Here is a 110,694-nt window from a genome sequence, read left to right as displayed (position 1 = left end):
TTGGCGCCCTGCCATTTCGCATCGCCGTAATAGCTGCCCCATTCCCAGGCGGCGACAGCCATGCGCACCGGGTTGCGGCGGGCCGAAACCCCCATATCCTCGCCCGAGCCACGCCACATAACCGCACGGACATAGGCGTCCTTGAACCCGTTTGCGGCCAGAACCTCATCCTTGGCGCGGTCGATCTCTTCAGCGGTATAGGGCGAGGTCATGTCCAGCAGCCGGGCCGATTCGATCAGACGCAGCGAATGTTCATGCCCCCTGAAGATCTTGCCGTTGTAGCAACGTTCGCCTTCAAAGACCGAGCTTGCATAATGCAGGGCGTGGGTCAGGATGTGCACCTGGGCATCCCGCCAATCGACCAGCTTGCCATCCATCCAGATCTTGCCGTCACGATCATCATATGCGCCCGCCATTTTTCCCTCCGGCCGGTTATGTGTTCGGAATGTTGCGTTTCATTACCCTGTCTGGCAAAGAAAGTTGCGCAACTTGACGTCCGGGCTATCCATTCATGGTTGGAAAGTCAACAAGTCTGACGTAATACAAGGTAATGGTTTACGGAGAAGTCATGCAGGACAAGGTGGGCGCTGCGCCGGCGGGGGGCGAAAACCTGCTGTTTCTGACCGACGACCAGCTTCGTCGCGGCATCGAGGCGATGTTTTTCGCCTATCGGGCCTTTACCGCCGATCCCGACATGATTCTGACCGAGCTTGATTATGGCCGCGCCCATCACCGCGCGATCCATTTCATCAATCGCGAGCCAGGTCTGACGGTGACGGCGCTGCTGGATGTGCTGGGTGTGACCAAGCAGTCGCTGAACCGTGTGCTGCGTACCTTGATCGAGGACGGGCTGGTTGAAAGCCGTATTGGTCGCCGTGACCGGCGCGAGCGGCAGCTTTACCTGACCGAAAAGGGCGCGCTGCTTGAACGCCGGCTGTCCGAGGCGCAGCGTGCCCGTATGCGCGCCGCCTATCGTGCCGCCGGACCGCAGGCGGTGGCTGGCTTTCGCCAGGTGCTTGAGGCGATGATGGACCAGGAAACCCTGCGCCAGTATCACGCGCTAAGGGAAATGCCCGAGTGACATGACCAATCCCGACTCGCAGCCCGCGCCCCATATTCTGGTCGTCGATGATGACGAGCGTATCCGCAGCCTCTTGCGCCGCTTTTTGCTGCGCAACGATTTTCTGGTCACTACCGCGCGTGACGCCGCCCATGCACGGCGCCTGCTTGGTGGTCTGGATTTCGACCTGATCGTGCTTGACGTGATGATGCCGGGCGAGGACGGGTTTGCGCTGACCCGCGACCTGCGCAAGCGTATGAACACGCCGATCCTGTTGCTTACCGCCAAGGGCGAGACCGAGGACCGGATCGAAGGGCTTGAAAGCGGCGCGGACGACTATCTGCCCAAGCCCTTTGAGCCGCGCGAACTGCTGCTGCGCATTGCTGCCATCCTGCGCCGCATGCCTGCGGCCGAGACAAAGGGGCCAAAGTTCCTGTTCCTTGGTCCGCTGCGCTATGACGCCGACAAGGGCGAGCTGTGGCAGGGTGAGACCCCCTTGCGCCTGACCGGGACCGAGCAGGCGCTGTTGAAACGACTGGCCGATACGCCGCGCCAGCCGGTCAGCCGCACCGAATTGATCGAGGATCTGGGCCGCAGCCCGGCCGAGGATGCGGGTGAGAATTCCGAACGCGCCATCGACGTGCAGATCACTCGCCTGCGCCGCAAGATCGAGCCTGATCCCAAAGAGCCGCGCTATCTGCAGACCGTGCGTGGCACGGGGTATATGCTGGTACCCGACTAGGCGGCCGCCAGCACCGTAACGATATGAAAAAGGGGCCCGGGGGCCCCTTAATTCATGCCAGCGCGCCGTGGCAGTGTTTGAACTTTTTGCCCGAGCCGCAGGGGCAGGGATCGTTGCGCGACGGATTACCCCATGTGGTGGGGTCGGTCTCGTCAAAGCCCGCCACTCGGCCCGAGACTTCGCCGCCCTCGGCCTCTTCATGCTCAGGGTGCATCTGCTCTTGCACCGCTGCCTGCTGCTGCTGGTATTCGCGCAGCATCTGTTCGCGTTCGGCATCGGTCAGCGGACGGATACGGGCCAGCTGCTGCGTCACATCAATGCGCAGACCGTCAAGCATGGATTCAAACAGCTGGAACGCTTCGGTCTTGTATTCCGACAGCGGATCGCGCTGCGCATAGCCGCGGAAGCCCACGACCGAGCGCAGATGCTCTAGCGTGATCAGGTGCTCGCGCCATTTGCTGTCGATCTGTTGCAGCAGAACCTGCTTTTCGATCTGGCGCATGTTTTCCGGGCCGAACTGCTCGGCCTTTTGCGCCATATAGGAATCGGTGTGCTGCTGGATACGCTCGTGGATCGTGTCCTGATCGACACCATCCTCGGCCGCCCAATCGGCGATGGGCAGATCCATGTTCAGCTTGTCGATCACCGCGTCATGCAGACCCTTGACGTCCCATTGCTCGGCATAGGCGCGGGGCGGCAGATATTCATCAATCAGATCGTCAATCACCTGCGAGCGCATATCCGCTGCGATATCGCCGACCTCTTCGGTATGCATGATTTCCAGACGTTGGCTGAAGATCGCCTTGCGCTGGTCGTTCATCACATCGTCGAATTTCAGCAGCTGCTTGCGGATGTCAAAGTTGCGGCCCTCGACCTTGGCCTGTGCGCGTTCCAGAGATTTGTTGACCCAGGGGTGAACGATCGCCTCGCCCTCTTTCATGCCCAAGGTGGACAGAACCTTGTCCAGCCGTTCAGAGCCAAAGATGCGCATCAGGTCATCTTCCAGCGACAGGAAGAACAGCGAACGGCCGGGGTCGCCTTGACGGCCCGAACGGCCGCGCAGCTGGTTGTCGATGCGGCGGCTTTCGTGGCGTTCGGTTGCCAGAACGAACAGGCCGCCGGCCTCTAGTACCGCCTGCTTTTCGGCGGCATGTTCGGCCTCGATCCGGGCGCGGATCTCGTCGGGGTTGGCCTCGGGGTCTTCGGCCAGCGCCTCAAGCACTTTCATCTCGACGTTGCCGCCCAGCTGGATGTCGGTCCCGCGGCCGGCCATGTTGGTGGCGATGGTCACCGCGCCCAGCTTGCCGGCATCGGCGACGATCTTGGCCTCTTGCTCGTGCTGGCGGGCGTTCAGAACGTTGTGAGGGATGCCAGCCTTGTTCAGCATCTGCGACAGCATCTCGGATTTTTCGATGCTGGTCGTGCCGACAAGGATCGGCTGACCTTTGGCATGTGCCTCTTTGATCGTTTCGATCACGGCGGCATATTTCTCGGCCGCGGTGCGATAGACGCGGTCATGTTCGTCGATACGCTGCACGGGGCGGTTGGTCGGAACCTCGACCACGCCAAGCTTATAGATCTCGGCGAATTCCTCGGCCTCGGTGGCGGCAGTGCCGGTCATGCCCGACAGCTTGTCATAAAGCCGGAAGTAGTTCTGGAAGGTAACCGAGGCCAGCGTGACGTTTTCGGGCTGGATGGCGACGCCTTCCTTGGCCTCAATGGCCTGATGCAGCCCGTCCGAAAGGCGGCGGCCCTTCATCATCCGGCCGGTAAACTCGTCGATCAGTACGACCTCATCGTCGCGGACGATGTAATGCTGGTCGCGCTGGAACAGTTTATGCGCCCGCAGGGCCTGATTGACGTGGTGGACGATGGTGGTCGATTCGGGGTCGTAAAGCGTCTGCCCCTCGGGCAGCACGCCCGCCGCCTGCAACCGCTTTTCCAGATATTCGTTGCCTTCCTCGCTAAAGGTGGCGTTGCGGGACTTTTCGTCCAGCTTGTAATGCTCGGGCGTCAGTTCAGGGATGAACTTGTCGAGCGTTTTGTAAAGCTCGCTGCGGTCCTGGCTTGGCCCCGAGATGATCAGCGGCGTCCGAGCTTCGTCGATCAGGATCGAGTCAACCTCGTCCACGATGGCGTAGAAATGCCCGCGCTGGACCATCTGATCAATCGAGCCCTTCATATTGTCGCGCAGGTAGTCAAAGCCCAGCTCGTTGTTCGTGGCATAGGTCACGTCGGCCTGATAGGCGGCGCGCTTTTCCTCGTCGGGCTGGAAAGGGTAGACGACGCCGGTGGTCATGCCCAGCTGGGCAAAGACCTTGCCCATCCAATGTGCGTCCCGCTTGGCCAGATAGTCGTTGACGGTGACGACATGCACACCCTTGCCCGCCAGCGCGTTCAGATAGGCCGGGAAGGTCGCGACCAGCGTCTTGCCCTCGCCCGTCTTCATCTCGGCGATATTGCCCTGATGCAGAAAGATCCCGCCCATCAGCTGGGTGTCAAAGGCGCGCAGGCCAAGTGCCCGGCGCGCTGCCTCGCGGCAGTTGGCAAAGGCTTCGGGCAGAAGCTTGTCCAGATCCTCACCCGATTGCGCCCGGCCCTGCAATTCGCGGGTCTTGCCGATCAGTTCGGCATCGGAGAGCGCACGGAACTCCTCTTCCAGCGCGTTGATCTGGGCCACGAGGGGGCGGACTGATTTCACCTTGCGGTCGTTGGGTGTTCCAAAGACCAGTTTCGCCAAGTTTCCGATGCCGAGCATATGAACCTTCAAAATCGCGTATCTGGGGCTGCGCCGGACGTTCCGCCCACTTGCCGGCACCATTCGCCTTGCCCTATCACGGGGCCGGAAAAACGGCGACGGGCGCGCATTTTCGGTTGAGCCGGATGTATGCCCCGGTTGCCCCACTGTCAACGCTTGCGCCCGTTCACCTGTATGTGGACGCGCCGTCCCATGAAAGGGAAGACCATGCTGAAACCGCTTCTCGCTGCCTCGGTGCTGATGTCGGGGGTCCTGTCGGGTCTGCCCGTCTGGGCGCAGGACGCTGATACCGTTGTCGCCACCGTCAATGGCGAGACGATCACCCTTGGCCAGATGATCGCCATGCGCGACGGGTTGGACCCTCAGGCCACGCAGGGCCTGCCCGATACGGCGCTGTGGGATCTGATGCTGGACCAGATGATCCGCCAGACCGCCGTTGCCCAGGGGGCCGAGCCGCTGAGCAAGCGCGATACCGTGGCGCTTGAGATCGAAAAGCGCGCCTATCTGGCCGGTTCGGTGCTGGAAAAGGTCGCCGCTGCCGAGCCGACCGAGGCTGAGCTGAAAACCGCCTACGATCAGGCAATTGGTGCAGATGCCGGCCCGCGCATGGAATATAGCGCCGCCCATATCCTGGTGAAAACCAAGGAAGAGGCCGACGCCATCGCCAGGGAACTGGCTGAGGGCGCCGATTTCGGCAAGCTTGCCGAAGAGAAATCGACCGACACCTCGGGTCCTAACAAAGGCGATCTGGGCTGGTTCCAGCCCGAGCAGATGGTGGAGCCCTTTGCCGAAGCGGTGAAGAAGCTGGAAAAGGGTCAGGTCTCTGAGCCGGTCGAGACCCAGTTCGGCTGGCATGTTATCAAGCTGAACGACACCCGCGAGGTCACTCCGCCCGCCTTTGAAGAGGTCAAAGAACAACTTGCCGTGCAGGTCCGTCGCGACCGTGTGCAGGCCGAGATCGAAAAACGCGTGGGCGAGGCCAAGATCGAAAAGACCGAAGGCCTGACCCCCGATCTGCTGAACAAGACCGACATCCTTGGAGAGTGAGCCATGGCCAAGACCGATGACAAGAAGTCCGGCCTTTCCGATGCTGAAAAGCTGAAGACGCTAAAGAAAAAGCTGAAAAAGCTGAAATCTGCGCTGAAAGAGGCCGCAGCCGGCATCGAGGCCCGGGCAGGTGCGGCCGCAGGTGCCGCGATCGGGGCGGTGGCCAAGCCCGGGAACCCGGTCTCTCCGCTGGCGCCGGCCAGGTTTCCCGATCTGCCGGTGGTCGAGGGGGTGGAATTCGCCGCCGGTGCCGCAGGGGTCAAATACAAGGGCCGTACCGATGTCATGCTGGTCCGGCTGGCGCCGGGTACGGCTATCGCGGGCGCGTTCACCAAATCCTCGACCCGTGCGGCCTGCGTTCTGGACTGTCAGGCCAAGCTGGCGCTGAAACAGGACACGGCCAAAGGCGCGGCGATCATCGTGAACTCGGGAAATGCCAATGCCTTTACCGGCCGGCTGGGCCAGGAGGCGGTCGATACTGTCACCGGTGGCGTCGCCAAGACGCTGGGCGTGCCGCGTGAGCGGGTGTTCTCATCCTCGACCGGGGTGATCGGCGAGCCGCTGCCGGCCGAGCGCATCACCGCCGTTATCGGCGATCTGGCGGCCAGTCTGGACGTCTCGGGTGCGGCGGATGCGGCGCGTGCCATCATGACCACCGACACTTTCCCGAAAGGTGCTTCGGCGACCATTCAGGGTGAGGGCGGGCCGATCAGCATCGTTGGCATCGCCAAAGGTTCGGGCATGATTGCGCCGGATATGGCGACGATGCTGGTCTATATCTTTACCGATGCGCAGATCGCGCCGGCGATGTTGCAACGGATGCTGTCGTCGCGCCTGGATCAGACCTTTAACGCGATCACCGTGGACAGCGACACCTCGACCTCGGACGCGCTGATCCTTGCCGCGACCGGCAAGTCCAGGGCTGCGCCGATCACCGATCTGCGTTCGGCCCCGGCGCGGGCCTTTGGCAAAGCGCTGTCGCAGGTGATGCTGGATCTTGCCCAGCAGGTGGTCCGTGACGGCGAAGGTGCGACCAAATTCGTCGAAGTGCAGGTCACCGGTGCGGCCAATGATACCGACGCGCATCGCGTGGCCATGGCTATCGCCAATTCGCCGCTGGTGAAAACCGCCATCGCCGGTGAGGATGCTAACTGGGGCCGCGTGGTCATGGCCGTCGGTAAGTCCGGTGCCAAGGCTGACCGCGACCGGCTGTGCATCCGCTTTGGCGACATGGTCCTGGCCGAAAAAGGCTGGCGCGCGCCCAGCTATGACGAGGCCGCCGCCAGCGCCTATATGAAGCGCGACCACCTGATCATCGGCGTCGACCTGGGGCTGGGCAAGGGGCAGCGCACGGTCTGGACCTGCGACCTGACGCATCGCTACATTGATATCAACGCCGATTACCGCTCATGAAAATGGTGCTTGTTGCGGCCGTCGCTCTGATCGACACCGACGGTCGCGTCCTGCTGGCACAGCGCCCCGAGGGCAAGTCCCTCGCGGGCCTGTGGGAGTTTCCGGGCGGCAAGGTCGAGCCGGGTGAGACCCCCGAAGCCGCGCTGATCCGCGAACTGCACGAAGAGCTGGGGATCGAGACATGGCAATCCTGTCTTGCGCCTCTGACCTTTGCCAGCCACGCCTATGAAGATTTCCATCTGCTGATGCCGCTTTATGCCTGCCGGCGCTGGCAGGGCGTGCCAATGCCTCGTGAAGGGCAAAAACTGTCCTGGGCGCGTGCCTCGGAATTGAACAAATACCCGATGCCACCCGCTGATTTGCCGCTAATTCCCATCCTGCGTGACTGGATATGAGACATATCGGTCACGCGAGCGGGGATCATATCAACAACTTGCAGTATATTTGCACATTCCCGATTAACATTTAACGAATTTGTGACAATCCTGAAATCCTCAAGAGGAGGAGATTGGACATGATTCGCACGATCACGATCGGTAGCTGCATTTCTGTTCAAGGTGTTTTTGAGCGGCAGCAGGCGAATGGGAACATTGTCGTCCGGGTAGGCACCAAGACCTATGAGGGCAAACCCGTCTTGTCCTGAGGCAAGCGAACTATCTGGAATGCTGAAACGGGGCCCCTGTCGGGCCCCGTTTTTTTGCGCCAATGCCCGCGCAAGGGGCGGCGGATATGAAAAGGGCGGACCCGCAGGCCCGCCCTTTTGTCTCATTCTGCGCAGTATCACAGCTGACGCTGTACCTCCTCGCGCTCAAAGATCTCGATGATGTCGCCTTTGCGGATGTCGTCGTAGTTTTCAAAGGCCATACCGCATTCCTGACCGGACTGGACCTCTTTGACCTCATCCTTGAAGCGCTTGAGCGTCTTCAGCGTGCCTTCGTGGATCACCACGTTGTCGCGCAGCAGACGCACGCCGGCAGAGCGTCGCGCCACACCTTCGGTGACCAGACAGCCGGCGACGTTGCCGACGCCCGAGACGCGGAACACTTCCTTGATCTCGGCGTAACCGATGAAGGTTTCGCGCACCTCGGCCGACAGCAGACCCGAAGCCGCCGCTTTGATATCATCAACCAGATCGTAGATGATCGAGTAATAGCGGATCTCGACCCCTTTCTGGTTGGCAGCATTGCGGGCCGGGGCATTGGCGCGGACGTTGAAGCCGATGACCGGAGCGCGGCTGGCCTCGGCCAGACCGACATCCGATTCGGTGATCGCGCCGACGCCGTAATGCAGCACGCGGATGCGTACTTCGTCGTTGCCGATCTTTTCCAGCGCCTGGACGATCGCCTCGGCAGAACCCTGCACGTCGGCCTTGATGACCACGGGCAGTTCGGCGACGTTTTCATCCGCCTTGGCCTTGGCCAGCATCTGGTCAAGGGTGATCGCGGCACCGGCAGCGGCGCGTTTGTCCTTGGCTGCCTGAATACGGTAATCGGCGATCTCGCGCGCCTGGGCTTCGGTTTCGACCACGTTCAGCACGTCGCCCGCTTCGGGCGTGCCGTTCAGGCCCAGAACCTCGACCGGAACCGAGGGGCCTGCTTCGTCGATACGGTCGCCCTTGTCGTTGATCAGCGCGCGCACCTTGCCCCACTGTTCGCCGACGACAAAGATATCGCCGCGCTTCAGCGTGCCGTGCTGGACCAGAACCGTGGCAACCGGGCCCCGGCCAACATCCAGCTTGGCCTCGATGACCGCGCCCTGAGCGGGACGGTCCGGATTGGCCTTAAGCTCAAGGATCTCGGCTTGCAGCGCGATGGCTTCCAGAAGCGTTTCCAGACCTTTGCCGGTCTTGGCCGAAACCTCGACATCCTGCACGTCGCCCGACATCGCCTCGACCACGACCTCATGCTGCAAGAGGTCGGTGCGGACCTTTTGCGCGTTGGCCTCGGGCTTGTCGATCTTGTTGATCGCGACAATCATCGGCACTTTGGCGGCCTTGGCGTGGTTGATCGCCTCGACCGTCTGCGGCATCACTGCGTCATCGGCGGCAACCACCAGAACGACGATATCCGTCACCTGCGCACCACGGGCGCGCATCGAGGTGAACGCCGCGTGGCCGGGCGTGTCGAGGAAGGTCAGCGTCGCACCCGATTCGGTCTTAACCTGATAGGCGCCGATATGCTGGGTGATGCCACCGGCCTCACCCGTGACGACGCTGGTCTTGCGGATCGCATCCAGAAGCGAGGTCTTGCCGTGGTCGACGTGGCCCATGATGGTGACCACGGGGGGACGCGGCTTCAGATCCTCGGGCTGGTCCTCGACCTGATCAATCACCTGCTCGACGTCGGAATCTGAAACACGGATAGCGCGATGGCCGAATTCGTCGATCACCAGCTCGGCGGTGTCGGCGTCGATGGTCTGGTTTGCCGTGACCATCATGCCCATTTTCATCAGGACCTTGACGACGTCAGCCGCGCGTTCGGCCATGCGGTTGGCCAGTTCCGAGACCACGATGGTTTCGGGCAACTGGACATCGCGGACCTGCTTTTCGGCGCGCTGGTTGCCGCCCATGGCTTTCTGCCGGGCTTTTTCCTGCTTGCGCTTCATCGCGGCAAGGCTGCGCTGGCGGCCGCCTTCACCATCCAGTGCCTGGCTCAGCGACAGCTTGCCGGTGCGGCGGCTGTCCTCGCGGCCCTTGCCACGGCTGTCGCGGTCGTCCGCCCCGCCGCGGGGGTCGCGGTCGCGGTCGGTCTTGCGCGGGCCAGCGGCGCTGACGCCCTTGGTTTCGGCGCGGACGGCTGCGGCCTCGGCAGCGGCACGGTCGGCGGGGGCCGCCGGGCGCGGCGCTGCCTTGGGCTTGGCAAGCTCGGCCTTTTTCTTTTCACGCAGCTCGGCCTCGCGGGCACGGCGCTCATCCTCTTCGGCTTTCAGCCGCAGGGCTTCTTCACGCTCACGCTCTTCACGCTCTTTGGCCTCGGCTTCCAGCCGGCGGCGTTCGCGCTCTTCCTCGCGGGCCTTTTCCTCGGCAGCACGCTGCGCAGCCTCTTCGACCTCGCGGGCCTTGGCGGCCTTGAGAGCAGCCAGACGGCGCTCCATCTCGGCATCCGAGATCCCGGCCGGGCGCTTCGACGGGTCGCCCGACACGGCCGAGGGCGAACCTGCGCGTGCGCCGCCAGCCGCTCCGGTCTTGCCGGGTACGACCACGCGCTTGCGTTTGGTCTCGACGACCACGTTATGGGTCCGACCGTGGCTGAAGCTTTGCTTCACATGGCCCGAACGGCCGCCGCCAAGACCCAGGGGTTTCTTTCCGTCACTATCGCTCATCCGATCTTCATTCCTTCCCGGCGGGTGCACCGCCGTCATGCCCGCGCAGACCAGTCAGTCTGCTCGCGTCCCTGATCAATCTTTCGGTCAGGCCCCCCGGCGCAAGCGCGCTGTGTATGACATGATCGCGCCCAAAGGACAAACCCAATTCTGAGGCGGTCATGCAGCCGAACCACCGGCCTCCCGGCGGCGTCCACAGTTTACCCTTGCCCCGCTCGGATCCGTCGCTGGCCTGAAGCAGTACCTTGACCTTGCCCGAGGCCAGCCAGTCCTTGACCTTTTCAAATCCTGCAACCGCCAGTCCCGCCTTGCGGGCCAGCGAAAGCGTGTCGGTCACCCGCCGCGCCAGCCCCGCCTCGATCATCTCAAGAAGATCGGACGGAGCGGTGACGCGGGCTTTGGCACCGCGTGAAAACAGTCCCTTCGCCGCCGCCCTGTCCAAGGCAGCGCGATCAGCCACCACCCAGAACCCGCGTCCGGGCAGCTTTTCAGCCAGATCAGGCACGACCTCGCCATCGGGGTCCGCGACAAAGCGGATCAGACCCGCCTTAGGCTGGGTCTCGCCCGTGACGATGCAGCGCCGTTCGGGCGTCTCGCGGTCCTTGATACGGCCCCCGCGCGTCATCTATCTCCCGGGGCGTTACACCCCGGCCTCCTGTCCGTCGGCTTCATCGGCTTCTGCCGATTCCAGCTCGGTCGGGTCAACCCAGCCCAGCATGACACGGGCGGTCATGACGAGGTTCTGGGCCTCTTCAAGGCTGATATCGAAGGGCTCAAGGATGCCATCATCCTTGACGCGCTGACCGTTCTGCGTGGTCCAGCCGCCCGCCAGTTCCCAGTCGGCGCAGGTGGCAAAATCTTCAAGCGTCTTGACGCCTTCCTTGGCCAGCGCCTCGACCATCTGCGGGGTCAGGCCCCCGAATTCGATCAGGCTGTCCTCGACGCCAAGGGCGCGGGCATTCTCAAGCGCGGCCTTGTTCGCGGCCTCCAGATGCTCGCGGGCGCGGGTCTGCAGCTCCTCAGCGGTCGCTTCGTCCACGCCTTCGATCGCCAGCAGCTCGTCCACATCGACATAGGCCACCTCTTCGAGATCGGTGAAGCCTTCGGCAACCAGAAGCTGGGCAAAGAATTCGTCCAGATCCAGCGTGTCCATGAACAGCTTGGTGCGGGCGTTGAATTCGGCCTGCCGGCGCTTGGACTCTTCTTCCTCGGTGAGGATGTCGATGTCGAGCCCGGTCAGCTGGCTTGCCAGCCGCACGTTCTGGCCGCGGCGACCGATAGCCAGCGAAAGCTGCTCGTCGGGGACCACCACCTCGATTCGGGTCGCATCCTCGTCAAAGACGACCTTGGCGACCTCGGCCGGTTGCAGGGCGTTCACAAGAAAGGTCGCCTGATCGTCGGACCACGGGATGATGTCGATCTTTTCGCCCTGCAGCTCGCCCACCACGGCCTGAACGCGGCTGCCGCGCATGCCGACGCAGGCGCCGACCGGGTCGATCGAGTTGTCATAGCTGATCACGGCGATCTTGGCGCGCGAGCCGGGGTCACGGGCCACGGCCTTGATCTCGATGACGCCGTCATAGATTTCCGGCACTTCCATCTTGAACAGTTCGGCCATGAACTGCGGGTCGGTGCGCGACAGGAAGATCTGCGGACCGCGGGCCTCGCGGCGCACGTCCTTGACATAGGCGCGGATGCGGTCGTTCGGGCGATAGCTTTCGCGGCCGATCTTTTCGTTGCGGCGCAGGATCGCTTCGCCACGGCCGACATCGACGATGATGTTGCCGTATTCCTCGCGTTTGACGACACCGTTGATGATGGTGCCGATGCGGTCCTTGAATTCCTCGTACTGGCGGTCACGCTCGGCCTCACGGACCTTTTGCAGGATCACCTGCTTGGCCGATTGCGCGGCGATGCGGCCCAGCTCGACCGGAGGAACGCGTTCCTCGAACACATCGCCGGGCTGAGGCCTGCCTGAGAAATCCTCAAGCTTCTGGCCCTCGCGCAGCCAGCCCGACTGGCCGTCCCTGGAGGGTTCGAAATAGGGCAGGGCCTGCGCGGCGGTGAACTGGGCCTGATAGTTCTCGACCGCGTCATCCTCGACCACGGTGCGGGCGCGGGTGAAGGTGGCGTTGCCGGTCTTGCGGTCGATATGGACGCGGATGTCCATTTCCGAGCCGTAGCGCGACTTGGCGGCACGGGCGAGGCTGTCCTCCATCGCCTCGATCACCAGATCGGGGTCGATCATCTTTTCCCGCGCAACGGCCTCGGCAGTTTGCAGCAGTTCAAGCTGGTTGGCAGAGGTGATGGCCATTCCTCACTCCTTCGCGGCGGCGTTGTCTTCGCCGGCTTCCGTTTCGATCTCGTCAAAGGCGGATTCGTCCAGATTGTCGATCTGTACGCCCGCGTCCTTTTTCTGCCGTAGCATTTCGGCAATCAGTTCGTCGGTCAGGACCAGCTTTGCATCTGAAAGCCAGTCGAAATTCAGCCCGATGGTGTGGGTCTCATCACCTTCGGAGATATTAAGCAGCACCTCGTCACCCTCGACGCCCGCGAGCACGCCCTTGAAGCGCTTGCGCCCGTCGATGGGCTGGTTGGTTTCCAACCTTGCCTCATAACCTTCAAAGGTGGCGAAATCTTTAACCCGGGTCAGAGGGCGGTCGATGCCGGGGCTTGAAACCTCAAGATGATAAGCGTCCTCAAGCGGATCCTCGACATCCAGCACCGCGCTGACCGCGGTCGAAATATCGGCGCAGTCGTCGACGTTGATGCCGCCTTCCGGCCGGTCGGCCATGATCTGCAAGGTGGCGGTCTTACCGCCTTGCAGGCGGATGCGCACCAGTTCGAAACCCAGATCCTCGATGACCGGGGCGATGATCTCGGCCAGACGCCGGTCGATGGCGGTCTTGGCGATGAGGTCGGTCATTCAGTTTCCCCAAATACAAAAAACGGGCCGTGGCGGCCCGTGCGTCTTACCGGTGGGCAGGGTGTGGACGCCTGCGCCGCTGTTGAGCCGCATATAGGCCGCCCGGCACCAAATTGCAAGGGAAACCGCCGCAGGGACGGGAAACCCCGCAAAGGGCGTGTCAGCTCTGGCGCGTTCCATCGCGCAACCCGTCCATGACCCGCACCAGTTCAGCGGCGATTCGCGGCTCGCTCAGCGCATGGCCCGAGGCCGGTACCAGCCGCAATTCGGCCTTGTCCCAGCCCTCGGCCAGCTCCCACGCGGTGCTGGGGGGGCAGACCATGTCATAGCGTCCCTGCACGATCACGGCGGGGATATGTTCAATCCGGTGGCGGTTATGCAAAAGCTGCCCCTCTTCGAGAAAGCAGCCATTTGCGAAATAGTGATTCTCGAGCCGGGCAAAGGTGCGGGCGTAATCGGGGGGAGCATGGCCGGCGCCGATGATTTCAAGCCCTGCCAGAGTATTTTCCCAGACCAGCCAGGGCATGGCAAAGCGCGTTTCCTGCCCCCGGTCGCCGCTGAACAACCGCCGGTGATAGGCGGCGATCATGTCGCCCCGCTCGGCTTCGGGGATCGGGGCCTGAAACTCGGCCCAACGGTCGGGGAAAAAGCGCGCGGCACCGCCACCGTAGAACCAGTTCAGTTCGGACCGGCGGCCAAGGAAAACGCCGCGCAGCACCATGGCCCCGACCCGGTCGGGATGGGCTTCGGCATAGGCGACGGCCAGCGTTGCGCCCCAACTGCCGCCGAACAGGGTTGCCCGTTCGATCCCAAGGGTGCTGCGGATGATCTCGATATCGGCGATCAGGTGCCGGGTCGTGTTGGCCTCGACCGAGGCATGGGGTTGCGAGCGTCCGCAGCCGCGCTGGTCAAACAGCACGACCCGGTAATACGACGGATCAAAGAAGCGCCGCATATACGGGCTGCACCCTCCGCCCGGCCCGCCATGCAGGACGATCACCGGCACCCCGTCGGGATTACCGCTTTGTTCGACATGCAGCTGATGTCCGTCGCCAACATCCAGCACACGGCGGTCGAAGGGTTCGACCATCGCGTGCAGTCTGCCATGCGACGACATGCCGCCGATTTGCCCTGCCAATCTGTCCATGGCACCACTATATAGCGCCTCGCACGCGCCCGCCACATCAAGGACGGCCAGATGACCGAAAGACCAGATACCGCCGCCCCAAGCAGCATCGACCCCGCCGAGGTCGCCAAGTTTCAGGCCATGGCGCGGGAATGGTGGGACCCTCAGGGCAAGTTCAAGCCGTTGCATATGCTGAACCCGACCCGGCTGGAATATGTCACGACGCAAATCGCCGCCCAATTCGGCCGTGACCTGACCGGGGCCATGCCTTTTCGCGATCTGGCGATTCTTGACATCGGCTGCGGCGGCGGGCTGATGGCCGAACCTATGGCGCGGCTAGGGGCCTTGGTGACGGGGGCCGACGCGGCCGAGGGCAACATCGCCATTGCAAGCCTTCATGCCGAAGAGCAGGGGCTGCCTATCGACTATCGCGCCACCACCGCCGAGGCGCTGGCTGCCGAAGGGCTGCGTTTTGACGTGGTGATGGCGCTGGAGATCGTCGAGCATGTCGCCGACCCGGCCCAGTTCATCGCCACCTGTCGCGATCTGGTGGCGCCGGGCGGGATGCTGATCGTCTCAACCCTGAACCGCACGGCGCGCAGCTTTGCCGCCGCAATCGTCGGGGCCGAGTGGATCATGCGCTGGCTGCCCAAGGGCACGCATGACTGGCGGCGTTTTATCACCCCCGGTGAACTTGCGCAGATGACCGAGATCACAGGCCTTAGCGTTGTTGATCGCTGCGGGATGGTCTTTAACCCTCTGGGCTGGAGCTGGTCGCTGTCGCATCGCGACCTGTCGGTGAACTATGTCCTGACCGCTCTGCGCGAAGGGTGACGGGGCAAAGCGGGTCAGCGCCCTGCCGGTCCGCGATGTTCCTGTCCCAAGGTTTCCTCCAGCTGTTTGCGCAGCATGCGCAGCACCGGCAGCGCCGCACGCACCCGGTCGGCACCCACATCGCGCACCACATCGGCAATGCGCGGCATAAAGGCAGCCAGTGCCGCGTCCCGCGCCGCACGACCCGCCGGGCTGATGGCGATCAGCTTGCGCCGCGCATCGTCCCAATCGGGGCGAATATGAATATGCCCGGCCCATTCCAGCCGTGACAATGTGTTGGTCATGGCGCCGCGCGTGACGTGAAAGGCTTCGGCCAGTTCGGCAGGCGTGCGCTCGACATTCAGATGGGCCAGCAGATTCAGCACCGAGAAATGCGAAATCTGCATGCCCTTGGGCAGTGCCTTGCCAATCAGATCGCGCGCCAGCTGGTCGGCGATAAACACTTCGGAAAACAGGCTGGCGGCCAGGGCCTCGGCCGAGCCGTCGGCATGCCCTTGCGGGCTGTCTTGGGTCTTATGGATCATGGGCCCGTGAAATTCCGGTCATGCGTCAGTGATGGGATGCGAGACCGTGCATCGACAACCGCCGCCGGGTCAAGCGTCACGAGAGTCACCCCCGGTTCGGTCCCGCCATCGGCGAGGACCTCGCCCCACGGGCTGACCGCCAGCGAATGGCCATAACTGCGACGGGTTGGGCGGTCCGGTTCGGCATGGGTGGCATGGGTGCCGCATTGCGCCGGTGCCAACACAAAGCTGCCTGTTTCAATGGCGCGTGCGCGCAAGAGCACCTCCCAATGCGCGGCACCGGTCGTGTCGTTGAAGGCCGCCGGAACTGTCAGGACCGTCGCCCCCGCCTTGGCGAGCGCGCGGTAAAGGTAGGGAAAGCGCAGATCGTAACAAACCGTCATGCCGACCGGCAAAGGACCCTCTGCCAGAACTGCGCGATCTCCGGGCCGGAAAGCTGCGGATTCGCGGTAGGATTCGCGTTCTGAAACGGTCACATCGAACATGTGCAGCTTGTCATAACGGGCGCGGATGCTGCCGTCCGGTGCGATCAGAAAGCTGCGATTGGCAAAGCGGGTCTCGCCCGGCTCACCGGTCCTAAGTGACAGAGAACCGATCAACAGCCAGATGCGCAGATCCCGCGCCTCATGACGCAGGGCGGCCAGTGTTTGGTCCTCAGCCTCGGGGCGCAGAATCATCTCTTGCCGCTCGCGACTCGCGCCAAGCAGGTTCGTCGCCTCGGGCGTCAGGACCCAGGTCGCGCCTTGTCGCGCGGCCTCGCGGATCAGGGTCCGCGTTTCGGGAAGGTTGCGCTCGGGATCGTCCGAGACGTTCAGCTGTACGAGCCCGGCAGTGACGCCTTTGCTCATGCGGTCAGGCCCAGCAGCCCGTCCAGCCGGCCCTGACGGTCAAGCGCATGCAGGTCGTCCGAACCGCCGATATGCTGACCGTCGATAAAGATCTGCGGCACCGTCCGGCGACCCGTGGCGCGCTGGGTCATGGCCTCGCGCAGTTTGGGATCGCGGCTTACATCGGTCTCTTCATAGGCGATGCCCTTGCGTTGCAGCAGCGACTTTGCTGCGTGGCAATAAGGGCAGGTGGGCGTGGTATAGATTTCGACCTTGGCCATGGATGCATCCCGATGTTCATTGTCCGGCCCCCTATCTAGGCATCCTTGACCGCCCGCGCCAGCACCAGGATGGAAAGAGGTCCCGCCCCCGCTGCGTTAAGTGCTGTCGCAGCAGCACAAAGCGTCGCACCCGAGGCCATTACGTCATCAACAAGCAGCACCGGCCGCCCCTGCAATCGTTGCGCCATCCGCGTGGGCGCAGTGATGGCGTCCTTTTGGTTGGCATAACGGTCGGTGACGCTGCGATGATCCTGCATCGGCGTATGACGCAGCCGCCGCAACGCGCCGGGCAGAAAGTCCAGCCCATAGGCCCGGGCGACGGGCCGGGCCAGTATCTCGGCCTGATTGTATTTGCGCCTGAGCAGCCTGCGCAGCGGCACCGGAACCGGCACCACCACCATTCCCGGCTGCACCAGCGGTTCCGCCGTCCGTGCAAGCCACCCCCCAAGTGCCGGTGCCAGATCCAGCCGGTCGCCATGTTTCAGCATCAAGGCCAGCTTGCGCCCGGTACCGCGATAGACCAGTGCCGCCCGTCCGCTCTGCCATGGGCGCGGGGTGATCAGACATTCGTCGCAAGACAGCAGATCGCCAGCCTCTGTGTCCGCATCGCCAGAGTCGGGCAGGGGTGCTCCGCAGCATGTGCAGCAAGTGCCGTGAATGAAATCAGCTTCGCGCCAGCAGAGCGCACATAGCCCGCCTTCTTCGGTAACAGGAGTACCGCAGCTAAGGCATTGCGGTGGGAAAACCAGCCGCAATGCGCCTTTCATCAGGCGGCGAAGCCCCCTATGTTGCACCCCCATGATGCCTGATCGCCCCCCTTCTGTTCCCAGTCTGACCGACCGCCCGGCACTTATGCGGAACCGAATCCGCGCCCTGCGCCAGGGGCCGGCCGACTTCCTGCACCGAATCGTCGCCGACGAGATTCAGGATAGGCTTGCAGAGGTTAACAGACGGTTTAACGACATCGCTGTCGTTACCGGCTGGCCGGATTTTTGGCGGGCCGTTCTGCCCGGGGCGCGTATTGTCAGCGACGATCCCGTTCTTGATCTGCCCGAAGGTGCGCATGATCTCGTCATCCATGCCATGGCGCTGCACTGGGCCGAGGACCCCGTGGGTCAGATCGCGCAATGCGCCCGTGCCCTGCACCCGGACGGGCTGTTTATCGCTACCTGTCCGGGGGGACGCACACTGCACGAACTACGCGATTCGCTGACCCGGGCCGAGGTCGAGGTCGCAGGGGGCCTGTCGCCGCGCGTGCTGCCCATGGGCGAGATCCGCGATCTGGGCGCGCTTTTACCACGTGCCGGGCTTGCCCTGCCGGTGGCTGACCAGATCGCGCAGACGGTAAGCTACCGCAATCTGTTTCACTTGGCCCGCGACCTGCGCGCCATGGGCGAAGGCAATGCCCTGGCGCAGCGGTTGCGGCGCCCGACGCGACGAGATGTCCTGTTGCGGGCCGCCGCGCTTTATGCCGAAAACCATCCCGACCCACAGGATGGAACGCGCATCCGGGCAACCTTTGATCTGGTCTTTCTGACCGGATGGGCGCCCGACGCCAGCCAGCCAAAACCGCTTCGTCCCGGCTCGGCCAAAATGCCGCTGGCCGAAGCCCTTGCCCGCGTGAGAAAGCCCGAATGATCCCTGCCGAGCACGCCCCCGCCAGCCACCCGCAGCTTCCTTCCCGCAAGATCGGCGTGCTGATCGCCAATCTGGGCACCCCCGATTCGCCTGATTACTGGTCGATGCGGCGCTATCTGAACGAGTTCCTTTCGGACAGGCGGGTGATCGATTATCCGGCGTGGAAATGGCAGCCGCTTTTGCAGGCCATCATCCTGACCAAGCGGCCTTTCAGCTCTGGCGCGAATTACCGTCAGATCTGGAATTACGAAAAGAACGAAAGCCCGCTGATGACCATCACCAAAGATCAGGTCGAGGCGCTGCGCCAGCGGACAACGGCTCTGTGGGGCGACCGGGTGATGGTTGATTTTTGCATGCGCTATGGCAACCCTTCGACCTTTGATGTGGTGGATCGGATGGTCAAGGCAGGGTGCGACCGCATCCTGTTTTTCCCCCTTTACCCGCAATATGCCGGTGCGACGACCGCAACCGCGAACGACCAGTTCTTTCGCGCACTTATGCAGCAGAAGTGGCAGCCCGCTGCGCGGACCGTGCCGGCCTATTTCGACCGTCCCGACTATATCGCGGCGCTGGCCGCGTCGGTCGAGCGGACGCTGGGCGGGACCCGGCCCGGCAAGCTGGTCGCCAGCTATCACGGTATGCCGCGGCGCTATCTGCTTGAAGGCGATCCCTATCATTGCCAGTGCCAAAAGACGACGCGTCTGCTGCGTGAACATCTGGGCTGGCCCGAGGACGCCATCGACACGACCTTCCAATCGGTCTTTGGCCGCGAGGAATGGCTGCGGCCCTATACGGTCGAGCATGTGGCCGAGCTGGCAAAGCAGGGGATTACCAGGATTGCGGTGATCTCTCCGGCCTTTTCTGCCGATTGCATCGAAACACTTGAGGAAATTCAGGGCGAGATCCGCGAAGCCTTCATCCATGCCGGGGGCGAGGAGTTCACTTATATTCCCTGCCTCAACGCCGAGCCTGACCATATCGAGGTGCTGACCACGGTGATCGGGGAAAACCTCGCGGGCTGGGTTTGACAGGGGCTGGCACCAGACGCGGTCCTGTGCGCCGCAGCGTATGAATATGCACGAAAAAGGGGCCGAAAGGCCCCTTTTGCATTCACAGTCTTTGCTGGCCGGTCAGATCAGCAGCACCTGCGTGCCGATCGTGGTCAGATCGTAAAGCTGGGAGATGTGCTCGTTGTAAAGCCCGATGCAGCCGTTCGAGGATTTGCGGCCGATCTTGCGCGTGTCATGGGTGCCGTGGATGCGGTAATATTGCCAGCTGAGCCACAGCGCATGGGTGCCAAGCGGGTTATCGGGGCCCGGCGGCACGAAATCCGGCCATTCGGGGTTGCGCTTTTTCATCTCGGGGGTCGGAGCCCAGCTCGGCCCTTTGACCTTCTTGATGATCTCGGTCCGGCCGGTGCGGGTCAGGTCGGGGCTGACCGGGACCGAGGTCGGGAACAGTTTGTAGACCGACTGATCCTCGGACCAGTAATGCAGCGCGCGTGAGGTCAGATCGACAAGGATCGCGCCATTGGTCAGATCCTTGAAGTAGGGCTGCCAGTCCTGCATGCGGAAACTGGAGATATTGCGGCGCGAATCCTGATTCGGATCATATTGCACCATGCCCGCGTCAGGCGTGGCGCCGCCGCCCGTACCTTGCAGCGGCAGCCCGGTATAGGGGTCGATGGCCTGTGCGATGGCGGGGGCTGCCAGCCCCGTAGCGCCGAGAGCCACCGAGGCGGTCAGGAATTTCCGGCGCGAAACCGGATTTTTCGGCGTGATCATGTGTCGCTCCTGATAGTGACGGGCCGCTTGGCGCGGCCTTCTTTGCCCGAATGTGTGAATAGGTCTTGCTGGAGTCGCGATTTACGCCTGCGCCTGACGCCTTGCAATTCAAACTGGCGTCATTGTCGCAACAGAGTCGCAGCCTGTGGCTATCACGCAATCTTGGGTTTGAAGCAGCTCGCGCGCTTTTGTATGGCTGACGCAAAACCTCCTTTGGGGACAGGACATCATGTTGAAATTCGCTACCTTGGCTCTTGTGTCGGTGCTGGCCCTTTCGGCCTGCCAAAGGCCGGCCCAGCAACTGGGCCCCGACGGGCAGCCGCTGCCGGTCGCATACAAGATTACCCCGCGTGAGGCAGCGCAGATCCCCGGCCGCGTTCTGGGCCAGGTCAACTCGCTGCGCGCCAATGTCGCTGCGCCCGCGATGATCCAGAACCCGATGCTGGACGCGGCTGCCCAGGCCCATGCCCGTGACATGGCGGCACAGAACCGCGCCTGGCACTTTGGCTCGGACGGTTCGTCGCCGCTCGACCGTGTGCGGCGTCAGGGCTATTCGGGCCACCTGATCGGCGAAAACATCTCGGAGACCTATGAGAACGAGATCACCACGCTGAACGCATGGATGCAGAACCGCGACACCCGTGACGTGATCATGGACCCGCGTGCGACCGAGCTGGGCATGGGCTGGTATCAGGAACCGTCGGGCAAGATCTGGTGGGTGCTGATCACCGGCGGTGCGGGCGGCGCGTCGAATATGGTAGCCGGCAGCTTTGCTGCGCCCGGCGCCGGTATCTGATTTTCCGGGTCACCGAATCGCAAAGGGGCGGTATTGGCTGCCCCTTTTTCATGTCTCGTCGTTTGCCGATCCGCGGGGCTAGTGGATAGTGGAATACGGCTGCGTCATGTGCAGGTGACCTCCTTATCCCGACCTTGCTCATCCCCAGCGGCCTTTTTCGACCGGTGTCGACGGGACCCATCCGGCGGATCGCGCCAGGTACTTGTGGTCCGGATACATCCCGCTGCGGATCGCGCAAATAAACAGGCCCCGGGTTTCCGGGGCCTTTCGCATGTCATCGTTCTTGTTTCCCGTGGGCTAGTCGGGGGCTAAGGCGAGTTTCCCCTATGCCCGGCAAGCCGCCGTTACGGGTAGAGAAAGACCGGAACGCCGGGCCTTAGCATGGTAAAGATCTCTTCGATCTCTTCATCGGTGACAGCGATACAGCCAGCGGTCCAATCCGGGCGGTTCAGTGCCCGTCCTTCGGGGCCCAGGCCGTGGATGAAGATGTCCCCGCCGGGCCTGAGTCCCATGGTAGCTGCACGTGCTACGTCCTGAGCCGAGGGGTAAGAGATGCCCACCGACAGGTGATAGCGGCTACGCGGGTTGAACCGGTCGATGAAATACATGCCCTCGGGCGTGCGCCCGTCGCCCTCGTACTGCTTGGGGCCGACCGGCTGGTTGCCAAGGTTGATCTTGTAGCTTTTGATCACTTCCTTGCCGCTGACCATATACATCTTGCGCTCACCCTTTTTCACCACAACCTGGGTGATGGGTGGCCCCTGATAGGTCTTGCTGGGTTGCAGACTGTCTCCACCGCCGCAACTGGCCACAACGGCCACTGCGACAACCGCGAAGAATGCGCGAATTGCCCGAATCATCACTGCCCTCTAAGTGCGCTATGCGCTTCGTTTTATTATGAAATACCACAAAGATTAAAAATTCGCTAGCGGCGACGAAATTCGGCGACGGTCTCGACATGCGGCGACCAGCGGAACTGATCAACGACAAAGAGCCGCGTCAAAATATAGCTGCTCTCGGCAAGAATTCGCGCATCCCTTGCGAAAGTGACGGGGTCGCAACTGACCCAGGCGAGCCGTGGAACCACGGCTCGGGCAATCTCGCGGGCCTGCGTTTCTGCACCGGCACGGGGTGGGTCGATCACGATTGCGTCATAATCCAGCTCATCAGGCAAGAGCGGACGGCGGGCCAGATCCCGAATCTCGGTCGTGATTCGGCGCAGGCCGGGGGCGCGGCGTGCGGCGGCATCCAGTGCCTTCAATGGCGCTGCCAACCCCTCGACCGCGTGCAGCATCGCTGTTTCGGCCAGGGGCAGGGTAAAGGTGCCGCAGCCCGAGAACAGGTCGAGCACCCGGTCCGCATCCCCAACCATGTCGCGCACGGCGGCAAGCAGCGCGGCCTCGCCCTCGGCCGTGGCCTGCAGAAACCCGCCCGGAGGCGGCACGACCAGCGCCCGGCCCATGGGCAATGCAGGCGGCCGGCGGATGATGCCTTGACCGTCCCAGCTTAGCCGCGCCAGATCGCCCTGATCGGCCAGCGCTGAAAGGCTTTGGAACAGACCGGGCGTCATCGGCTTGCCGCCGGTGACCGCGATATCCAGCCCCGCCGGTGTCTCGGTCACTGCCAGAGAAACCTCGCCCGAGCGTGAGGCACCTGCCGTCACAAGCTGGCGCAGAAAGGGCAGGGCGGATTGGATGGCTGGGCGCAGCACATGACAATCTGCGATATCGACGATCACATCAGAGGCACGGGCGTGAAAGCCAAGCAGAGCGCCCTTTTTCGTCCTGCGCCCCGACAATACCGCACGGCGACGCGAGCGTGGCGGCGAAACATGAACCCCCGCAACCGGCGCAGACAGCCCCTGTGCGCGCAGCGCCTCGGTCACTACGCCGACTTTCCACGCCTTTACGAAGTTTTCCGAGCCGTGCATCAGCGAGCAGCCGCCACAGGCGCGGTAATGCGGGCAGGGCGGTCGTACCCGATCGGCCGAGGGCGTCACGATGCGCGGCGCGGCAATGCGGCCCTCGGCAGGGTCACCCTCAATCTCTTCTCCGGGCAGGGTCAGCGCGACAAGGGCTCGCTGATCGCCGCTGACGGCCACGCCATCGCCCTTGCGGCCCAGACGTTCAACTGTCCAGATTGTCACTCGGCTGCCTCGGCGGTCTCGTCATCATCCTCGGTGCCAAGGAAACCGCCCGACTGGCGATTCCAGTAGCGCGCATAGGTGCCGTTCAGTGCCAGCAGTTCGGCATGGGTGCCCTGTTCGACAATGCGGCCTGCCTCCAGCACCACAATGCGGTCAAGCTCGGCAATGGTCGAAAGCCTGTGCGCAATCGCCAGCACCGTCTTGCCCTGCATGGCGCGGTGCAGCGCGTCCTGAACCTGCGCCTCGACCTCGCTGTCAAGCGCGCTCGTCGCCTCGTCCAGCACAAGGATCGGGGCGTTCTTGAGCAAGGCACGGGCAAGGGCGATACGCTGGCGCTGGCCGCCGGACAGTTTCACGCCCCGCTCGCCCAGATGGGCGTCATAGCCGGTGCGTCCCATATGGTCGCGCAGCGTCAGGATAAAGTCATGCGCCTCGGCGGCTTGGGCCGCTGCGACGATATCTTCTTCGCTGGCGTCAGGGCGACCGTAGAGAATGTTCTCGCGCGCCGAGCGGTTGAACATCGCGGTTTCCTGCGTGACCATGGCGATGTTGCGGCGCAGGCTTTCCTGGGTTACGGCACGCACGTCATGGCCATCCACCCGGATCGCGCCGCGATCGACGTCGTAAAGCCGCAAGAGCAGCGACACCATGGTCGATTTCCCCGCCCCCGAGGCCCCGACGATCCCCAGCTTTTCGCCCGGGGCGATATGCAGATCAAGATCGCGGATGCCCCCCTTGTCGCGACCATAGGCGAAATCGACATGGTCAAAGTCGATGCCGCCCCGGACTCGGCCCAGAGAGATGGCATCGGAAGCATCCGTCAGGGCATGGGGCGGCGCAAGGGTCTGCATCCCGTCCTCGACCTCACCGATGCTGCCCCAGACGCCCATCAGGGCCATGCTGACCCAGCCGGTCATCTGCGCCAGCCGCATGGCGATGGCGCCGGCGGCGGTGATGTCGCCTGCCGTTGCAAGCCCCTGTCGCCACAAAAGGATGCTGCCCCCGACGAGGATCACCGGCAGCGCACCCGCGATGGTCATCAGCGACAGCCGGAACCAGGTCGAGACGCGGCCGAAATCCAGTGCCCGTTCGCGGAAACCGGCCATGGCGCCAAGCGCGGCGCGGTCCTCGTGTTCGGCATGGGCGAAAAGCTTGACGGTCTTGATATTGGTGATCGTATCGACGACCTGTCCCGTGACCATGGCACGGGCCGAGGCACGGCTGGCCGAGCGTGAGCGGATGCGGGGCAGGAAAAAGCGGATCAGCAGCAGATAAGAGCCCAGCCAGACAATCAGCGCCAGTGCCCCCCATCCGTCGACCGAGACCAGAAACGCGGCCGAGCCGATCACCGAGGCCAGCGCAAAAGCGACCACGTTCACGAATTCGGTTGCGACATCGGTCACTGCGCGCGCGGTTTGCATCTGCTTTTGTGCAATGCGCCCGGCAAAGTCGTTGTCAAAAAAGGTGACCGCGTGGCCCATCGTCCAGCGATGCAACCGCGACAACACCAGCGGCAGGATGTTCGGGCCAATGATGACGCTGGAGCTGGCGGTCGAAAGGCCAAAGATCGCCGGACGAATCAGCAGGAAAAAGGCGACAAAGCCAAGGATCAGCCCGCCCTGATCGGCCCAGATCCGGTCGACGGGGGTCGAGATGACTGCATCGACCACCCAGCCCAGCATCACCGCCGAGACGACATCGGCAATCCCGCCAAGCGCCGAGGCAATCGCCGCGACCGTCAGCCCCGGCCAAGCCCCCGAGAGGCACCAGCGGAAAAAGGCCAGCAGGCTGCGCGGCGGCGGACCTTCGGCGGGGCGGAAAGCATCAATCATGCGGGCAAAAAATTCGTGCATCAGCTTCCGGCCTCTGGTTGCAGTGCGATTTGCAACAGCGCCTCGCGCGGCAGGGTGAAATCGCTGTCGATGTAGGCGGCCTCGGCGCGACGCAGCGCCTGACCCAATGCGGGGCCTGAAAGCTGGGGCATCAGGTCGCGGGCGGTCAGTGGGAATTTTGCCTCGGCCCCGCGCGCAAGCCGATGGCACCAGCCAAAGGGCGGAGTTTCACCCCGGGCCGCCCGGATCAGCACCGATTGCGCGGCGACGGCGCGGCCAAAATGATAGGCGGCGACCGGGGCGGGCATGGTCAGGGCCTGTGCGATCTGGTCTTGCGTCCGCGTCTCGTCCCGCGACAGGCGCAGCGCCTCGGCCGCGTCCGGGGGGGCAAGCAACGCCAGGCGGCGCGGCCAGGCGGTCAGCGCGCCGGTGCCGTATTCATGCTCGGCCTCGACCAACTCGGGCAGGTCGCTGGCATCGGCACCGGGCAGGACCTGTGTCAGCACCCCGGTTTCCGTCATCAGCGCCACAGAGGGCGAAGGGTCGGGCGCGTTCAGCAGCCGGCGGATTTCATACCCGATCCGCTCACGCGAGATGCGGGCCAGCCCTTCACGCAGCTCACCGCAGGCGGCGACCGCCTGCAGCTCGGCCTCGCGACCATACCAGGCAAGAAAGCGAAAAAAACGCAGGATACGCAGGTAATCTTCGGAAATCCGGTCATGGGGGTCGCCGACAAAGCGCAGCCGGCGTCTGGCCAGATCCTCAAGCCCGCCGACCGGGTCCAGCACCTCGCCTGTCGAGGTGGCGTAGATCGCGTTCATGGTAAAGTCGCGACGCTGCGCGTCCTCTTCGATCCGGTCGGAATAGGCGACGACGGCGCGGCGGCCAAAAGTCTCGACATCGCGGCGAAAGCTTGTCACCTCAAAGCCGCGCCCTCCGGCGATGACGGTGATGGTGCCGTGGTCGATCCCGGTCGGGACGGTACGCAGCCCGGCGGTTTCGGCAAGGCGAAGAGTTTCCCCGGGCCGGGCCGAGGTTGCGATATCCACATCTGCTACCGGTTCGCCCAAAAGGGCGTTACGGACCGCGCCGCCGACGATCAGCGCCTGTGCACCCTCGGCCGACAGCGCGGCCAGCACCTGTTTCAGGGCCGGATCGTCTAGAAAGGGCGCGGTCAGACGGGTCATGCAGAAAGCCTTGTCGCAAGGGAATGCAGTACGCGGGCGGTGGCGCCCCAGATATAATAGGGGCCCCAGGGAGCGACGTAATAATCGCGCCGCGCCCCGCGCCAGTGCCTGCCCTCGATACGGTAATTCGCGGGGTTGGTGATATGGGCAAAGGGGACGGTAAAGACCTCTTCGACCTCGTTCGCCTCGGGGGTGAGGGTAAAAGGGCCATGGACCAGCGCCAGCACCGGGGTCATCGCAAAGCCGGTGACGGTGCGATGCGGCGGCATGGTGCCCAGCACCTCGACCTGTGCGGGGTCAAGGCCGACTTCCTCCTGTGCCTCGCGCAGCGCGGCGGCGACCTCATCCCGGTCGTCGGGGTCGACCTTGCCGCCCGGCAGCGCGATTTGCCCGGGGTGGTGGCGCAGGCTTGAGGCCCGCTTGGTCAGGATCAACCGCCCGTTGCTGGCGTCAAACCCGGCAAGCACGCCTGCCGGGCGCAGCGCGGTTTCGGCAGCGGGGGGCGGCGCACTGGCGAAATCGTAATCTGACGAAGGCCCCGTCTGTACCGACAGGGCCTGCATCAGCTTTTCGCGCAGCGTCGCCATCAAAGCCCGGCCCGGCTTTCCCGGGCGTCGCTGTGGGGCAGAGGCTTGCCTTTGGCGTCGACCGTCGCGTCAAACCCAAGGCTTTGGGGGTCGAACTCGTAATGAGCGCCGCAGAACTGGCAATCGGCGGTCACGATCCCATCGGCATTAGTCATATGGGCGATGTCCTTGGCCGAATAGATCGACAGCGTGCCGCGCACCCGGTCGGCGCTGCACGAACAGCCAAAGACCAGATTTTGCCGGTCAAAACTGGTCGGCTCATCCTCGTGAAAGAGGCGATAGACCAGATTGGGCAGCGGCAGGGTGGGATCGACCAGCTCGATATCCTCGACCGTCGACATCAGCGTGGTGGCGCGGTTCCAGTCCTCGGACTGCGCGCCTTGCAGGATGTCGGCGGATTTGAGGTTTTCCTCCTCGGGATCAGCAGAGGCGTGGCTGGAGGCGGGCAGGGTCTGCAGCATCACGCCACCGGCGCGCCAATGCTCATCATGATGGCCGGGCAGGCGCGAGCGGCCCACCGTCAGTTCAAACTGGGTGGGCAGCTGTTCGGACTGCTCGAAATAGGTCTGCGCACAGGCGGCAAGCGACCCGCCGGCCAAAGGAGTCAGCCCCTGATAGGGTGTCGTCCCCTGACCCTGATCGATCAGCACAGCGAAATACCCCTGACCGATCTGGTCAAAGCCGGGCCGGTCAAGCTGCAGGCGATCGGCATCAAAGCTGGCCCAGGCACGCATGCGGGCGGGACCGCCCTCGGTTTCGGGGGCGTAGTAATCGGTTGCGATGGTGCGGACGGCACCATTGCCGCGCACCTGCAGCGACAGTTTCCAGCGCAGCTTGATAGTCTGGCCGATCAGCGCGGTCAGCGTGGTCAGTTCAGCCAGCACGGCGCTGACGGGCACCGGATAGTCGTGGCGAGACAGGATATGTTCAAGAACCGGCCCAAGACGCGCGATGCGGCCGCGGATGTCCGAGCGTTCAAGCTGGAAAGGCAGCACGCTGTCGTCCCAGGAAAGTTCCTTCGTTTCGGTCATTGCAAGTCCTTCGGAATGCGGAATGCGCGGGGCCGTCAGCGGCCTTGCGCCTTGGCTTCCAATATAGGCGCTGCGTGGAAAAGCCCAAGGGGCCGCGTTCCGCCTGTGGGCTTGCGACTTTCATGTGTGTTGACGGCCGGCGGGCTGGGGCGATAACCCGGACCGGCGCAATGCAGGGAGCCAGCCATGACCTTTGATCGCCGCATCAAGATCGCGCCTTCGATCCTTTCCGCGGATTTCGCCAATTTCGGCCAAGAGTGCCGCGCGGTCGAGGACCAGGGTGCCGACTGGGTCCATGTCGATGTGATGGACGGCCATTTCGTACCGAACCTGACCTTTGGTCCTGCGATGTGCAAGGCGATCCGTCCGCATATCCGCGGCGTCATGGATGTGCATCTGATGATCGCGCCGGTCGATCCCTATATCCAGGCCTTTGCCGAGGCGGGCAGCGATTTCATCACCGCCCATGTCGAGGCTGGGCCGCATATTCACCGCACGCTTCAGGCCATTCGCGGAGCGGGTGCCAGGGCGGGTCTGGCGCTGAATCCCGGCACCCCGGCCGAGGCGGCGCGGCCACTGCTTGATGATGTCGACCTGATCTGTGTGATGACCGTGAACCCCGGCTTTGGTGGGCAAAAGTTCATCCACAGCCAGATCGGAAAGGTGCGTGAACTGCGTGCCATGATCGGAGACCGCCCCGTGCATATCGAAATCGACGGTGGCGTCGATCCGACCACCGCGCCGCTGGTTGCGGCAGCGGGGGCCGATGTGCTGGTCGCGGGTTCGGCAGTGTTCCGGGGCGGCTCGGTTTCAAACGCCGCGCCCTATGGCGAGAACATCCGTGCCATCCGTGAAGCAGCCGAGGCCGCGCTGCGTTGATCTGGCGCGGCGCTACGGCGCTTGCCGGCGCGGCGCTGGGGCTGGCCGCGCCCCTTGCCGGTGCCGACTGGCGCGAACGGCTGGCCCTGTCCGGGCCAGAGGTCACGCCCGGCGGCATCTGGCTGCATGCGGCAAGTGTGGGTGAATTCAACTCGGTCCGCCTGCTGGCCGAAGAGCTTGCGCGTGACTTTCCCCTGATGGTGACCACGAACAGCCTTACTGGCCGCGAGCTGGTGCGGGGGCTTGGCCATGCGGCTGCCCTTGCGCCACTGGACGTGCCGCAGGCTGTGGGGCGCTTTCTGGACCGGATACGGCCACGCGTTCTGGTCACGGTCGAGAATGAGCTTTGGCCCAACCGCTCGGCCATCGCGGCGGCGCGGGGGGTGGCGCAGGTGGTGGTGGGCGCGCGCATGTCGCAACGCTCGGCGCTGCGCTGGGGCAGGTTGCCGGGGCTGATCGGGCCGATGCTGCGCCGCATCGACGCGCTTTCTGCCCAAGATGCGGGTAGCGAGGCGCGGCTTCTTAAGCTTGGGCTGCCCGAGGCGGCGCTGACCCCACGCCTGAACCTCAAGCTTTTGGGTCCGGCGCGGGTCGAGCCGGGTCAGGACGGGCCAGTGCGCTGGTGTACCGTGCTGGCTGCCTCGACCCACGAGGGCGAGGAGGCGCCGATCCTTGATGCATGGCTTGCCGCGCGCGAGGCGGTGCCACAGCTGCGGCTGATCCTTGCCCCGCGCCACCCGCGGCGCGGCGATGCTGTGGCGGCCCTGATCGCGGCGCGGGGGCTGGAGTTTTCCCGGCGCAGTCGGGGTGCAACCGAAAGCGCGCCGGTGCTGCTGGCCGACACGCTGGGCGAGATGGAGCACTGGTATCACGCCGCCGGGATCTGCGTCACCGGCGGTTCTTTCGTCGAGGTGGGCGGTCATACACCATGGGAACCGGCGGCATGGCGCTGTGCCATCCTGCACGGGCCGCATGTCGAAAACCACGCTGGCGATTACGCCGATCTTGATGCAGCGGGGGCGGCAACAGGCTGTGCATCCGCCGATCTGCCACAGCGGCTGGTCCGGTTGGTGCAGGACGCCGAGGGGCAGCGCCACATGGGCGTGGCGGCGCGGGCGCTGCTGCTTGAAAGGGCTGGCAATCCCGCCACGCTTGTTACGCGGATTCGGGATCTGGCGCAGCGCGACCTTGTATAAGCCCTTTCATCCCCCGATATCTGAAGGGGAAAGGAGTCAAGATGATCCGCTACGCCCTGCGCTGTGACAAAGGCCATGATTTCGACGGCTGGTTCCGGTCTTCGGACGGGTTTGAAAGCTTGCGTTCGGCGGGTCAGATCTCTTGTACGCATTGCGGTTCGGCCAAGGTGGAAAAGGCGCTGATGGCCCCGCGTGTCGCGCAATCGCGCGACGAGGCTGCCGATCTGCACACCCCGCGCAATGAATATGAGGCCACGGTCGAAAAGCTGCGCCAGCATATCGAGGATAACTCGGATTACGTGGGCATGTCCTTTGCCTCTGAGGCCCGCGCCATGTTCGAGGGGCAGGTCCCCGAACGCGCGATCCATGGCGAGGCGCGGCTTGAGGACGCCAAAAAGCTGCTTGAGGACGGCATCCCGGTGACCCCCTTGCCCTTCCGTTCGCGCCAGCGGGCGAACTGAACCCAGCGGCTCAGGCGGGGGCGTGCTCGCCGTCGATCATTACCATGATGCGCCCGCGCGAACAGCGTTCAACCCTGGCCTCGACGCCATAGACTTCGGCCAGCAACTCGGGGGTCAGAACCTCTTCGGGGCGTCCTTCGGCACGGGTATGGCCGCCGTGGATCAATACGATGCGGTCGGCCCATTGCGCCGCCAGCGCCAGATCATGCAGCACTGCGACAACGATCCGGCCCTCGCCTGCCAGCCGACGCAGTTCTGATAACAGACGGACCTGCCGCGCCAGATCCAGCGCGCTGGTCGGTTCGTCCAGCAGCAACAGGCGTGGGTCGCGCACGATGGCTTGCGCCAGGCTGACCATCTGACGCTGCCCGCCTGACAGCGATGACAGGGGCTCAAGCGCCAGCGCCTCGATCCCCAGCTTGTTCAGGACTGCCATGGCCGTGGCATCGGCCTGTCGCGCGCTGACGGTGTCCCCCGAACGCAGCGCCGCGATCACGCTTTCCAGCGCCACAAGAGAAGAGCTGGCCGGCAGGCTTTGCGGCATGAAGCCGACCAGCCGGGCGCGGTCGCGCATCGGAACATGCGCAAGGTCGCTGCCGTCAAGGACTACCTTGCCACCATAGGGTTGCAGCTGGGCGATGGCGCGCAGCAGCGTGGACTTTCCTGCGGCGTTCGGTCCGGCCAGCACAGTGACTTCGCCCGGGCGCAACAGTGGCAGATCCAGCCCCGACAGCACATTGCGTGCACCGTAGCGGACCGAGATATTCTGTGCGAGCAACCCCTCCATCAACGCCGCCTTCCCCGCAGGATCAGCGCGAAAAAGATCGGCAACCCGATCAGAGAGGTGACCAGCCCGACCGGCAGCAGCACACCCGGCACCAGCGTCTTGCTAAGCGTCGAGGCCAGCGACATCACCAGCGCCCCGGTCAGGATGCTGGCGGGCAGAAAGACGCGGTGGTTTTCGCCGACCAGCATGCGGGCGATATGTGGCCCGGCCAGACCGACAAAACCGATCACCCCCACCATCGACACGGCCGAGGCGGCCAGCAGGCTGACCCTGAGCAGTGTCCAGCGCCTTAGCCCGGAGACATCGACGCCAAAGCTGCGGGCCTGCGCCTCGCCCAGCCGCAGTGCGGTCAGCCTCCATGCGGCGCGGAAGGAAAAAGGTACCGTAATGGCCAGCACCAGCGCCAGCATCAGCACCCCCTGCCATTGCGCCGACGCCAGGCTGCCCATGGTCCAGAACACCAGCTGTTGCAGCGCATCGGCCGAGGCGACAAATTGCAGCAGCGACAGCAGTGCGGCCGAGGTAAAATTCAGAGCCACCCCGAAAAGGATCAGGACCTCCGGCCCGCCGCCGCGCAACCGGCCAAGCAATTGCAGCAGGGCAAGCGCGCCAACCGCAAAGACAAAGGCGTTGACGGAAACGCTCCAGACGGCGGGCAGGCCGGGCAGGGTCAGGCCCAGCACGATCGCCACCGCAGCGCCAAGCGCGGCCGAAGACGAAACGCCCAAGGTAAAGGATTCGGCCAGCGGGTTTTCCAGCACGGTCTGCATCTCGGCCCCGGCAAGCGCCAGCGCCGCCCCGACGAGCAAGGCCATACAGGCGACCGGCAGCCGCACATCCCAGACGATCACCTGCGTGCCGCGCCCGACCTCACCTCCGGTCAGCGCGCGCAGCGTTTCTGCCAGCGGCAGACCGGCCGGGCCGGTGACCAGATCCAACAGCAGCGCCGCCAGCGCCGCCACACCCAGAACGCCCACGAGCAGGGCGTTGCGCCGGCCTTGCCGGTGGTAAAGTTGCAGGATCGCGTCGCTCATTTTTTGGGGGCCACCCACCATGTACCCGGCACAGTGACAGGCGAGAAACGGGCGTTGATCTCGGCCAGGGTGGCGGCGGGATCGACGTCCTCGAAAAGGTCGGGATGGAAGGTTTTCGCCAGATATTCGATCAGCGCGATATGCACGGGCGAATCGTTGAAAAGATGCCAGACCCCGGCGACGCGGCCGTCCTCCACCGCCCGCAGCGAGGAAAAGCCGGGGGCCGAGATCAGCCGGTCAAAGCTGGCCTGCGCGGTCCTGGCATCGACGCCCGAGCCAAGCACAAGCCCGCCACGCGCCGCCATATGCGTGCCGCCTGTGGCGATATAGATGTCGGGATCGGCCCCGATCAGATATTCCAGACTGACATTGCCAAGCACGCCTTTCACGCTGTCATTGCCGATATTCTGGCCGCCAGCAGTGGTGATAAAGTCGTTAAACACCCCGGTTCCGACCGTTGAACAGCAGTTCACCGGCGCGGCATGGACGTGAAAGAACACGCGTGGCCGCCTGATATCCGGCGCGGCCAGCCGGTCGCGGATACGCGCCAGGCGGCTTTCGTAGAAGGTCGCGAATTCCTCGGCCCGTTCCTCGGCGCCGGTCAGTTTGCCAAGAACGCGCAGGCTGGGGATCGAATTTTCCTGGGGGTGGGAAAAGAAATCCACATAGGCAACCGGGATACCTGCGGCCTCGATTTGCTGGCGGGCGACTTCGGTGCCGGGGTCGTTGCGGTCGATCAGTGTCAGGACCACCAGATCGGGATGCAGGGCAATGATCGCCTCGGCCGAGATGTCGCGGTTGCCCGAGCCGACGGGACGGATCTCGTCAATGGCGGGGAATTTTTCGCGATAGGCCTGCATTGTCGGCTCATCCAGTGCCTTGTCCAGCCGCCAGCCCGCGACCAGCGCCACCGGATCGTCATGGATCAGCCCAAGGACGGCCAGATGACGGCCTTCGCCCAGAACGATATGCTTTGCAGGCTGGGGCAGGGTGACCTGACGCCCAATGATATCCGTGACGGTCACCTCAGCCCGGGCCGCAGCCAGCGAAGTGACCAGGGCAAGGGCGGCAAGCAGGGCGCGGGTCAGGGTCATGGGCGCATCCATTCGCAAATACCCGTGGCGCGCTGGGATTTGCTCGCCACGGGCCGGGTCAGAGGCTGTCTTAGCCTGCGGCGGGGGTGATGCGCCAGATACGGTCGCCGGCCTCGTCCCCTTCGCCTTTCGACTTGTTCACCGCCCAGATGTTGCCTTTGCCATCGGCGCGCAACTGGTTCGGCAGGCTGCCGGCGTCGATGTTGGCGACGATTTCGCCTTCGGGGCTGACGACGGCGATGGTACCGGCGCCGCGCGTGGCGACATAGGCCAGCCGCGAGACCGGCTCGAATGCGACGTTCAGCGCCCCGGCACCCACGGCGACGTCATGCAGGACTTCGCCGGTTTCGGCCTTGATGATCAGCAGGTTGTCGGTGGCCTGCGAGGCGACAAAGATCAGCCCCTCTTTCGGGTCATAGGCCACGCCCGAGGCGGCCTTGGCGCCGGGCAGCGCGATCACCCGGACTTCGCCCGATTTCAGATCGACGATTGCTGCTTCCGGGGTGGACAGGCTGACGGTGACAAGCGTGCCGCCCTTTTCGTCGATATCCAGCGCCATGGTCGAGAACTGCTCGCCCCGGATCTGCGATTTGATGACGATAGGCTCCAGCGGCTCAAGGGTCTTGGTGTCAAAGACCTTGATCTCGGATGAGCCGGTCGAGCTGGCATAGGCGCGGCTGTTGGCCTCATCCACGATGATATCGCGGGCATGAGGAACGGCCCCCGGCTCGAACTGCTTGACCAGCGACAGGTCCGATTGCCTGTAGACTGCGGCGGTGTTCTGACGGGTATTCGTCACCCAGACATTGCCGTTTGCCTCATCGACGTCGACGCCATAGACGGCGAAAACCCCTGCGTCGCTGCCGTCTCCGCCAGCCGGAGCGGCGGCGGGTGTAACCTCGGCCTCGATCTTCAGCGTCTCGGGGTTGATCTTGACAAGTTTGGATTCCTTGACCGGGGGACGGCCGACCGCGCTGGTCACAAAGGCGGCGTTCGCGGCCTCGCTGAACTTGACCTGATAAAGGCCGCGCACCACCGGTTCGCTGGCGACCGAGAACTTGTCCGTGCCCGAGACCGGTACCTCGGGCGAGATCTTCAACTCGACCACCTTGGCCGAGGCGGGGTTTTCGGTGATGACGACGATCGGTTGCAGGCCCAGTTCGGCCTCGGCATCAATGTCCAGCGCAAAACTGAACTTGCCCTCGGCATCGACGGTGATCGGTTCAGCGTTCAGGGTGGTCGTGCCGCGCATCAGCGTGACGGTCTGGCCGGGGATCAGGTCCTCGCCCTCGATCACCGCCTTGCCGCCTTTATAAACAGGGGCGCGGTCCACGCCGCCTGCTCCGACATAACCGGCGAAATCAACCAGCGGTTTGGTAAAGATGGTGTCGGCCAGCACCGGGCCGGACAGGACCGACAGTGCCAGCGCCGAGGCGCCCAGCATCGCGCGCAATGAGAGGCAGGAACGAATGGCCATGGGGGAACTCCTGAAAGGGATCGGGTTAGCTGACCGCTATGGCTGGCTGGTTTCGCGGGGCACCCTATATTCCTGACGGTCCTTGTCAACTAACCCAAACCACGGCACAGAGCTTTGTGAACGGAAGGATTGTCGCACCATGTCGCAGCTAGGCAAAGTCGGGCCCGAACACGCAAGAAAGCAGGCAGAGCTGCGCATATTTCAGACCGGCGCGCCAACACATGAACTTTCGCAGCGCACGGTGGCCGTTGGTCCGGGCTACCGGTTGTTTCTTGCCTTACCCAGGGGGCCAGCGCCTGTGCAGGGTTGGCCGATCCTCTACATGCTGGATGGCAATGCTGTTTTCGACTTTCTGACGGCCGAGCATTTGGCCCAGGCGCCGGGGCTGGTGATCGTCGGTGTCGGCTATGACACTGACCGGCAATTCGCGCGTGAGCTGCGGACGCAGGATTTTACCGCCCCCGACGGTCCCGGAGACGGGCTGCGCCCCGATCACGTTCATCCCGGCCGGACGGCTGGAGGTGCGGCGATCTTTCACGATCTGCTGACCGGACCGCTGCGTGCTGCGGCCGAGGATGGCCTTGCTGTCGACCCCGCCCGCCGCACGCTCTGGGGGCACAGTTTTGGCGGGCTTTTTGCGCTTTATGCGCTGTTGGCGCGGCCCGGGGGGTTTGCGCGTTACGCCTCGATCAGCCCGTCAATCTGGTGGGATGAGGCACTGATCCGCCGTGTTGCCGCTGCTGCCGCCCCGGCCTCGCTGCCGCTGCTGGTGGCATTGGGGGATCGCGAAAAACGCTCGGGCAGTGACGGCCCGCCGCCCGATGGTCCTGCGCCTGCGACCATGCAGTTCGTTGCCGATCTTGCACAACATCCCGGGCATCGCGCGCAACTTCATGTGCTGCGCGAACATGTCCATATCCAGACCCTCGCCGGCTCGTTCCCGCTGGCTTTTCAATTCGCCGAGGCGGATTAACCGGATCTTTGGACTTTCGCGCGAATGATGGTGCGAAACGATGAGGTGATTCGGATGGGCTTGGCCGGATATCTGTTAATCGGGTTGCTTTGCGGCCTTGGCATGGTCGGAATATGGCCGCGCATCGCGTCCCGCGGAGGCGGGGAGCTGCCTAAATGCGCGAGGACTGGGCGTTCTGCCATGGCTGAGTTGAGGCAAGGGTCTGCCCCAAATCTGCCCCTTGCCTTACCGTTGTTGCTGCTGCGCCCGCCGGATACGGTGGTCAGCCGCGGCGCAGCCTTTGGTTAATCGCGGGTCCAATCAGGGCGGTGGCCTCGGTCGAGGTCATCTCGGCGTGTAAAAAGGGCAGGTCGATGACCTCTAGCCAGCCGACATAGGGGCCCCACATTTCCGGTGTCAGATCCCGGTCCTTGTGATCGCGGGCGGCGCGGAAATGCGTGATCTTGCCGTCGTAGCGACGGTGGCGATGGTTGCGGATCAGCCGGTTCGTGCCGGTGACTGTGCGGATCACCCCGTCAAGCACCTGCGCGGGCAATGCCCCCAGCGCGCTGTCTCCCTGACGCAGAAAGGCGACGACCGCCTCGCGGGTGTCCAGATCGCGATGCGCCTCGGGATCATAGCCGGCAATGGCCAGCAGTGCGCGCAGCGCGGCGACCGGGTCAGGTTCGGGCTCATCACGCCAGGCGTCGCAGGGATAGCTGTCCAGCATGGCGACAAGGCCGGGCTCACGGCCCATGCCGGACAGGATCGCCGCGATTTCCTGGGCCAGGATGCCGCCGACCGACCAGCCGACCAGATGGATCGGTCCCTGTGGTGCCAGTTCAGCCGCCTTTTGCGCATAGTCCTGCGCCAGCGCGGCAAGGCTGTCCGGCATGGGCACGGATGGATCAAGCCCCGGGTGCTGCAACCCCCAGACCCGCCGGGTGGGGGCGATGCGCCGGGCAAGACCGCGATAGCCCCAGGACAGCCCGCCAGCCGGGTGGATAAGGAAAAGTGGCGCGGTATTGGCATCGCCTTCGGCCAGCAGGATCACCGGGCCAAGCCCGTCGTCCTGCGGCGCCTGACCGTCCAGTGCAGCGGCCAGTACCGCCAGCACGGGATGTTCAAAAATCGTGCCAAGGCCGGGGTCGCGGCCGATTTCGGCCTCAAGCGCCTGGGCCAGCCGCACAGCGGATAGCGAATCCCCGCCAAGCGCAAAGAAATCCGCTTCGGCTGGGGCGGGTTCAGACAGGTGCAGGATCTCGGCGTAAAGCCGGGCCAGCAGTTGTTCGGTCGGGGTTTCGGCGGCCCGGCCGGCCACGGCGAATTCCGGCGCGGGCAGCGCCTTGCGATCAAGCTTGCCGTTCGAGGTTACGGGCAGCGCCTCCAGCGCCACCTCGGCCGAGGGGACCATATAGGCAGGCAGGCAGGCCGCCAGCCGCTCGGCCAACAGGCCCGGCCGCCAGTCCGCGGTCGGCACCAGATAGGCGACGAGACGCTTTTCGCCGGCATGATCTTCGCGCGCGATGACCACACATTCGCGGGCAAGGCCGGAGGCCATGATCGCGGCCTCGATCTCGCCCAGCTCGACCCGCAGTCCGCGGATCTTGACCTGATGGTCCGAGCGGCCAAGATAGACCACCGCCCCATCCGGCCGAAGCCGCGCCAGATCGCCGGTGGCGTAAAGCCGTCCCGCAGGCCCGTTGATAAACCGCTCGGCCGTCAGATCGGGGCGACCCAGATAGCCGCGCGCCAGTTGCACCCCGCCCAGATACAGATGCCCGGCCAGTCCCGGCGGCACGGGGCGCATCCGGTCGTCCAGCACCTCCAGCGCCGTATTCCATACCGGCCAGCCAATCGGGATGGGGTTTGAGCGGTCTTCGGGCGTAGCGGGCCAATAGCTGACATCCACTGCCGCTTCGGTCGGGCCATAGAGGTTATGCAACCCGGCCGTGATCCGGGCGTGGAAACGGTCGCGCTGATCCGCTGTCAGCTCTTCTCCCGAGCAAAAGACCCGCCGCAGCTGCAGTCCCTGCGAGGCCGGCGAGGCCAGAAACGCCGAAAGCATCGACGGGACGAAATGGCAGGTAGTGATGGCACGTTCGCGGATCAGGCGCGCGATGGCCGCGGGGTCACGATGTGCGCCGGGGGGTGCCATCACCAGCTCGGCCCCCGTGGTCATGGGCAGGAAGAACTCCCACACTGAAACGTCGAAGGTAGCGGGGGTCTTTTGCAGGATGCGGTCCTGCGACCCGACGCCGTAATGCGCCTGCATCCACAACAGGCGGTTGACGATGGCGCGATGTTCGACCGCGACGCCCTTGGGCTCGCCGGTCGAGCCCGAGGTAAAGATCACATAGGCCAGATCGCCGGGCCGAGGCCCGTCCTTTGGTTGGCCTTCAGCAGGCCAGTTTTCGGGCAGCAGAATCCGGGTTTCGGGTGGGAACAGCCCGGTCAGATCGGCCGAGGTCAGTGCCGCGACCGGTTGTGCCTGCGCCATGATGCGGGCGATGCGTTCGGGCGGATGCGCAGGGTCAAGCGGCAGATACGCCGCCCCGGCGCGCAGGATCGCCAGCAATGCGACGGGCAGTTCCAGCGACCGCTCAAGCGCCACCGCCACGATACGGTCGGGACCTGCGCCAAGCTGTTGCAGTTGCGCGGCAAGGGCGGCGCTGCGGCGATCGAGTTCCGCAAAACTGAGGGTCTGTGCGCCAAGGCTGACGGCCGGGTCCTTGGGCGTTGCGGTCAGCCGGGTCTCGATCAGCGCAGTCAGGGTAGTGTCGGGCAGGGGGTGGCGCGTGGCCTCGGCCCGTGCGCGCGAGGCTGCGATTTCTTCGGGGCTGGCGGTCGGGACACTGGCAAGGCTTTCTGCGCTGAGCGCGGCGGTCAGAAAGGCCACCAGCCGGTCGCCATGGGCGCGCACCTCTTCGGTTGAGTAGAGGGCGGGGTTTGCATCCACCTCAAAGATCATGCCCGAGGCGGGATCGCCGCGAAAAGTCAGGGTCAGGTCATCGACTGCGCCAGCGCCAAGAATATGTAAACGACAATCAAGGCCCGGAAACTCAGGCGCTTTGTCAAAAGGTTGCACGTTTACCAGCGGGCCATAAAGGCGCCGTGTGCCACCCACGAGCCCCAGCTCGCGCCGCAAAAGCTCGCTGCGGTAAAGGCCACGGCGACGGGCCTGCGCCATACGCCGGGACTGCGCTGCCAGCCATTCGGGCAGGGGCGCGTCCTCGTCCAGTTGCAGCCGGTGCGGCAGCACGTTCATCGCCATACAGGGCACCTGGGCAATCGTGCGCCCCATGCGGGCCATGAAGGGCAGGCCGATCACCGCCTCTCCGCCCGTCCAGCGCGCAAGATAGGCCCCGGTCAGCGCATTCAGCACATCGGGCCAGCCCAGCCGGTGCGTGGTGCTGTAATCGGCCAACCTGTCCAGCAGCGACTGGGGCAGCAGGCGCGAATCGCGCAGGAAATCATGGCCGCTGACCGCGCGACCCTGAGCCAGCCCGCTGACTTCGGGCATTTCGGCCAGTTCGGCGTGCCACCAGTCACGGTCGGCAAGGCGGCGGGGCGAGGCGCGCCAGGCTGTATCCTCTTCGAACGCCAGCGACAGAGGGCCAAAGGGTTGGGGTACGGGGGCTCCGGCAACCAGCGCCGCGTAATGCGCGGCGATACGGTTTGTCACCAGCACCATGCCATAGCCGTCGATGGCCAGGTGATGGATGCGCTCGTAAAGCAGATGGTGCCGGGGGCCGAGTACGAAAAGCGTCAGCGCCCCCGCAGGTTCATTTTCCAGATCCAGCGGGCGCTGGCTGTCGGCCTGCATCCGGGCCAGAGCCTGCGCCTTGGCGTCGGGTTGGGCGGACAGATCGGCAAAACCCAGCATCGGGGGCTGCCCCACCCATTGCCGCGGTCCCTCTGGCCCGGTGGCAAAGCGCAGCGCCAGGGCCGGGGTCTCGGCGACGGTGCGGGTCACGGCCTGAACCAGCGCATCCCGGTCCAGAGAGCCGGTCAGCTCAAGATACTGCCCGGTATTCAGAATCGGGTTTTCGGGGTCCAGCGCCTGAACATACCACAACCCCTCTTGTGCCTCGGTCAACGGGTGGTTGTCTGCGCTTTGTGCCTGATGACGAAAGACATCCATGTCACGCCCGCCCTTTTCGGGATGGGAAAAACTGCAAGGGAAAGAAAGCGTTGACAATCATGTGACCCCGGATGCCGGCTTGCGGGACTTGCCCGTATGGGGTCATGGCCATACTGTCACCAACAAATCTAGTCAACTTTACCCATTTCAAGTGACCGTGCCAAAAGAGACAAATCTTTGCAATTCCCTAACGTGGCGGGATACCGCGCTGCGCTATGGCAGGATGACGCGGTTATTGCATTGGAGCATCGCCGTCCTGATGCTTTGGCAGTTTACCGGCATGGGGCTGAGGCTCGTGTTGGGGCGCACGCCGCTGGTGGGGTTCTTTGTCGGCTGGCATCAACCGGTTGGAACGGTGCTGTTCCTGCTGATCGTGATCAGGGTGATCTGGGCGCTGGTCAACCGCCGGCACCGGCCTGACCATGGGGCCGGGTTCTGGGGCATTGCCGCACGGCTTGGCCATCTGGCGCTTTATCTCGTGATGGTGATCGTGCCGGTGTCGGCGCTGCTGCGTGCCTATGGTGGTGAGCGGGTGTTTGCGCCCTTTGGTTTTGAGGTTTTTCCCGCGCAGCAGCCGCCCATCGACTGGATGGTCACCATAGGTGAGGCGCTGCACGGTGAGCTGGCCTGGCTGCTGCTGGCACTGATCGCGGGCCATGTCATCATGGTTGGCGTGCACGAAGGCATGTGGCGCGACGGTACCCTGGCCCGAATGGCGGGTCGTCGACGGGCGGGCCTTTAAGGCCACAGATGCGCGTGGGCTGCCGGGGCGCAAGGCGCCACCCCTGTTTTCCATTGATTGTGCGCCGGGCCGGTGTCACCATTTCGTCATGATGAATATGCCCTTCGGTTTCCCGTCCGAGCATGATCGCGTGGCCTTTGACCGGGCCGAGCTGGGCGTCATTCTTTCTCTTTACGGGCGCATGGTGGCGGCGGGCGAATGGCGCGACTATGCCATGTCTTTTCTGCGCGACATGGCGGTATTTTCGGTGTTTCGCCGTGCGACCGAGCATCCGCTTTACCGCATTGAAAAGCGTCCGCGGTTACGCAATGCCCAGGGGCAATATGCGGTGATCGGGATGGATGGCCGCATCCTTAAACGCGGCCATGATCTGCCGGCCGTCCTGCGGGTGCTTGAGAAAAAGCTGATCCGCCCGGTGAACTAGGCGTGGGCGGGGCTAGGCCCCTGCACCCTGAGGTTTGATCTTTTGCGCCGTGCCGCGGGAAAAGCTGTCAAGCCGGTCCTTGGCGGCCTCTTGCGTGTTGACGATGCCCGCGACCATCGCCTCGGCATAGGCGGCGTCCAGCCCCGACATGTTCTGCATATGCGAGATTGCCGAGCAGATGGCGAAATTCGACAGGGGCGTATTCTGCGCGACGCGCAAGGCGATTTCGCGGGCCTTGGCCCCGCTGTCCTTGACGCGATATTGCGCCAACCCGACCTGCACGGCCTCATCGCCGGCATACAGCCGACCGGTCAGCATCATATCGACCATGCGCGCCTGACCGATCAGACGCGGTACGCGGATGGTGGCGCCGCCGCCGGTGAAAAGGCCGCGCTGGCCTTCGGGCAGGCCGAAATAGGTGGTCTCGTCCATGACGCGGATATGGACAGACGAGGCAAGCTCCAGCCCGCCGCCGACCACCGCACCCCTAAGGGCCGCGATGACCGGGACGCCACCATATTCGATCTTGTTAAAGGCCTCGTGCCAGCGCAGGCAGATGCGCATGAATTCGGCGGGGCTGCGTTGTTCCTGCCCATGCTCGACCAGATCCAGCCCGGCGCAGAAATGCGGCCCTTCGGCACGCAGAATGGCTGCGCGCGCTCCGGCGGCGGGCAGGGCGGAAAAGACGCTGATCAGCTCTTCGATTGTTTCGGCGTTCAGGGCGTTGCGCTTGGCCGCGCGGTTCAGCGTGACGGTCGCGATCCCGTCGTCATCCATGTCCAGAATCAGGTTTTGCAGCCGCAGTTCGGAAATGCCGGGCATGGTCTAGCCTTTCGTGATCAGGTGAATGACGACAGGGACCGTGGCGATGCTTACCGCGGTCGAGATCAGGATCGCAGCCGAAACGCGCTGGACGGCGGTGCCGAAATATTGCGCAAGGATATAGACATTGCCTGCGACCGGCAGAGCCGCCGCCGCAATCATTACCCCTGCCGCCTCGGGGTTCACGCCAAAGATTGCAAGCGCCGCCACACCGACCGCGACAGGGTGCAGGATCAGTTTGGCAAGGCTTAGCCAGATTGCCGGGCCCAGCCGTTCGGCCGCGCGTCCGGCAAGGCTTGCCCCGATGGCAAACAGTGCCCCCGGCGTGGCCGATGCCCCGAGAAGCGCCAGAAATTCATCCAGGGGGCCGGGCATCGGCAGGTGCAGCCCGGACCATGCCAGCCCCGCCAGCATCGAGACGATCATCGGGTTCGAGACAATCCCGCGCAGCAGGGGCAACAGCGTTGCAAGCCGCACCCGCCCCTGTCTTGCGGCGGTAACGATCAGCGTGATCAGGGTCGAAAAGACGATCATGTCGATGGTCAGCACCATCAGTACCGGGCCGATGGCGTGTTCACCCAGCAGCACCACCAGCATCGGCACGCCCAGAAAGCCGGTGTTGCCGGTCATAGCGGTATGGGCCTCCATTGCGGCGGTGGCGAGTGGCTGTTTGCGCCAGCGCGCCACCCCAAAGGCCAGCGCCCATACAGCAGCCGAGCCAGTCAGATAGGCAAGCACGAAGGCGGGATCGAAAAGCTGCGCCACATCCAGCGTCGCGGCAAAGCGAAACAGCATTGCTGAAAGCGCAAAGTAAAAGACGAATTTCGTCAGCCAGCCGGTCGCCTCGGCCGGGAAAAAACGCAGCCGCCCGGCCAGCCACCCCGTGGCGATGACCAGAAAGAAGGGCAGGGTTTTCAGAAAGATTGCCAGCATCAGCCCGCCGCGACAGGGCAGGCCGGGCCGCGCTCGACGATATATTCGGTCTCACCGGGGGCGATCTGCCGGCTGGTGATCAGGCGATGGCCCGCCTCGGCGCAGAAATGGGGTACGTCGATCACGGCGGCGGGGTCGGTGGCCAGCAACATGACCCGGCTGCCCTGTGGTAAATCAAGCAGCCGTTTGCGCAGTCGCAGCACCGGCAGAGGGCACAACAGGCCGCGGGCGTCGATCAGCGTACTCATGCGGCGGGGCGTGCCAGCCGGGTGCGGCACCAGTCGTCAATGTTTTCAGGCGCAAGCGGCTCGGCCAGATCACCGGCGAACAGGCGGAACCCGGACAGCTGTTCGGGCGGTACGTGGACCAGCACCGGGATGCCCGCGGCCAGCGCCCGGCCGATGGTATCGCGAAAGCCACGGCCAAAGCATTCCTGCTTGCCGAATTTGTTCACGATCAGCAGATCGGCTCCGCGCTCAAGCACTGATTCGGTGCGGGCGACGGCCTGGGCCAGCGCCGCGCTGTCCAGCCGGCAGGCCTGTGAGCCGGGGCCAAGCGATTGGGTGATGCGCACAAGGGGGCCGTCATCGCCAAGGATCATCAGATCCATGTCGCAATCGCCGTCAGGGATGATTTCGGTATTGATCTGTACCGCCCCGGCCAGCCGCAGACTGCTATCAGCCAGCCGCCGGGCAAGCGCGGTCAGCAGCCGGTCGCCTTCGCCCGGCGTATGGTCGTGGATGGTGATGTAACCCAGCATGTTGACCCTCTCCTGCCGGTCAGCATAGCTGTTGCTGGCGTGCGTGCAATATTGCCCGTGGCGGGGACAAACGGGTTAATCCCCCAGCGCCAGAGGGCCGTAAAGAATCAGCGCCGGATGCGGGCTTGGCCCCTCGGTTGTCAGTTGCCGGGCAAGCTCGGCTACCGTCGAACGGATCAGGCGTTGATGGGGATGGCCCACCGCTTCGGCCAGCAGGGCTGGAGTGTCGGCGGGCAGGCCGTTCTGGATCAGCAGAGCTGCCATCTGGGGAAAGGTGCGCTGTCCCATAAAGACCACGGTGGTCGCATGTGGATCGGCCAGCGCCGCCCAGTTCTGATCCTCGGGCAGACCTCCGGTCACATCGGCGCCGGTGACGAATTGCAGCCGCCGTGCGGTCTGGCGCCGGGTCAGCGGCAACCCCGCCATCGCGGCGGCCGCCATAGCCGAGGGCACGCCGGGCACGATCTCAAAGGGGATGTCATGGTCGCGCAGCGCGGTCAGCTCTTCCTCCAGTCTGCCAAAGACGCCTGAATCGCCTGACTTTAGCCGCACGACATGTTTGCCCGCCTGCGCATGTTCGACCAGCAGGGCGTTCACATGCTCTTGCTTGGCCGAGGGGCGGCCAGCGCGTTTGCCGACCGGAATGCGCTCGGCCTGCGGGCCGACCTGCTCCAGCACCGGCCCCGAGGCGAGGTCGTCATACAGCACCACGTCGCAGCTTTGCAGCAGGCGGATGGCGCGCAAGGTCAGCAATTCCGGATCCCCCGGTCCTGACGAGACAAAGCTGACGTGGCCCTTACTGCTCATGTTTTCGCGATGCGGCAAAAACCGTTCCGATGCAAGAGGTCGCGCCGCTTGCCGGGCCGGGCCGCATTTGTCATAGAGGGCGCGACCGCGACCTTGGGGACCAAGCCATGTTCCGTGCCCGCCATCTTTTGGGGATCGAGCCGCTCGCCCCCCCCGAGATCACCACGCTTCTTGATCTTGCCGAAACCTATGTCGATCTGAACCGCCGCACGGTGAAACATTCCGATGCACTGGCCGGGATGACCCAGATCAACATGTTCTTTGAGAACTCGACCCGCACCCAGTCCAGTTTCGAACTGGCGGGCAAGCGGTTGGGTGCTGATGTGATGAACATCTCGATGCAGACCTCAAGCGTCAAAAAGGGCGAGACACTGATCGACACCGCCCTGACGCTGAATGCCATGCATCCCGACCTGTTGGTCGTGCGCCATCCTCAGTCAGGGGCGGTGGACCTCCTGGCCCAAAAGGTGAATTGCGCGGTGCTGAACGCAGGTGACGGCCGGCATGAACATCCGACGCAGGCGCTGCTTGATGCGCTGACCATCCGCCGCGCCAAAGGCAGGTTGCACCGGCTGACCGTAGCGATTTGCGGCGATATTGCCCACAGCCGGGTTGCGCGCTCAAACCTGATCCTGCTTGGCAAGATGGAGAACCGCCTGCGCCTTGTCGGTCCGGCGACGCTGATGCCCTCGGGTGCCCGCGACTGGGGTTGCGAGGTCCACGAGGACATGCGCGAAGGGCTGAAAGGTGCGGATGTGGTGATGATGCTGCGCCTTCAGAAAGAGCGGATGGACGGCGGGTTTATCCCCTCTGAGCGGGAATATTACCACCGCTGGGGGCTTGATGCGGAAAAGCTGGCACTGGCCGCGCCCGATGCGATCGTCATGCATCCCGGTCCAATGAACCGCGGGGTCGAGATCGACGGCACCATCGCCGATGACATCAACCGTTCAGTCATTCAGGATCAGGTCGAGATGGGCGTCGCGGTGCGCATGGCGGCGATGGACCTTCTGGCGCGCAACCTGCGGGCCGAGCGTGGCGCCAGGGCGGCGGAGATGATGGCATGATCCTGCATTTTCACAACGCCCGCCTTATCGATCCCGAAGCGCAGACCGTGGCCGGGGGCACGCTGACCGTCCGCGACGGCCTGATCGAGGCAGTCGGGGCGGAGGCCCCGCAAGGCGCCGAACTGATCGACTGCGGCGGCAAGCACCTTGCGCCCGGGCTGATCGACTGGGGCGTCAAAATCGGTGAACCGGGTGAACGTCACAAGGAAAGTTTCCGCAGTGCCGGGCTTGCCGCAGCGGCGGGCGGGGTGACGACCGTGATCGCACGGCCCGACACATTGCCGCCGATCGACACGCCAGAGGCGCTGGAGTTCGCCACCCGCCGCGCGGCGGATGCGCCGGTCAACATCCGGCATATGGCGGCGCTGACCCGTGCCCGCGAAGGCCGCGAGATGGTCGAGATGGGCTTTCTGCAGGACGCTGGGGCCGTTGCCTTTACCGACGGCGTGCGGGTCGTTCCGGACACCCGGCTTTTGTCCCGCTGCATGACCTATGCGCGTGGGTTGGACGCGCTGATCGTCGGTCACCCGCAGGACCCCGGCCTGTCGAAGGGTGCGGCGGCGACCTCGGGCAAGTTCGCTTCGCTCTACGGCCTGCCCTCTGTCTCGCCCATGGCCGAGGTGATGGGGCTTGATCGCGATCTTGCGCTGGTGGCGATGACTGGTGCGCGCTACCACGCCGACCAGATCACGGTGGCAGCCAGCCTCCCCGCGCTGCGCCGCGCGCGTGAGGCCGGGCTGGATGTCACTGCTGGCATTTCGATCCATCATCTGACGCTGAATGAATATGATGTGGGCGGCTATCGGACCTTCTTCCGCTTCACGCCGCCCCTGCGGGCCGAAGAGGACCGGCTGGCCATGGTCGAGGCGCTGGCCGAGGGCCTGATCGACGTGATCGCCAGCTTTCACACCCCGCAGGACGAAGAAAGCAAGCGTTTGCCCTTTGCCGAGGCGGCCCCGGGTGCCGTCGGGTTGCAGACCCTCCTGCCGGCGGCGATGCGGCTTTACCATCAGGGAGGGCTTAGCCTGCCGCAACTGTGGCGTGCGATGTCGCTTAACCCCGCGCGGCGTCTTGGCCTGCCCGCCGGGCGGCTGTCAGCCGGAGCGCCCGCAGATCTGGTGCTCTTTGATCCCGATGCGCCCTTTGTGCTTGATCGTTTCACCCTGCTATCGAAGTCTAAGAACACCCCCTTCGACGGCGCGCGGCTCGAAGGCAGGGTGCTTGGCACCTGGGTTGCCGGTCGCCGCGTCTTCGGAGCGCAAGCATGACCCTGATCCTCTGGGCCGCCATCGGCTATCTGCTGGGTACGATCCCTTTTGGCATCGTCATCACCCGTGCGCTGGGGCTGGGTGATTTACGCCAGATCGGCTCGGGCAATATTGGCGCAACCAATGTGCTGCGTACCGGAAACCGCCCCGCAGCCCTCGCCACCCTGCTGCTTGACAGCGGCAAGGGCGCGATTGCGGTGCTGCTTGCCCGCGCGCTTGCTGACCCCCATGCGGCGCTGATCGCGGGTGCTGCTGCATTCCTTGGCCACCTTTTTCCCGTCTGGCTCGGTTTTCGGGGCGGAAAAGGTGTTGCGACCTTCCTCGGCACGCTCCTCGCGCTTGACTGGCGGCTGGGCCTTGTCGCCTGCGGGTTGTGGCTGCTGACTGCGCTGATCTTGCGGATCTCGTCTCTCTCGGCACTGGTCGCAGCGGCGCTGACCCCTTTTATCGCCCTATGGCTTGACGGAAAGGCGATGGCAGCCGTTACCGCCTTTATGACCGTGCTGATCTTCATCCGTCACGACGCCAATATCCGCCGCATCCTTGCTGGTAGTGAGCCGCGCATCGGCAAGAAATCCTGACGCTTCTTTCGTGGTGAAATATCCCGGGGGAGTGCCTTTCCGGCCCCATTGAGGGGCAGGAAAGGCATGGGGGCAGAGCCCCCTAACCCTCGCGCCAGCAGGGTTGCAGATCCCCCGGCCGGGGACTTGCCGCATAAACCCCACGCGCGATCGCGCGCGCCAGCGTGCACGCGGCGGCGTGACCCAGTTGAAAGGGCGTCAGCGCCGGATCGGGCAGTGGCTTCATCCCGGACGAGACGGCAAAGACCAGATCGCCGTCAAAGGGGGTGTGGCTGGGTACGATAGCGCGGGCCATCCCGTCCTGTGCCGCCGTCGCCAGCCGCGTCAGCCCTGCCTTGTCCAGCCGCGCATCCGTGGCGATGATGGCAATGGTCGTCGCCTCGCCCAGCCGTTTGGACGGGCTTGGCTCATGCGCGGCGGGATAGGGGCCGGAAAGCCCAAGGCCACCGAACTCACCCTCTGTCTCCCAAGGGGCTGCCCAGAATTGCCGCGTTTCGCCCGCGGTCACCGATCCCAGCGCATTGACGACCACCAGCGCCCCCAGCGTGATCCCGCAATCAAGCACTGCCGAGGCTGAGCCGAGCCCTCCCTTCCAGCGATGGGTCATCGCCCCGGTTCCGGCACCCTCGCTGCCTAGTAAGAAATCGGGGCTGGCGGTTTCTAACGCCGCGCGGCCAAGGGCGGGATAGGGGTTTCCCTGCCAGTCCTTGTTACCGCCGTTCAGCAGGTCAAAGACGATGGCGCCGGGGACGATTGGCACGCGCACCGGGCCGACCTCGAATCCCCGGCCCATGGCGCGCAACCCCTCGGATACCCCGTCGCAGGCTGCCAGTCCAAAGGCCGAGCCGCCCGACAGCACCAGAGCATCCACCCCCGGCACCAGTTTGTCGGGGGCCAGAAGCTCGGTTTCGCGCGTGCCGGGGGCGCCGCCCATGACGTTGAACCCGCAGGCCAGCGGTGCATCGCCCAACAGAACCGTACTGCCCGAGCGTAAAACGTCGTCGCGGGCATTGCCGACCCGCAGGCCGTCGACATCGGTGATCAGGTTTCGGGGTCCGGGGCGCATTGGGGCCTCGCGCAGCTCAATTTGCGTGCAACTTGGCAGAACCGGTTGCCCGCCCGCAAGCCGGTTTCGGTATTCCGCCGTTGCGCGGGCGGTCCGGCAGCCCTACCTAATGCGGCAGGACATGCGAAAGGACGCAACCATGACTGCCCCCCTTCACCGGATCTTTGGCCGGCCGCTGGATGCTGAAATGCCAAAAGGTTTTGACCAGGCGATTTTTGGCATGGGCTGTTACTGGGGTGTCGAACGGCTGTTCTGGCAGCAAGAGGGAGTCTGGCTGACTGAGGTCGGCTTTGCCGGAGGCCATGCCGAAGATCCCAGCTACAAACAGGTTTGTACCGGCACGACTGGTCATGCCGAGGTGGTGCGCGTTGTCTACGACAGCTCGCGCATCAGCTATGAACGACTTTTGCAGATATTCTGGGAAAACCACGATCCGACCCAGGGCAACCGCCAGGGCAATGACGTGGGCTCTCAATACCGCTCGTTGATCATGTATTTCAATGACAGCCAGAAGGCAGCGGCGGAACTGTCCAGGGCCGATTACAGCAACCGGCTGGCGGTTCAGGGCTATCCCGATATCACCACCCAGATTATCCCTGCCGGTCCCTTCTGGCGGGCCGAGGACGATCACCAGCAATATCTGGATCGTTATCCCGATGGCTATTGCGGGTTGCGTGGTACGGGTGTCAAAGCCCCTTTGACCGATATAGCCGAGGAGCATTGAATGCCGACCTGGACCGCGCTGACCCACACCAATGGCCGTGACGCGGCCGAGGCGCTTGCCGAGGCGGGCGAGGACCTGAACCCCGAACCCGTCGGCACCGGCGTTTTCGAGATCGAGGATGGCTCAGGCCGCTGGGAGGTGGGGTTGTATTTCACCGAATCCCCGGACGAGGTCGGGTTGGCGTTGCTGGCTGCCGCCTGGCAGGCAGAGCCTTTCGTCATCTCGGAACTGCCCGAGGTGGATTGGGTCGCCCATGTCCGGCGTGAACTCTCGCCGGTCGAGGCCGGGCGCTTTTTCGTCCATGGCAGCCATGATGCCGACAAGGTCCCCGAAAGTGCCGAGGCACTGCTGATCGAGGCCGCCATGGCCTTTGGCACCGGCCATCACGGCACGACCAAAGGCTGTCTTCTGGCTTTGGACCGGCTGATCAACGAAGGCTTTGCACCGCAGCGCATCGTCGATGTCGGCTGCGGGACCGCTGTGCTTGCCATGGCTGCGGCGCGTTCGTTCCCGGTGATCGTGCTTGCCGGTGATATCGACCCGCAGGCAGTGGATGTGGCGCGTGCCAATGTGATTGCCAACGGGCTGGATGGACGTGTCGAATGTGTCGAGGCAGCGGGCTTTGATCATCCGCTGATCGAGAATGCCGCGCCCTTTGATCTGGTTTTCGCCAATATCCTGAAACAGCCGCTGATAGACCTCGTACCCGATATGGCGAAAAATATCGCACCGGGCGGCAAGGCGATTTTGTCGGGCATTCTGGTCACCCAGGCTGATGAGGTCATCGCGGCCTATACGGCTGGCGGTTTGCAGCTTGAGCGGCGCGATGATCTGGGCGAATGGTCGACGCTGGTCGTAAGGCGGGATTGATCGCGGGAATGCCGGGGAAATCCCCGGCAAAAACCATCCACAGAAAATACTGAAGGCGGCCTTTGGGGCCGCCTGTTCGTTTTGCCCATTCGGGCCGAAAAAGGCTTGCGGATTATCCGTATAGCCGATCTCGCGTCTTCAACCGCTGATCAGCGGGCGCGCGCAATACGTTCGATATCGCCGCGGCACAGACCGATGTCGTCCAGCTCGCGGTCGGAAAGACGGCTCAGCGCATTTTTCGTAACGCGCGCATCGTTCCAAGCGGTCACAGCCGCCCAGATTTTCGAGCCAATACCGAAAGAGCCCGCCCCGCCATGGATGCGGTTCGTGTCAATCGCCGACATAGTTTCCACCTTGAGATCATTGCCCGATTATCGGGCGCTTCGTTCATGCATCAGCATATAGGCCGGGCAGTCTGATAAAACCACGGCCAAACGGGCATCTCTGCCATGCAGCTTGTGCATAAGAGACCGAATTCCCTTAGTTTTTGCGGCAAGAGGGAAATACCGATGCTGCGCCGCAATATTTTCCCGCCAGTGGCCCGGTTTTCGGATGAAAATTGCGCCCCCAAGGCCCGGGCGGTCAGCTCCAGTCGCCCAGACTTGCCTGCCACAGGGCCAGTGACGCAACGGCAGCGGTGTCCGCGCGCAGGATTCTTGGCCCCAAAGAGATGCGCGTGACGCAATCCATCGCCGAAAGACGCCGTCGTTCCGATTCAGACCAGCCGCCCTCAGGGCCGATAAGAATCGCCCAAGGGCCGTGCGGCAGACCAGCCAGCGTCTGTGCTGGTCCCGCCAGTGCCTCATCCGCCCAAAGGATGCGCCGCCCGGTATCCCAGCCGTCCAGCAGGCGGGACAGCGGCACCAGTTCACCGACCTCGGGGACGAAGGTGCCGCCACACTGCTCGGCTGCCTCGATGGCATGGGATTGCAGCCGGTCCTGACGGATCCGTTCAGAGTTCGTGTGATCGGTCTGCACTGGCAGGATGCGGGCCGCGCCCATCTCGGCCGCTTTTTCGACGATGAAATCGGTGCGCGCCTTTTTGATCGGGGCAAAGATCAGCCACAGGTCAGGCGGGTTCATCTGCGGCGCGCTCTGTCGTTCGGCGATCAGCGTGCCGTTGCGTTTGGCAATGCGCTCGATTCGCGCCAGCCATTCGCCGTCGCGGCCGTTAAAGACCAGAATTTCGTCGCCCGCCGACTGCCGCATGACCGAAGAAAGGTAATGCGCCTGATCGGTATTCAGCTCGATACCTTGTCCCTTGGCCAGCGGGTGATCTATGAACAGTCTGATTTTCGCCATGATGGGGCGCAGCGTAATGCAGATCGACCGTCCGATGCCAGAGGGCCAAAGCACCGTCGCCGATGCGCCGCCGGATAACTGGGTGGATCGTTACGCGCCTGTGGGCTGGAGGCCATGGCTGCGGCTTTCCCGCGCTGACAGGCCAATCGGCACCTGGCTTTTGCTTTTGCCCTGCTGGTGGGGGATCGGGTTGGCGATGATCGCAGGCAATCCCGGCTGGCGCGATATATGGATTGCGCTTGCCTGTGGGATCGGCGCTGTGCTGATGCGCGGTGCGGGCTGCACCTGGAACGACATCACCGACCGCGACATCGACGACAAAGTGGCGCGCACCCGTTCGCGCCCGATTCCCTCGGGGCAGGTGACGGTCAGGGGGGCGCTTATCTGGCTGGCCGCGCAGTCGCTGGCCGGTTTTGCCATTCTGCTGACGCTTGGCAGTGCGGCGATTGCGCTGGGGATCGCATCGCTGGCGCTGGTGGCGATCTATCCCTTTGCCAAACGCTTTACCTGGTGGCCGCAGGTATTTCTGGGCCTTGCTTTCAACTGGGGCGCGCTGCTGGGTTGGGCGGCGCATACGGGCAACCTCGCCCCGGCGCCGGTGCTGGCCTATCTGGGCGGCATCGCATGGACGGTCTTTTACGACACCATCTATGCCCATCAGGATGCCGAGGATGACGCCCTGATTGGTGTCAAGTCCACTGCCCGGCTGTTTGGTCGCGATACGGCGCGCTGGCTGGCGGGCTTTGGCATCGCCTCGGTCCTGCTGCTGGTGCTTGCGGTGCTGGCGACGGGCGCGCAGGGGCTTGCGCTGGTGCTGGCTCTGCTGGGTGTGGCTGGTTTTGCCGCGCATCTGGCCTGGCAGCTTTTGCGCTTTGATATGACCGACAGCGCCGGTTGCCTGCGCCTGTTTCGCAGTAACCGCGATGCGGGCCTGCTGATTGCGCTGTTTCTTGCTTTGGCGGGGCTGGTCTGATTGCGAAACCCGCCCGCAGGGATTACATGCGGCAGGTCGGAAACAGCCCGAAGGTCTCCCTGATGGCCAATTCCCAGCAATCCGCAGGTCGTCCCCCGCGCCGGGGCCCCGCGGTGGCTGTAAGCCTTATCGCCCTTGCCGCAGCGGCGGGCCTGTCCTTTTTGGCTGCCCGCGCGGCGGCCGATTTCATCGAAACCCGCTCGGCGACGGATCTGCGCGCGGCGCTGGCCGGTTTCGACTGGGTGACGGTGACGACCGACGGGCTGCAAGTCCGGCTTGAGGGCATCGCCCCCGACGAGGTGCAGCGTTTCCGCGCCCGGGCCCGGGCCGAGACGGTGGTTGATGCCGGGCGGGTGACCGATGCCATGCAGGTCACTGCCAGCGCCGAACTGGCAACCCCCGCTTTCGAGGTCGAGCTTTTGCGCAATGACGAGGGCATTTCGATCATCGGGCTTGTCCCTGCCGATCTGGACCGCGCCGGGCTGATCGGTCAGTTGAAACGCCAGACAGGGGCAACCCGCATCTCGGACCTGATGGAGACCGCCGATTATGCCGTCCCCGAAGGTTGGGAGAACGCCTTTGCCTTTGGCATCAAGGCAGCCGAGCTGGCCAGACGGGCCAAAGTCTCGATCGCGGCGGGTGAGGTCTCGATCCGTGCGATCACTGACAGCCCGCGCGAAAAGGCGGCGCTCGAGGCAGCTTTGAACCGGGCCAAACCCGCGTCGGTTCGCCTGACGGCTGAAATTACCGCACCACGGCCGCTGATCGCCCCCTTTACCCTGCGCTTTGTCAAGGATGCGGCAGGCGCGCGGTTTGATGCCTGCTCGGCCAATGATGAGGCCGCCCGTGACCGCATCCTTGCCGCAGGACGCGAGGCCGGGGTGCCAGAGGCGGCGCAATGCACCCTTGGCCTTGGCGCGCCCTCGGCTCGCTGGGGCGATGCGGCGGTTGCGGCGGTTGCGGCGGTCAATGACCTTGGCGCGGGCTCGGTGACGATCTCGGACACCGATGTCGCGCTGTTCGCCCCCGCCGATGTCGAGGCTGCCAGCTTTGACGAGGTGGCCGGCCGGCTAGAGGCGGCGTTGCCCGATGTCTTTACCCTTAGCGCCGAGCATGAAGAGGCGACCAAGGGCGAGGCGGGCCCTGCCGAGTTCTCGGCAGTTGCAGACAGCAGCGGTGTCGCCCTGCGTGGCCGCATCACGGATGAACGGATGCGCGAGGCGGTGGAAAGCCTTGCGCGCGCCCGTTTTGGCCGGGTGGACAGCGCGCTGCGCAGCGACGCTTCGGTGCCCGATGGCTGGACCCTGCGCGCCATCGCCGCGCTTGAGGCGCTGAATGCGCTGGATCGTGGCAATGCGACGGTGACACGCGATCTGGTGCGGGTCAGCGGCGTGTCGGGCAGCCAGACGGCCTCGGATGCGGTGGCGGCGCGGCTGGCACAGAGACTGGGCGCAGGGGCGCGTTATGAGCTGGCAATCCGCTATGACCGGCGGCTGGACCCGCTGCTGGGTCTGCCGTCGGGTATCGAATGCGTGGACCGGCTGAATGCAGCGATGCAGGAATCCGAAATTGGGTTCGAGCCGAACAAATCGGTTATCGCAGGCGACCCGGGTCCGACGCTTGAGCATCTGGCCGAGACGATGGCGCTATGTTCTGATTTCCGCATCGAGATCGGCGGCCACACCGATTCGCAGGGTTCCGAAGGGTTCAACGCCGAACTCTCGCGTTCGCGGGCGCAGGCGGTTCTGGCGGCGATGACCGAGGCGGGGATCAACACTTCGAATATGACCGCCAAGGGTTATGGCGAAAGCCGCCCCATCGCCGATAACGACACCGAGGCCGGGCGTGAGGCGAACCGGCGCATCGAATTCACCCTGCTTGGCGAAGAGCCGGTGCAGACCGAGGCCCTGGCGCCGGCTGAACTGGTCAAGGGTGTCACCGACAGTCCCGAAGAGGTCGCCGCGCGGGCTGCCGGGGCAGCATTGCGCGCCGTGACCGCCGCTGTTGGTCCGGTGCTTGGCGTGCCGACTGATCCCGAAGCCGCAGCATTTGCCGCGACCGAGCCGGTGCGCCTGCTTGTCTCGGGCGTCGATCCGGGGCGCATTGCCAGCCAGCCTGCGCAAGAGGCGGGGTTGCCTGAACTGCCGCTGTTGCAGGCCGCGACCCTGCCAGCCGCGCAGCTTTTGCCTGATCCTGACACGCTGGTTGCCCCGGCCGAGGCTGCGACTGCCCCTGCGCAAAAGGCTTTGCGCGGCGCGGCGGTCGAGGCGGGGACTATCCCTGCGCAAGAGGCCTTGCATGTGAACCGCCCCCTGCCGCGGCCTGAAGAGCCCCGAAAGCCATGACCAGATCCGCCCTGTCCCTTTTATCAAAGCCGCGCGCATGAATCGTAACGAACTCATCCTGGCGACCGCGATCCTTCTTTTTGCTGCCTTCCTTTTGGGATGGTTCGCAAGCTGGCTGGTCCATCGCCTGTCCCGCGCCACCCGCGCCGAGATGGGCGAGCTGGAGACGATGGCCCAGCAGCTGCACGAGGCAGAAGAGGCGCGCGAGCGTGCCGTCAGCGCCCTTGAGATGCGCGAGGCCGATCTGATCGCCCGGCTTTCGACCGCCGAGGCCGAGCTGCGCGCGGCCCAGGGCGAATTGCAGGAAAGCCAGACCGAGATCGAAGAGCTGCGGGAATATATCGACCGCAAGCTGGGCCGCAAAACCTGAGGACCGGCGGATAAAAGAAAAAGCCGCCGGGCAGGGCCGGCGGCTTTTGCATGTGACTGGCGGTGCTCTGGCTTAGACGCCGGCTTCGATGATGGCGCGGGCCAGAACCGGGATGCTGTTTTCGTTCAGTCCGGCGATGTTGATCCGCGAATCTCCCACCATATAGACGGCGAATTCGTCCTTGATTTTTTGCACCTGCTCGGGCGTGGCGCCCAGACGCGAGAACATGCCGCGGTGGCGGGCGACAAAATCGAAACGGTCCGAACCCGACAGGTCGCGCAGTTCGCTTGCCAGTTGTTCGCGCAGCTTGAGCATACCGTTACGCACCGCCTCCAGTTCGGCCATCCAGTCGGCGCGCAGCTCGGGCGTGTTCAGCACGGTCGAGACGATCTTTGCGCCGTGGAAAGGCGGGAAGGAATAGGTCTGGCGGTTCAGGAAGGCCATGGCACCCTGCGCAAGCTCGCGCGTGCCCGCATCGGTGCACAGCGCCAGCAGGCAGCCCGTGCGTTCGCGGTAGATGCCAAAGTTCTTGCTGCACGAGGCGGCGATCAGCACCTCGGGGATGCGCGAGGCGATCAGCCGGGTGCCGGCCGCGTCTTCTTCCAGCCCGTCGCCAAAGCCCTGATAGGCAAGGTCGATCAGCGGCATTGCGCCGGTTTTTTCAAGGACCGAGGCGACCTCGGTCCATTGCTCCAACGTCAGGTTGGCGCCGGTCGGGTTGTGGCAGCAGCCGTGCAGCAGCACCACATCGCCTTTTTTCGCCTGGGCGATATCGGCCTTCATCGCCTCGAAATCGACGCCGCGGGTGGCACTGTCGAAATAGCGGTAGGTCTGGACCGGAACGCCCATGAAATTCATGATCGAGATATGGTTCGGCCAGGTCGGGTCCGACACAAAGACCCGCAGATCAGGGTTCGCCATCCGTGCCAGTTCCAGCGCCTGACGGATCGCGCCCGTGCCGCCGACGGTGGCCAGCGTCGCCGTCGTTTCAGGCTTGAGGCCCTGACCAAGGATCAGGTCGCCCATCGCCTTCTGAAAATCGGGCTCGCCCGAAAGGCTGGCATAGGTCTTGGTGGTCTCGGTCTCAAGCATCCGCTGTTCGGCGGCGTGGACGGCGCGCATGATCGGCGTATGGCCGGTGGCATCCTTATAGACCCCGACGCCCAGATCGACCTTGCCCTGACGGGGGTCGGCCTTGAATTCGCCCATCAGGGCCAGAATCTTGTCGGGGGCCTGCGGTTTCAGATTGCCCAGCATCACGCTTCTCCGGTTGCGATTTTGAGGTCGGGGAAGCTGCCCCATTCGGCCCAGCTTCCGTCATAAAGCGAATGGTCCCGGTGCCCGATCCGTTCAAGCGCCAGGAACAGCGAAGCCGCCGTTACCCCCGACCCGCAGGTGGTGATGACGGGTTTCGTCAGATCTACGCCGGCCGCCTCAAACTCGGCGCGCAGCGCGTCGGGGGATTTCAGCGTGCCGTCGGCATTGTAGAGCCGGCCAAAGGGCAGGTTCTTTGAGCCGGGGATGTGACCCGAGCGCAGGCCGGGCCGCGGTTCAGAGGCCTCGCCGCGGAAACGCTCGGCCGAGCGGGCATCGACAATCTCGTGATCGGCAAGCTTGCTGGCGGCGGCAACCTGCGTCACGTCGCGCACCAGCGCCGCCTGACGCTGCACGGTAATGTGGCGGTCACGCAAAACCGGGGGCATGTCCTCGACCGGGCGGTCCTCGGCCCGCCATTTGGCAAAGCCTCCGTCCAGAACGGCCACGTCCTGTTTGCCCATCAGCTTGAAGGTCCACCAGACCCGCGCTGCCGAACGGACCGGGGAATTGTCATAGACCACGACCTGATGGCCGTCGCCGATCCCCATGGCGCGCATACGGCTGATGAACATTTCGGGCTGCGGCGCCATATGAGGCAATTCGCTGCGCTTGTCCGATATCTCGTCTATGTCGAAAAAGCGTGCGCCCGGGATATGTGCGGCCATGTATTCGGTACGCGCGTCGCGACCGGGTTCAAGAAGCCACGTGGCGTCGATGATACGCAGGTCGGGATCGTTCAGATGGGCCGCAAGCCAGCCGGTCGAGACCAGCACTTTCGGATCGTCGGAATCGATGGACATCGGCCTTTCCCCCCCGCGCGCAGAAACGACACCGATGTAACCGCAGCCGCGCGGGGCGGCAAGGCTTAACCCTGCTTCAGCAAACGCTGTTTCTGCCGGTTCCAGTCACGTTTGGCGGCGGTCTCGCGCTTGTCGGCGACCTTCTTGCCCTTGGCGATGCCCAGTTTCAGCTTAACCCGGCCGCGATGGTTGAAATACATCACCAGCGGCACCAGCGTCATGCCCTCGCGTCCGACCGCCTGCCACAGCCGGCTGAGTTCGCGTTTCGATACCAGCAGCTTGCGTCGGCGCCGTTCCTCATGCCCGAATACGCCGGCCTGTTTATAGGCCGCGATATAAGAGTTGATCAGCCATAGCTCACCCTCTTCGACCGAGGCATAGCTTTCGGCGATGTTCGACTGGCCGGTGCGCAGGCTTTTCACCTCGGACCCGGTCAGTACGATGCCAACCTCGAGATCGCTTTCGATAAAGTAATCGAAGCGCGCCCGGCGGTTCTCGGCGATGATCTTGTAGTTCGGGTCGGATTTCGTGGCCATGGTCGGGCAGAGATAGGGCCGGGCGTGGCGGCTGTAAAGGCCGGGCCTTATTCTTGTCCAATGATGCGTTGCAACAATGCGTGAGCCCCGGCAGTCACGTCGCGCCAGGTGATGTCAAAGCCCCCGGCCTCGCCGAAATAGGGGTCGGCAACCGATTGCCCTTCGCGCCCGGGCACGTGATCCAGCAGCAGCGACAGCCGAGCGCGCCCGTCCGCAGGCGCGATGCGGCGCAGATCCGCCAGGTTCTGCCCGTCCATGGCAATGATAAAGTCAAAGCGGTGAAAATCCTCGACCGCGACCTGTCGGGCGCGAAGTTGCGAAATATCGATCCCCGCCCGCGCTGCCGTTGCCTGCGCCCGGCGATCCGGGGCATGGCCGATGTGCCAGTCGCCGGTTCCTGCCGAATCAATCAGCACCTGCACTCCGGCGCGCCCCGCCGCGTCGCGCAAGGCAGCCTCGGCCAGAGGCGAGCGGCAGATATTGCCCAGACAGACGAAAAGAACCGACGGCATCGACATGACGAACCTCACTTGACCGGCTGTATCTTGCCAGTTCCGCCCAAGCTGGCCCAGACTGGCGGGAAAGAAAAGCACAGGGGGAGGAGGCAGAGATGCGGCACGGCGGACAAATCCTTGTCGATGCGCTGAAGGTGAACGGGGTCGGGCGGGTCTTTTCGGTCCCCGGCGAAAGCTTTCTTGCGGTGCTGGACGGGCTGCATGCCTCGGGTATTCAGAACATTGTTTGCAGGCATGAAGGCGGTGCCGCGATGATGGCCGAGGCGCATGGCAAGCTGACCGGCCGTCCGGGGGTGGCTTTTGTCACTCGGGGGCCCGGTGCGACCAATGCCAGTGCCGGGGTGCATGTGGCGCGGCAGGATTCGACGCCGATGATCCTGTTCGTCGGCCAGATCGCCCGCGCCGACCGTGACCGGGGAGCCTTTCAAGAGGTCGATTACCGCGCCATGTTCGGCCCGCTGGCGAAATGGGTTGCCGAAATCGACCAGACCGAACGCATCCCTGAATATGTCTCGCGCGCCTTTCATCTTGCCATGTCTGGTCGACCCGGTCCGGTGGTGCTGGCGCTGCCCGAGGATATGTTGTCCTCACGCGCCGAGGTGCCGGACCTTGCCCCGGCGGCACAGCCGCTTTCCGCCGTTGCTGCCGAATCTGTCGCGGCGATCGCGCAGGCGCTTGCGGGGGCCGAGCGGCCTTTGGTTATCCCGGGCGGGACGCTTTGGTCGCAAGCGGCTGCCGATGCGCTGGCTCGCTTTGCCAAGGGCTGGGGCCTGCCGGTGGCTGTGCCCTTCCGCCGTCAGGGGCATATGGACAACGCCCATCCGAACTATGTCGGAGACCTTGGCGTTGGCATGAACCCGGCTCTGGGGCAGGCGCTGGCGCAGTCGGATTGCCTGTTGTCGCTGGGTTCGCGGCTGGGTGACACGCTGACACGTGGCTATGAGCTGATGGACCCGACGCGACCCCATGCCCGGGTGATCCATGTCCATCCCTCGCCTGATGAGCTGGGGCATCTGTGGAGGCCTGACCCCGGGCTGGTCGCCGATCCGCGCGTGGTGGTTTCCGCTCTGGCAGATTTGCCCGCGCCCCGGCGATGGGATGGCTGGACCCGGGACCTGCGCACTGCCTATGAAGCATGGCAGGATCCGCGCCCCACCCCCGGCGCAGTCCGGATGGAAGAGGTCGTGCGCTGGCTTTCGGACCAGTTGCCCCAGGATGCGATTATCACCAATGGCGCGGGCAATTACGCAGCTTTTCTGCATCGCTATTACCGCTTTCGCCGCTTTGGCACCCAGCTTGCGCCGACGTCGGGTTCGATGGGCTATGGTTTGCCCGCAGCCATCGCGGCCAAGCTGGAACATCCTGACCGCACCGTCATCTGCATGGCCGGGGATGGCTGCCTGCAAATGACGGTGAATGAGCTTTCGACCGCTGCCCAGCACGGCGCGGCGATCATCGTCATCGTCGCCAATAACGGCCAATACGGTACAATCCGGATGCATCAGGAGCGCAGCTACCCCGGTCGCGTTTCGGGCACGGCGCTGGCCAACCCGGATTTCGCCGCACTTGCCTGCGCCTACGGCGGCCATGGTGAGCGGATCGGGCGGCAGGAGGATTTCGCCGATGCGTTCCAGCGCGCCCATGCCTCGGGCCGGCTGGCGGTGCTTGAGCTGGTGCTTGACCCCGAGGCGCTTAGCACCGGGGCGACGCTTTCAGAAACCCGCACGGCAGGAGAGGCTGCCCTGCGTTGCGCGTAAGAGCCGGGCCTAGAACCCGCCGATCCAGACCAGCAGCGCGGCAAGAAGCGCGGCGGCGGGTACCGTCACCAGCCATGCGCCCAGAATCATGCGCATGTACGAGCGGCGTACCAGATGGCGGCGGCGGCGCTCTTCGGCGGGCAAAGGGGCGGGGTTCGCGGTCAGCCTGCGGTCGCGCAATTCGCGGTAGAAACCGACCCCGAATACGCCCCCGACCGCCACATGCGTGGTCGAGACCGGCAGCCCCATCAGTGAGGCACCCAGCACCGTCGCCGCCGTCGCCAGCGAGACGCAAAGCGCCCGAGACGCGTTCAGCCTTGTGATGCGGCTGCCGACCATATGCACCAGCCTGCGACCGAAAAGCAGAATGCCAAGTGCAATCCCCAGCCCGCCCAAAAGCAGCACCAGCCGACCGCGCAGGCCGTCATCGCCCCCTGCCGACAGGCTGTCGAGGATGATGGTCAGCGGTGCCGCAACGTTCGAGGTGTCATTCGCGCCATGGGCAAAGCCCAGCACCAGCGCAGCCGCGGCCAGCGGCACGGCCAGCAGTTGCTTCATCGCCAGCCGCCCGGTCGGCTCGCCCTGCGACAGGCGCTTGAGTTGCCGGCGGGTGAACAGCCAGCCAAGCAGGCCGCAAAGCAGTGCCAGCGCCATATTCAGCACGGGGCGTGATCCCTGGACGGCGGCCTCGGCCACTCCGGCCAGCATGGCCGAGGTCAGCCCGACGATAACCGGCATCCAGTGATGTGCGGCGGCGACGCGGTCATCCCGATCCAGCACCAGCCCGCGCAAAAGCGCCATCAAACCCGCCGCGACGACGCCAGCCACCACGGGCGAGATGATCCAGCCAAAGGCAATCATCGCCATGGCGGGCCAGTTCACTGCGTCGATGCCAAAGGTCGCCAGGCCCGCACCAGCAATAGCGCCGACCACCGAATGGGTGGTGCTGACCGGGGCATCAAGCCATGTCGCAAGGCTGATCCAGCTGCCTGCCGCCAGCAACGCGGCCAGCATCATGCGCGCTGTCGCTTCGCCCTCGCCAAGGGTGCGCCCGACCAGCCCCTCGGTCAGGGTGGCGGTGACGGCGCTACCGGCAAGGACCGCGCCCAGAACCTCCATCACCGCGACGAGGATCAGGCCGGTGGTCATGCCGATCGCACCTGCGCCGACTGCCGGGCCAAGCGCGTTTGCGACGTCGTTGCCGCCAATCGACAGCGCCAGATAGGCTGCGACGGCCATGCTGGCGGCAAGGATCCCGATCGCCGGCTGGTCCGAGAAAAAGCCCGTGCCGATATAGCTGGCAGCGGCGATAAAGATCAGGGCCAAGCCCAGCCGCAATAGCGAACGCGCCGAATGCAGGACCGCGCGCTCGGTATTCGTTACCCGGCGCAGGTCTTTGTCGAGGGTGCGGTATTCGCGGGGTTCGCGCCTCATTTCGGGGGCGACTGTCGTTTAAAGGGCAGGTCGTGCAGGATCTGCTGCAACCCCGTTTCGGCTACCAGCCGGGCGGCGTCCTCGGGCGGGAACCAGCGGCGCGTGCGCTCATGCGCTTCGGGAAAATTCCGTTCGAGCTTGTCAACATAAAGCGGAAAGACCCGAACCTCGACCGGGATGGCAAAGCCGCGATCCTGATCCTTGTCATAGCGATAGCGGCCGATCTCTGTCTGATCGACACGGCCTTTGACTCCGGCTTCCTCCCACGCCTCTTGTCGGGCGGCATCGGCAAGGCTGCGGCCCGGCATCGGCCAGCCTTTGGGCACAATCCAGCGCCCGGTGCCGCGGCTGGTGACCAGCAGCACCTCGCCCGTTGATTCATTCAGGCACAGTGCCGCGACCTGCATATCAGGGGGGCGACGACCGATCAGCCGCGCCAGCTTTTCGCGAAAGGCGACGATCATGCCGGGTCCTCCCCGTCGCGGATGCGGCCCCGCATCGCCTTGACCTCGCCACGCTGGTTCTTGGCCGCCAGGCGGCGGCGCTGGCTGCCCAGCGTTGGCCGGGTCGGGATGCGCTTGCGCGGCGCGATCAGCGCCTGCCGGATCAGTTCGGCCAGCCGCTCGCGCGCCATCTCGCGGTTGCGGGCCTGACTGCGGGTTTCCTCAGCCCGGATCAGTACCGCACCGTCCTGTGTCCAGCGCCGCCCCGCCAGCCGTTTCAGCCGTGCCTTGACCGGAGGCGTCAGATGTGGCGAACGCTCGGCCTCAAAACGCAGCTCGACGGCGGTTTCGACCTTGTTCACGTTCTGCCCGCCCGGTCCCTGAGACCGGGAAAACTGTTCGGACAGCTCCCATTCCTGGATCGTGATCTGGTCGTTGATGCGCAGCATAGTGCGAATATGTCGCAAAACGCGCGTAAGAAAAGGCCAAGCGAATCACGAATCGCGCAATTTGTGTCAGTGCAGCCGGATTGCCGCACTTGCCGAGGCGCCATCTGCATCCACAACCGTAAGCTGAGCAAAGCCGGGCCCGGGGTTGGGCAGGTTTGCCGTCGGCTGCGCCTGTGCGATGGCAGCGGGCGCCCCGTTCAGCAGAAAGGTCCATGGGCCGCGTCCGCCCCGCGCCTTGGCGATCAGGGGGCCGTCGGTGTCGATCTCGGCCCCGTCTGGCGGATAAGTCAGGCGCAGGGCGTCCGGACCGGCGGGGCGGGCTGCCATTGCGCTGGCTTCACCTGCCGGGGCAAAGCGGCGCAGGGGCAACGGCAGGGCGCTGTTTGGCAGGGTCAGCGTCTGCGGCGGGGGCGGTGGCAGTGCCACCGCCGGCAGGGCGTCGAACAGGTCAAACAGCACCGGCGCGGCCAGATCGCCGCCAAAGGCGCCGGGCACGGGCGTCCCGTCCGGCCGGCCAAGCCAGACCGCACCGACCCGTGCCCCGTCATAGCCCACCGCCAGCGCGTCACGGTGGCCGTAAGATGTTCCGGTCTTATAGGCCAAAGGCCGCAGCCGCGTGCCATGCGGCGCGGGGTTCTGGCTAAGGATATGCCCGACCTGCCATGCCGCGACAGGGCCGAACATTGGTGTGCGGCGTTCCTCGCCCCCGCCCGGCAGTGGCGACAGGGTGATTGCCCGCCCGCCCCGCGCCAGCGCGGCATAACCCTCGGCCAGACCTTCAAGCGTAACCCCCGCACCACCAAGCACGATTGCCAGGCCCGGCGCATCCCCGGTCAGGCGCAGCTCAATCCCGCCGCGGCGCAGCGCCTGGGCGATGCGGTTCGGGCCGACCGCTTCGGCCAGTTTGACCACCGGAATATTCAGCGACCAGATCAGCGCGTTTTTAAGGCTGACTGTGCCACGAAAATGGTGGTCAAAGTTCTGTGGCTGCCAGCGGCCAAAGGCGGTGGGCCGGTCCTCGATCAGCGTTTCCGGATGGGCAAGCCCGTCGTCAAAGGCCAGCCCATAGACAAAGGGCTTCAGCGTCGAGCCGGGGCTGCGCCAGGCCCGCGCCATATCCACGAAACCCGCCGAGGCGTTGTCGGTCCAGTCGGCGGCGCCGACCTCGGCAAGGATTTCGCCCGTGCGGTGATCGGCCAGAACGATTGCCGCCGAAAGCCTGCGCCCGGCCCCGACCACGGCACGCGAGGCCAGCTCTTCGGCCCGGCGTTGCAGGCGGGCGTCGATGGTGGTTTCGATCCGGGACGCACCGGGGTTTTCGCGTACCAGTCGCGCAGCCAGCAGCGGCGCAAGCGCCGGAAAGGCGCGGCGCTGGTTCGGCACAGGCTCGGCCATCGCGGCCTTGGCGTCCGAATCCGAAATCAGCCCTGCATCGGCCGCCCGCGCCAGCACCCGGTCCCGCGCCGCCTTGGCTGCGCTGGGCGAACGGTCGGGGCGGCGCGCCTCGGGCGATTGTGGCAGGGCGACCAACAGGGCTGCCTGAGCAGGGGTCAGGCGGCGGGGCTCCTTGCCAAACCATTGCAAGCTGGCAGCACGGATGCCCTCGACATTCGCCCCATAGGGAGCAAGCCGCAGATAAAGTTCAAGGATCTGGTGTTTTTCAAGCCGCCGTTCCAGCGCCAGCGCAAGGCGCATCTGCCGGGCCTTACCTGCCCATTGGCCGGTCGGCCCTTCTTCAAGCAATCGCGCGACCTGCATGGTCAGGGTCGAGCCGCCCGAGACCACGCGCCCATAACGCAGCGCCTGCCAGCCCGCACGGATGATTGCGCGTGGGTCGATACCGGCGTGATCGGGAAACCGGCGGTCCTCCCATAGCAAAAGCATGTCGATCAGCAGCGGATCGACCGGCCCGGCGTCCAGCCGCCAGCGCCCGTCCGCGACCTGAAAGGCGCGCAAAAGCGTGCCGTCCCGTGCCACCACCTCGGCCCCGACCTGCACATCAAGCCGGGGGATCCTGGTCGCTGCGACCCAGTCGTCAAACCGGTCCCGCGCGCCGGCTCCAAGGCCAAGCAGCAAGACAGTCGCAAACAGTACAAGGGCAACGCGGCGCGGACTCATGCCCGATCCATACGCCAGTTGGCAGGAAGAGAGAAACGGCTGTTTGCACGATGGGGATGTCTCTGATGTGCTGGTTCAGGCCGGTATCCTGGAGCGGTTAGCCTGGGCCCACTTTACCTGCACCCGAGGGCTCTGGGGGTTTATCCCCGCGCGTGCGGGGAACATGCCCTTACAATCTGCTTGATTTGCTGCCGGAATGGCCCATCGCCGCGCCCTCGGGGAACATAAGGGCGCCAACATGCCCGACAATATGTCGTCTGGTTCATCCCTGCACGGCACGCGCGGGGCACACCCTATCCTGACGGTGATGCCGCCTGATCGTCCGGAGCCTCTCGGTCGATTCGGCGAACGTAAGATCATCGTGCCGGGGGCGGCTACTTCTCGGTGTCCTCGCCGAAAAGCCCCTTCAGGCCGCGTGCGATCAGATTGCCGACCCGGGGGCGGGGCTGGTGGATGAAGGGCAGCGGACGGCAGACCTCCATCGCTGCGATGCCGACCCGGGCGGTCAGAGCCCCGTTGACCACCCCTTCGCCAAAGCGTTTCGAGACCTTGGCGAGCAGCCCCCCTCCGGCGACGGTGTGGATCAGGTCGTCGCCGGCCGCGACCGCCCCGGTGGCGATCAGATGGGTCATCACGGTGCGCGCCAGCCGCCAGCCGCCCACTGCGCCCGCCCGACCGCCATAGATTTCGGCCATGCGGCGGATCATGCGCAGGTTTGCGGCCAGCGCGGCAATGATATCTGCCAGCGCCAGCGGGATCAGCGCCGTGGCGGCGGCGACGGTGCGGGCGGCTGCCTCGATCTCGCGCCGGGCCTCGATGTCGAGGGGCGCGAGCAATTCGGTCTCGGCCAGCGCGATCAGGGTTTCGGCATCATAGGTATCGCCCTTGCGTTCGCGCAGGCGCGTCAGGCCCCATTCAAGCTCGGGCCGGGCGCGATACAGGCTTTCCATCCGGTCCACCACATGCCGCGCCGACCTCAAGTCGTTTGCAGCCAGTGCCGCCCCGGCCTCGCGGTTAATGCCGTCGATGGCGGCAAAGCGCGACCAGGCACGGAACTCGCGAAACGCCATCGCCAGCGCGGCAAGGCAGAACAGGACCATCAGGCCGATGCCGATCCAGCCCAGCAGCGGGTAGCTGTTCAAGAGGTCGGTCAGATAGCGCAGCGCGGCGACCGACAGCAGAAAGGTGAACAGCGCGACCCCGGTATTGATAAAGAACCGCGTCAGCCGTGACGGGCCACGCCCGACCAGCCGCGCCACAAGCTGCATGGTGCGCGGCTGTGGCAGGGGGGCCAGGCCGTCGTCAATCATTGGCGCATCCGCGGGCGAGGGTGCGGCGTCGCCTTCGCGCAGCTCGGTCCGGGGTGGCTTGCGGTCGCGCTGATCGGGGCGGGGATCGAACTGGGCGCCGGGTTGTGGCGGTTCAGTCCGGGACAGCTCGGGCTGGACATCGTCCAACTCCAGCAGAACCGGTCCGCGCCGTTTCGGAGGTTCAGCCATTGCGCTCTCCTATAGCCTGTCGCCGATCAGGAATTCGGCCGCGCGGTCCAGACGAATATGCGGAGGTCCATCGCCCGGCCGCATCGTGTTCGGTGCCGGGGCAAAGTTCATGATCGCGTAATCTCCGTCCAGCCAGCGCGTTGCGCCCTGACTGGCGGGAACCAGCAGTTCCGATGGGTTGGCCGGCAACTCTCCAGGGTAGAATGCCGCCTGCCGCCCGTCCATCAATGTGCCGCGCACGGCGGGCAGGTCCTCGCCGTCCTGCCGGATCATCTCTTCGGTGGTGGTGCGCAGCGAGGCGATGGACATGGCCTCGGTCCGCGCACCCGAGAAATCGGCGCGGTCGCGGGCCTCGCGCAGCATCGCGGTGGTGATGCCGGTCAGGCGCGGGTGCTGGATATGGTGCAGATGGTCGGCCTTGGTCGCGGCAAAGAGGATGCGTCCCACGCGCCGCGCACCCAATAGCTGGGCAAGCCAGCCCGCGCGTCCGGGTCGGAATGCGCCAAGGATATCGGCCATGGCGCGGCGCATATCCTCGACCGCCTGCGGCCCTGCATGGATCGCGCCCAGCACATCCATCAGCACGACCTGCCGGTCAATGCGGGCGAAATGGTCGCGAAAGAAGGGCCGGACCACCTGTGCCTTATAGGCCCCAAAACGGCGGGCGAATTCGCGGCCCAGAGGCGTTGACCGCATCTCATGCGGCAGAGGGGTAAAGGTCAGCGCCGGAGAGCCGTCAAGCTCCCCCGGCATCAGGAAACGGCCGGGGGTGCAGTCCGACCAGCCCGCTTCGCGCGCCAGATGCAGGTGACGGGTATAGGCAGAGGCCAGCGCCTGCGCTGCCGTTTCGTCAAAGCGGGCGGTGTCGGTGCCGGCAAGTGCGGCGCGGAACTCCAGCACGCCGGGGCGCCGCTCCATCCTGTCCAGGACCTCTTGCGACCATTGATCAAAATCCTTGTCCATCAGCCGCAGGTCCAGCAGCCACTCGCCCGGGTAATCGACGATATCAAGATGCAGGACCTGCTGGCCGCGCCAGCCTGCGATCAGCCCGCGCGGCTGGACCCGCAACGACAGGCGCAACTGGCTGACGTGGCGTGTGCCTTCGGGCCAATGCGGATCGGGGCCGGTCATTGCCGCGAGATGCCGCTCATAATCAAAGCGCGGCACGGTATCGTCGGGCTGCGGCTGCAACCATGCTGCCTTCAGCGAGCCATCCGCCGCTGCGCGCAGCGCCGCCATCCGCCCCCGGTCAAGCAGGTTCGCAACCAACGAAGTGATGAACACGGTTTTGCCTGCCCGCGACAGGCCCGTCACCCCAAGGCGCAGCACCGGGTCGGAAATGCCCAGGCCCTGCATCAGATCGTCGGCTATCCCCATTCGGTCCCTCGCATTGGCCCCAGCATCGGCGGGATCAAAGATAGGCAGGCCGGGGCCGGATGTGTAGAGGTCCCTCTTTTCGCTCCGGCGGTGCTTTGCCATAACGCGGGGATGGATCTGCCCATCGACGCCGTATTGCCCCAGTTGACTGCCGCGCTGACCGCCCATGGCCGCGCGGTTCTGATGGCACCGCCGGGTGGGGGCAAGACGACGCGCGTGCCTTTGGCGCTGTTGCCGGTCGTCGCGGGCCGGATCGTCATGCTTGAGCCGCGCCGCCTTGCCGCCCGTGCCGCGGCCGAGCGTATGACCGAAACGCTGGGCGAGCCTTTGGGTCGCACAGTCGGCTATCGCATCCGCGGCGAGGCGGTGCCGGGCGCGCGTATCGAGGTGGTGACCGAGGGCATCCTGACCCGGATGATCCAGTCCGACCCCGGGCTTTCCGGCATCGGTTGCGTGATCTTTGACGAATTTCACGAACGCAGCCTGAACGCCGATCTTGGCCTTGCCCTGACGTGGGAGGCGCGCCAGGCCCTGCGTCCAGACCTTGCGTTGCTGGTCATGTCAGCGACGCTTGATACCGAGCCGGTGGCGGCGCTGCTTGAGGATGCGCCTGTCATCCGCTCTGAAGGCCGCGCCTTTCCGGTCGAAACCCGCTGGCTGGGCCGTCCCCTGCCCGCAGGGGCCCGGCTGGTGCCCGAGGCGGCGCGGCTGATCGCCGAGGCCGAGTCGACGACCCGTGACACTGGCGGCACCATCCTGGCCTTTCTGCCGGGCGAGGGAGAGATTCGCCGCGTCGGGGCAATGCTTGATACCGATGCCGAAGTGCTGCCTCTTTTCGGCAACATGGACTTCAGGGCCCAGCGCGCTGTTTTGCATCCGACGGGTGGCGGGCGGCGGCGGATCGTGCTGGCAACCTCGATCGCCGAGACCTCGCTGACCATTCCAGATGTGCGGGTGGTCGTGGATGCGGGCCGGGCGCGGCGCGCGCGCTTTGATCCCGGTTCGGGCATGTCGCGGCTGGTGACCGAGCGGGTCAGCCGGGCCGAGGCCGAACAGCGCCGGGGCCGTGCCGGACGAGTCGCGCCCGGCATCTGCTACCGGCTATGGGCGCGGGCCGAAGAAGGGGCCCTGCCAGCCTTTGCCCCACCCGAAATTGCGGTGGCCGATCTGACCGGATTGGTGCTGGAACTGGCGATCTGGGGTTCGGATGGGCGCGACCTTGCCTTTCTGACCCCGCCGCCCGAGGCAGCTTTGGCCGAGGCGCGGGCACTGCTGCGCGATCTTGGCGCGTTGGATTCATCTGATCGTATTACCGATCATGGGCGGCGGCTGGCACCTTTGCCGCTGCATCCGCGGTTGGCGCATATGCTGGTCACTGCGGGGCGCGAGGCAGCCGATCTGGCTGCGCTGATGGCCGAGCGTGACCCGCTGACAGGCGCGCCTGCTGATCTGACCCTGCGGCTTGCCGCAATCCGTGACCAGCGCGCCTATCAGGACCGTCACCCCTGGCCTGTAAACCCCGGTCCGTTGCACCGCATTCGTGATGAGGCCAAGCGCCTGCGTCGCATGGCGGGGGATGGAGCTGCGGCGGGGCTGTCGCCCGGCGCGATGGCGGCGCTAGCCTATCCCGACCGCATCGGATTGCGCCGCAAGGGCGATCAGCCGCGTTATGTCCTGTCAGGCGGCAAGGGTGCGGTTCTGCCCGAGGGCGATGCTTTGGCCGGCGATCGCCTGATCGTCGCCACCGATCTGGACGGAGACACCCGTGAGGCGCGGATCCGCATGGCCGCCCCCATCAGCGAGGAAGAGCTTCGCGCCCTGTTTCCCGATCGTATCGAAAGCGTCGAACTGGTCGAATGGTCACGCCGCGACAACCGCGTCATCGCTCGTCGGCAGGAACGGCTGGGTGCGTTGGTGCTGGCTGATCGTGTGATGGACGACGCCGACCCTGCGGCCCTTGCGCGCGCCGCCTTTGAGGGGCTGCGCGCCAATGGCCTGAGCTGGACCCCCGCGGCGGCGAGGCTGCGGGCGCGGATCGCTCTGATCCCTGAGCTGGGTGCGGTGGATGATGCAAGCCTGCTTGCTGAACCTGACTGGCTGCTGCCCTGGCTCGGCAAGGTGCGGACACTTTCAGATCTGCGCGGACTCGATCTGACCGAGGCGCTTAAGGCCCGTATCGGCTGGGATGGGCAGCGTCGGCTGGACAAAGAGGCTCCGGCATATTTCCTGACACCTTTAGGCCGCAAAGTGCCCATTGATTATGATCACGAGACCCCTTCGATCGAGCTGAGGCTGCAAGAGCTTTTCGGTGTCGCGCGGCATCCGCGCGCAGGCGGCAGGCCCCTGCGCATCACCATGCTGTCACCCGGGGGCAAGCCCGTCGCGGTGACGACGGACCTGCCGGGTTTCTGGGCGGGCGGCTATGCTGATGTCCGCAAGGATATGCGTGGTCGCTATCCACGCCACCCCTGGCCAGAGAACCCGCTGGAGGCCGACCCGACCACCCGCGCCAAACCGCGCGGGACCTGATGGTCAGGCGCTTCTTAGCCGCCGCAGCCGGAAGGCCAGCGCGATCATCACCACGCCGATCAGCAGCGCAAAGGTTCCGATCAGCCATGCGATGCTGAGCAGGCCCGCCGCCGGCAGCAGCGCCATCAGCACACCCCAGGTGATAAGCAGCAGCCCGCTGAGTCCCAGCGCCCATTCACCCTCGATCTCGTGCCGCAGGCGGATGGCGGCGACGATGCGGAAGACACCGGCGACCACACCCCAGGCGGCCATCCAGATGATGAAGGCCAGCGCCGTCGCCTCGGGCCAGAACAGGGCCATCAGGCCGATGACAATGGACAGCAACCCGTCCAGCGCCCAGGCCCACCAGCCATCGTCCGAAGACTTGCGACGGAAGGCAATGACGATCGCCATGACCCCGTCAAAAATTGCATAGGCACCAAAGACCAGCAGCAGCATATAGACCGTCAGGCCCGGCCAGACCAACGCCATCAGGCCGAAAAGGATGGCCGCGATGCCGCGCAAAAGCGGCACCCACCAATGGTCGGCCATCACACGGATCAGATTTTCCATGATCGTCATCCCCCTTTCCAGGATTACCGGACCAAATCATATTGTTCCGGTGTGACAGGGAAATATTAACATGGTGTTAAGCGGAACGGCCTGCAAGCGCGAGTTCATCCATAGGTTGTAACGAAATCGCTACAGCGCCTCAGCCAAGCCGTGGGGGCAGGGTCAGGCCGCGCAGGATTTCGATTGCGGGCATGGGGCGTTTGCCTTCGCGCTGGGCCTCAAGCACCTCGACCGCGCCTTCGCCGCAGGCGATGGTAAAGCCCGACAGAACTTGCCCCGGCGCACCTGAACCGGGGGCAAGGCGCGAGCGCAAAAGCTTCACCCTTTCGTCCCCGATCAGACACCACGCGCCGGGAAAGGGCGACAGGCCGCGGATCTGGCGGTCGATCTGGGCGGCAGGCTGGCTCCAGTCTATCCGCGCCTCGGCCTTGTCGATCTTTTGGGCGTAGGTCACGCCTTCGGCCGGTTGTGGGCGGGCAGGTTGCGGCAGACGCTCCAGCTGTTCGACGATCAGCGCGGCGCCCATCTCGGCCAGCCGGTTGTGCAGATCGGCGGTGGTGTCCTCGGGACCGATGGGGGTGCGGGCCTCGGCCAGTACCGGGCCAGTGTCCAGCCCCGCCTCCATCTGCATGATGGCGACGCCGGTTTCGGCGTCCCCGGCCATGATGGCGCGGTGGATGGGCGCCGCCCCACGCCAGCGCGGCAGCAGTGAGGCGTGGATATTCAGGCAGCCAAAGCGCGGCGCGGCCAGCACCGCAGGTGGCAGGATCAGGCCATAGGCGGCGACGACCGCCACATCGGCACCAAGATTGGCGAATTCCGCCTGATCTTGCACGGATTTCAGCCGCTCGGGCGTACGGACGGGCAGGCCCAGTTCCGCGGCAGCGCGCTGCACCGGCGAGGGGCGCGGCTTTTGCCCGCGTCCCGCCGCGCGGGGCGGTTGGGAGTAGACCGCGACGACCTCATGCTGCGTGGCGATGGCCCGCAGCGCCGGGACCGAGAAGTCGGGTGTGCCCATGAAGATGACGCGCATTGCTGCCCTCCGTTACTGTGGCGACCTCATATCCCGGCTTCGGCGGCGGCAAAACCCATGAAGGCGCGGATATCGCGGGTCGCCTGTGCCCGGGCTGGTGCATTGAACTCCAGCGGTGAGAGTATGGAACGCTCACTTTGGTCAAAGCCGTGGTTGATGCCGGGATAGGTGATGACGTCGAGATGCGCACCTGTGGCGGCAAGATCCGCCGCCATCTGTTGGCAATCGGCGGAATCGGTGATCGAATCCTCGGCCGCCAGCAGCATCAGCATTCGCACCTGACCCGGCCACGGCCCCTTGGCCGCACCACTTAGCAGGCCGCAATAGGGGTAAAGCACCACCGCTGGCCCAAGCTGGGCGGTCAGGTTGTCGGGCGGCACGGGCCATTCCGAAAGGCCGGGAGGGGGCGTGTCAGAGGACAGCTCGCGCATCAGCTCCATCACCGTCCAGCCCCCATGCGACGCCCCGAGCAGCGCCACATCCGAGGCATTGATCCCCGGCATGTCGCGCAGCGCCGCGAGTGCCACGGCCAGATCGGCGGCCCGCTCGGCCCCTGGCAGGACCTGCCCCGCGCAAAGCGCCCGCCACGCCTGTGCCCTGTCGAGCGATCTTGGCGCGTGGCTGTCAAGGATCAGCGCCGCCCGGCCCATGGCAACGTATTGTTGCGCCCAATAATCCATATTGTCATGCACCCCGTCGCAGCCCGACAGCAGGATTGCGGCGGGATGCGGGCCGGGCCCTTCGGGGCGCAAAATGCGCCAGTAGGGTTCAAGCCGCGCCAGCCGTTCGGCGGGGGTTTCGGTCGCGGGCTGCCAGCCGGCATAGTTGCGCGCCGTGTTCAGCACGAGCACAAGCAGCACCAGCCCGGGCAGCACCAGCGCCAGGATCAGCCCTTTGCGCATCCCAGCCTTCCGTTCTGACCGCAGATGGCCTTGAGCCGTTGTGTGTCGGCGGCGCTCCAGCCCTCGGGGGCGGTCACGGATACCCAGCCATCAATATAGTCATGCGCGTGATAGGTATGGCCAAATCCGGGCGGGGCCGAGGTCGAAACCAGCAAGTCCACCGCCAGCTGCAACTGTGTCACCACCGGGGTAAAGCGCAACCGGGGCGAAACATCGGGGGCCAGCGGCTCGCGCATCCATTGCGGTTCGCGCCACAGCGAGACGGGATCATAGAAGACGATCGGATCGCTGGCATATTGCAGGAACAGGATGCGCAGCCGGCCCCATGGGCGACCCGAGCGGTCGGGCGATGCGAACTGGCTTGCATAGCGGATCACCTCGCCGTCATCGACATCGGGCAGGACAAGGCGGCTGCCGGGTTCGCGTGCGTCATTGGCCTGACGCCACAGGGTCGACGGAAAGGGCGGCCCGGCCCAGAACGCGCCCGAGACCGGTTCGTTCATCATCTGGAACGGGTTGAAGGCATACATCGACGACCAGGCCCCAAGCGAGATGCCGTGCAGATAAAGGCGTGGTCTTTGGTCCTGCGGCAGCTGGCGCCAGTGGTCATAAATGACGCGCATCAGCGCCGTGGTCTGGTCAAGGCCGGATTCGGTCTCAAAGATCAGGGCCAGAGGGCTTTGCAGATAGGAATATTGCACCCCTACCGTCGCCACGTCTCCGCCATGCATATATTCCAGCGCATCGTAACTTGCCGGGTCCATCCAGCCGGTGCCGGTCGGGCTGGCCAGCACCAGCACCTTGCGGTCAAAGGCGCCGACGCGCAGCATTTCGTCCAGTGCCACCTTGGCGCGGACCTCGGGGTCCTTGTCCTGAGCAAGGCCGACATAGATGCGCAAAGGCTCTTTGGCCGGACGGCCGGTAAAGGCCGAGATATCGCTGGCGCGCGGCCCGCTTAGCACAAAGTCGCGGCCAGGCTTGCCCATCAGCCCCCAATCGACCCCCGAGGCGGCCGAGCCTGACTGCCATGGCTCGGATGGTGGGCCAAGGTTGGGATCGGTCAGGTGCTGGGCGGCGGCGTAAGAGCGGTCGGCAATGCGCATCGCCCAGTTCACCACCCCGTCGCGGGTCAGGGTGACGACGATCATCGCGGCGAGCAAAAGCCCCAGCACGTTGGCGCTGCGCGAGGGGATATGGCGCGCAAGCCGCAGGCGCAGAAGGTCAAACAGCGCTTGCAGCCCCCGACCGAACAGAAACAGAGCCAGAAACACCACCAGTGCCAGTCCCAGCATCTTGGCGGTGTTATTGGCCTCAAGATCCGGCATGCCCATGCGGACACGGATGCTGTTTTGCCACTCGACAGACAGGATGAGGGCGCGTGCGAGCAGGATCAGCACCGGCACCGCCAGGACCGCATGGGCGATACGGGCGGCGCGGTCTTTCAGTCCCGGCAGCTCAAGCGTGCGCCAGATCGCCAGCAGGAACTGGGTCAGCACATAGCCCGCCGCCATGGACATGCCTGCCAGCACCCCCTGCATCATCCAGTCGCGTGGAATAAGCGAAGGGGTCAGTGACGCTGAAAATAACAGCAATCCGGCCAGAAGAGGGAGGAGGGAGAACATGTGCTGGGTCCAGGCGCTGGTTGCGACCCAAGCCTAACCCCCCGCATTGCGAAAGAAAACCGTCAGCGGCGGGTCAGCTTGGCCGATTTGGCCACCATCATCTTGCGACGCAGGGGGCTGAGGTGATCGACGTAAAGCCGGCCGTTCAGGTGGTCGATCTGATGCTGTACCGAGGTTGCCCACAGGCCGACGAAATCCCGGTCCTCGATTTCACCGTCGGCGTTCAGAAAGCGCACGGTGACAGCGCGGGGCCGCTCGATCCGGGCCGAGACGCCGGGCAGGTTGGGGCTTGCCTCTTCATGGGGGCGCAGCTGTACGCTGGCATGCAGCACCTCGGGATTGGCCATGCGCACCGCCTGACCACGCTTTTCCGAGGCGTCGACCACCGCCAGCCGCATCATGATCCCGATCTGGGGTGCGGCAAGGCCGACGCCCGGCATTGCCTCCATCGTGTCGATCATGTCGTCCCAGATCATCCGCACGGTTTCGGTGATCTCGGCGACCGGCTCGGCCGGAGTGTGCAACCGGCGGTCGGCATAGGGCAGGAAAGGGCGGATGGTCATCGAAAGGGCCTTGTCAGCAGAGAAAGCCCGGCTAGCACGGCGGCAGGCGAAGGTAAATCATTCCCCTGTGTCCTGCGGTCCCGTGCCAAAATCAAGGATCAGGCGACCGTCGAGATGGTCTGCCTCATGCTGGGCGATACGTGCCTCGATCCCTGTCAGGGTCAGGCTTTGCGGCTGGCCTGCAAGATCAAGGCAGCGCAGCCGCACCGTGACTGGTCGAGTTACCGCCACCGGATGATCGGGGATTGAAAGGCAGGCTTCCTCCATCGTGCCCACCTCGCTGCCGAGGGGCTCGATCTCGGGGTCGATCACAATGCGCGGACTGGGTGCACCCTCTTTCCAGCCGTGATCCATGACAAAGATGCGCCAGGGCTTGCCGATCTGCGGTGCGGCAAGGCCACGCCCACCCGCGTCATACATGGTTGCCAGCAGATCGGCGGCAAGTTCATTGATCCGGTCGCGGGACAGTGCCGCTGCCGGATCGCAGCGGTGACGCAATGCGGGATGGGGATGGATCAGGACGGGCCGGACGCGGCCCTGTCTTGCAGGCGCAGGGGGTGCGGGCTTAGCCACGACCCCGCTCACGCTTGAGCTTGACCATCTTGCGGGTGATCATCTGGCGCTTGATCGGGCCGAGATAGTCGATGAACAGCTTGCCATCGAGGTGGTCGATCTCGTGCTGGGCGCAGGTGGCCCACAGTCCTTCAAAATCGCGCTCATGGGTTTTGCCGTCGAGGCCCAGCCAGCGGACCTTGACCTGGGCGGGCCGGGTCACATCGGCATATTGGTCGGGGATCGAGAGGCAGCCTTCCTCATAGGTGTTCAGCTCGTCGGAACGCCAGGTGATCTCGGGGTTGACCATGACCACGGGGTTGCGCGGGGCCTCGGGGTCCTTTTCGCAGTCCATGACGTAAAGCCGTGACAGGACGCCAACCTGCGGCGCGGCCAGGCCAACGCCCGGCGCGTCATACATCGTGGCCAGCATGTCGGCGGCCAGCGTTTCGATCTCGGGGGTGATGCGGGCCACAGGCTCGCAGATCTTTTTCAGCCGCGGATCGGGGTGGAGGATGATGCTGCGCAATGTCATGCCCGTGATCTAGGGCAAGCCTTGGCCTTGCGCAACAAGCCGCTATGGTGTCAGCGAATGGAAACCGAGGTATGACCCATGACGCTGCCTGACTTTGACGAGTTGATCGACCGCACCGGAACCACCTGCTCCAAATGGGATGACATGCAGGCGACCTATGGCGTCTCGCCTCGTGACGGGATCGCGATGTGGGTGGCGGATATGGATTTTCGCCCGCCCGCTTCGGTGCAGCAGGCGGTCGAGCGTCTGGCCGCGCATGGCGTCTATGGCTATCCCGGCGCGAACCCGGCTTATATCGAATCGATCCGCTGGTGGATGGCAAACCGCCACGGCTGGCAGGTTGAGCCTGAATGGATCCTGTCTGCGCATGGGCTGGTGAACGGAACCTCGATCTGTGTCGATACCTTCACCCAGCCGGGCGACCGCGTCATCCTGATGACCCCGGTCTATCACGCCTTTGCCCGGGTCGTCCGCGCCTCTGGCCGCGAGGTGGCCGAGTTTCCGCTGGTCATTGAGGACGGTCAGTACCGTCTGGACTGGGAGGGCTGGCAAAGCCTGCTGACCGGACGCGAGCGGATGCTGATCCTTTGTTCGCCCCATAACCCCGGTGGCCGGGTCTGGAGCACCGAGGAACTGCGCCAGATCGCCGATTTCTGTGCAGCCCATGACCTGATTCTGGTCTCGGACGAGATCCATCACGATCTGGTCATGCCGGGCAGCCCGCGGCATACGGTTTTGGCCAATGCTGCGCCCGAGGCTGCGGCGCGGCTGATCACGCTGACCGCCGCGACCAAGACCTTTAACATTGCGGGCGCACATATCGGCAATCTGATCGTGGCCGATGAGGGGCTGCGCAAGCGGCTGCAGGACCGGATGATGGCCGGGGGCATCTCGCCCGGGCTTTTCGGGCCGGCCATGGTCGCCGCCGCCTATTCGCCCGAAGGGGCCGCCTGGGTCGATGCGCTGGCCGATTACCTTGACGGCAACCGCCGCATCTTTGACGACGGGGTGGGCGCGATCCCCGGCCTTGGCTCAATGCCCTTGCAGGCGACCTATCTGGCATGGGTCGATTTCTCGGGCACCGGGATGGAGCGGGCCGAGTTTACCCGCCGGGTCGAGCAAGGTGCCCGAATCGCCGCCAACCACGGCGGCACCTTTGGCACCGGAGGCGAAAACTTCCTGCGGTTTAATATCGCCACCCAGCGCGCCCGTGTCATCGAGGCGGTGGGACGGCTGCAAGAGGCATTCCGCGACCTGCAATGAAGCGGCTTGGCGCGATCTTTTCGGTGCTTTGCCTTGCGGCGTTGCTGTGGGGGCTGTGGCTGATCTGGGCCCCCCAGCCCGCCACCTTGCCGCCGCCGGGCAGTACGCAGCCGCCAGCTTCGGGCTGGCACTGGCCGCGGCTGCCCGAATTCCGGCTGCCCCATATCGCGCTGCCGCCAATCTTTCAGCGCCCGCCAGCGCGGCCCGAGGCGCCCATTGCCTCGTCCGTACAGCGCATTCTGGTCGAAAAAGCTGCCCGCCGGATGACCGTCTATCAGGAAAGCGGACCGCCCAGGACCTTTCGCATCGCGCTTGGCTTTGCGCCAGATGGTGACAAAAGCCGTGAAGGCGACGGCCGCACCCCCGAAGGCATTTTTCGCATCGACCGGCTGAACCGCAACAGCGCCTATCACCTGTCGCTTGGCATCGACTATCCCCAGCCTCATCACCGCGAGGCGGCCCGGCGCATGGGTGTCAGCCCGGGCGGAGACATCATGATCCACGGCCAGCCGAACCAGATCCCCGACGGCTATCGCGTCAAGGGTGACTGGACTGCCGGCTGCATCGCCGTCACCAATGACGAGATCGAAGAGATCTTTGCCCATGCCCGTGTCGGCACCGAGGTCGAGATCCTGCCCTGAGGTTCGCCCTTGCGTGCCATCTTGCCGCAGCCTCTGCCCAAGGATAAGGCAGACACATGAATTTTGTCCGCTATATCCCCCATCTGCGCGCAACACTGGCGCTGGGTCTGCCGCTTGTTGGCAGCCACCTTGCGCGCATGGCCATTCATGTCGCCGATACGGTGATGATGGGGTGGTATGGCGTGACCGAGCTGGCCGCTTTGGTCATTGCGGTGTCGTTCTTTAACATCCTGTTCTTTCTGGGCATGGGGTTCGGCATCGGTGTCATGGGCCTGATCGCCACCGCCATTGCGCGGGGGGATGAGGTCGAGGTCCGCCGTTCGGCCCGCATGGCGCTGTGGCTGTCGGTGATCTATGCCGTGCTGGTGTTGCCGGCGATGTGGTATTCTGGCCCGATCCTGCTGGCTGTCGGACAAAAACCCGATGTCGCCCAGCTGGCCCAGGACTATCTGCGCATCGAGGGTGTCGGCCTGATCGCCGTTCTGTGCCAGCTGACGCTGAACAGCTATCTGGCGGCGATGGAGCGTACGCAGGTCGTGCTGTGGATCACGCTTGCCGGGTTGCCGGTGGTGATTTTCCTGAACTGGGTGCTGATCTTTGGCAATATGGGCATGCCGGAAATGGGCGTGCGTGGGGCGGCGATTGCGGCGGTCGTTGTGCAATATGTGGGGCTGCTCGCGATCGCGGCCTATGCCGCATGGCTGCCGGTGGCACGCAAATACCGGCTGTTCCATCGCTTTTGGCGCCCGGACCGGGCCGAGATGCGCGCGGTCTTTTTGCTGGGTCTGCCCATCGGTCTGACCATGGTGGCCGAGGGTGGGCTATTTGTCGGCTCGAACGTGATGATGGGCTGGATCGGCACGCGAGAGCTTGCGGCGCATGGAATTGCGCTGCAGCTGGCCTCGCTGACCTTCATGCTGCATCTGGGCATGTCGAACGCAGCCACCGTGCGCGTCGGGCAGGCCAAAGGCCGCGGCGATGCGCTGGGGATGCGTGATGCGGGAATTACGGTGACCGTGGTTTCGGCCGTGATCGCGGTACTTGCCGTTGCAGCATTCGAGCTGTTTCCGCGCCAATTGGTCGGGCTGTATCTCGACGCGACCCATGCTGAAACCCCGGCTATCATCGAGATTGCGGCGGCGCTGCTGTTTTACGCAGGTCTGTTCCAGCTGACCGATGCCATGCAGGTGATCGGGCTGGGGCTTTTGCGCGGGGTGCAGGACACCCGGGTTCCCATGGTCATTGCAGCAGTCAGCTATTGGCTGGTCGGCATCCCGGTTGCCTATGGCCTGGCCTTCATTGCGGGGATCGGTCCGGCCGGATTGTGGCTGGGGCTGGTGGCGGGGCTGACCTGTGCTGCGGTCCTGCTGATGCGCCGCTTCTGGCGCGGACTTGCGCGGGGGGACTGGACCCGCGCCGCGCCGACGGTCTAGTCTGTCGCCGTCTGAGATCAAGAGGATCGCCATGCGCCCGGTTTTTGTCCAGTTCCGCTGCTCGCCCGGCAAGACCTATGAGGTCGCTGATGCGATCTATGACCGCGAGGTCGTGAGCGAGCTTTACTCGACCTCGGGTGATTATGATCTGCTGGCCAAGATCTATGTGCCCGAGGATCAGGATGTCGGGCGTTTTCTGTCGGAAAACCTGTTCGACATTCCCGGCATTGTCCGGACGCTGACGACGATCACCTTCAAGGCGTTCTAGGTCCGGCTTTCCGGGGGCTTTGTCCCATGGATATTTAGACACGAAAGAAGCGGAGGCGAGGGGCACCCTTGCGCGCGGATCGCGATTGGGTTTTCTGTTGCGGCATGACACGTTTTCGTTTCGCCCCTATTCCCGCCGGACTGCCTGCGACGGTCCCCTTTACCGGTCCCGAGACGCTGGAGCGTCGGCGCGGTGCGCCCTTTCGCGCCCGGCTGGGGGCGAATGAGAACGGCTTTGGCCCCTCTCCCAAGGCGGTCGAGGCGATGGCGCGCGCGGCGGCCGAGGTCTGGAAATACGGCGATCCTGACAGCCATGATCTGCGCCATGCTTTGGCGGCGCATCATGGTGTTGCTCCTGAGAACATCATGCTGGGCGAAGGGGTTGACGGGCTTTTGGGTCTGCTCGTGCGGCTGATGGTGGCCCCGGGCGAAGCGGTGGTGACTTCTGAGGGTGCCTATCCGACCTTCAATTATCACGTTGCCGGTTTTGGTGGACGGCTGAGCAAAGTTTCCTATCGTGACGATGCCGAGGACCCCGATGCCCTGATTGCGGCAACGCGTGAGACCGGGGCGCGGCTTGTCTATCTGGCCAATCCCGACAACCCGATGGGCAGCTGGCACGAGGGGGCGCGGATCGAGGCGATGCTGGATGATCTGCCCGAAGGCAGCCTGCTGGTTCTGGATGAGGCGTATGCTGAATTCGCCCCTGTTTTGGCCATTCCCCGGATTGACCCCGAAGATGCGCGGGTGATCCGGTTCCGGACCTTTTCCAAGGCCTATGCCATGGCCGGGATGCGCATCGGCTATGCCATCGGTCCGGCCGAGCTGATCGCCGGGTTCGACCGCATCCGCAACCATTTCGGCATCAGCCGAACCGCCCAGATTGGTGCTCTTGCCGCGCTGGAGGATCAGGACTGGCTGGGCCATGTGCAGGCCCAGACCGCCGCGGCCCGTGCCCGGATCGCCGGGATTGCAGCTGACAACGGGCTGAGCGCCCTGCCTTCGGCCACGAATTTCGTCACCATCGACTGCGGCCGCGATGGCGCCTTTGCCCGCGCCCTGCTTGAGGCGCTGGCGAGCGAGGGCATCTTTGTACGCATGCCCGGCGTTGCACCGCTTGACCGCTGTATCCGCGTCTCATGCGGGCCTGAGGCAGAGCTTTCTGCTTTTGCCGAGGCGCTGCCGCGCGCGCTGGCCGCCCTAGCTTAGAGGCAGGGCGGTCGTCGCCTTGAGCTCTTCCATCGACAGAAGCGCGGTGACGTTGTGGATCCTGACCTCTGAGATCAGCGCCTGATAAAAGCGGTCATAGGCGCGCGCGTTGCGGACCCGGACCTTAAGGATGTAGTCGATGTCGCCGGCCAGGCGGTGCGCCTCGATCACCTCGGGGCGCGAGCGGACGGCGGACAGAAAGCGTCGCGCCCATTCGGGGTCATGCTCGCTGGTGCGGATCAGCACGAAGAAACAGGCGTCGAGCCCAAGGGAATCGGGGTCAAGCAGCGCGACCTGGGCGCGGATCACTCCGGCCTCGCGCAGCTTGCGAATCCGGTTCCAGACCGGGGTCTTGGACGCCCCCACACGGGCCGCAATATCGTCCAGCGACAGGGTCGCGTCCTCTTGCAGCAGGAACAGGATTTTGCGGTCAGTGTCGTCCAGCCGGATGGGTGTTTGTCGCTCGTCGCTCATTGTGAAATTGCGTCCTGACTATTTGCGCCATTACGGGACATGTTTCTTATTTTTCTGGCCCACTCGTCAATATGGGGGATTTTTTTCTATATAGACAGGACAGGAAACGAAAGGCAAAGGGCCATGTCCAAAGGCTTTACCCCATCCCCCGCGACCCCCGCCGTCATTACCGCCAATGATCTGCGTCAGGGCCATTGCGTGTGGATGCGCGACGGGGGCTGGACCGCTGACCCGCGTGAGGCCGATCTGTTCGAGGATGAGGCCATCGCCGATCTGGCGCTGCTCGACGCTTTGTCGCAGGGCAATATCGTCGTCGGCCCCTACCTGGCCGAGGCCCGCCGCGGTCCCGATGGCCGCCCCGAGCCCACGCATTTCCGCGAAGCGTTCCGCCGCCGCGGTCCGTCCAATTATTTCCACGGCAAGCAAGCCGAGTTCGCCCAGTCCGAAGTCGAGGCCAGCAATGTTTGACGCGCGTCCCCAGCACAACGAATACCTGCGCCACCGCGCCCAGCAATTCCGCCAGCAGGTCGAGCGGCGCTTGAACGGCAGCCTGACCGAGGATGAGTTTCGCCCTCTGCGGCTGATGAATGGTGTCTACCTGCAGCTGCATGCCTATATGCTGCGGGTGGCCATTCCCTATGGCACGATCAGCCCCGACCAGATGCGCACGCTGGCGCTGCTGGCCAAGAAATGGGACAAGGGTTACGGTCACTGGACCACCCGCCAGAATATCCAGTTCAACTGGCCGAAGCTGGTTGATATCCCGGATATGCTGGACGCTTTGGCCGATGTCGGGCTGCATGCCATCCAGACCTCGGGCAACACGATCCGAAATGTGACGACTGATGCCTTTGCCGGCGCGGCTGCTGACGAGGTTGCCGATCCGCGCCCTTATGCCGAGTTGCTGCGGCAATGGTCCACCGACCATGGCGAATTCCAGTTCCTGCCGCGCAAGTTCAAGATCGCCGTCTCGGGCGGCAAGAGGGACCGCGCGGTCATCGCCGCCCATGACATCGGCCTGCGCCTTAAGCGTAACGAGCAGGGTGAACTGGGCTATCAGGTCTGGATCGGCGGCGGGCTGGGCCGTACGCCCTTGCTGGGGCAGGTGGTGCGTGAGTTCCTGCCCGAAGGCGATCTGCTGCCCTATGTCGAGGCGATCATCGCGACCTACAACCTCTCGGGCCGGCGCGACAACAAATACAAGGCGCGCATCAAGATCACCGTGGCCGAGCGCGGCCTTGACGTGATGCGCGAAGAGATCGAGGCCGAGTTTGAGCGTCGCCGCAAGGTCTTTACCGGCGTCGATCAGGACCTGCTGGCCGCGTTGAAAAGCCTTTACGCCCCACCAGCCTTCCGTAACGAGCCCGAAGGTGATTACGAACAGCACCGCGCGGCAAATCCGGCCTTCCGCAGCTGGACCGACACCAACCTGTCGGCCCATAAGGTCGATGGCTATGCCAGCGTCACCGTCACCTTTAAGGCACCGGGCGCGACGCCGGGCGATGCTTCGGCTGAACAGATGCGCCTGCTGGCCGATCTGGCCGAGCGTTACGGCCATCACGATCTGCGCATCAGCCATGAACAGAACGTGGTCCTGCCGCATGTTCACAAATCGGACCTGTTCGCGGTCTATCAAGAGCTGAAGGCAGCCGGTCTGGCCACCGCCAATGCCGGGCTGATCAGTGATATCGTTGCCTGCCCGGGCATGGATTACTGCACGCTGGCGACTGCCCGCTCGATTCCGATCGCACAGGACATCGCCGAGCATTTCCGTGCCCGTGGTCTTGAAGAAGAGATCGGCCAGTTCAACATCCGCATCTCGGGTTGCATCAACGCCTGCGGCCATCATCACCTGGGCCATATCGGTATTCTGGGCCTCGATCGTGCCGGGGTCGAGAACTATCAGATCACGCTGGGTGGTGACGGTTATGACATTCCGGCCATTGGCCAGCGCGCCGGCGCTGGCTTCCCGGCCGAAGAGGTGGTGCCGGCCATCGACCGCGTCATCAACGCCTATCTGGAACTGCGCGAATCGCCCGAAGAGCGCTTTATTGACACCTATCGCCGTGTAGGGGTGGCTCCGTTCAAGGCGGCGCTGTATCCGGCCGATGCTTGATCAGACGCTGGATGCCCGCGCCGCGCGGCTGAACGACCGCTATCGTCACCATGCCGCGACCGAGGTGTTGCGGCGTGCCCTGCGCGACCCCGATCTGGGCGAGACGGCGCTGGTTTCCAGCTTCGGTTCGGAATCGGTGGTGCTGCTGCATATGGTCTCGGTGGTGGCGCCGGGGACTCCGGTGTTGTTCATCGACACGATGATGCTGTTCCAGGAGACGCTGGATTATCAGCTTGAGGTCACCGAAAAGCTGAAGCTGACCGATGTGCGGGTGGTCCGCGCGACCGAGCGTGAGGTGGCGTTGAACGACCCCGACGGCACGCTGCACCAGTTCAACGCTGATGCTTGCTGCGATCTGCGCAAGACCGTACCGCTTGAACGTGAGCTGTCCAGGTTCGACGCCTGGATCACGGGACGCAAACGCTTTCAGGGCGGTGCCCGCAAAGAGCTTGAGTTCTTTGAGGCCGAGCCTCCGGCGCGGCTGCGCATCAACCCTCTGGCGCATTGGCGGCCGCAGGACGTTCAGGACTACATGGCCGAAAACAACCTGCCGCGCCATCCTCTGGTCGCCAAGGGTTACGCCTCGATCGGCTGCGCACCCTGCACCTCGCCCGTCAGACCAGGCGAAGACCCGCGCGCAGGGCGCTGGCGGGGCAGCGCCAAGACCGAATGCGGCATCCATTTCATCGGCGGGCGCATGGTCCGCACAGGAGCAAAGGCATGAGCGAATTCTTTCTGGTCCGCGATGACGGTTTCCACCCCCATGACGGGGCCGAGCCGGTTGTCCTGGCGCCGGATACCGATCCGGACAGCCTTGACGGCTATCTTGGTCATGAGCTGATCGCCATCGACTTTCCGGCCATGACCGACGGACGCGGCTTTTCGCTGGCCCGCATTCTGCGCGAAAAGGGCTATCAGGGCCGGCTGCGCGCGGTTGGCGGGCTGATTGCCGATCAATATGCCATGGCGCGTCGCGTGGGCTTTGACGAGGTGCAGATCCCGGCTGCGCTGGCCGAGCGCCAGCCGCAAGAGCAGTGGCTGTATCGTGCCGATTGGCAGGTCTGGGACCATCGGTCGCGGCTTGCTGGCTGAACCCGGGGTTTCACCCCGCCCCCTCATGCATTAGATAAACCGGGACCCCGATATGACGTTGGATCTTTCCGTGGATATTGCCGCCAAACCCGCCAAGACCCTGCCCGATGCCCAGACCGTGACCTCGGTCCGGCACTGGACGGATCGCCTGTTCTCGTTCCGGGTGACGCGACCGGCGTCCCTGCGCTTTCGTTCGGGCGAGTTCGTGATGATCGGCCTGCCCGATGACAATGGCAAGCCGATCCTGCGCGCCTATTCCATTGCCTCTCCGGCATGGGATGATGAGCTTGAGTTCTACTCGATCAAGGTGCCGGACGGGCCGCTGACCTCGCGGCTGCAGAACATTCAGCCGGGCGACCAGATCATCCTGCGTCCCAAGCCCGTCGGCACGCTGGTTCTGGACGCGCTTCTGCCCGGCAAGCGGCTGTGGTTCCTGGCGACCGGCACAGGCATTGCGCCCTTTGCCTCGCTGATGCGCGACCCCGAAACCTATGAGCGGTACGAGCAGGTGATCATGATGCACACCTGCCGCACCGCGGATGAGCTGACCTATGGTCGCGAGCTGGTCGAGAACCTGCGCCACGACCCGCTTTTGGGTGAGCTTTACGGTGAAGAGTTCTTTAACCGGCTGCTTTATTACCCGACGACCACGCGGGAAGAGTCGCCCTTTATGGGCCGGATTACCGATAACCTGACCTCGGGCAAGGTCTTTGCCGACCTGAACTTGCCGCCGATGGATGCAGCGAATGACCGCGCCATGATCTGCGGCAGCCTTGCCTTTAACACCGACGTCAAAGCGGTGCTTGAGGGCTTTGGCCTGCGCGAAGGCGCCAACAGCGAACCGCGCGAATTTGTGGTCGAAAAGGCCTTCGTGGGCGACGGGATCTGATTTGGCCCAGCCCGAAACCCTGAATTTTCAGGGATATTCGGGCGGGACGGCAGGCCGGCGTTGACAGTTCGTCGGCTGCCCCCCATGTTCCGGCGCCGAATCAAGCGAAGGAATCTTCATGCCTGTCGTCGTCGTTGAATCTCCGGCCAAGGCCAAAACGATCAACAAATATCTGGGCGACGACTATACCGTTCTGGCCTCGTTCGGTCATGTGCGCGACCTGCCGCCCAAGGATGGCAGCGTCGATCCCGAGGCGGATTTCGCCATGAAATGGGAGGTCGCGGCCGAATCGAGAAAGCACGTCAAGGCGATCAAGGACGCGCTGGCTTCGGACCCGACCCTGATCCTTGCCACCGACCCTGACCGCGAAGGCGAGGCGATTTCCTGGCACCTGCTTGAAACCCTTGCCCCGGCGCTGAAGAAAGGGGCCGAGGTCAGCCGTGTCACCTTTAACGCGATCACCAAATCCGCAGTGACCGAGGCCATGGCGAACCCCCGCCAGATCGACCAGCCGCTGGTCGATGCCTATCTGGCGCGGCGGGCGCTGGATTACCTTGTCGGTTTCAACCTGTCTCCGGTCCTGTGGCGCAAGCTGCCGGGTGCGAAATCGGCAGGCCGGGTGCAATCGGTCGCCCTGCGCATCATCGTTGACCGCGAGATGGAGATCGAGGCCTTCAAGGCCCGGGAATACTGGACCGTCCACGCCCGGCTTGCGACGCCGCGTGGCGATGAATTCGATGCCAACCTGACAGTTTTTGGCGGCAGGAAGCTTGAGCGTTTCGACCTGGCGACCGAAGAGCAGGCGAAATTGGCTGTCACTGCCATCACCTCGCGCGATCTCAAGGTGCTCAGCGTTGCGGCCAAGCCTGCCAGCCGCAATCCGTGGCCGCCCTTCATGACCTCGACCCTGCAGCAAGAGGCCAGCCGCAAGCTGGGTCTTGGCGCGCGGGCTTGCATGTCCGCGGCGCAGCGCCTCTATGAGGCGGGCTATATCACCTATATGCGAACCGACGGCATCGACATGGCGCCCGAGGCGGTGATGGCGGCGCGTGATGCGATCAGGGCGCGGTTCGGCGCCGAGTACCTGCCGAAATTGCCGCGCATGTACAAGAACAAGGCCAAGAACGCGCAAGAGGCGCATGAATGTATCCGTCCGACCGACATGATGCTGTCGCCGGACCGGTTGCCGGTTTCGGACAAGGATCAAAAGGCGCTTTACGACCTGATCTGGAAGCGGACGCTGGCCAGCCAGATGGAATCGGCGCGGATGGAGCGTACCACGGTCGAGATCGGCTCGGCCGATGGACAGGTCGGTCTGCGGGCCACTGGTCAGGTGATGCTGTTTGACGGCTTTCTCAAGATCTATGATCAGGGCCGCGACGACGAAGAGGATGAGGACGGCCGCCGCCTGCCGCTGATCCACGAGGGCGAGACCCCCGAAAAGCGTTCGGTCACGCCCGAACAGCATTTCACCCAGCCCCCGCCGCGCTATACCGAGGCAACGCTGGTCAAACGCATGGAAGAGCTGGGGATCGGCCGGCCTTCGACTTATGCCTCGATCATCGGCACGATCCAGGAACGCGACTATGTCCGCAAGGAACAGAACCGCCTGATCCCCGAGGATAAGGGCCGCCTGGTCACGATCTTTTTGCAAAAATACTTTCCGCGCTATGTCAGCTATGACTTCACCGCCAATCTGGAAGGTGAGCTGGACGATATCTCGTCGGGCGAGCGGGCCTATCGTGAAGTGCTGCGCCGCTTTTGGCGCGATTTCACCGCGGCGCTGGAAAGCACGGCGGATCTGCGTATCGGCGAAGTGCTTGAGGCGATTGACGACGCGCTGGCCCCGCATCTTTACCCGCCGCGTCCCGATGGTTCGGACCCCCGCGAATGCCCGCTGTGCCACAAGGGGCGGCTGCATCTGAAAACCGCGCGTTCAGGTGGGGCGTTCATCGGGTGTTCAAACTATCCCGAATGCCGCTTTACCCGGCCGATCAGCTCGCCCGAGGGCGAGGTCATGGGCGACACCGTCCTGGGCGTCGACAATGGTGATGAGATCAGTCTGAAGAACGGCCGATTTGGCCCCTATGTCCAGCGCGGCGAGGCGACGGCCGAGAATCCCAAGCCGCCGCGCGCCTCGATCCCCAAGGGTTGGGATACCGGGTCGGTCGATCTTGAGCGGGCGCTGGCGCTGCTGGCCCTGCCGCGCGAAATCGGCCCCCATCCCGAGGACGGCGTGCTGGTCGAGGCCGGGATCGGCCGCTATGGCCCCTATGTCAAACATGGCGCGACCTATGCCAACCTGCCCGATGTGGACGAGGTGTTTACCATCGGCATGAATCGCGCGGTCGAGGTCCTGGCCTCGAAACGGGGTCGTGGCCGGGCGGCGCCCGCTGCACCTTTGGCCGAACTGGGCGAGCATCCCCAGGGCGGGCCGGTGCAGGTGCTTGATGGGCGTTATGGGCCCTATGTCAAATGGGGCAAGGTCAACGCCACGCTGCCCAGGGATCTTGCCCCCGGCGATGTCACGCTTGAGCGCGCGCTTGAGCTGATTTCGGAGAAAGCGGCGAAATCGGGCAAGAAGCCGGCCAGGAAAGCTGCGGCGAAAAAGCCGGCAGCCGCCAAAAAGCCTGCTGCCAAGAAGACGGCCTCAAAGGCGAAAAAAGCCGAGTAACGGCGTTCCCCCGGTGGTGGGGACGCTGACCGGGACCGGATGCGGCGATCCTTTGCCGCATCGCAGGCTTGCGGCATATCGCTTTTGACCTTCGCCATTCTGCTGCTAGGCTCGCCCCTGCGCGGGTCAAGCAGAGGGCGTGATGAACAAACGAATTTTCAAAACCGGCAGCATTGCAGCATTCGCCTTGGCAGTCGGCATCAGCCAGCCTGTCATGGCGCAAGAGTCGGCGTTCTTTGATCCGATGGATCGCATCCATCCGGTCTGGGCTGAAAATGGCATGGTATCGGCCCAGGAGCGGCTGGCGGCCGAGATCGGCCGTGACATTCTGGCCAAGGGCGGCAATGCGGTCGACGCCGGTGTGGCGGTGGCCTTTGCGCTGGCGGTGACGCTGCCACGGGCAGGCAACATCGGCGGCGGTGGTTTTATGCTGATCCATGACGCCAAGACCGGCCAGACCCACGCCATCGACTATCGTGAGATGGCGCCGCAGGGTGCCTCGCGCGATATGTTCCTGAATGCGGCGGGTGATGCCGACAGCGACAGGTCGCTTTACAGCGGCGCGGCATCAGGGGTGCCGGGGACGGTCGCGGGAATGAAACTCGCGCTTGAGAACTATGGCAGTATGGAATGGGCCGAGGTCATCGCCCCGGCGATCCGGCTGGCCGAAGAGGGGATCACCGTCACGCCCGAGCTTGCCGACAGTATCGAGGCCGAGCGTGAGCATCTGGAGAAATTCCCCTCGACCGCCGCGGTCTTTTTCAAAGAGGGCGGGGAAGCCTATCGCCCCGGCGACCGGCTGGTGCAGGCCGATCTGGCCAAAACGCTGAAAAAGATCGCTGCCGGAGGGCCGGACGGTTTCTACAAGGGCGAGGTGGCCGAGGCTATCGCCAAGGCCGTGCAAGAGGCGGGGGGCGTGATCACGCCCGAAGATATGGCCGCCTATAAGCCCATCCTGCGCGAACCCGTGCGCGGAACCTACCGCAGCTATGAGGTGGTCTCGATGCCGCCGCCGTCTTCGGGTGGGGTACACCTGATCCAGATCCTGAACGCGCTTGAGGGCTATCCGATCGGGGCGCTGGGGCAGAACTCGGGTGAGACGATCCACCTGATGGCCGAGGCGATGAAGCTTGCCTATGCCGACCGTTCGGAATATCTGGGCGACCCGGATTTTGTCGATGTGCCGGTAGAGGCACTGACCAGCAAGGATTACGCGGCCGAGATGCGCCGCAAGATCAGTGCTGATTTCGCCACGCCCTCGGTGATGATCAAACCGGCCGGTTTGGCCCCCTATGAATCCGACCAGACCACGCATTTCTCGGTGGTGGACAAGGACGGCAATGCGGTCTCGAACACCTATACCATCAACCTGAATTATGGTTCGGGGCTGGTGGCGGCGGGCACCGGCGTGCTGATGAACAATGAGATGGACGATTTTTCGGCCAAGCCTGGGGTGCCGAATGCCTTTGGCCTTGTCGGGGGCGACGCCAATGCCATCGCGCCGGGCAAGCGGCCGCTGTCGTCCATGACGCCGACCATGGTGCTTAAGGATGGCAAGGTCTGGCTGGTCACCGGCTCGCCCGGCGGGGCACGGATCATCACCACGGTTCTGCAGGTGATCATGAACATGATCGACCACGGCATGAACGTGGCCGAGGCCTCGACCGCGCCGCGCGTCCATCACCAATGGCTGCCTGATGAACTGCGGGTCGAAGAGGGGATCAGCATTGACACCGTCCGCGTCCTGCAGGCCAAGGGTCATGCCGTGGCGCTGAAAGAGGCGATGGGTTCGACCCAGTCGATCATGCGCGACCCCGAGACGGGTTCGGTCTATGGCGCCTCGGACCCGCGCCGGCCGGATGCGGCGACGGTGGGTTACTGAGCCAGATAATCGCGCAGGGCGACGGCGTTGTTATGTTCGCCGTCCCTTGCACCATAAAGCAGCGTCACCGGCCCTGCGTCGATCAGGTCGCGCAATTGCTGCAAGGGGCCGGGGTTCGCATCAAGTTCGGCGGCGTAGCGGCGGCGGAACTCGTCCCACTTTGCCGGGTCATGGCCGAACCAGCGGCAAAGTCCGGCCGAGGGCGCGATTTCTTTCAGCCACAGATCCGCAGCCAGAGCCTCGCGCCGGATACCACGCGGCCAAAAGCGATCGACAAGCACGCGTCTGCCCTCATGTGGCTCGGGTTTGTCATAGGCGCGACGCAAAATGATTTCGTTCATGGCGCACCTCTTTACAGCGTAGCCGGTTATGGTTTGGCAGGTTTTCGCTGCGTTGACTAGCTGTGCGAAACTGGCCAAAACGGCCCCGGTCAGCGTGGGAAAGGCGCATGAGCATGATCATCTCTGGTACAATGAGAGGCATCGCCAACCGCGCAACCTGCGACACGACAAGGGCGGGCATCGCCTGCTGAAGGCACCCGGCGCCAAGGTATTCACCGGTCAAGGAAAGGCGACATCATGCTCGATGCCGAAGGGATCGCAGCGCTCTTCACGCGCGAGGGGCAATATCTCTGCGCGCGCTGGGGGCGGCCGGTTGCGCCGGTGATCTTTGGCCTGACCGATGAAAGTCTGGCGGTCTTTCGTGACGCCACCCGGGCCGTTCTGGCCCATGCCCGCCACCCGATTGCCGATACCGATCCCGAGATGGGCGCGAACATGCTGACCTTTTTCGTGCGCGACTGGGATGAGTTGCAGGGTATACCCGATCTGGACCGGCTTACCGGCCAAAGCGGACTGCCCGAGCGGTTAAAGGCCAGCGCCGCTGATCAATACCGGCTGTTCCGCTTTGATGCCGACGGGGCGATCCGGGCCTGTATGGCCTTTGTCAATATGGGCGGCGCGCTGGCTGACGCCCATCCGGGCCAACTGGCCGAGACGCTGGCGGTGCGCGCGATGCTGTCCTTTACCCGCGATGTGGTACCGACGCCGGAACTCGCCAGCCTGATCCGCGCGGCCTATGACCCGGTCATGCCCGCCGTGGCGACCGATCCATCACATGCGCTGCGGCTGGCGGCGCGAATGGATCGTGAAGGCTAGAGGGGGCTGTCTGCCAGATAAGGCGACAGTTTTTCGATCAGGGCTGCTGGTATCCGTGCCGCGCGCATCTGGGCGTTGATATGGGCCAGCTCAATCTCGATCTGCACCAGCATTTCCTTATCGCGGTAGAATGCGTGGCGAATGCGCAGGCTCGCGCCCCGGATGGCGATGACCGAGGATTCGCAGCGGATCAGATCGTCAAGCCGCGCCGGCCGCTGCCATGAGATCGAGGCGTTGCGCGCGACGAACTGCCCGCCCTCGGCGCTGACCAGCGGATAGCCGACATGGCGCAGCAGCTCCGAGCGGCTGCGCTCGGCGAACTCCATGTATTTTGAATGATAGACGATCCCGCCCGCGTCGGTTTCAGCGTAATAGACCCGGTAGGTCTGGACAAAGACGTTTTCGGCCTGCACGGGGGATGTAGACGGCATGTTCCGGGTTTCCTTGTTCTTTGGGGACAGGGCCCAAGGACATGAAATCAGCGTCCGCAGGTGCGGGGCGGCTCATGCCCTGCTAGCCAGACTGCCCCTTTGGGTCAATGCGGGCGCCCCCTTGGACCGATGTGGCGGGATCGCCGCGGATGGCTGTTCTCGCGGTCAATTGACGCAGATTTGACGCAAGCCGGCTTTGCCCCGTTCGGCGGTTCTGTTAACTGCCCATGCAGAAGCCGCACGTCAGCGGCCCAAGGACAGGCCGAATTCCATGGAACAACTCGCCGGAGCCGGACAGCCGGTCGATTTCTCGCTTATCGCGCTTTTCGCACGCGCCTCGCTGACCGTTCAGATCGTCATGGTGATCCTGATCCTCGCCTCGTTCTGGGGCTGGGCGATCATCATTCAGAAGTTCATCACCTTCAACGCCGCCCGGCGCGAGGCGGATCGCTTTGACCGCGCCTTCTGGTCGGGTCAGCCGCTGGATGATCTTTACGACCGGATTGGCGAAAATCCCTCGGGTCCTGCCGAACGCATCTTTTCCTCGGGCATGGCCGAATGGCGCCGCAGTTTGCGCGACGACGGCAATCTGATCGCCGGTGTAACCGCGCGTATCGACCGGGCCATGAATGTCGCCATCAACCGCGAAAATGATCGCCTGACCCGTGGCCTGCCCTTCCTTGCCACGGTCGGTTCGACCGCGCCCTTCATCGGGCTGTTCGGCACCGTCTGGGGCATCAAGACCGCGTTTGAAGAAATTGCTATCTCGCAAAACACGTCGCTTGCCGTGGTTGCGCCGGGCATTGCCGAGGCGCTGGTTGCGACCGCGCTGGGTCTGCTTGCGGCTATTCCGGCGGTGATCTTCTACAACAAGCTCAGCTCGGATGCCGACCGTATCACCGGTGGCTATGAGTCCTTCGCCGACGAATTCTCGACCATACTTTCACGCCAGCTGGACGACGAATAAGATGGGTGCCGGGGTCGTCAAACGCAGCCGCAACGGCAGGGGCAGGGCGCGCGGGCGCAGCCAGCCGATGGCTGAAATCAACGTCACGCCCTTTGTGGACGTGATGCTGGTGCTGCTGATCATCTTTATGGTGGCGGCGCCGCTCCTGACCGTGGGCGTGCCCCTGGAGCTGCCCAAGACCGCCGCCCAGGCCGTGCCGGCCGAGCCGGAGGAACCGCTGAGCGTCTCGGTCACGCCCGAGGGGCCGATCCTTGTCATGACCACCGAAGTCCCCGAGGATGAACTGGTCAGCCGTCTGCGCGCTGTTGCCACCGAACGGCAGAGCGACAAGATCTATCTGCGCGCCGACGGCTCGATCCCCTATGCGCGGGTGATGGAGGTGATGGGCGCGCTGAACGCGGCGGGCTTTAACAACATCGTTCTGGTGACCGATGCCGGCGGGCCGCGTATGGATGCGGGTGGGGAAGGCTAGGACGATGGACCGCGCTGAACGCATCGGCTTCTGGGTCTCGGGCGTCGCCCATGCCGGACTGCTGGGCGCGGCGCTGGTGGGCGGCGCGCTGTTCCGGCCCCAGCCGCTGGAGGCCGTGCGCATGGCCGAGGTCGCAACCATGACCGAGGCCGAATTTCAGTCCCTTGCCGCCGCAGCCGCCGGGCGCGGGCCGGTGTCGGACGAGGCTGCGACTACGCCCGCGCAACCGCGCCCGCCCGCCGATGAGAACCGGCTGGGCGAGATCGAGGCGACGAGTCCGCCTGATCCCGATGCGACGGCGGCTGAGCTGTCGCGCCCCTCGGACCGGCCCGAGGCGCGTCCGGACCTGTCAGATTTCGAAAACGCCAGCCGCCCGGTCGAGGTGGCGACCGACACGCCGCGTCCGACCGAGCCTGACAATGCCGTCGAGCTTGCGGCGCTACCGCAAAGTCAGGATCGGCCCGACCCGGCCCGCAACCCGGCACAGCCGCAATCTCCGGCCCCGATTCCGCAGCGTTCGGCGCTGGCTCCGGTTGACTCGGTGCGCCCGCGTGGCCGTCCCGAGGGGCTGGCCGAGGCCGTTCAGGCCCGCAGCGCCGCTGCTGAGGCTGCCCGTGAGCGTGAGCAGCTTTTGGCCCGCGAAGAGGCCGAGGCTGCTGCTGAACGTGCTGCCGCGGCCAAGACTGAGGAAGCCGCCGCCAAACGCGCCGCCGATGAGCGCGCCAAGGAAGAGCGGCGCGAGACGGAACGTAAGCAGGCCGAAGCAGAAGCCGCCCGTAAGGCCGAAGCTGCCGCCGAGCGCGCGCGCCGTCTGGCAGCAGCCGAAGCGGCCGAGAAAGCCGAGGCTGACAAGGCGGCTGCCGAAAAACGCGCCGCTGAGCGTAAGGCAGAGGCCGAGCGCCGCGCAAAAGCCGAAAAGGCCGCCGCCGAGAAAGCTGCCGCCGAGAAAGCTGCTGCTGAAAAAGCAGAGGCAGAGCGCAAGGCCGCTGAGGCCAGGGCCCGCAAGGAGGCTGAGGAAAAGGCGGCCGCTAAGAAAGCTGCCGAGAAGGCCGCAGCCGAAGCCAGGGCCCGGGAAAAGGCCGAGGCCGAGCGCAAGGCAGCCGAGGCTGCCAAACAGGCCGCGCTGGCCGAGGCGATGAAGGATCAGGGCTCGGCCGGTTCGGGTGGTGGCGGGGCTGCTGCGAGCGGTCCTCCGCTGAGCCAGGGCGAAAAGGATGGCTTCCGCGTCGCGGTCGAGGCTTGCTGGAACCGCGGCTCTCTTTCGACCGAGGCCAGCCGTACCACGGTTTCGGTTCGCTTCTCGATGGCCCCGGATGGCACGGTCGAAAAGGGTTCGTTACGCATGATCGGCCATGATGGCGGATCGGACGCGGCGGCGAAACAGGCTTATGAGGCCGCGCGCCGGGCGATCCTGATGTGCGAGCGTGGCGGCTACAATCTGCCGCCCGAGAAATACAACCGCTGGAAGGATGTCATCATCGACTTCAATGCCAGCGGCGGCGCGCGGGTAAAGTGACATGGTATCTCGCCGCGCGACACTTTATCCTGCAACCAAGACCTCCAGAGGGCGATTCATGTTGCGAAAACTTTTTCTGACTTCTGTCATGGCCCTTGCGGGGCTGGGGCTTGCTGCGCCGGTGCTTGCGCAGGACGGGCCGTTGCGAATCGAGATCACCGATGGCGTGATCGAGCCGATGCCCTTTGCTATCGCCCAGTTCCATGATGAGGGCGGGGCAGGCGAATACCTGCAACAGGTGCAAAGCCTGATCGCCGCCGACCTGACCGGGACGGGCCTTTTCCGCGAAATCCCCGCCAGCGCCCATATCGCGCGGCCTGAAAGCTTTGACGCCCCGGTTTCCTACGAGGACTGGAAAGCGATCAACGCGCAGGCGCTGATCACTGGCGCCGTGCGGGTCGAAGGTGGCAAGGTCATCGTCAAGTTTCGCCTGTTTGACGTTTTTGCCGGTCAGCCTTTGGGCGATGGCATGCAGTTCGACGCGGCCACGGGCAACTGGCGCCGCGCTGCGCATAAGGCCGCCGATCAGGTCTATTCGCGCCTGACGGGCGAGGGGCCTTATTTCGACAGCCGTGTGGCCTTTGTGCAGGAAAGCGGTCCCAAGGACGCGCGCCGCAAGCGTATCGGCATCATGGATTATGACGGCGCCAATGTGAAATGGCTGACCGACGATTCAACTCTGGTGCTGAAGCCGCGTTTCTCGCCTGACGGGTCACGGCTGCTTTACACCAGCTATGCCACGGGGTTCCCGCAGGCGATGGTCATGGACGTGAACACGCTGGCCACCCGCTCGCTGGGCTCGGCCCAGCAGGGCACGATGAGCTTTTCACCGCGCTTTTCGCCCGACGGGCGCTGGATCGTCTATTCGCTGGAAAAGAACGGCAATACCGATATCTATCAGATGGATGCCGCGACCGGTGCGCAGCGGGCGCTGACGAATGCCCCGTCGATCGAAACTTCGCCCAGCTACAGCCCCGATGGCCGCCAGATCGTGTTTGAAAGCGACCGTTCGGGCACGCCGCAGCTTTACATCATGGGTGCGAATGGCGGAGAGCCCAAGCGGATCAGCTTTGGCGAGGGGCGCTATGGGACCCCGGTCTGGTCGCCGCGTGGTGACATGATCGCCTTTACCCGGCAGGTCAGCGGCAAATTCCACATCGGGGTCATGCGCACCGATGGTTCAGAAGAGAAAATGCTGACGGAATCGTTTCTTGACGAGGGGCCGACTTGGGCCCCCAATGGGCGCGTGGTGATGTTCACGCGGGTGACACCGGGCGGCGACGGCGAGCCGCGCTTGCATTCGGTGGATATCACAGGGCGCAATATGCGTCCGGTCAAGATCAACGGTGCGGCCTCGGACCCCGATTGGGGACCGTTGCTGCCCTGAGGCGCGTGAAATGGACAGAGTTATGAAAACTTTCATTAAAATTGCCGCAGTCGGCGCCGTTTTCGCGCTGGCGGCCTGCGCCCGGCCTATGCCGGATGCGCAGGTTCAGGATCCCTATGCCGGGGCAGGCGGTGCTGGCGGCGTCGGGTCAACGGCGCTGCCGGGCACGGCTGAATATTTCAAGACCGCCGTTGGGGACACGGTTCTTTTCGCCGTTGACCAGTCGACGCTTTCGCCCGAGGGCCGGGTTATTCTGGCCAATCAGGCTGGCTGGCTGAACCAGAACCAGGGTTTCTCGGCGGTGATCGAGGGGCATGCGGACGAACAGGGCACCCGCGAATACAACCTTGCCCTGGGCGCGCGCCGGGCCAACTCGGTTCAGGAGTACCTGATTTCTCAGGGCGTGCCGCCGGGCCGTCTGCGCACGGTCAGCTATGGCAAGGAACGTCCGCTGGCGATCTGTTCGACTGAGGAATGCTATTCCAAAAACCGTCGGGCTGTGACTGTGGTCAGCCCCGGGGCAGGTATGTGATGACCGTCCGGGGCCTCAGGGGATTGATGCTTGCAGCCGGGCTTGCGCTGGCTGCGCTGCCGGCGATGGGGCAGGATGCGGGCACCCTGGCCGACATCCGGGCCGAGCTGAACCAGCTGTCGGCTGATCTGCAGTCGCTGCGGGCGCAGCTGGTTGCCTCGGGACCGGCCGGTTTCGCGGCGGCCGGAGGCGACAGCGCCATTGACCGCATGAACTCGATGGAGATGCGTCTGCAGCAGCTGACCGGCCAGACCGAGCAGTTGCAGAACCGCATCGACCGCATCGTCAGGGATGGTACCACCCGTATCGGCGATATCGAGTTTCGCCTGTGCGAGATGGAAGAGGGCTGCGATCTTGGCAGCCTGACCACGCCTCCGCTGGGCGAACAGGGCGGGACAGGTGCGCTGCCCTCCTCGGACCAGCAAGGTGCCTTGACGCAACCCAGGACCCCTGCGGCTGGGGTCGCCGTGACCGCGGCGGAAAAAGCCGATTTCGACCGGGCCCGGGAGGTGCTCGGTCAAGGTGACTTTCGTCGTGCTGCGGAGCTCTTTGCGGCCATCGCCGAAACCCATACTGGCGGTCCACTGACCGCCGAGGCGCTGTTCCTGCGAGGGGCGGCGCTTGACTCTGCCGGTGATCTTTCAGGCGCGGGGATCGCCTGGCTTGAAAGCTTTGCCGCCAATCCCAACGGACCACAGGCGCCCGATGCCCTTCTGGGCCTGTCCCGGGCCATGTCTGCCAAGGCCGGCCCGCAAGAGGGCTGCTATTACCTTCAGGAAATCCTTGCCCGTTTCCCTGATGCGCCACAGGCCACCGAGGCCGAAAAGCGCATCGCAAGCGCCGGCTGCGACGCCCCGGCCGAGGGCGAGACCGGGGAGATGGACCCCGAGGCTGCAGCGGATCTTGTTGATGGCGGCTGAGCCCGCAACAGTCGAACCCCTTGTCCATACCGTGCTGGACCGCCTTGCCGGTGAACACCAGGCCATCGGCATCGCCCTGTCAGGAGGCGGAGACTCGATGGCCCTGATGCACCTTGCCCATGGCTGGGGGCGCAGACCACTGTTTGCCGCGACAGTCGATCACGGTTTACGCGCGGCCTCGGCTGATGAGGCACAGCAGGCCGGTCTGGCGGCAGCCTCACTTGGTATTTCCCACGAAATTCTGCGCTGGACCTATGGCGGCGACGGCAATCTGATGGCGGCCGCGCGCGAAGGACGCCTGCGCCTGCTTTCCGACTGGGCGCGGCGGCGCGGGCTGTCAGCCGTACTTCTGGGCCACACGCTGAATGATCAGGCCGAGACGCTGTTGATGCGGCTTAATCGTGGAGCGGGGGTGGACGGGTTGTCAGCCATGGCCCCCGTGCGTGAGGCTATGGGCGTCACCTGGCTGCGCCCCTTGCTGGAGGTTTCGCGTGCCGATCTGCGGCAATGGTTACGTGGGCGCGGCATTTCCTGGGCTGATGACCCCTCGAACGAGAATGAGGATTATGAGCGTGTGCGTGTCCGCAAGGCCATTGCCGCGCTGGACCTGCCCATGCGCCAGATCGCGCGTTCGGCGGCCAATCTTTCGATGGCGCGTTCGGCACTGTGCGATTTTGCAGCGCGGTTGTCCGAGGGGGCATTCAGTCGCGCGGGGTCTCTGGCACTGCCATTGGATGCCTTTCGCGGTGCCCCGGTCGAGATCAGGCGGCGACTTCTTGTCGCAGGGCTGCGCTTTGTCAGTGGCGCGGCCTACCCCCCCCGGGGGGAGCCGGTGCTGCACGCGCTTGAGGCGCTGGCGGACGGCGCGCGTCTGACACTTGACGGGGTGATCCTGCAACCGCGCGATGGGTTTTTGCTGATGATCCGCGAACCCGCTGCTGCGCGGCGCAGCCCTCCGGTCGAGGGGGAGGGGGCGATTTGGGACCGCCGCTGGCGGATCAAAGGGCTAGAGCCGGGCCAGCAGGTCCGGGTGCTTGGCCACGAACCGCTGCCTGATCTGGAATGGCGCGCCTTGGGCCTGACCCGGGATGAGGCTGCAGCAACGCCGGGTATCTGGGCGGGCAGGAATCTGGCTGCTGCGCCAGCCCTGCAACCGGACATAAAGCTTACCGCGCAACCGCTGCGCGGGCTGGGCGAATTCCGCGCGTTGCTCTATACGCATTGAACCTGACGCCGGAATCCCTATTTTCAAGCGGAAGCCTGTTTACCCGCGGAGGACATGCCTTTGGGCAATGCGCGCAATATCGCCTTCTGGGTGGTTCTGTTTTTGATGATCCTGGCGCTGTTCAATCTGTTCAGCGACGGATCGGCTCAGATGAACAGCCGCCAGATCAGCTATTCCGATTTCATCCAGCGGGTGGAAAAGGACCAGGTCGCCGCCGTCACTATTGATGGCGAGAATGTCGGCATTACCGGTAAAGACGGCCAGCAATACTCGACCGTCCGTCCGCAGGGCGAAGAGCTGGCAAGCCGCCTGGTCGACCGTGGCGTCGATGTCCGGGTCGAGCGTCAGCAGCAATCCGGCTTCATGTCGCTTCTTGGCGTCTGGCTGCCCTTCATTCTGCTGATCGGCGTGTGGATCTTTTTCATGAACCGCATGCAGGGCGGCGGCAAAGGCGGGGCGATGGGCTTTGGCAAATCGCGCGCCAAGCTGCTGACCGAAAAGCACGGCCGCGTGACTTTTGACGATGTCGCCGGTATCGACGAAGCCAAAGAAGAGCTGGAGGAAATCGTCGAATTCCTGCGCAATCCGCAGAAATTCAGCCGTCTGGGCGGCAAGATTCCAAAGGGTGCGCTGCTGGTCGGCCCTCCCGGCACCGGTAAGACGCTGCTTGCGCGAGCCATCGCGGGCGAGGCCGGCGTGCCCTTCTTTACCATCTCGGGCTCGGATTTCGTCGAAATGTTCGTCGGCGTCGGTGCGAGCCGCGTCCGCGACATGTTCGAGCAAGCCAAGAAATCCGCCCCCTGCATCGTCTTTATCGACGAGATCGACGCCGTCGGCCGCGCCCGTGGTGTCGGCATCGGTGGCGGCAACGACGAACGCGAGCAGACGCTGAACCAGCTGCTGGTCGAGATGGACGGCTTTGACGCTAATGAGGGCGTCATCATCATCGCGGCCACCAACCGCAAGGACGTGCTTGATCCTGCGCTGCTGCGTCCGGGCCGCTTCGACCGTCAGATCTATGTGCCCAATCCCGATATCAAGGGCCGCGAAAAGATCCTTGCCGTCCATTCACGCAAGGTCCCCGTCGGCCCTGATGTGGACCTGCGCATCATCGCGCGTGGGACCCCGGGCTTTTCGGGCGCCGATCTGATGAACCTTGTGAACGAGGCTGCGCTGATGGCTGCCCGTATCGGTCGCCGCTTTGTCACCATGGAGGATTTTGAGAACGCCAAGGACAAGGTCATGCTGGGGGTTGAACGTCGCAGTATGGTGCTGACGCCCGAGCAAAAGGAAAAGACTGCCTATCACGAGGCCGGGCATGCCATCGTCGGGCTTAGCCTGCCGAAATGTGACCCGGTCTATAAGGCGACGATCATTCCGCGCGGCGGTGCCTTGGGCATGGTGGTTTCACTGCCGGAAATGGACCGGTTGAACTACCATAAGGACGAGGCCAAGGAAAAAATCGCCATGACGATGGCAGGCAAAGCAGCCGAGATCATCAAATATGGCGAAGAAGGCGTCTCGAACGGTCCGGCGGGCGACATCCAACAGGCCAGCCAGCTGGCCCGGGCCATGGTGATGCGCTGGGGCATGTCCGACAAGGTCGGCAACATCGACTATGCCGAGGCACATGAGGGCTATTCCGGCAATACCGGCGGCTTCTCGGTCTCGGCCGCGACCAAAGAGCTGATCGAGCAAGAGGTTCGCGACCTGATCGAGGAAGGCTACCAGACCGCATATCGCATCCTCACCGAGAAAAGCGAGGAATTCGAGCGTCTGGCCAAGGGCCTGCTGGAATATGAAACCCTGACGGGTGAGGATATCGGTCGCGTGATCCGGGGCGAGCCTCTGGGCGGTGACGATGATACGCCCGGCTCCTCGATTCCCTCGGTCAGCGCCATTCCGCGGGCCGGCGTGGCCACCCCGCCCTCGGATGCCGCGCCTCAACCCCAGGGCTGAGCCTGCGCGCTGATGAAATAGCCCCCGGTCACCAGGCCGGGGGCTTTTTGTTGTCTTCCAACGTGGTGACTGGCGGAAATTTGTCCTGTGCTGGAGGTCAGTCAGGGGCTGGCGGGGCTTGCACTGCCAGCCGGCGCAAGGCATGGGACAGACATGAACCGTCGCTACCCTGAACTGTCGCCGAACTCTGCCATGCCTGAACTGCGCGCGCGCATCGACGCGCTGGACGCGCAGCTGGTGGCGCTGCTTGCCGAACGTTCGGCGCTGATTGACGAGGCGGCAAGGATCAAGCTGCGCGAGAAACTGCCCGCCCGTATCGACAGTCGTGTCGAAGAGGTTGCTGCGAATGCCCGCCGCCTTGCCGGCAAGCATGGACTTGACCCCGATCTGGCTGAACGGCTGTGGCGGCTGATGATGGAGCATTTCATCGCGCAAGAGGATCGCGTCCTCTCCGCCCGCCCCGAGTGAAAGCCTCAGACGCTCCGACCGTCACTTACTGAACCGCACATGCAGCCTCTGGCCCGGCCCATGCATTCTTCCGTGATTAAATATCCATTCCGGAGGCCGCGATTGCGGATCTTGCACATAGCGAGCCGGTCAGACCGGGATCATCGTGCCCTGCAACATGGCGACCTGTTTGCGTCCGCCCTCGGCTTCGGCCCAGACATCGGCGGCGACCACGGTGATACGACGGCCTGAGCGGACGACCCGCCCTTCGGCCACCAGCCTGTCCCCGATGGCGGGCGAGAGCAGGTTGATCTTCATCTCGACCGTCATCACCTCGGCACCCTCGGGCATCAGTGTCAGCGCCGCATATCCTGCTGCCGAATCGCCGATCGAAAACGCCAGTCCGGCATGACCCGCACCATGCTGCTGCAACACGGTCGGCAGGATTGGGGCGGTGATGACGACCTTGCCCCGCGCGACCCCGTCAATGCACGCGCCCAGCGTGTGCATCATGCTCTGGCGGTCGAAACTGCTGCGGATGCGGCTTTCCAGGTCACTCATCGAACAGGCTTTCCTGTGCACGTGGCGCATCAAGACCCAGATGCCGCCAGCCCAGTCGCGCCAACATGCGACCGCGTGGCGTGCGGCTGACCAGTCCCTGCTGCATCAGATAGGGCTCGATCACCTCCTCGATGGCGTCGCGGCTTTCCGACAAAGCGGCAGAGAGGGTTTCCACCCCGACAGGCCCGCCGCCGTAATGTTCAGCGATCAGCGTCAGATAACGCCGGTCGGCACCATCAAGGCCCAGATGATCCACCCCCAGCCGGGTCAGCGCCGAATCGGCGATCTGGCGCGTCAGTCGGCCGTCGCCCTCGACCAGAGCAAAGTCGATCACCCGGCGCAGCAGCCTGCCGGCGATACGCGGGGTGCCCCGGGCGCGGCGGGCGATCTCGCGCGTGCCGTCAGGCTCGCTCGGGATGCCCATCAGCCGCGCGCCCCGGCTGACGATCAGGTCGAGTTCTTCAATTGTATAGAATTGCAGCCGTGTCGGGATGCCGAAACGATCACGCAGCGGCGTGGTCAGCAGGCCAAGACGCGTAGTCGCGCCGACAAGGGTAAAGGGTTGCAGCTCGATCCGCACCGTGCGGGCGGCGGGACCCTCGCCAATGACCAGATCCAGCTCGAAATCCTCCATCGCCGGATAAAGGACCTCTTCGACTGCCGGGTTCATGCGGTGGATCTCGTCGATGAACAGGACGTCGCGTGCTTCAAGATTGGTCAGAATTGCGGCCAGATCGCCCGCACGTGCCAGAACCGGTCCCGAGGTCATCTTGAAGTTCACGCCCAGCTCGCGCGCCATGATCTGCGCCAGCGTCGTCTTGCCAAGACCGGGTGGTCCATGAAACAGCGTGTGGTCCATGGCTTTGCCACGCATCCGCGCGCTTTCGATAAATACGCGCAGGTTGGCCCTTGCCTCGGCCTGACCGACGAAATCTTCCAGCCGCTGCGGGCGCAGGGCGCGGTCTTCGCCATCGCTTTCCAGCGGCTCGGGCCGCAGCAGGGGGTCGGGCTGGCTCATCTTGCGCCCCATGGGCCAGCGCCGGTCGTCATGGCCTGCAGGCGGGCGATGCGCTCTTCGGTCGGGGGATGGGTGGCAAACAGCCGGTCCATGCGCAGGGCGTGCAGCGGGTTGATGATAAACATGCTGGCCGAGGCCGGGTTCTGTTCGGCTGGCAGGTTCACCACCTGCGACGCTGCGCGCGAAATCCGCGCCAGCGCCGAGGCCAGGGCCAGGGGCTGGCCGCAGATTTCGGCCCCGATACGGTCAGCCTCATACTCCCGGGTGCGTGAGATCGCCATCTGCACCAGACCTGCCGCCAGAGGCGCAAAGATCATCGCCAGAATCGCAGCAAGCCCACCGCCGCGGTTTTCATCGCGGCCGCCGAACATCGACGAAAACATCAGCATATTGCCCAGCATGGCAATGGCCCCGGCCATGGTGGCGGTGACGGTCATGGTCAGCGTGTCGCGATGCTTGATATGCGCCAGCTCATGCGCGATCACCCCGGCCAGCTCGTCCCGGTTCAGCACGCGCATGATCCCTTGTGTTACCGCGACGGCGGCGTTTTCGGGGTTGCGGCCGGTGGCAAAGGCGTTCGGCTGTTCGGTTTCCAGAACATAAACCTTGGGCATCGGAAGATTGGCGCGCTGTGCCAGCGCCGCCACCATATCCACCAGCTCTGGCGCCTGTTCGCGGGTAACAAGATGCGCGCCCTGCTGGCGCAGCACCATCTTGTCGCTGTTCCACCATGCGAAAAGATTGCCTGCCCCGGCGAGGATCAGCGCGATCACTGCGCCGCCCTTACCGCCGATCAGCCCCCCCATGCCCATGATCAGCGCGGTCAGGGCGGCCATCAGGATGAAGGTGCGGATATTTCCGGTCATCGTCTCACTCCTTGGGCGCCAAAAGCCGCAGCGCCGCGCGGATCAACGCCGCCGTCTGGGCCTCGGGTTCCCGGGCGGCCGCCTCGGCCACCGCCGAAGCGGCCTCAGAGGGCGCATAGCCCAGATTGCCAAGCGCCGAGAGTGCATCCGCCGTTGTCTGCGCCGAAGAGGGCGCGGCGGGTTTTTTCGCGGTAGTGGCCGGGGCAGTAGGCGCGGCGGGCTCGGGCTCGGCCAGAACGCCGGGATCGACGGTCAGCGCACCGCCAAGTGCCATCACCGCCGGAGCCTTGTCCTTAAGCTCCATCGCCACCCGCTGGGCGAGTTTGGGCCCGACACCCGGAGCCTTGCGCAGCGCGGACCAGTCGCCAAGCGCCAGCGCCCGTGACAACCCTTCGGGTCCCAAAGTGCCAAGGATCGCCAGTGCCACCTTGGCCCCAACCCCCTGAACCGAGATCAGCAGCCGGTGCCATTCCTTTTCCAGCAGGGTGGTAAAGCCGAAAAGCTGCAACAGATCCTCGCGAACCAGCAGCTCTGTATATAGCGCGGTGGCCTGCCCTGCGGGGGGCAGGCTGGCGGCTGTGCGTTCGCTGACATGGACGATATAGCCCACGCCGCGCACGTCGATCAGAACATGGTCCTGAGCGCGATGCAGGATGATCCCCGCGATACGTCCGATCATGGCTTGACCCTCATGCGCTTGCCTTGATGCGCAGGGCGCGGCCCTGCTGGTGATGGGCATGGCAAATTGCCACTGCCAGCGCGTCAGCGGCGTCGGGGCCGGCGAATTCGACCCCCGGCAGCATAAAGCGGACCATATGCTGGATCTGCTCTTTGCCGGCATGGCCGACGCCGACGACGGTTTTCTTGACCGCGTTCGGGGCATATTCGCCGATCTCAAGCCCCGCCTCGGCCGGGGCGAGCAGGGCGATGCCGCGTGCCTGCCCCAGTTTCAGCGTGCCCACTGCGTCCTTGTTGACAAAGGTCTGCTCGACCGCGGCGCTGTCAGGGGCATGGCGGGCGATCACCGCGCAAAGCCCGCGATAAAGCGCGGCCAACCGCGGCCCCAGATCGCCCGCGTCGGAATGGACGATGCCGTTTTCCAGATGCCGCAGGCGCGGTCCGTCCACCGCGATCACGCCCCAGCCCATATTCCGCAGGCCGGGGTCTATGCCGATGATCTTCATGCCTGTTCCCTTTTTCCTCAGCGTTAGCACGAAAGGCGAACATCGCCTAGCGGCTTTCGTGAATTGCTTGACATCTCTGGCCCTCGCCGCGAACAGAGGGGCACGAAAAGGAACGAGGGACAATGTCGCCAGCACTGATCGCCGCGCTTCCGTTCATCGGGGCGCTATTGCCCGGTCTTCTGATCCGCTCGGGGCGCAATGTCGCGGCGATTTCTTGCGCGACGGCAAGTTTTATCGCGCTGCTTGGGCTTTGTCTGCATATCCCGGCCATCATGGCGGGTGAGGTGGTGACGGCGCGCCTTGAATGGCTGCCTTCGCTGGGGCTGAACGCGAATTTCCGTATTGATGGGCTTGGGCTTTTGTTCGGGATCCTGATCCTTGGGATCGGGCTGCTGATCATCGTCTATGCGCGCCATTACCTGTCGCGCGAAGATCCGGTCGGGGTGTTTTACACCTATCTGATGCTGTTTCAGGGCGCGATGCTTGGGATCGTGCTGTCGGATAATATCCTGCTGCTTTTGATCTTTTGGGAACTGACCTCGCTGTCTTCGTTCCTGTTGATCGGCTACTGGAAGCATCTGCCCGAGGGCAGGCAGGGCGCGCGCATGGCCCTGACCGTGACCGGCATGGGCGGGCTGGCGATGATTGCTGGTATGCTGATCCTTGGCCAGATCGCCGGCAGCTATGACATCGGTGATATCCTGCAAGCGCGCGAGGCGGTGCAGGCCAGCCCCTATTACCTTCCGGCACTGCTGCTGATTCTGCTGGGCGCCTTTACCAAATCGGCGCAGTTTCCGTTCCACTTCTGGCTGCCCCATGCGATGGCGGCGCCCACCCCGGTTTCGGCCTATCTGCATTCGGCCACCATGGTCAAAGCAGGGCTGTTCCTGATGGCGAGGCTGTGGCCGGTGCTGTCGGGCACGCCCGAGTGGTTCTATATCGTGGCGACCACCGGCCTTGTGACCATGGTGCTGGGCGCGTGGATCGCCATGTTCCGCGATGATCTGAAATCGCTGCTGGCTTTCTCGACCGTCTCGCATCTGGGGCTTATCACCATGCTTCTGGGCTTTGGCACCGAGGCGGCGGCGGTGGCGGCGGTCTTTCACATCATCAACCACGCCACATTCAAGGCGGCGCTGTTCATGACCGCCGGTATCGTCGATCACGAGGCCGGGACCCGCTCGATCGCGGGTCTGGGCGGGCTGCGGCGGCTGATGCCGGTGACTTTTGTGATCGGCACGGTTGCGGCGCTGTCCATGGCCGGCATCCCGCCGCTGAACGGCTTCCTGTCCAAAGAGATGATGCTTGAGCAGGCAGGCCATGCCGTCTGGCAGGGCCACCCCAGCCTGATCGCGGCGTTCGCGACGGCGGGCGCGCTGTTTTCGGTCTGCTATTCGCTGCGGTTTGTCTGGCAGGTGTTCTTTGGCGCGCCACGCAACGATTATCCTCATCACCCCCATGATCCGGGCTTTGGCCTGTGGTCAGCCCCGGCGGTGCTTGTGGTGCTTGTGGTGCTGATCGGGCTGTTCCCCGCCGTTATGGCTGGCTGGCTGGTCGATGCGGCTGCCAGTGCTGTCACCGGGACGGCCCAGCATCCGCATCTGGCGCTGTGGCATGGCGTGACCCCGGCGCTGATGATGTCGCTGACTGCGCTTGTCGGCGGGGTGCTGCTGCTGGTGCTGAACCGCAGGATGCTGGCCATCCGGGCGGCTATGGCCTGGCCTGATGCCAAGGCGATCTTTGATGCCGTCACCCGCGCCGTGACCTGCGCGGCGGTCGCGCTGACCGACCGGCTGACCAATGGTTCGATGTCACGGGCCTTTGCGGCCTTTTCGCTGACGGTGATGCTTTGCGGTTTCTGGGCCTTTTCGACCGGAGGCTGGCAGGGCGCGACACGTCCCATGCTGCCTATCCAGCCCGTGCCGCTGATCGGCTGGGCGGCGCTGATGGTCGCATGCGGCTGCATGGTCGCCTTTCATCGCAAACGCATCCTTGCGCTGGTGCTGGTGGGGATCATCGGACTGATGGTCTCGGTCAGCTTTATCTACCTGTCCGCCCCTGACCTTGCGCTGACCCAGATCTCGGTCGAGGTGGTCACGGTGGTTTTGCTGCTGCTGGCGCTGAACTTTCTGCCCAAGTTCACCGTCCTTGACAGCCGTGACCGCAAGCGGGCGATGGATGCCTTTATCGCCACGCTGACAGGCCTGGGCTTTGGCGCGCTGGCCTATGTCATCATGCGCAGCGATTTCGCCTTTTCCCCGATCTCGCAATATATGCTTGCCAATAGCCACAAGCTGGGCGGAGGCGACAATGTCGTCAACGTCATCCTCGTAGACTTCCGCGGCTATGATACCTTTGGCGAGATCACCGTTCTGGGTATCGCGGCGCTGACCATCTATGCCCTGACCGAGACATTGCTTGCCGGTGCAAGCGGTCGCCGGCTGCGCAACTGGGTTCATGACACCGCCCGTGCAGGGGATCGTCATCCGCTGATGCTGGTGGTCGTGACGCGGCTGGTGCTGCCGATTGCACTGGTGGTCGGGCTTTATATCTTCCTGCGCGGCCACAACGTGCCGGGCGGCGGGTTCATCGCCGGGCTGGTGGTCTCGGTGGCGCTGGTATCGCAATACATGGCTTCGGGGTTCGCCTGGGCGCAAGAGCGGCAAAAGATCAACTACCACGCCCTGATCGGCGCCGGGGTTATCGCCGCCGGCATCACTGGCATAGGGGCCTGGTTCGCCGGACAGCCGTTCCTGACCTCGACCTACGGCTATGTGAAGCTGCCCGGGCTTGAAGAGTTCGAGCTGGCCTCGGCCATGGGCTTTGACCTTGGCGTGTTCCTGTGCGTGCTGGGGGCCGTGATGCTGGCGCTGAACTCGCTGTCGCGGATTGCGCGGCAGGCGGGAGGCACGGTCAACCTGGACCCGATGGACATCGACCCCAGCAAGGAGGCGCGGCGCTGATGGAGCTTCTGTTGTCAGGCGCGATCGGGATGCTGACGGCGGCGGGGGTCTATCTGATCCTGCGTCTGCGGACCTTTGCCGTCGTGCTGGGCATGACGATGCTCAGCTATGCGATCAACCTTTTTCTGTTTGCGACCGGCAGGCTGGTGGTGAACGCGCCGCCGATCCTGAATGAGGCAGGCGGCCCCTATACCGATCCGCTGCCGCAGGCGCTGGTGCTGACCGCAATCGTGATTTCGTTCGGCATGACGGCGGTGGTGGTGATGATGGCGCTTGGCGCCTTTCTGGAAGGCGGGGACGACCGGGTGGATATGCCGCGCGCCGACCGCCTGCCTCCGGCACCGCAATCGCAGGACGGTGACGTATGAGCCATCTTATCATTGCCCCCGTTATCCTGCCCGCTGTCATCGGGCCGCTGATCATCCTGTGGATGCGCAACGACCTGATGTTGCAGCGCGTCTTTTCGATTGCGGGAACGGCGCTGCTCGCCGGGGTGGCGATCTATCTCAATGCCCTTGCCATGGGGGGCGACGTCCATGTCTATCGCCTGGGCAACTGGGCCGCGCCTTTTGGCATCGTGCTGATGCTCGACCGGCTGTCGGCGCTGATGCTTTTGCTGACGGCGGTGCTGGCGCTGGCGGTGCAGCTTTACGCCGTGGGGTCTGGCTGGGACCGCAAGGGGCGGCATTTCCACGCGCTATGGCAATTTCAGCTTATGGGGATCTGCGGCGCTTTTCTGACCGGGGACGCCTTTAACCTTTTCGTCTTTTTCGAGGTGCTGCTGATCGCCAGCTATGGGCTGATGATCCATGGCGGGGGCGGGATGCGCCTGCGCGCCGGTGTCCAGTACATCGCCTATAACCTTGCCGGCTCGACGCTGTTTCTGGCGGCGCTGGGGGTGCTTTATTCGGTCACCGGCACGCTGAACATGGCCGATATGGCGCTGCGCGTCGCGGCAATGCCGGCCGAGGATACCGCGCTGCTGCGGACCGGGGCGGTGCTGTTGATGCTGGTCTTTGCCGTCAAGGCGGCGCTGGTGCCGCTGCATTTCTGGCTGCCTTCGACCTATGCCAATGCTCCGGGGCCGGTGGCGGCGCTGTTTGCCATCATGACCAAGGTCGGGGTCTATGGCATCATCCGTTTCTTTACGCTGGTATTTCCGCAAGATGCGGTGATCGAGGGCGTGGTCGCCGATCTGCTTTTGCCAGCGGCGCTGTTCACGCTGGCCATCGGCCAGATTGGCATTCTTGGCACCCGCCATCTGGGACGGCTTGCCGCCTTTGCGGCCATCGGCTCGATCGGTACGCTGATGATCGCGGTGGCGCAGTTCAACCCGCAAGGGACTGCGGCTGCGGTCTATTACATGATCCATTCGACGCTGGCCGCCGGTGCGCTGTTTCTGATCATGGACATGATCGGCGCGCGGCGTGGTGACCTGTGGCTGCGGCTTGAACAGGTGATGCCCGGTAACGGGCTGGTCGCGGCGTTGTATTTCATTGCCGCAATTGCGGTCGCCGGAATGCCGCCGCTGTCGGGTTTTATCGGCAAGCTGCTGGTGATGCAGGCCACCCGCCCGGCCCCCGGGATGGTGTGGATCTGGGCGACGATCCTGATCACCTCGCTGATCGCGATCTATGCGCTGGCCCGCGCTGGCTCGATCGTGTTTTGGAAAAGCTACGAACTGGGCCCGGCCCCGGTTCCCGCACCACCAGCCGCCACTGGCCCCAAACTTGAACCGGACGAACCAATTCAGGATCTGGGCGATGCGCCGGCGAACTGGCTGGCGGTGGCCTCGGTCCTGCTGCTGTTGTCCGGGATTGTCGCCCTGACGGCACTTGCCGGTCCGGCCCTGCGGCTGGCCGAGGCGACTGCCGCGCAGCTGCATAACCCCGATGCCTATGTCTCGTCAGTGCTGGAAGCGCAGGAGGGCACGAAATGATCCGTCGCCTGCTTCCCCATCCCTGGCTGTCGGTTACGCTGGTGCTGGTGTGGATGGCGCTTGTCAACCGCTGGGCCGTCGGCTCGCTGGTCTTTGCGGTGATCATCGGCATCGTCGTCCCGCTGATGACCGCGCCCTATTGGCCCGGCGCGCAGGGCTATGGCAAGCCGCACAAGATCCCCGCCTATCTGGCCATCGTGCTGTGGGACATCATCAAGGCCAATTTCGCCGTGGCGCGCATCGTGCTGTTCACGCCGCGCCGGGCGCTGCGTCCGGCGTGGATATCGGTACCTCTGGATCTGCGCCGCCCCGAGGCGATCACCGCCCTTGCCGCAACCATCACCCTGACCCCCGGTACAGTCAGCTGCGACCTGTCCGAGGACGGTCGCGCCCTGCTGGTCCATGCCATGCACGCCCCTGATCCGCAGGGCATCCTTGATGAGATCAAGACCCGCTACGAGGCCCGGCTGAAGGAGATCTTTGAATGATCGCTTACGCGCTGATCTTCGCCTATGGCTGCTTTGGCATGGCGCTGCTTTTCTGTCTTTACCGGGTGGTCTTTGCGCCGGGGTTGTCGGATCGGGTGCTGGCGCTCGATACCATGTCGATCAATGTCATCGCGCTTTTGACGCTGTTTGGCATAGACAAGGGCACGACGATGTATTTCGAGGCCTCGCTGTTGTTTGCCATGGTTGGTTTCATTTCGACCGTGGCCTATGCGAAATTCGTCCTTCGCGGCGATATCATCGAATAGGGGGCGGGAATGATCGCGGAAATCATCGTCTCGGTTCTGTTGGTGGCGGGCGGGTTCTTTGGTCTTGTCGGCTCTTACGGGCTGGTCAAACTGCCCGATCCGATGACGCGCCTGCACGCGCCGACGAAATCGGCAACGCTGGGGGTCGGGGCGGTGCTTGTCGCCTCACTGATCTGGTTTCCGGCGCGCTATGGCGTGCTGACCTGGCACGAGCTGCTGATCACCCTGTTTTTGCTGCTGACCGCCCCTGTCACCGGCTATTTCATTGCCAAGGCCCATATGCATATGGGCTGGAGCCGCGACGAATTGCCGTGTCCCGCACCCGGCAAGGATTGGGCGACCTTTGCCGATCCGGACGAGGAAAGCTTTGTTGATCGCAAGCGCCGGGATCAGCAGGGCAGCCAGCCCCGCATATGAAAATGGGGCGGAAATCCCGCCCCGTTCTTTTTGATCTGATTGTTCCGGCGTCCCGCGCCTAGATCAGCCCGGCGTGAGACATTGCCGCATCAATGCGGGCCTTGGTCGCGTCGCTGAGGCCGACCAGCGGCAGCCGCACGCGGTCGCTGATCAGGCCAAGCCGCGACATGGCGTATTTCGCCCCGGCGACCCCCGGCTCAAGAAAGATCGCCACATGCAGCGGCATCAGCCGGTCCTGATATTCCAGCGCCTTGGCGTAATCGCCAGCCAGAGTTGCCTCTTGGAATTCGGCGCACAGCTTTGGTGCGACGTTCGCCGTGACCGAGATGCAGCCCACGCCGCCATGAGCGTTAAAGCCAAGCGCGGTCGCGTCCTCGCCCGACAGCTGGATAAAATCCTTGCCGCAGGCGATACGCTGCTGGCTTACCCGCTCAAGCTTGCCAGTGGCGTCCTTGACGCCGACGATACGCGGCAGTTTCGCCAGTTCGCCCATCGTTTCGGGCGTCATGTCGATGACCGAGCGGCCGGGGATGTTGTAGATGATGATCGGCAGCTCGCTTGCGTCATG

Annotated in this window: 111 protein-coding genes (2 of these 111 cut by a window edge); 54 read left to right on the top strand and 57 right to left on the bottom strand. The window is 64.5% G+C overall.

The features are described from left to right. On the bottom strand, nt 1-416 hold the start of the coding sequence (locus F8A10_RS09875; RefSeq protein WP_010393514.1) for a branched-chain amino acid aminotransferase. Its footprint begins 454 nt before the window's first position; 416 of the gene's 870 nt are visible here — the first part of the coding sequence; the start codon lies at nt 414-416; its stop codon lies off the left edge, out of view. A gap of 152 nt (nt 417-568) precedes the next feature. Between F8A10_RS09875 and F8A10_RS09870 the strand changes: the two genes are divergently transcribed. After that, entirely contained in the window at nt 569-1,081 is a 513-nt protein-coding gene (locus F8A10_RS09870; RefSeq protein WP_010393516.1) for a MarR family winged helix-turn-helix transcriptional regulator, read from the top strand. Between the two features lies 1 nt (nt 1,082). Beyond that, a complete protein-coding gene (locus F8A10_RS09865; RefSeq protein ID WP_152367211.1) occupies nt 1,083-1,802 on the top strand; it encodes a response regulator in 720 nt (239 codons plus the stop codon). A gap of 52 nt (nt 1,803-1,854) precedes the next feature. On the opposite strand, the gene secA is transcribed toward F8A10_RS09865, so the two are convergent. Continuing rightward, nucleotides 1,855-4,560, bottom strand: a complete 2,706-nt coding sequence (gene secA / locus F8A10_RS09860; protein WP_010393520.1) for a preprotein translocase subunit SecA — start codon at nt 4,558-4,560, stop codon at nt 1,855-1,857. Between the two features lie 207 nt (nt 4,561-4,767). Between secA and F8A10_RS09855 the strand changes: the two genes are divergently transcribed. The 4 genes from F8A10_RS09855 to F8A10_RS21680 all read left to right on the top strand — a co-directional run bounded on the left by F8A10_RS09855 (nt 4,768) and on the right by F8A10_RS21680 (nt 7,663). Next, on the top strand, nt 4,768-5,607 hold the full coding sequence (locus tag F8A10_RS09855; RefSeq protein ID WP_010393522.1) for a peptidylprolyl isomerase: 840 nt from the start codon (nt 4,768-4,770) through the stop codon (nt 5,605-5,607). Between the two features lie 3 nt (nt 5,608-5,610). Then, complete coding sequence (argJ, locus tag F8A10_RS09850) at nt 5,611-7,020, top strand: bifunctional glutamate N-acetyltransferase/amino-acid acetyltransferase ArgJ (protein WP_152367210.1); 1,410 nt, start codon at nt 5,611-5,613, stop codon at nt 7,018-7,020. Next, a complete protein-coding gene (mutT, locus tag F8A10_RS09845; RefSeq protein ID WP_010393526.1) occupies nt 7,017-7,415 on the top strand; it encodes an 8-oxo-dGTP diphosphatase MutT in 399 nt (132 codons plus the stop codon). Before argJ ends, mutT begins: the two co-directional genes overlap by 4 nt. Before the next feature lie 119 nt (nt 7,416-7,534). After that, nucleotides 7,535-7,663, top strand: a complete 129-nt coding sequence (locus F8A10_RS21680) for a hypothetical protein (protein ID WP_010393528.1) — start codon at nt 7,535-7,537, stop codon at nt 7,661-7,663. A 137-nt stretch (nt 7,664-7,800) separates the two neighbouring features. On the opposite strand, the gene infB is transcribed toward F8A10_RS21680, so the two are convergent. The 5 genes from infB to pip form a co-directional block, all read right to left on the bottom strand. Continuing rightward, complete coding sequence (gene infB / locus F8A10_RS09840; RefSeq protein ID WP_010393530.1) at nt 7,801-10,341, bottom strand: translation initiation factor IF-2; 2,541 nt, start codon at nt 10,339-10,341, stop codon at nt 7,801-7,803. A 7-nt stretch (nt 10,342-10,348) separates the two neighbouring features. Continuing rightward, nucleotides 10,349-10,966, bottom strand: a complete 618-nt coding sequence (locus tag F8A10_RS09835) for an RNA-binding protein (protein WP_010393531.1) — start codon at nt 10,964-10,966, stop codon at nt 10,349-10,351. A 15-nt stretch (nt 10,967-10,981) separates the two neighbouring features. Beyond that, nucleotides 10,982-12,655: a transcription termination factor NusA gene (nusA, locus tag F8A10_RS09830; protein ID WP_010393534.1), complete on the bottom strand. Its 1,674-nt coding sequence runs from the start codon at nt 12,653-12,655 to the stop codon at nt 10,982-10,984. Nucleotides 12,656-12,658: 3 nt separating this feature from the next. Continuing rightward, on the bottom strand, nt 12,659-13,267 hold the full coding sequence (gene rimP, locus F8A10_RS09825; protein ID WP_010393537.1) for a ribosome maturation factor RimP: 609 nt from the start codon (nt 13,265-13,267) through the stop codon (nt 12,659-12,661). 160 nt (nt 13,268-13,427) lie between these two features. Beyond that, the gene (gene pip / locus F8A10_RS09820; protein WP_029371505.1) at nt 13,428-14,414 is read right to left on the bottom strand and encodes a prolyl aminopeptidase; all 987 of its coding nucleotides are present in this window, start codon (nt 14,412-14,414) and stop codon (nt 13,428-13,430) included. Nucleotides 14,415-14,465: 51 nt separating this feature from the next. On the opposite strand from pip, the gene ubiG reads away from it, so the two are divergent. Further along, nucleotides 14,466-15,227 (top strand): bifunctional 2-polyprenyl-6-hydroxyphenol methylase/3-demethylubiquinol 3-O-methyltransferase UbiG, encoded by a 762-nt coding sequence (gene ubiG, locus F8A10_RS09815; RefSeq protein ID WP_010393540.1) that lies wholly within the window; start codon nt 14,466-14,468, stop codon nt 15,225-15,227. A 14-nt stretch (nt 15,228-15,241) separates the two neighbouring features. Here ubiG and F8A10_RS09810 read toward each other — a convergent pair whose 3' ends face one another. From F8A10_RS09810 to F8A10_RS09795, 4 genes are read right to left on the bottom strand one after another with little or no spacing between them, the layout of a single operon-like run. Continuing rightward, the gene (locus tag F8A10_RS09810; protein WP_010393541.1) at nt 15,242-15,751 is read right to left on the bottom strand and encodes a MarR family winged helix-turn-helix transcriptional regulator; all 510 of its coding nucleotides are present in this window, start codon (nt 15,749-15,751) and stop codon (nt 15,242-15,244) included. Then, nucleotides 15,748-16,599 carry a carbon-nitrogen hydrolase family protein gene (locus F8A10_RS09805; RefSeq protein ID WP_010393542.1) on the bottom strand — a complete coding sequence of 284 codons (852 nt, stop codon included), beginning with the start codon at nt 16,597-16,599 and terminating at the stop codon, nt 15,748-15,750. The genes F8A10_RS09810 and F8A10_RS09805 overlap by 4 nt, the downstream gene beginning before the upstream one ends. Then, complete coding sequence (gene grxC, locus F8A10_RS09800; RefSeq protein ID WP_152367209.1) at nt 16,596-16,859, bottom strand: glutaredoxin 3; 264 nt, start codon at nt 16,857-16,859, stop codon at nt 16,596-16,598. The genes F8A10_RS09805 and grxC overlap by 4 nt, the downstream gene beginning before the upstream one ends. Nucleotides 16,860-16,894: 35 nt before the next feature. Then, entirely contained in the window at nt 16,895-17,626 is a 732-nt protein-coding gene (locus F8A10_RS09795; protein WP_152367208.1) for a double zinc ribbon domain-containing protein, read from the bottom strand. A gap of 31 nt (nt 17,627-17,657) precedes the next feature. Here F8A10_RS09795 and F8A10_RS09790 point away from each other — a divergent pair, with 31 nt between their 5' ends. Both F8A10_RS09790 and hemH read left to right on the top strand, forming a co-directional pair. Next, nucleotides 17,658-18,497: a methyltransferase domain-containing protein gene (locus F8A10_RS09790; RefSeq protein WP_010393545.1), complete on the top strand. Its 840-nt coding sequence runs from the start codon at nt 17,658-17,660 to the stop codon at nt 18,495-18,497. Further along, nucleotides 18,494-19,525 carry a ferrochelatase gene (gene hemH, locus F8A10_RS09785; protein WP_152367207.1) on the top strand — a complete coding sequence of 344 codons (1,032 nt, stop codon included), beginning with the start codon at nt 18,494-18,496 and terminating at the stop codon, nt 19,523-19,525. Before F8A10_RS09790 ends, hemH begins: the two co-directional genes overlap by 4 nt. A gap of 102 nt (nt 19,526-19,627) precedes the next feature. Here the strand turns inward: hemH and F8A10_RS09780 are convergent, their stop codons facing one another. Continuing rightward, nucleotides 19,628-20,281, bottom strand: a complete 654-nt coding sequence (locus F8A10_RS09780; protein WP_010393551.1) for a L,D-transpeptidase — start codon at nt 20,279-20,281, stop codon at nt 19,628-19,630. 229 nt (nt 20,282-20,510) lie between these two features. Between F8A10_RS09780 and F8A10_RS09775 the strand changes: the two genes are divergently transcribed. Beyond that, nucleotides 20,511-21,077: a CAP domain-containing protein gene (locus tag F8A10_RS09775; RefSeq protein WP_010393552.1), complete on the top strand. Its 567-nt coding sequence runs from the start codon at nt 20,511-20,513 to the stop codon at nt 21,075-21,077. A 344-nt stretch (nt 21,078-21,421) separates the two neighbouring features. Here the strand turns inward: F8A10_RS09775 and F8A10_RS09770 are convergent, their stop codons facing one another. From F8A10_RS09770 to hslO, 6 genes are all read right to left on the bottom strand, one after another. Next, a complete protein-coding gene (locus F8A10_RS09770) occupies nt 21,422-21,937 on the bottom strand; it encodes a L,D-transpeptidase family protein (RefSeq protein ID WP_010393556.1) in 516 nt (171 codons plus the stop codon). Between the two features lie 65 nt (nt 21,938-22,002). After that, complete coding sequence (locus F8A10_RS09765; RefSeq protein WP_152367206.1) at nt 22,003-23,223, bottom strand: class I SAM-dependent RNA methyltransferase; 1,221 nt, start codon at nt 23,221-23,223, stop codon at nt 22,003-22,005. Further along, nucleotides 23,220-25,076 (bottom strand): ABC transporter ATP-binding protein, encoded by a 1,857-nt coding sequence (locus F8A10_RS09760; RefSeq protein WP_010393562.1) that lies wholly within the window; start codon nt 25,074-25,076, stop codon nt 23,220-23,222. The genes F8A10_RS09765 and F8A10_RS09760 overlap by 4 nt, the downstream gene beginning before the upstream one ends. After that, nucleotides 25,076-26,242, bottom strand: coding sequence for a CCA tRNA nucleotidyltransferase (locus F8A10_RS09755; RefSeq protein ID WP_010393565.1), 1,167 nt, complete (start codon nt 26,240-26,242; stop codon nt 25,076-25,078). The genes F8A10_RS09760 and F8A10_RS09755 overlap by 1 nt, the downstream gene beginning before the upstream one ends. Further along, nucleotides 26,239-26,829: a CoA pyrophosphatase gene (locus F8A10_RS09750; RefSeq protein WP_152367205.1), complete on the bottom strand. Its 591-nt coding sequence runs from the start codon at nt 26,827-26,829 to the stop codon at nt 26,239-26,241. Before F8A10_RS09750 ends, F8A10_RS09755 begins: the two co-directional genes overlap by 4 nt. Beyond that, the gene (gene hslO / locus F8A10_RS09745) at nt 26,829-27,860 is read right to left on the bottom strand and encodes an Hsp33 family molecular chaperone HslO (protein WP_010393568.1); all 1,032 of its coding nucleotides are present in this window, start codon (nt 27,858-27,860) and stop codon (nt 26,829-26,831) included. Before hslO ends, F8A10_RS09750 begins: the two co-directional genes overlap by 1 nt. A gap of 186 nt (nt 27,861-28,046) precedes the next feature. Between hslO and rpe the strand changes: the two genes are divergently transcribed. From rpe to F8A10_RS09730, 3 genes are read left to right on the top strand one after another with little or no spacing between them, the layout of a single operon-like run. Then, the gene (rpe, locus tag F8A10_RS09740; protein WP_010393570.1) at nt 28,047-28,739 is read left to right on the top strand and encodes a ribulose-phosphate 3-epimerase; all 693 of its coding nucleotides are present in this window, start codon (nt 28,047-28,049) and stop codon (nt 28,737-28,739) included. Continuing rightward, nucleotides 28,736-29,935: a 3-deoxy-D-manno-octulosonic acid transferase gene (locus tag F8A10_RS09735; protein ID WP_152367204.1), complete on the top strand. Its 1,200-nt coding sequence runs from the start codon at nt 28,736-28,738 to the stop codon at nt 29,933-29,935. The genes rpe and F8A10_RS09735 overlap by 4 nt, the downstream gene beginning before the upstream one ends. Nucleotides 29,936-29,976: 41 nt before the next feature. Beyond that, the gene (locus F8A10_RS09730; RefSeq protein WP_152367203.1) at nt 29,977-30,396 is read left to right on the top strand and encodes a DUF1178 family protein; all 420 of its coding nucleotides are present in this window, start codon (nt 29,977-29,979) and stop codon (nt 30,394-30,396) included. A gap of 10 nt (nt 30,397-30,406) precedes the next feature. On the opposite strand, the gene F8A10_RS09725 is transcribed toward F8A10_RS09730, so the two are convergent. The 4 genes from F8A10_RS09725 to F8A10_RS09710 form a co-directional block, all read right to left on the bottom strand. Beyond that, the gene (locus tag F8A10_RS09725; RefSeq protein WP_085501782.1) at nt 30,407-31,183 is read right to left on the bottom strand and encodes an ABC transporter ATP-binding protein; all 777 of its coding nucleotides are present in this window, start codon (nt 31,181-31,183) and stop codon (nt 30,407-30,409) included. Continuing rightward, nucleotides 31,183-32,217: a FecCD family ABC transporter permease gene (locus F8A10_RS09720; RefSeq protein WP_085501781.1), complete on the bottom strand. Its 1,035-nt coding sequence runs from the start codon at nt 32,215-32,217 to the stop codon at nt 31,183-31,185. The genes F8A10_RS09725 and F8A10_RS09720 overlap by 1 nt, the downstream gene beginning before the upstream one ends. Further along, nucleotides 32,214-33,311 (bottom strand): ABC transporter substrate-binding protein, encoded by a 1,098-nt coding sequence (locus F8A10_RS09715; RefSeq protein WP_152367202.1) that lies wholly within the window; start codon nt 33,309-33,311, stop codon nt 32,214-32,216. Before F8A10_RS09715 ends, F8A10_RS09720 begins: the two co-directional genes overlap by 4 nt. Before the next feature lie 70 nt (nt 33,312-33,381). Continuing rightward, nucleotides 33,382-34,788 (bottom strand): Vgb family protein, encoded by a 1,407-nt coding sequence (locus tag F8A10_RS09710; protein WP_085501780.1) that lies wholly within the window; start codon nt 34,786-34,788, stop codon nt 33,382-33,384. Between the two features lie 139 nt (nt 34,789-34,927). On the opposite strand from F8A10_RS09710, the gene F8A10_RS09705 reads away from it, so the two are divergent. Further along, nucleotides 34,928-35,761: an alpha/beta hydrolase gene (locus F8A10_RS09705; protein WP_152367201.1), complete on the top strand. Its 834-nt coding sequence runs from the start codon at nt 34,928-34,930 to the stop codon at nt 35,759-35,761. 262 nt (nt 35,762-36,023) lie between these two features. Here F8A10_RS09705 and F8A10_RS09700 read toward each other — a convergent pair whose 3' ends face one another. Continuing rightward, nucleotides 36,024-39,884: a non-ribosomal peptide synthetase gene (locus F8A10_RS09700; RefSeq protein ID WP_152367200.1), complete on the bottom strand. Its 3,861-nt coding sequence runs from the start codon at nt 39,882-39,884 to the stop codon at nt 36,024-36,026. A gap of 223 nt (nt 39,885-40,107) precedes the next feature. Here F8A10_RS09700 and F8A10_RS09695 point away from each other — a divergent pair, with 223 nt between their 5' ends. Together F8A10_RS09695 and F8A10_RS09690 are read left to right on the top strand one after the other, a co-directional pair. Beyond that, nucleotides 40,108-40,626, top strand: a complete 519-nt coding sequence (locus tag F8A10_RS09695; RefSeq protein WP_085501810.1) for a cytochrome b — start codon at nt 40,108-40,110, stop codon at nt 40,624-40,626. Nucleotides 40,627-40,717: 91 nt separating this feature from the next. Beyond that, a complete protein-coding gene (locus tag F8A10_RS09690; protein WP_029371513.1) occupies nt 40,718-41,050 on the top strand; it encodes a DUF2794 domain-containing protein in 333 nt (110 codons plus the stop codon). 12 nt (nt 41,051-41,062) lie between these two features. On the opposite strand, the gene F8A10_RS09685 is transcribed toward F8A10_RS09690, so the two are convergent. From F8A10_RS09685 to cobA, 5 genes are all read right to left on the bottom strand, one after another. Continuing rightward, on the bottom strand, nt 41,063-41,872 hold the full coding sequence (locus tag F8A10_RS09685) for a crotonase/enoyl-CoA hydratase family protein (RefSeq protein ID WP_152367199.1): 810 nt from the start codon (nt 41,870-41,872) through the stop codon (nt 41,063-41,065). A 3-nt stretch (nt 41,873-41,875) separates the two neighbouring features. Continuing rightward, the gene (locus F8A10_RS09680; protein ID WP_010393597.1) at nt 41,876-42,805 is read right to left on the bottom strand and encodes an AEC family transporter; all 930 of its coding nucleotides are present in this window, start codon (nt 42,803-42,805) and stop codon (nt 41,876-41,878) included. Further along, entirely contained in the window at nt 42,805-43,053 is a 249-nt protein-coding gene (locus F8A10_RS09675) for a sulfurtransferase TusA family protein (RefSeq protein WP_010393600.1), read from the bottom strand. Before F8A10_RS09675 ends, F8A10_RS09680 begins: the two co-directional genes overlap by 1 nt. Then, on the bottom strand, nt 43,050-43,565 hold the full coding sequence (locus tag F8A10_RS09670) for a DUF2478 domain-containing protein (RefSeq protein WP_010393602.1): 516 nt from the start codon (nt 43,563-43,565) through the stop codon (nt 43,050-43,052). The genes F8A10_RS09675 and F8A10_RS09670 overlap by 4 nt, the downstream gene beginning before the upstream one ends. 75 nt (nt 43,566-43,640) lie before the next feature. Then, nucleotides 43,641-44,372 (bottom strand): uroporphyrinogen-III C-methyltransferase, encoded by a 732-nt coding sequence (cobA, locus tag F8A10_RS09665; protein ID WP_010393604.1) that lies wholly within the window; start codon nt 44,370-44,372, stop codon nt 43,641-43,643. 107 nt (nt 44,373-44,479) lie between these two features. Between cobA and F8A10_RS09660 the strand changes: the two genes are divergently transcribed. From F8A10_RS09660 to plsY, 3 genes are read left to right on the top strand one after another with little or no spacing between them, the layout of a single operon-like run. Continuing rightward, entirely contained in the window at nt 44,480-45,439 is a 960-nt protein-coding gene (locus tag F8A10_RS09660; protein WP_029371515.1) for an aspartate carbamoyltransferase catalytic subunit, read from the top strand. After that, nucleotides 45,436-46,707 (top strand): dihydroorotase, encoded by a 1,272-nt coding sequence (gene pyrC / locus F8A10_RS09655; RefSeq protein WP_010393609.1) that lies wholly within the window; start codon nt 45,436-45,438, stop codon nt 46,705-46,707. The genes F8A10_RS09660 and pyrC overlap by 4 nt, the downstream gene beginning before the upstream one ends. Beyond that, nucleotides 46,704-47,288, top strand: a complete 585-nt coding sequence (gene plsY / locus F8A10_RS09650; RefSeq protein ID WP_010393610.1) for a glycerol-3-phosphate 1-O-acyltransferase PlsY — start codon at nt 46,704-46,706, stop codon at nt 47,286-47,288. Before pyrC ends, plsY begins: the two co-directional genes overlap by 4 nt. Before the next feature lie 82 nt (nt 47,289-47,370). Here the strand turns inward: plsY and F8A10_RS09645 are convergent, their stop codons facing one another. Then, the gene (locus F8A10_RS09645) at nt 47,371-48,354 is read right to left on the bottom strand and encodes a P1 family peptidase (RefSeq protein ID WP_010393613.1); all 984 of its coding nucleotides are present in this window, start codon (nt 48,352-48,354) and stop codon (nt 47,371-47,373) included. Between the two features lie 139 nt (nt 48,355-48,493). On the opposite strand from F8A10_RS09645, the gene msrA reads away from it, so the two are divergent. Together msrA and F8A10_RS09635 are read left to right on the top strand one after the other, a co-directional pair. Continuing rightward, on the top strand, nt 48,494-49,078 hold the full coding sequence (gene msrA / locus F8A10_RS09640; RefSeq protein WP_050804157.1) for a peptide-methionine (S)-S-oxide reductase MsrA: 585 nt from the start codon (nt 48,494-48,496) through the stop codon (nt 49,076-49,078). Next, complete coding sequence (locus F8A10_RS09635) at nt 49,079-49,948, top strand: 50S ribosomal protein L11 methyltransferase (protein ID WP_085501775.1); 870 nt, start codon at nt 49,079-49,081, stop codon at nt 49,946-49,948. 149 nt (nt 49,949-50,097) lie between these two features. Here the strand turns inward: F8A10_RS09635 and F8A10_RS09630 are convergent, their stop codons facing one another. Both F8A10_RS09630 and F8A10_RS09625 read right to left on the bottom strand, forming a co-directional pair. Next, nucleotides 50,098-50,292 carry a DUF1127 domain-containing protein gene (locus F8A10_RS09630; protein ID WP_010393621.1) on the bottom strand — a complete coding sequence of 65 codons (195 nt, stop codon included), beginning with the start codon at nt 50,290-50,292 and terminating at the stop codon, nt 50,098-50,100. Nucleotides 50,293-50,530: 238 nt separating this feature from the next. Further along, the gene (locus tag F8A10_RS09625; protein WP_152367198.1) at nt 50,531-51,250 is read right to left on the bottom strand and encodes a 16S rRNA (uracil(1498)-N(3))-methyltransferase; all 720 of its coding nucleotides are present in this window, start codon (nt 51,248-51,250) and stop codon (nt 50,531-50,533) included. A gap of 16 nt (nt 51,251-51,266) precedes the next feature. Between F8A10_RS09625 and ubiA the strand changes: the two genes are divergently transcribed. The 3 genes from ubiA (at nt 51,267) to F8A10_RS09610 (ending at nt 54,938) form a co-directional block, all read left to right on the top strand. Next, complete coding sequence (gene ubiA / locus F8A10_RS09620; RefSeq protein WP_029371518.1) at nt 51,267-52,223, top strand: 4-hydroxybenzoate octaprenyltransferase; 957 nt, start codon at nt 51,267-51,269, stop codon at nt 52,221-52,223. Between the two features lie 113 nt (nt 52,224-52,336). Next, nucleotides 52,337-54,568, top strand: coding sequence for an OmpA family protein (locus F8A10_RS09615; protein ID WP_227493376.1), 2,232 nt, complete (start codon nt 52,337-52,339; stop codon nt 54,566-54,568). Between the two features lie 37 nt (nt 54,569-54,605). Then, nucleotides 54,606-54,938 (top strand): hypothetical protein, encoded by a 333-nt coding sequence (locus F8A10_RS09610; RefSeq protein ID WP_010393630.1) that lies wholly within the window; start codon nt 54,606-54,608, stop codon nt 54,936-54,938. Between the two features lie 72 nt (nt 54,939-55,010). On the opposite strand, the gene F8A10_RS09605 is transcribed toward F8A10_RS09610, so the two are convergent. From F8A10_RS09605 to F8A10_RS09590, 4 genes are all read right to left on the bottom strand, one after another. Beyond that, on the bottom strand, nt 55,011-56,195 hold the full coding sequence (locus F8A10_RS09605; RefSeq protein ID WP_152367197.1) for an amino acid aminotransferase: 1,185 nt from the start codon (nt 56,193-56,195) through the stop codon (nt 55,011-55,013). After that, nucleotides 56,195-57,055, bottom strand: a complete 861-nt coding sequence (sseA, locus tag F8A10_RS09600; protein WP_152367196.1) for a 3-mercaptopyruvate sulfurtransferase — start codon at nt 57,053-57,055, stop codon at nt 56,195-56,197. Before sseA ends, F8A10_RS09605 begins: the two co-directional genes overlap by 1 nt. A 65-nt stretch (nt 57,056-57,120) precedes the next feature. Further along, nucleotides 57,121-57,591 (bottom strand): SsrA-binding protein SmpB, encoded by a 471-nt coding sequence (gene smpB, locus F8A10_RS09595; protein ID WP_010393636.1) that lies wholly within the window; start codon nt 57,589-57,591, stop codon nt 57,121-57,123. Nucleotides 57,592-57,638: 47 nt separating this feature from the next. Continuing rightward, complete coding sequence (locus tag F8A10_RS09590; protein WP_010393638.1) at nt 57,639-58,109, bottom strand: low molecular weight protein-tyrosine-phosphatase; 471 nt, start codon at nt 58,107-58,109, stop codon at nt 57,639-57,641. A 92-nt stretch (nt 58,110-58,201) separates the two neighbouring features. On the opposite strand from F8A10_RS09590, the gene F8A10_RS09585 reads away from it, so the two are divergent. After that, complete coding sequence (locus F8A10_RS09585; protein WP_152367195.1) at nt 58,202-59,863, top strand: thiamine pyrophosphate-binding protein; 1,662 nt, start codon at nt 58,202-58,204, stop codon at nt 59,861-59,863. Nucleotides 59,864-59,872: 9 nt separating this feature from the next. Here the strand turns inward: F8A10_RS09585 and F8A10_RS09580 are convergent, their stop codons facing one another. The 6 genes from F8A10_RS09580 to F8A10_RS09555 form a co-directional block, all read right to left on the bottom strand. Further along, on the bottom strand, nt 59,873-61,297 hold the full coding sequence (locus F8A10_RS09580; RefSeq protein ID WP_010393643.1) for an inorganic phosphate transporter: 1,425 nt from the start codon (nt 61,295-61,297) through the stop codon (nt 59,873-59,875). Continuing rightward, nucleotides 61,294-61,761, bottom strand: a complete 468-nt coding sequence (locus F8A10_RS09575; RefSeq protein WP_010393646.1) for an NUDIX hydrolase — start codon at nt 61,759-61,761, stop codon at nt 61,294-61,296. The genes F8A10_RS09580 and F8A10_RS09575 overlap by 4 nt, the downstream gene beginning before the upstream one ends. Further along, entirely contained in the window at nt 61,758-62,189 is a 432-nt protein-coding gene (gene arfB, locus F8A10_RS09570) for an alternative ribosome rescue aminoacyl-tRNA hydrolase ArfB (protein WP_010393648.1), read from the bottom strand. Before arfB ends, F8A10_RS09575 begins: the two co-directional genes overlap by 4 nt. A gap of 66 nt (nt 62,190-62,255) precedes the next feature. Further along, the gene (gene pbpC / locus F8A10_RS09565; RefSeq protein WP_152367194.1) at nt 62,256-64,307 is read right to left on the bottom strand and encodes a penicillin-binding protein 1C; all 2,052 of its coding nucleotides are present in this window, start codon (nt 64,305-64,307) and stop codon (nt 62,256-62,258) included. A gap of 374 nt (nt 64,308-64,681) precedes the next feature. Next, nucleotides 64,682-65,806, bottom strand: a complete 1,125-nt coding sequence (locus tag F8A10_RS09560) for a YcjF family protein (RefSeq protein WP_010393651.1) — start codon at nt 65,804-65,806, stop codon at nt 64,682-64,684. 9 nt (nt 65,807-65,815) lie between these two features. Further along, entirely contained in the window at nt 65,816-67,183 is a 1,368-nt protein-coding gene (locus tag F8A10_RS09555; RefSeq protein WP_010393653.1) for a YcjX family GTP-binding protein, read from the bottom strand. 111 nt (nt 67,184-67,294) lie between these two features. Between F8A10_RS09555 and hrpB the strand changes: the two genes are divergently transcribed. After that, nucleotides 67,295-69,712: an ATP-dependent helicase HrpB gene (gene hrpB, locus F8A10_RS09550; protein ID WP_152367193.1), complete on the top strand. Its 2,418-nt coding sequence runs from the start codon at nt 67,295-67,297 to the stop codon at nt 69,710-69,712. Between the two features lie 3 nt (nt 69,713-69,715). On the opposite strand, the gene F8A10_RS09545 is transcribed toward hrpB, so the two are convergent. From F8A10_RS09545 to def (F8A10_RS09515), 7 genes are all read right to left on the bottom strand, one after another. Then, the gene (locus tag F8A10_RS09545; protein WP_193668121.1) at nt 69,716-70,264 is read right to left on the bottom strand and encodes an HdeD family acid-resistance protein; all 549 of its coding nucleotides are present in this window, start codon (nt 70,262-70,264) and stop codon (nt 69,716-69,718) included. A gap of 139 nt (nt 70,265-70,403) precedes the next feature. Next, entirely contained in the window at nt 70,404-71,297 is an 894-nt protein-coding gene (gene fmt, locus F8A10_RS09540) for a methionyl-tRNA formyltransferase (protein ID WP_152367191.1), read from the bottom strand. Between the two features lie 26 nt (nt 71,298-71,323). After that, on the bottom strand, nt 71,324-72,199 hold the full coding sequence (locus F8A10_RS09535; protein WP_152367190.1) for a dienelactone hydrolase family protein: 876 nt from the start codon (nt 72,197-72,199) through the stop codon (nt 71,324-71,326). After that, a complete protein-coding gene (locus F8A10_RS09530; RefSeq protein WP_029371523.1) occupies nt 72,184-73,821 on the bottom strand; it encodes an alpha/beta hydrolase in 1,638 nt (545 codons plus the stop codon). Before F8A10_RS09530 ends, F8A10_RS09535 begins: the two co-directional genes overlap by 16 nt. A 62-nt stretch (nt 73,822-73,883) precedes the next feature. After that, nucleotides 73,884-74,384 (bottom strand): peptide deformylase, encoded by a 501-nt coding sequence (gene def / locus F8A10_RS09525; RefSeq protein ID WP_010393666.1) that lies wholly within the window; start codon nt 74,382-74,384, stop codon nt 73,884-73,886. A 57-nt stretch (nt 74,385-74,441) separates the two neighbouring features. Then, on the bottom strand, nt 74,442-74,957 hold the full coding sequence (locus F8A10_RS09520; RefSeq protein WP_083825814.1) for a peptide deformylase: 516 nt from the start codon (nt 74,955-74,957) through the stop codon (nt 74,442-74,444). Then, nucleotides 74,950-75,471 (bottom strand): peptide deformylase, encoded by a 522-nt coding sequence (gene def / locus F8A10_RS09515; RefSeq protein ID WP_010393670.1) that lies wholly within the window; start codon nt 75,469-75,471, stop codon nt 74,950-74,952. The genes F8A10_RS09520 and def (F8A10_RS09515) overlap by 8 nt, the downstream gene beginning before the upstream one ends. Before the next feature lie 78 nt (nt 75,472-75,549). Here def (F8A10_RS09515) and F8A10_RS09510 point away from each other — a divergent pair, with 78 nt between their 5' ends. From F8A10_RS09510 to F8A10_RS09490, 5 genes are all read left to right on the top strand, one after another. After that, nucleotides 75,550-76,734, top strand: a complete 1,185-nt coding sequence (locus F8A10_RS09510) for a MalY/PatB family protein (protein WP_085501764.1) — start codon at nt 75,550-75,552, stop codon at nt 76,732-76,734. After that, nucleotides 76,731-77,375, top strand: a complete 645-nt coding sequence (locus F8A10_RS09505; RefSeq protein ID WP_010393674.1) for a L,D-transpeptidase family protein — start codon at nt 76,731-76,733, stop codon at nt 77,373-77,375. The genes F8A10_RS09510 and F8A10_RS09505 overlap by 4 nt, the downstream gene beginning before the upstream one ends. Nucleotides 77,376-77,431: 56 nt before the next feature. Continuing rightward, a complete protein-coding gene (locus F8A10_RS09500; RefSeq protein ID WP_152367189.1) occupies nt 77,432-78,808 on the top strand; it encodes an MATE family efflux transporter in 1,377 nt (458 codons plus the stop codon). 31 nt (nt 78,809-78,839) lie between these two features. Further along, complete coding sequence (locus tag F8A10_RS09495; protein WP_010393678.1) at nt 78,840-79,076, top strand: Lrp/AsnC ligand binding domain-containing protein; 237 nt, start codon at nt 78,840-78,842, stop codon at nt 79,074-79,076. 104 nt (nt 79,077-79,180) lie between these two features. Then, entirely contained in the window at nt 79,181-80,284 is a 1,104-nt protein-coding gene (locus F8A10_RS09490) for a pyridoxal phosphate-dependent aminotransferase (RefSeq protein WP_029371528.1), read from the top strand. Here the strand turns inward: F8A10_RS09490 and F8A10_RS09485 are convergent. After that, complete coding sequence (locus F8A10_RS09485) at nt 80,276-80,758, bottom strand: Lrp/AsnC family transcriptional regulator (protein ID WP_152367188.1); 483 nt, start codon at nt 80,756-80,758, stop codon at nt 80,276-80,278. The genes F8A10_RS09490 and F8A10_RS09485 overlap by 9 nt on opposite strands. Before the next feature lie 123 nt (nt 80,759-80,881). Between F8A10_RS09485 and F8A10_RS09480 the strand changes: the two genes are divergently transcribed. The 7 genes from F8A10_RS09480 (at nt 80,882) to ggt (ending at nt 89,411) form a co-directional block, all read left to right on the top strand. Further along, nucleotides 80,882-81,226, top strand: coding sequence for a DUF2849 domain-containing protein (locus F8A10_RS09480; protein WP_010393684.1), 345 nt, complete (start codon nt 80,882-80,884; stop codon nt 81,224-81,226). Continuing rightward, nucleotides 81,219-82,874 carry a nitrite/sulfite reductase gene (locus F8A10_RS09475; protein ID WP_085501762.1) on the top strand — a complete coding sequence of 552 codons (1,656 nt, stop codon included), beginning with the start codon at nt 81,219-81,221 and terminating at the stop codon, nt 82,872-82,874. Before F8A10_RS09480 ends, F8A10_RS09475 begins: the two co-directional genes overlap by 8 nt. Beyond that, nucleotides 82,867-83,598, top strand: coding sequence for a phosphoadenylyl-sulfate reductase (locus F8A10_RS09470; RefSeq protein WP_085501761.1), 732 nt, complete (start codon nt 82,867-82,869; stop codon nt 83,596-83,598). Before F8A10_RS09475 ends, F8A10_RS09470 begins: the two co-directional genes overlap by 8 nt. After that, nucleotides 83,595-83,966 (top strand): DUF934 domain-containing protein, encoded by a 372-nt coding sequence (locus F8A10_RS09465; protein WP_010393693.1) that lies wholly within the window; start codon nt 83,595-83,597, stop codon nt 83,964-83,966. Before F8A10_RS09470 ends, F8A10_RS09465 begins: the two co-directional genes overlap by 4 nt. Nucleotides 83,967-84,018: 52 nt before the next feature. Then, the gene (locus tag F8A10_RS09460; RefSeq protein WP_010393694.1) at nt 84,019-84,855 is read left to right on the top strand and encodes a ferredoxin--NADP reductase; all 837 of its coding nucleotides are present in this window, start codon (nt 84,019-84,021) and stop codon (nt 84,853-84,855) included. Nucleotides 84,856-84,973: 118 nt separating this feature from the next. Continuing rightward, on the top strand, nt 84,974-87,529 hold the full coding sequence (topA, locus tag F8A10_RS09455) for a type I DNA topoisomerase (protein ID WP_152367187.1): 2,556 nt from the start codon (nt 84,974-84,976) through the stop codon (nt 87,527-87,529). 142 nt (nt 87,530-87,671) lie between these two features. Continuing rightward, nucleotides 87,672-89,411: a gamma-glutamyltransferase gene (gene ggt, locus F8A10_RS09450; RefSeq protein ID WP_152367186.1), complete on the top strand. Its 1,740-nt coding sequence runs from the start codon at nt 87,672-87,674 to the stop codon at nt 89,409-89,411. On the opposite strand, the gene F8A10_RS09445 is transcribed toward ggt, so the two are convergent. Continuing rightward, nucleotides 89,405-89,752: a DUF488 domain-containing protein gene (locus tag F8A10_RS09445; protein ID WP_010393699.1), complete on the bottom strand. Its 348-nt coding sequence runs from the start codon at nt 89,750-89,752 to the stop codon at nt 89,405-89,407. The two genes, ggt and F8A10_RS09445, sit on opposite strands and share 7 nt — an antisense overlap. Before the next feature lie 237 nt (nt 89,753-89,989). Here F8A10_RS09445 and F8A10_RS09440 point away from each other — a divergent pair, with 237 nt between their 5' ends. Then, nucleotides 89,990-90,568, top strand: a complete 579-nt coding sequence (locus F8A10_RS09440; RefSeq protein ID WP_085501758.1) for a hypothetical protein — start codon at nt 89,990-89,992, stop codon at nt 90,566-90,568. On the opposite strand, the gene F8A10_RS09435 is transcribed toward F8A10_RS09440, so the two are convergent. Further along, nucleotides 90,565-90,999, bottom strand: a complete 435-nt coding sequence (locus F8A10_RS09435) for a YbgC/FadM family acyl-CoA thioesterase (protein ID WP_010393703.1) — start codon at nt 90,997-90,999, stop codon at nt 90,565-90,567. The two genes, F8A10_RS09440 and F8A10_RS09435, sit on opposite strands and share 4 nt — an antisense overlap. Before the next feature lie 271 nt (nt 91,000-91,270). On the opposite strand from F8A10_RS09435, the gene tolQ reads away from it, so the two are divergent. The 9 genes from tolQ to F8A10_RS09390 all read left to right on the top strand — a co-directional run bounded on the left by tolQ (nt 91,271) and on the right by F8A10_RS09390 (nt 100,445). Continuing rightward, nucleotides 91,271-91,966: a protein TolQ gene (gene tolQ / locus F8A10_RS09430; RefSeq protein ID WP_010393705.1), complete on the top strand. Its 696-nt coding sequence runs from the start codon at nt 91,271-91,273 to the stop codon at nt 91,964-91,966. A 1-nt stretch (nt 91,967) separates the two neighbouring features. After that, nucleotides 91,968-92,438, top strand: a complete 471-nt coding sequence (locus F8A10_RS09425; protein ID WP_010393708.1) for an ExbD/TolR family protein — start codon at nt 91,968-91,970, stop codon at nt 92,436-92,438. A 4-nt stretch (nt 92,439-92,442) separates the two neighbouring features. After that, complete coding sequence (locus F8A10_RS09420; RefSeq protein ID WP_152367185.1) at nt 92,443-93,954, top strand: protein TolA; 1,512 nt, start codon at nt 92,443-92,445, stop codon at nt 93,952-93,954. Between the two features lie 76 nt (nt 93,955-94,030). Further along, on the top strand, nt 94,031-95,341 hold the full coding sequence (tolB, locus tag F8A10_RS09415; protein ID WP_373877484.1) for a Tol-Pal system beta propeller repeat protein TolB: 1,311 nt from the start codon (nt 94,031-94,033) through the stop codon (nt 95,339-95,341). A 22-nt stretch (nt 95,342-95,363) separates the two neighbouring features. Beyond that, complete coding sequence (gene pal, locus F8A10_RS09410) at nt 95,364-95,873, top strand: peptidoglycan-associated lipoprotein Pal (protein ID WP_010393715.1); 510 nt, start codon at nt 95,364-95,366, stop codon at nt 95,871-95,873. Next, nucleotides 95,873-96,793 carry a tetratricopeptide repeat protein gene (locus F8A10_RS09405; protein WP_227493375.1) on the top strand — a complete coding sequence of 307 codons (921 nt, stop codon included), beginning with the start codon at nt 95,873-95,875 and terminating at the stop codon, nt 96,791-96,793. Before pal ends, F8A10_RS09405 begins: the two co-directional genes overlap by 1 nt. After that, on the top strand, nt 96,783-98,018 hold the full coding sequence (gene tilS / locus F8A10_RS09400; RefSeq protein ID WP_152367183.1) for a tRNA lysidine(34) synthetase TilS: 1,236 nt from the start codon (nt 96,783-96,785) through the stop codon (nt 98,016-98,018). Before F8A10_RS09405 ends, tilS begins: the two co-directional genes overlap by 11 nt. A 60-nt stretch (nt 98,019-98,078) precedes the next feature. Next, the gene (ftsH, locus tag F8A10_RS09395) at nt 98,079-99,977 is read left to right on the top strand and encodes an ATP-dependent zinc metalloprotease FtsH (RefSeq protein ID WP_085501808.1); all 1,899 of its coding nucleotides are present in this window, start codon (nt 98,079-98,081) and stop codon (nt 99,975-99,977) included. Nucleotides 99,978-100,130: 153 nt separating this feature from the next. Continuing rightward, the gene (locus F8A10_RS09390) at nt 100,131-100,445 is read left to right on the top strand and encodes a chorismate mutase (protein ID WP_040601711.1); all 315 of its coding nucleotides are present in this window, start codon (nt 100,131-100,133) and stop codon (nt 100,443-100,445) included. A gap of 129 nt (nt 100,446-100,574) precedes the next feature. Here the strand turns inward: F8A10_RS09390 and F8A10_RS09385 are convergent, their stop codons facing one another. Genes F8A10_RS09385 through ruvC form a run of 5 tightly spaced genes read right to left on the bottom strand, consistent with a single transcriptional unit; the run spans nt 100,575 to nt 104,053 of the window. Further along, on the bottom strand, nt 100,575-100,985 hold the full coding sequence (locus tag F8A10_RS09385) for a PaaI family thioesterase (protein ID WP_152367182.1): 411 nt from the start codon (nt 100,983-100,985) through the stop codon (nt 100,575-100,577). Then, nucleotides 100,978-102,003 carry a Holliday junction branch migration DNA helicase RuvB gene (gene ruvB, locus F8A10_RS09380; protein ID WP_010393728.1) on the bottom strand — a complete coding sequence of 342 codons (1,026 nt, stop codon included), beginning with the start codon at nt 102,001-102,003 and terminating at the stop codon, nt 100,978-100,980. Before ruvB ends, F8A10_RS09385 begins: the two co-directional genes overlap by 8 nt. Next, nucleotides 102,000-102,869, bottom strand: coding sequence for a zinc metalloprotease HtpX (gene htpX / locus F8A10_RS09375; protein WP_152367181.1), 870 nt, complete (start codon nt 102,867-102,869; stop codon nt 102,000-102,002). Before htpX ends, ruvB begins: the two co-directional genes overlap by 4 nt. A 4-nt stretch (nt 102,870-102,873) precedes the next feature. Further along, complete coding sequence (gene ruvA / locus F8A10_RS09370; protein ID WP_152367180.1) at nt 102,874-103,548, bottom strand: Holliday junction branch migration protein RuvA; 675 nt, start codon at nt 103,546-103,548, stop codon at nt 102,874-102,876. A gap of 10 nt (nt 103,549-103,558) precedes the next feature. After that, nucleotides 103,559-104,053 (bottom strand): crossover junction endodeoxyribonuclease RuvC, encoded by a 495-nt coding sequence (ruvC, locus tag F8A10_RS09365; protein ID WP_010393734.1) that lies wholly within the window; start codon nt 104,051-104,053, stop codon nt 103,559-103,561. 122 nt (nt 104,054-104,175) lie between these two features. Between ruvC and F8A10_RS09360 the strand changes: the two genes are divergently transcribed. The 6 genes from F8A10_RS09360 to F8A10_RS09335 are packed head-to-tail and all read left to right on the top strand — an operon-like array spanning nt 104,176 to nt 110,126. Then, the gene (locus F8A10_RS09360) at nt 104,176-107,016 is read left to right on the top strand and encodes a monovalent cation/H+ antiporter subunit A (RefSeq protein ID WP_010393736.1); all 2,841 of its coding nucleotides are present in this window, start codon (nt 104,176-104,178) and stop codon (nt 107,014-107,016) included. Next, complete coding sequence (locus F8A10_RS09355; protein WP_010393737.1) at nt 107,016-107,384, top strand: Na+/H+ antiporter subunit C; 369 nt, start codon at nt 107,016-107,018, stop codon at nt 107,382-107,384. Before F8A10_RS09360 ends, F8A10_RS09355 begins: the two co-directional genes overlap by 1 nt. Beyond that, on the top strand, nt 107,381-108,955 hold the full coding sequence (locus F8A10_RS09350) for a monovalent cation/H+ antiporter subunit D (protein ID WP_085501753.1): 1,575 nt from the start codon (nt 107,381-107,383) through the stop codon (nt 108,953-108,955). The genes F8A10_RS09355 and F8A10_RS09350 overlap by 4 nt, the downstream gene beginning before the upstream one ends. Beyond that, nucleotides 108,952-109,443, top strand: a complete 492-nt coding sequence (locus F8A10_RS09345) for a Na+/H+ antiporter subunit E (RefSeq protein ID WP_010393741.1) — start codon at nt 108,952-108,954, stop codon at nt 109,441-109,443. The genes F8A10_RS09350 and F8A10_RS09345 overlap by 4 nt, the downstream gene beginning before the upstream one ends. Continuing rightward, complete coding sequence (locus tag F8A10_RS09340) at nt 109,440-109,709, top strand: K+/H+ antiporter subunit F (protein ID WP_010393744.1); 270 nt, start codon at nt 109,440-109,442, stop codon at nt 109,707-109,709. The genes F8A10_RS09345 and F8A10_RS09340 overlap by 4 nt, the downstream gene beginning before the upstream one ends. A gap of 9 nt (nt 109,710-109,718) precedes the next feature. Next, the gene (locus F8A10_RS09335) at nt 109,719-110,126 is read left to right on the top strand and encodes a Na+/H+ antiporter subunit G (RefSeq protein ID WP_010393745.1); all 408 of its coding nucleotides are present in this window, start codon (nt 109,719-109,721) and stop codon (nt 110,124-110,126) included. 58 nt (nt 110,127-110,184) lie between these two features. On the opposite strand, the gene dapA is transcribed toward F8A10_RS09335, so the two are convergent. Next, nucleotides 110,185-110,694 carry the 3' portion of a 4-hydroxy-tetrahydrodipicolinate synthase gene (dapA, locus tag F8A10_RS09330; protein WP_010393747.1) on the bottom strand. It continues 366 nt past the right edge of the window, so only the last 510 of its 876 coding nucleotides appear in the window; the start codon falls outside the window, past its right edge; its stop codon occupies nt 110,185-110,187.

Source organism: Paracoccus kondratievae (genome assembly GCF_009301415.1).
In the GTDB taxonomy this organism is placed as follows: Bacteria; Pseudomonadota; Alphaproteobacteria; order Rhodobacterales; family Rhodobacteraceae; genus Paracoccus; species Paracoccus kondratievae.
This window is presented reverse-complemented; position numbering and strand designations above follow the sequence as displayed.

Coding starts and splice junctions, on each gene's coding strand:
- F8A10_RS09870 (WP_010393516.1), top strand. CDS start 569: ATGCAGGACAAGGTGGGCGCTGCGCCGGCGGGGGGCGAAAACCTGCTG.
- F8A10_RS09865 (WP_152367211.1), top strand. CDS start 1,083: ATGACCAATCCCGACTCGCAGCCCGCGCCCCATATTCTGGTCGTCGAT.
- secA (WP_010393520.1), bottom strand. CDS start 4,560: ATGCTCGGCATCGGAAACTTGGCGAAACTGGTCTTTGGAACACCCAAC.
- F8A10_RS09855 (WP_010393522.1), top strand. CDS start 4,768: ATGCTGAAACCGCTTCTCGCTGCCTCGGTGCTGATGTCGGGGGTCCTG.
- argJ (WP_152367210.1), top strand. CDS start 5,611: ATGGCCAAGACCGATGACAAGAAGTCCGGCCTTTCCGATGCTGAAAAG.
- mutT (WP_010393526.1), top strand. CDS start 7,017: ATGAAAATGGTGCTTGTTGCGGCCGTCGCTCTGATCGACACCGACGGT.
- F8A10_RS21680 (WP_010393528.1), top strand. CDS start 7,535: ATGATTCGCACGATCACGATCGGTAGCTGCATTTCTGTTCAAGGTGTT.
- infB (WP_010393530.1), bottom strand. CDS start 10,341: ATGAGCGATAGTGACGGAAAGAAACCCCTGGGTCTTGGCGGCGGCCGT.
- F8A10_RS09835 (WP_010393531.1), bottom strand. CDS start 10,966: ATGACGCGCGGGGGCCGTATCAAGGACCGCGAGACGCCCGAACGGCGC.
- nusA (WP_010393534.1), bottom strand. CDS start 12,655: ATGGCCATCACCTCTGCCAACCAGCTTGAACTGCTGCAAACTGCCGAG.
- rimP (WP_010393537.1), bottom strand. CDS start 13,267: ATGACCGACCTCATCGCCAAGACCGCCATCGACCGGCGTCTGGCCGAG.
- pip (WP_029371505.1), bottom strand. CDS start 14,414: ATGGACAGATTGGCAGGGCAAATCGGCGGCATGTCGTCGCATGGCAGA.
- ubiG (WP_010393540.1), top strand. CDS start 14,466: ATGACCGAAAGACCAGATACCGCCGCCCCAAGCAGCATCGACCCCGCC.
- F8A10_RS09810 (WP_010393541.1), bottom strand. CDS start 15,751: ATGATCCATAAGACCCAAGACAGCCCGCAAGGGCATGCCGACGGCTCG.
- F8A10_RS09805 (WP_010393542.1), bottom strand. CDS start 16,599: ATGAGCAAAGGCGTCACTGCCGGGCTCGTACAGCTGAACGTCTCGGAC.
- grxC (WP_152367209.1), bottom strand. CDS start 16,859: ATGGCCAAGGTCGAAATCTATACCACGCCCACCTGCCCTTATTGCCAC.
- F8A10_RS09795 (WP_152367208.1), bottom strand. CDS start 17,626: ATGAAAGGCGCATTGCGGCTGGTTTTCCCACCGCAATGCCTTAGCTGC.
- F8A10_RS09790 (WP_010393545.1), top strand. CDS start 17,658: ATGATGCCTGATCGCCCCCCTTCTGTTCCCAGTCTGACCGACCGCCCG.
- hemH (WP_152367207.1), top strand. CDS start 18,494: ATGATCCCTGCCGAGCACGCCCCCGCCAGCCACCCGCAGCTTCCTTCC.
- F8A10_RS09780 (WP_010393551.1), bottom strand. CDS start 20,281: ATGATCACGCCGAAAAATCCGGTTTCGCGCCGGAAATTCCTGACCGCC.
- F8A10_RS09775 (WP_010393552.1), top strand. CDS start 20,511: ATGTTGAAATTCGCTACCTTGGCTCTTGTGTCGGTGCTGGCCCTTTCG.
- F8A10_RS09770 (WP_010393556.1), bottom strand. CDS start 21,937: ATGATTCGGGCAATTCGCGCATTCTTCGCGGTTGTCGCAGTGGCCGTT.
- F8A10_RS09760 (WP_010393562.1), bottom strand. CDS start 25,076: ATGCACGAATTTTTTGCCCGCATGATTGATGCTTTCCGCCCCGCCGAA.
- F8A10_RS09755 (WP_010393565.1), bottom strand. CDS start 26,242: ATGACCCGTCTGACCGCGCCCTTTCTAGACGATCCGGCCCTGAAACAG.
- F8A10_RS09750 (WP_152367205.1), bottom strand. CDS start 26,829: ATGGCGACGCTGCGCGAAAAGCTGATGCAGGCCCTGTCGGTACAGACG.
- hslO (WP_010393568.1), bottom strand. CDS start 27,860: ATGACCGAAACGAAGGAACTTTCCTGGGACGACAGCGTGCTGCCTTTC.
- rpe (WP_010393570.1), top strand. CDS start 28,047: ATGACCTTTGATCGCCGCATCAAGATCGCGCCTTCGATCCTTTCCGCG.
- F8A10_RS09730 (WP_152367203.1), top strand. CDS start 29,977: ATGATCCGCTACGCCCTGCGCTGTGACAAAGGCCATGATTTCGACGGC.
- F8A10_RS09725 (WP_085501782.1), bottom strand. CDS start 31,183: ATGGAGGGGTTGCTCGCACAGAATATCTCGGTCCGCTACGGTGCACGC.
- F8A10_RS09720 (WP_085501781.1), bottom strand. CDS start 32,217: ATGAGCGACGCGATCCTGCAACTTTACCACCGGCAAGGCCGGCGCAAC.
- F8A10_RS09715 (WP_152367202.1), bottom strand. CDS start 33,311: ATGACCCTGACCCGCGCCCTGCTTGCCGCCCTTGCCCTGGTCACTTCG.
- F8A10_RS09710 (WP_085501780.1), bottom strand. CDS start 34,788: ATGGCCATTCGTTCCTGCCTCTCATTGCGCGCGATGCTGGGCGCCTCG.
- F8A10_RS09705 (WP_152367201.1), top strand. CDS start 34,928: ATGTCGCAGCTAGGCAAAGTCGGGCCCGAACACGCAAGAAAGCAGGCA.
- F8A10_RS09700 (WP_152367200.1), bottom strand. CDS start 39,884: ATGGATGTCTTTCGTCATCAGGCACAAAGCGCAGACAACCACCCGTTG.
- F8A10_RS09695 (WP_085501810.1), top strand. CDS start 40,108: ATGACGCGGTTATTGCATTGGAGCATCGCCGTCCTGATGCTTTGGCAG.
- F8A10_RS09690 (WP_029371513.1), top strand. CDS start 40,718: ATGAATATGCCCTTCGGTTTCCCGTCCGAGCATGATCGCGTGGCCTTT.
- F8A10_RS09685 (WP_152367199.1), bottom strand. CDS start 41,872: ATGCCCGGCATTTCCGAACTGCGGCTGCAAAACCTGATTCTGGACATG.
- F8A10_RS09680 (WP_010393597.1), bottom strand. CDS start 42,805: ATGCTGGCAATCTTTCTGAAAACCCTGCCCTTCTTTCTGGTCATCGCC.
- F8A10_RS09675 (WP_010393600.1), bottom strand. CDS start 43,053: ATGAGTACGCTGATCGACGCCCGCGGCCTGTTGTGCCCTCTGCCGGTG.
- F8A10_RS09670 (WP_010393602.1), bottom strand. CDS start 43,565: ATGCTGGGTTACATCACCATCCACGACCATACGCCGGGCGAAGGCGAC.
- cobA (WP_010393604.1), bottom strand. CDS start 44,372: ATGAGCAGTAAGGGCCACGTCAGCTTTGTCTCGTCAGGACCGGGGGAT.
- F8A10_RS09660 (WP_029371515.1), top strand. CDS start 44,480: ATGTTCCGTGCCCGCCATCTTTTGGGGATCGAGCCGCTCGCCCCCCCC.
- pyrC (WP_010393609.1), top strand. CDS start 45,436: ATGATCCTGCATTTTCACAACGCCCGCCTTATCGATCCCGAAGCGCAG.
- plsY (WP_010393610.1), top strand. CDS start 46,704: ATGACCCTGATCCTCTGGGCCGCCATCGGCTATCTGCTGGGTACGATC.
- F8A10_RS09645 (WP_010393613.1), bottom strand. CDS start 48,354: ATGCGCCCCGGACCCCGAAACCTGATCACCGATGTCGACGGCCTGCGG.
- msrA (WP_050804157.1), top strand. CDS start 48,494: ATGACTGCCCCCCTTCACCGGATCTTTGGCCGGCCGCTGGATGCTGAA.
- F8A10_RS09635 (WP_085501775.1), top strand. CDS start 49,079: ATGCCGACCTGGACCGCGCTGACCCACACCAATGGCCGTGACGCGGCC.
- F8A10_RS09630 (WP_010393621.1), bottom strand. CDS start 50,292: ATGTCGGCGATTGACACGAACCGCATCCATGGCGGGGCGGGCTCTTTC.
- F8A10_RS09625 (WP_152367198.1), bottom strand. CDS start 51,250: ATGGCGAAAATCAGACTGTTCATAGATCACCCGCTGGCCAAGGGACAA.
- ubiA (WP_029371518.1), top strand. CDS start 51,267: ATGCAGATCGACCGTCCGATGCCAGAGGGCCAAAGCACCGTCGCCGAT.
- F8A10_RS09610 (WP_010393630.1), top strand. CDS start 54,606: ATGAATCGTAACGAACTCATCCTGGCGACCGCGATCCTTCTTTTTGCT.
- F8A10_RS09605 (WP_152367197.1), bottom strand. CDS start 56,195: ATGCTGGGCAATCTGAAACCGCAGGCCCCCGACAAGATTCTGGCCCTG.
- sseA (WP_152367196.1), bottom strand. CDS start 57,055: ATGTCCATCGATTCCGACGATCCGAAAGTGCTGGTCTCGACCGGCTGG.
- smpB (WP_010393636.1), bottom strand. CDS start 57,591: ATGGCCACGAAATCCGACCCGAACTACAAGATCATCGCCGAGAACCGC.
- F8A10_RS09590 (WP_010393638.1), bottom strand. CDS start 58,109: ATGTCGATGCCGTCGGTTCTTTTCGTCTGTCTGGGCAATATCTGCCGC.
- F8A10_RS09585 (WP_152367195.1), top strand. CDS start 58,202: ATGCGGCACGGCGGACAAATCCTTGTCGATGCGCTGAAGGTGAACGGG.
- F8A10_RS09580 (WP_010393643.1), bottom strand. CDS start 61,297: ATGAGGCGCGAACCCCGCGAATACCGCACCCTCGACAAAGACCTGCGC.
- F8A10_RS09575 (WP_010393646.1), bottom strand. CDS start 61,761: ATGATCGTCGCCTTTCGCGAAAAGCTGGCGCGGCTGATCGGTCGTCGC.
- arfB (WP_010393648.1), bottom strand. CDS start 62,189: ATGCTGCGCATCAACGACCAGATCACGATCCAGGAATGGGAGCTGTCC.
- pbpC (WP_152367194.1), bottom strand. CDS start 64,307: ATGAGTCCGCGCCGCGTTGCCCTTGTACTGTTTGCGACTGTCTTGCTG.
- F8A10_RS09560 (WP_010393651.1), bottom strand. CDS start 65,806: ATGGCTGAACCTCCGAAACGGCGCGGACCGGTTCTGCTGGAGTTGGAC.
- F8A10_RS09555 (WP_010393653.1), bottom strand. CDS start 67,183: ATGGGGATAGCCGACGATCTGATGCAGGGCCTGGGCATTTCCGACCCG.
- hrpB (WP_152367193.1), top strand. CDS start 67,295: ATGGATCTGCCCATCGACGCCGTATTGCCCCAGTTGACTGCCGCGCTG.
- F8A10_RS09545 (WP_193668121.1), bottom strand. CDS start 70,264: ATGGAAAATCTGATCCGTGTGATGGCCGACCATTGGTGGGTGCCGCTT.
- fmt (WP_152367191.1), bottom strand. CDS start 71,297: ATGCGCGTCATCTTCATGGGCACACCCGACTTCTCGGTCCCGGCGCTG.
- F8A10_RS09535 (WP_152367190.1), bottom strand. CDS start 72,199: ATGCGCAAAGGGCTGATCCTGGCGCTGGTGCTGCCCGGGCTGGTGCTG.
- F8A10_RS09530 (WP_029371523.1), bottom strand. CDS start 73,821: ATGTTCTCCCTCCTCCCTCTTCTGGCCGGATTGCTGTTATTTTCAGCG.
- def (WP_010393666.1), bottom strand. CDS start 74,384: ATGACCATCCGCCCTTTCCTGCCCTATGCCGACCGCCGGTTGCACACT.
- def (WP_010393670.1), bottom strand. CDS start 75,471: ATGACATTGCGCAGCATCATCCTCCACCCCGATCCGCGGCTGAAAAAG.
- F8A10_RS09510 (WP_085501764.1), top strand. CDS start 75,550: ATGACGCTGCCTGACTTTGACGAGTTGATCGACCGCACCGGAACCACC.
- F8A10_RS09505 (WP_010393674.1), top strand. CDS start 76,731: ATGAAGCGGCTTGGCGCGATCTTTTCGGTGCTTTGCCTTGCGGCGTTG.
- F8A10_RS09500 (WP_152367189.1), top strand. CDS start 77,432: ATGAATTTTGTCCGCTATATCCCCCATCTGCGCGCAACACTGGCGCTG.
- F8A10_RS09495 (WP_010393678.1), top strand. CDS start 78,840: ATGCGCCCGGTTTTTGTCCAGTTCCGCTGCTCGCCCGGCAAGACCTAT.
- F8A10_RS09490 (WP_029371528.1), top strand. CDS start 79,181: ATGACACGTTTTCGTTTCGCCCCTATTCCCGCCGGACTGCCTGCGACG.
- F8A10_RS09485 (WP_152367188.1), bottom strand. CDS start 80,758: ATGAGCGACGAGCGACAAACACCCATCCGGCTGGACGACACTGACCGC.
- F8A10_RS09480 (WP_010393684.1), top strand. CDS start 80,882: ATGTCCAAAGGCTTTACCCCATCCCCCGCGACCCCCGCCGTCATTACC.
- F8A10_RS09475 (WP_085501762.1), top strand. CDS start 81,219: ATGTTTGACGCGCGTCCCCAGCACAACGAATACCTGCGCCACCGCGCC.
- F8A10_RS09470 (WP_085501761.1), top strand. CDS start 82,867: ATGCTTGATCAGACGCTGGATGCCCGCGCCGCGCGGCTGAACGACCGC.
- F8A10_RS09465 (WP_010393693.1), top strand. CDS start 83,595: ATGAGCGAATTCTTTCTGGTCCGCGATGACGGTTTCCACCCCCATGAC.
- F8A10_RS09460 (WP_010393694.1), top strand. CDS start 84,019: ATGACGTTGGATCTTTCCGTGGATATTGCCGCCAAACCCGCCAAGACC.
- topA (WP_152367187.1), top strand. CDS start 84,974: ATGCCTGTCGTCGTCGTTGAATCTCCGGCCAAGGCCAAAACGATCAAC.
- ggt (WP_152367186.1), top strand. CDS start 87,672: ATGAACAAACGAATTTTCAAAACCGGCAGCATTGCAGCATTCGCCTTG.
- F8A10_RS09445 (WP_010393699.1), bottom strand. CDS start 89,752: ATGAACGAAATCATTTTGCGTCGCGCCTATGACAAACCCGAGCCACAT.
- F8A10_RS09440 (WP_085501758.1), top strand. CDS start 89,990: ATGCTCGATGCCGAAGGGATCGCAGCGCTCTTCACGCGCGAGGGGCAA.
- F8A10_RS09435 (WP_010393703.1), bottom strand. CDS start 90,999: ATGCCGTCTACATCCCCCGTGCAGGCCGAAAACGTCTTTGTCCAGACC.
- tolQ (WP_010393705.1), top strand. CDS start 91,271: ATGGAACAACTCGCCGGAGCCGGACAGCCGGTCGATTTCTCGCTTATC.
- F8A10_RS09425 (WP_010393708.1), top strand. CDS start 91,968: ATGGGTGCCGGGGTCGTCAAACGCAGCCGCAACGGCAGGGGCAGGGCG.
- F8A10_RS09420 (WP_152367185.1), top strand. CDS start 92,443: ATGGACCGCGCTGAACGCATCGGCTTCTGGGTCTCGGGCGTCGCCCAT.
- pal (WP_010393715.1), top strand. CDS start 95,364: ATGAAAACTTTCATTAAAATTGCCGCAGTCGGCGCCGTTTTCGCGCTG.
- F8A10_RS09405 (WP_227493375.1), top strand. CDS start 95,873: ATGACCGTCCGGGGCCTCAGGGGATTGATGCTTGCAGCCGGGCTTGCG.
- tilS (WP_152367183.1), top strand. CDS start 96,783: ATGGCGGCTGAGCCCGCAACAGTCGAACCCCTTGTCCATACCGTGCTG.
- F8A10_RS09390 (WP_040601711.1), top strand. CDS start 100,131: ATGAACCGTCGCTACCCTGAACTGTCGCCGAACTCTGCCATGCCTGAA.
- F8A10_RS09385 (WP_152367182.1), bottom strand. CDS start 100,985: ATGAGTGACCTGGAAAGCCGCATCCGCAGCAGTTTCGACCGCCAGAGC.
- ruvB (WP_010393728.1), bottom strand. CDS start 102,003: ATGAGCCAGCCCGACCCCCTGCTGCGGCCCGAGCCGCTGGAAAGCGAT.
- htpX (WP_152367181.1), bottom strand. CDS start 102,869: ATGACCGGAAATATCCGCACCTTCATCCTGATGGCCGCCCTGACCGCG.
- ruvA (WP_152367180.1), bottom strand. CDS start 103,548: ATGATCGGACGTATCGCGGGGATCATCCTGCATCGCGCTCAGGACCAT.
- ruvC (WP_010393734.1), bottom strand. CDS start 104,053: ATGAAGATCATCGGCATAGACCCCGGCCTGCGGAATATGGGCTGGGGC.
- F8A10_RS09360 (WP_010393736.1), top strand. CDS start 104,176: ATGTCGCCAGCACTGATCGCCGCGCTTCCGTTCATCGGGGCGCTATTG.
- F8A10_RS09355 (WP_010393737.1), top strand. CDS start 107,016: ATGGAGCTTCTGTTGTCAGGCGCGATCGGGATGCTGACGGCGGCGGGG.
- F8A10_RS09350 (WP_085501753.1), top strand. CDS start 107,381: ATGAGCCATCTTATCATTGCCCCCGTTATCCTGCCCGCTGTCATCGGG.
- F8A10_RS09345 (WP_010393741.1), top strand. CDS start 108,952: ATGATCCGTCGCCTGCTTCCCCATCCCTGGCTGTCGGTTACGCTGGTG.
- F8A10_RS09340 (WP_010393744.1), top strand. CDS start 109,440: ATGATCGCTTACGCGCTGATCTTCGCCTATGGCTGCTTTGGCATGGCG.
- F8A10_RS09335 (WP_010393745.1), top strand. CDS start 109,719: ATGATCGCGGAAATCATCGTCTCGGTTCTGTTGGTGGCGGGCGGGTTC.